Raw genomic sequence first — 102980 nt, forward strand, 5'->3', positions numbered from 1 at the left:
CAAGACACTCTCATTCTAACAGCTTAGGCAACGATACGGAAAAGACACGGCTGGCTGCCGTGCCTTAAACCGTAAATATATTGTAATAGGAGGATGTTAAGTATGAAGATCATTTTATACCCAAAAGAACTATTGGAAATGGCCTGGCGCAAGGATAAAAAGCTCTATGTGGACGATGACGCAGCGGAACCGCCCAAGTGCCTGCGTTGCGGCGCTGTCCTCGCTGCCCACCTTCCCATCAACGCGCTTAGTCGCTATGCAAATGTATATATCTGCGAGTCCTGCGGCATGGATGAAGCCCTTCGGGATGCTGCCCGCAAGCCCATCCCCCTTGAGGAATGGGAGGCCATCAAACAAGGCTGGCTCCCCAAACCGGAAAAAGGCCGCATCTGCTGCTTGACCACAAATTGCACCTTTGAAGAGGTGTTCCAGCACACCTACACGCCGCCTATGCAGATCATCAAACGTCCCGTCAGTGAAGTTGTTTATTCTCGCTCGGATTATGACGGATACAAATGGTGGACGACTTGGCACAATGAGCGTGGACAAAAGCCGGCGCCGGAACTGGTAGCGGAAATCGACAAATTCCAAAACACTCTGTTTAAGCTGCCGGCTTTTCGGACTTTGGACACCATGAAGCGGTTCTGCAGATATGCGCAGCCTACCAATGGAACGACAGAGTTCAACCTCTATTCTGAAACAGAGCATTTGTATATCTGGATCAGACTGATCACCCGTTTTCGGGATTACAATGTCTATGTCCATTATTACGACAAAAACGCTGTGGAGGGTACTCAGTAAACAAAGGAAAAGCACAGCAAACCAGTTCTTGTTGTAACGGGGCCGCAGGTTGGGACTTCCCAATCTGCGGTCTCCTTTTCTTCTTTTGGAATCACTTTGTTGGACAATGATGAATGATACAGAGGCTTTCTCCGCTCCTTTCATCGTACTGAGTCGCTTGTTGCTATTTCTAATATGAGGTAAAATATTTTTCGGGATCTTATTTGTTGTGAGGTTTCTGTGACATTTGGTTGATACTCTATAAAGGAAAGGATGTGAACGCACATGAAAATTTTAGTGGTTGAAGATGACCGCATTTTGAATACAACCCTTTGTTATAATTTGTCTGCCGCAGGCTATGAGGTCGCTACTGCCTTGACAAAAAGTGCTGCGGAACGTCTGTGCAAAAAACAGGAATATGATTTGATTGTCCTTGACATCAATCTGCCGGACGGAAACGGATTTGATTTTTGCCGGGATATAAAAGAACGGCACCCGGACACAGCCGTTATTTTCCTCACGGCAAACGATATGGAAAGCGATATGCTGAAAGGGTACGAGCTGGGGGCGGATGATTATGTGACAAAGCCCTTTCCCATGAGCGTATTTCAGAAAAAAGTATCTGCTCTATTGGCCCGAATTAGAAAACAGTCTGGCGGCGATTGCTACAATGACGGCAATCTGTTTATCAATTTTTCGGAAATGTCCGCCACCCAGGGCGGGGAAAGCATTTCCTTTACGCCGATGGAATACCGGCTTTTGAAAGTGTTGACAAAAAATCCGCAGATTGTTTTGACCCGGCAGGTGCTATTGGAAAAGCTGTGGGATATTGACGGGAACTTTGTGGATGAACACGCTTTGACTTCAACCATCAGCCGGATAAGGACAAAAATCGAAAAACCAGATCAAGCCTATATCAAAACGGTTTACGGCATGGGTTATATGTGGATTGGGGGCGGTAGCAAATGAGAACAGAAAAGCTCTCCGTTAATAAAGTATGTGTTGCCGTGTGCGCGGCACTCTTTCTGCTTTCTGTAACTATGTCGTTGTCCATATATTTTTTGACACAAAATGTACTGGCGTTATATTGCGGATTGCTCTATATCATCTGCGTTGCCGGGTGTATGGCGGCTTTTCTTATTTTTGTGCGTCGGAAATTGACGTTGTTTTCCGACGCCTTGTGCAAGCTGCTTGACGATATGATGTCAGCAGATCAGGCTCCGCCGCAGTACACCGAGGAAGAAAACCTGTTTTATAAAATCCAGCACCGCCTTTCCCGGCTCTATGAAGTGCTGCGGGAAAGCAAAAGCAGCATTGCAAAGGAACGGGCCGACTTGCAGGAATTGATTTCGGATATATCCCATCAAGTCAAAACGCCGATTGCAAACCTGAAAATGCTGGACGCAACGCTGCTGGAACAAACGGTGACGCCGGAAAAGCAGAGAGAATTTCTTGTTGCTATGGATAGCCAGCTTGACAAGCTGGATTTTCTCATGCAGGCAATGATTAAAACTTCCCGGCTGGAAACCGGCGTGATTTCTTTGCAGCCACAGCCGCAGGCCATTTATGATACCCTTGCCGCCGCGCTGGGCGGTATTCTGCTGAACGCTGAACAGAAAAAAATCGCGGTCACAGTGGATTGCCCGGAAACGGTAATTGCGGCCCATGACCGAAAATGGACAACCGAAGCCCTGTTCAACATTCTGGATAATGCGGTGAAGTACACACCAGAGGGCGGGAAAGTCCATGTGGCTGTTGTGTGTTGGGAAATGTATGTGAAGATTGATATTTCTGATACCGGCATTGGTATTCCTGAACAACATCAAGGAACGATTTTCAAGCGTTTCTATCGTGAAAGCAGCGTACATGACGCCCCCGGTATTGGGATTGGTCTGTATCTGGCCCGTGAAATTATCACCCGGCAAGGCGGCTTTATCCGCGTATCTTCGGAACTCGGCACCGGCTCCACTTTCTCTGTGTTCCTGCCTCACTCTTGAAATGTCACAGGATTGTGACATTTCAAGGCGTTTTAAGGGGAAATTCAAGAACCGCCGTGACATTTCTGTGAGGATTGCGTTTTACAATGGAACCATCAAAAAGAAAGGTGGTAGAACTTATGCCTATTTTACAGACAACAGATTTGAAAAAATACTATGGTGAAGAACCCAACATTACAAAGGCGCTGGACGGCGTTTCCCTTTCGGTGGAACACGGGGAATTTGTCGCCATTGTCGGCACATCCGGCAGCGGCAAATCCACGCTGCTGAACATGATCGGCGGATTGGATGTTCCTACTTCCGGCAAGGTCATTGTGGATGGAAAAGACCTGTCCACCCTGAAAGACGAGCAGCTTACCATTTTCCGCAGACGGAAAATCGGCTTTATCTTTCAGAACTACAATCTTGTTCCCGTCCTCAATGTCTATGAAAACATTGTTCTGCCGGTGGAATTGGACGGCGATCAGGTGGACAAAAACTATATGCAGGAAGTTGTTCGGATGTTGGGCCTGGAAGATAGGCTGAACAATATGCCGAATAATCTCTCCGGCGGCCAGCAGCAGCGCGTGGCGATTGCACGCGCTCTGGTATCGAAACCGGCGATTGTTTTGGCGGACGAGCCGACGGGCAACCTCGACAGCCGGACGAGCAGTGATGTTCTTGGCCTGCTGAAAGTAAGCAGCCAGAAATTCCACCAGACCCTTGTAATGATTACCCATAACGACGAGATCGCCCAGCTTGCAGATCGGATTATCCGTATTGAGGATGGGAAAATTTCTGAATGAGGGGGTGTTGAAAATGAACGATATTTTATTTGGCAACAATAACAGACCCATTATTAAGAAATTGTCCAGGCGGTACTTTAAGGCCAGCAAAAGCAGGAATATCATTGCTATTGTTGCCATTATTCTTACAACCGTCTTGTTCACAACTATCTTCACACTGGGTTCCGGTTTAATTGATACGGTACAAGACCAAAATATCCGAAAGATGGGCGGGGACGGTCAAGCTGTTCTCAACTACATTAGTGACGAAGTTTTTGATGATGTAAAGGGCAACGAATTGATTGACCGGATTGCCTATACAAAGGCGGTTTCTTACCATCTTAACAATCCGGGGCTTGCCAAATGGCGTTCTGATATGTGGTATATGGATGATACCGCATTGGAATTTGCCAGATACGAGCCGACAACAGGACACCGCCCCGAAGCTGAAAATGAGATCATAGCCGACACAAAGACATTAGAGGCATTGGGGGTTCCGGCTGAAATCGGCGCGACAGTCACCCTTGATTATGAAATCAAGGGCAAGGAGTACACAACTGATTTTACGCTGTGCGGCTTTTGGGAAACAGACAGCCTAAGTAATATCGGGCGTATTATCGTATCGAAAGCCTTTATAGATAGCCATGCCGACTTACTCACCTATACCTATCCTGTGGACAATGATTATTCTGGCATTGTGACGGCGTATATCATGTTCCGTGGCAGCGGCTCCGTAGAAGAAAAATTGCAGCAGCTCCTTACAGAAACCGGCTACACCTGTGACACGCTTGGAGGACAGCCCACAGACGAAAACTATATTGTCGCCCGTGTCAGTCCCGCTTATCAAAGCAGCCCTATCAGTGAAAATTCCGCCCTGTTTATTGCCGGTATTGTGGGAATACTCGCGATTATGGCAACAGGCTATTTGATTATCTACAATATTTTTCAAATTTCTGTTATTCAAGATATTCAGTCCTACGGGCAGCTTAAAACCTTGGGAACCACGAGGCGGCAGATCAAAAAGATTATCAACAAACAGGCCCTGCTTCTGTCTGCGGTAGGTATCCCCATTGGCCTGATTATCGGCTTTTTTATTGGCCGCGCTTTAGTTCCGGCTCTGATGAACGGCACAACTTATACTTCCGACGCTGGCGTTGTGGTGACAGTAAATCCGCTGATATTCATTGGCTCGGCTATCTTTGCTTTTGTTACTGTTTCTATCAGTGTGCGAAAACCGGCTAAGATCGCAGGTGCAATCTCACCGATTGAAGCTATCCGCTACACAGAAAATGACGCAGGCGCATTTCAAACAAAGAACCGTCTGGCTGTAAAAAAATCAACCAGCGGCGCAAAAATTCATCGGATGGCCTTGGCAAATTTGGGGAGAAATCGAAAACGAACGATCCTTGTAATCGTGTCTATGACATTGAGCCTGGTACTGTTTAACACCGTATTTACTCTATCCAGTGGCTTTGATATTGATAAGTATGTTGAGAAGTTCTTAAACAAGGATTTTATCATTTCTTCTGCGGACTATTTCAACTATAACTTCGCCCGCAGCGAAACATACTTGTCCGAAACCTTTATCAATGCTGTCCAACAACAGGACGCCTACGAGGATGGCGGCAGACTATATTCCAGCAAGGTGACAGAAGAAAGATTTTCTGCTGAAACAGACGCCGTAACAAATTACAACAAGGACGAATATGGAAATCCTCTTATTGCTCTGTATGGGGCAGACGATTTTCTTCTAAGCTCGATGGATGTAGTCGAGGGCGAAATTGATTGGGAAGCTCTTAAAACGGGAAAATACACGCTGTACGCGCTTACAATGGATGACAATGGGAATATAATTGACAATCCATCCGTCCATGTCGGAGATACGATCACCTTTCATCATTGGAAGATGAACGGGTTAGCCGGTACACTGGATAACAGCTTTGACCTTACCGTTATGGCAAAAGTTCTTATCAATGAAAATACCGATACAGAACGAAACACGGGCGCGGCACGTTTTTATTTGCCCACAGAACAGTTCAAGCCGCTCTGCCTCAATCTCCTTTTGGTAAGTTTTCCATTCAATGTTAAGGACGGAATGGACAGCGACATGAGCAGCTTTCTAAGCAACTATGTGGAAAACATTGAGCCGAGCATGGACTATGAATCGAAAGAAACTTACGTTCAGTCTTTTCATAGCATGACATCTCTTATTATTACAATCGGCGGTGCTTTAAGCGTTATTATCGGTCTGATCGGCATAGTCAATTTCATCAATTCGGTATTGACAAGCATTATCACGCGGCAAAAAGAATTTGCTATGCTACAAAGTATTGGCATGACAGGCAGACAGCTCAAGCAGATGTTGTCCTATGAGGGGTTGTATTATGCTTTGGGAACAATTATAGCCTCGTTGATCGTTGGGGTGCTGTTCTCCCTCGTTATTGTGCAGGCGGTAGCAAGCAGCTTTTGGTTCTTTACCTATCACTTTGTAATTTGGCCGATGTTGATTGTTTATCCGTTCCTTATTTGTTTAACGGTGATTATCCCCACAATTCTTTATCGACAGTTTGCCAAAAGCAGCATTATTGAAAGGCTTCATCAAAACTAAACCTGCACTCTACGCATTTAGGCGGGTAAAAGCCCCGCCATTTCAAGGCTTTTTCCGCATGGCTTGTGGGGAGGCTTTGATGCTGCCCCGCAGCCAGCGGTCAGGCCGGCATCTTTGCAACGACCAGCTCCGTGGGCTGGGCGTAGGGGGCATATCGACGAGCAGGCAGCCACAGCCCTGACACACCAGTTTTCGGTAGAAATGCTGAGCCGCCTCATTGGCCCAGGTGGAGATTGGTGCCACGCCGTAGCTTTGCCAGCTCGTGCCCGGCCTTCCAGCACCTGAGTTCACTCGGCTCCAGGACTGGTCCAATTTCCGGTGGAAGACCACCCTCTGGCGGGCTATGGCCTCCATAAGCAGTGAGAAAGGCATCGGCCATATCGACAGCCATCACTGCTCAGATACAAATCTCTGCTGATGCTGTTTTGTGTATTTTCCGGACGCCGTATTTTGGAGGAAAAAATTTTTTGGCCGGGCGAAGTTATTGGAGGGAGGGATAGTATAGGGAAGCTGTTCATATTATCAGTTGCAGATGATGATGAAACCGTGGAGAAGATTATGGCGCTCATAGAGTCAACAGAACTGGTCAAATATGCAGATGTTCCCTCCGCACTCCTGTGCTACAAGGGCTTGCGCATCGACATCATGTGCCGTCAAGTATTTTGGCAAGAAAAATCTATCGAACTAACTCCCATGGAGTTCGATGTATTTCAGTTGCTTGCTCGACATCCTAGACGGGTGTTTTCCCAAAGGGAGATCTATGAGTTTGTCGCCCCGGATTCCTTTGAAAGCAGTTGGACGGGAATCACCAGTATCGTTTACAAATTGCGCCATAAACTAAACGCTGACTTCATCCAAACCGTGTATGGAAAAGGATACAGATTTGTGCCGCCGTGACATCATCGTAAAATGTTTAAATGGGGATCTTTAAGCCAGAGGCTCCCTGTTTGAATCCACGGGAAAGGCCCCGAGATCGAAAAAAGGTCTCGGAGCCTTTCTCATAAACTCAAATCCGGAACAGTTTGATCGCCCGAATCAGCGTGATGCACTGCTCCTGATACAGATCCTCGTCCAGCCGGTCATCAATCACGGAGTATTTAAGCAGCAAAGGCTGATACATATTCAAAATATCAGCGATTGATTTAGGATCACCCTGCTTTGCCCGAAGCAGTAGTTGTTCAAAATTCATTTCGTCCACCTCCCTCGATGCTTTTTCTAAGTTTTCGGATGGCTCGGTAGTAGACTGCGGCGGCACCTTTATAGGTCAACCCCAATCTTGCACCAATCACCTCAAAAGGGCAGTTGTCTAAAACATGCGACAGGAATACATATCGCTCTCGCTCATTCAGCCGCTTGAGCGCATAAAAGAGCACACTACTTTCGATCATGTCCCATAGGGGAAGATGCTTTGCAACTTCCTCCTCTAAAGTCTGGCCCGTAGTATAGATCGTATCTGTCGGTATTTCACGGTCACTGTACTGGTTGCGCGCGTTCAGGTAGTCGCGCCGTGTATGTTTTACTGCCTGGATTAAGTAACCTGTAAATCTGATTTGTAGTTCTTCTTCTATTTGTCCATTATTTCGATACCACATGGTCTTGTCCTCCAAATTGTTCAAGAAATTTCAGAAGATCTTGAACTTTTGGAGGTGACCGGCACCGTGTTAATGGGCGTCTTTGCTTTCTATATAAAGCAACACAGCCGGCTACACACCTCGAAGGTGAGCAGTCGGCTGCGTGATGCACATAAAGAAGTCCGTCACGACTTCCGACGCCCGCAGGAGGAGGTTTATCGCTTGTCTTGCGATGTTCCCGCCCCATCCTCCGAGAAGGGCGGCGAAAGAACCATTTTCGATAGTAAACTGTGTGTCGAAATGTAAGCAGATGGGCGACGAACCTTTTTATGTGCATGGTTTTCAAACTCTCCATGCGCATCTGGCTCCTTGCCATCTGAACCGCACTTTGCACACGAACCTGCTGTGCCCATCAATGTGAGCGGCAGGTATGCCAATGATCCAGTTCAGTAATTCGATTTTTGTAGTTTTTTGTCGGAAGATAAATTAAAAGGCGGCCCCATCCATTCAGGAATAAGGCCGCCTAAAGTAACTTGAAGTTTCCTCTGCTATTTCGGTTTTTAGTTTTCATACACATTCCTCCCTTTCACTCGAATACAGTCTGTGCAGATCAGAGATTTATTTTTATTGTAGTAGGCAAATCTGACCAAATTCTGATTCAATTATCACTGTTTCCATCTTAATTCCAGTTTTTTGACTCATGAAGAAAGTGCGATCCCCATTGATAGACAACGGTATATGTTCCTGTTTGGCGATATGTACTGCAAACGAGACTGGTACTTTCCTTATTTTGTTGAATGGCGGCTCCCTCCTAAAGCCGCCAATCTCGCCAGCGTCAGGGCGTCGTCAGTTTGAGGGGAAAAAGAACGGCGGCCTTGTTTTTCTCAAAACCGCCACTGGAGGATGATGTAAAATTGACGCACGAAAGCAACCTGCCCGCAACGGTTTTTTTCTTTCCCCGTCAGGCGGGGCAGGCTGTTATCGTGTATGGAGATAAAAAGAAGCCGATAACCACAAGAAGAACAACCTTGTGAGTTATCGGCTCTGCGTCTGTGCGTCTGGCTCTTTGATAACGGTTATATTTAGTTGACGGACTGCGATCAGTGTTTCATGCTTACATTTCGGACAGTACAGCGGGAAGTTTTCAAGTATAGTATCCTCTCGAAGTTTTATTCGTGTTTTATTTCCACATACAGGGCATAACGCCCATTTTGTATTTTTACTCAAGGGAAGTGCCTCCATCAACATCTTGCGAAGCGGATGTTATAAATCTAATCCTATCTTTGCTTGTAGGAATACTATTTGTTACTGTCTGCCATTTGTTATCTTGGTATATCTCATATTTTTCAAAAGCACAGGGCAAGCCATTTGCAGTAGCTATGTCACAACTGTCCATGAGCTGAAAATGTAAGTGTGGCGCAAAAGAGTTTCCAGAATGTCCTACTCGCCCAATGAAATCTCCTTTTTTAATTTCTTGCCCGACACTTACCTGAATGGAACCTGTTTGTAGGTGGCAAAGTGCTGCGTAAATATTTTCCTTATACTCTATGATAATATAATTACCCGCAACTGATTGAACATCGTCTTTTTCCGGGTCAAAGTAATGGGCATTTTTATAGGCACTTGATAAGTCAGACAAAAGGTTTGTTCGGGGTCTTTCTTCGTAGCCATCTTCTGCAACAACAACGACACCATCACAAGGCGCAAAAACTTTTTGTCCCCAGCAATAATAGTCATTGAGCGAAACTCCTGAAAATAGATATTGCAAAAAACTAACACGGTATGCAGGATAGCCTATGCTATTCCAATCAACCTGAATAAAGTCATAAGCATACCTTGTGCCTAATTGATTTGTCCCATGACTTGGAATTTTGCTTCCGGGTGTATTTGGGGAGTTCCATTCTCCCCGTAATGGAAATTCTACAATAATTGGGTTATTCATTTCGCAGCTCCTATCCATCCATTGATTGCCAACGCGACTAAAGAAAAATAAGGTCATAATAATAACAGCAACAATCATTCGGCGTTTTTTTGAAATATGTCTTGTGGTAAACAATCTATCTGTAAGCTGGTTCATAAAAAACTTTCCTCAATTCAGCAAAGTAATCATCCAGGATTTCCACAATATGGCTATAATCAAGATTTTGATATTTTGACTTCCTGATGTCATCTAAGATTTCTTCAGTAAAACCAATATTCGCCCACAAAATAAATTGTTTACATTTTTCAATATTGAGATCAGCTCTAAATTTTGTAGTGTCTATCATATCGAATATTTCATAAGTTTTTCGCCTTTTTTCTCGTTCTTCAAGTGCTGCGTTAATCTCGTCTGATTTTGTCCTTGCAGAAAGTTTAGCAAAGTCCAATATTTTCGGATATTGCTTCATTAACTCTATTTGGATGAGATAAGATGTTCGTAGCCGCTCAAAAATATCCTTGATTGAATAATCCATTTTACTGTAATATTCTCGGTCAAGTAGTGCGCTAAAAAAATCATAAGTAAATAAAAAAAGTTCTTGTTTGCTACCTACATAATGAAACATCAAAGCCTTAGAAAAGCCAGCTTCCTTTGCGATTATGTTGGTTGAGGCATTATCATAGCCCTGTGATGTAAATTCTCTTAATGCAGCATTTAAAAGCGCATTGCGCCTCTGTTTATCTAAATCTAATAATGTAGCCAACGATTTTTCCTCCCATTTTCTTGTTGACCTATTAGGTCAAAACTATTATACACCTGTTTACCTAACAGGTCAATGCAGGAACAAGAAATAGGAAATATAAAGTTCAGAAAAGGTGCATATAGCAACATTTCACCGGCAGAATATGAAATATACAATGTAGGTGGGAGGTGCTATATGGCGAACATTGAAGATTGTCCCGGTTTTGAAAGTTTTGGCGCAGACGTGAAAGCGGCCCGGAAAGCAAGGCGTTTGTCCCGCCGCGCCCTGGCGGAGATCGTCAACATAGATAACCGCTATCTTGCCAATATTGAGAACGAGGGGACTATCCCCAGCCTGCCGGTTATCATCCAGCTTATTAAAGCCTGCGGGCTTCCCGTGGAGCGGTACTTTAACCCGGAGATCATGCGGGAGGAAAGCGAACAGCGCCAAAGGGTTAGCCACAAGCTGAAACCATGCCCCGAACAATATCTGTCAATCATCGAGGGCGCGATTGACGGGGCCATACAAACCGAACAGCCGGAGAAGAACGAAGAAACGGAGGATGTGTATTATGAAGCTGCTGGAAAAACTGCCGGACTTTCCGATGGAACAGGCATGAAAAACATCCGGGACAAGAACTTTACAATAGGTTCTTGTCCCGAATGAATTATTCTCTGCAACAGGCATACATAATAGAACATTATATATAGACAGGTATAGCACAAAATGATATGATTTCTTAAATAAGGAAAAGCGTGTAAATCACTTGTGGATGATGTTACAATCAGCAGCAAATCAAGCAAGGAGCAATTATGAATATTGGGTTAATTAGTGTAAATGATAAACCAACAACGAAAATGGCCTGCGGCGGAACTGAAGTCTTTGTATCAGATTTAGCAGAAGAACTTGTAAAGAGAGGCCATAAAGTAACTATTTTTGCAGGCGGCAATTCGTATGTTAAAGGATGTAGGATTGTTAATTCGACATCTCATAGCCTTGCCGACATTCAGAAATTAGCTTATGATGATTACCATGCAGAGTTGAGTACCAGCGAAAGGGCGAATATAGGACAGATATTGGCAGTAAGAAATATTCTTACCGCAAAACAATATGAAAATGAGATAGATGTGTTCCATGACAATTCAGGTTCCTCCATTATAGCAAGTATGCTCGATCTTTTTCATAAGCCGGTCGTGTCAACATTGCATATGCCAATTTCCCTGGACTATCAGCTTCCATGTATCAATCGTTACCTTTCCCATTCCAATGTGCATTATATCGCTATTTCAGACTATCAAATGAAAAATTTCCCGATAGCAGAACAGCGCATTTATAATGGGACAGAGATTGTGAGCGATAATGCTGTCAGCCAGCAGCATAGAGATTTGATTTGGGTTGGGCGAATTGATCCAGATACGCCAAAAGGACTTGAAGATGCAATACAAGTATCAAAAATAACAGGTTATGGCCTAAAGTATGTGGGCTTTATTGAAAATGAAGCGTATTTTAGGAATACAATAATGACAGTTTTGCATGACAATGTAATTAGAAAAAAGCAATTTCAAACTCGTAGAGAAAAGGATATGTTTTATCAAGAGGCAAAAGTTTCTATTATTCCGGTAAAATGTGAGGAATCTTTTGGCCTTACTTATATTGAGTCTATGGCGGCAGGAACGCCTGTAATTACTTATGCGAGAGGGGCCGCCCCAGAAATCATTAAGGATGGTAAAACAGGATTTTTGATAAATTCATCCGAAGATGATATAAGAGGAAATTATCTAATTAAACAGTGCGGTGTTGCAGGATTGATTGAGGCAGTAAATCTAATTTACTCACTCTCGGATAAAGAATACGAAGCAATGAGATGTGCTTGTAAAAAACATATCAGCGAAAATTTCTCTTTGAGGATAATGGTTGATAAATACGAAAAACTGTATCATATACTACATCAAAGTTTATAAAAAGAGCGCCGGACGCAGAGGGCAAACAGCCCCCGCGCCCGGCGCTTCGCTTTTGCTTGTGTTACTCGTCCGTAAACTGGAACTGCTGTGCCTCAAAGTCGGCGTCGCTCATGGCGTCCAGCTTATCAAGGGTCTGGCGGGCCAGCGCCCGCATTTCTTCGTCCATATCTGGCATTGACTCACATCTCATATCTGATTTTCCCCGTGTCTGGGTGGATCAGCACTATGGGCAAATTTCGATCTTCAACAATGCTCATCGCAGTTTTGACACCGCTGTACTGAGATGGGTCATTATCATAAACGGCCACAACATAGTCCGCGCGCTCCATCATATATTCTGTGCGCTTTTTATACCCTTCGGCTCCTGGGCGTTCCGCTCCCATCAGTACCTCGGCACAGCCTTCTCGAAGTTTCCGCTGCCGTGCCCGGCTCTTCGGGTCCCATCGGGCATCATGACCGGGAAAGGGGCAGATCATCACAACATCCAGATCCTGAAATTCCTCCTGACGCTGCATCTCCAGCAGGATCTCTCCTGCCCACATATCCACCCCCAGGGCGCCGCCAATGAAAAAACAGCGCACGCCGCGCTGGTAAAGCGTCACAAATACATCGTGCATCCGTTTTTTTATGCGCTTGCACGAGGTCATATATTCATTGTATTTGAATTTAAAACGGGTAGGATGTTGTCCAATAACTGCGCAAGAACATAGACTCATTTGCATCTCCTCCTAATTTTACTTTTATACCTATTATATATACCATGGTTGACTAAACTCAACCATGGTCGCTTAATTTTTTGTGCCATAGTGGATAAAATGTAACTATAGCATGGAGGATTGCGAATGAACGAGCTTTTGAAAGATATGGGTCAGCGGATTTTGGACCGGAGAAAACAATTAAATATGACGCAGGAGACTTTGGCAAATTTGACGCATCTCACATCGCAGACCATCTCGTATGCGGAAACAGGACAAAAGGCGATGCGTCCGGAAACCATGCTGAAGATCTGTGATGCCCTCGGTATCAGCGCAGACTATTTACTGCGTGGTGAGATTCTGGAGGCAGATGCTTCATTGCTCCAACAGAAAATTTCTACATTGACCCCCAGCCAATACCGCCATTTGGAGCAGATCATCGATCACTTCATTGCGGCCACGCAGGAAAAGGAAGAGGTATGAGAGTCGGCACAGCTTCGCTCCCATACCTCTTTTTTAGCCATTTCTGCGGAAAGCCGCCATTGTGCTGGCAATCAAATCGCGGGTCATATCATCAACTTCCGATACTCCATCTGTCGTTGCGCCTTCTAATAGCTCTATCGCCTGTTCTTGCGGCGGTGGGGCTATTTTCTTTTCCCTTGATGGGGAGGTTTCTTCGGCCTGAACACTCTTGCCTGGGGCCTGTCTCTCCTGGCGCATAATCTCCCGCACTATCGCTTCAATAGCCGTCCGATCAATAGCCGGCATTTTTAACGGCTGCGGGTCATCAGCAAAATGAGCGTTATAATATACAAGCGCATTTGCGATATACTGGGATTTGCTATGGGGCGGCTGCAATTCCAACAGTTCGATGGCGGCCCGCTGTGCGGGGTCTCCGATGTTGAACCGCAGGGAGAACCGTCCCCGTTCTTTTTTGGCCGCCATAGTCATCACCTGCCCATCGTCTCAAGCCGGTACAGGTACTCAAATCCGGCCGCATTGGCATTGATATTCGTGACGAACAGCGGCATCCCCACCTTACCGGACGCCTCGATCTGCCGGCGCAGCAGAATGGCGCCGCCGCCCACGAACACTGCTCTGCAATAGCGCAGATCCAGCATCCGCTCCCGCAAAGTGCTGAATAGGTCATTGACGAACTCCTGCGCCAGTCGCTCCACAAGCTGCACGGCATCCGCAGGGTACTGCGTCAGCTTTCCAGAGAGAATGGCGTCCACGTCGCCTTCATCCAGAAGCAAGTCCAGCTCCGCATTTCCTCTGGACCTGATTTTATTGTATAGCAGGATGACGCCGTTTTCCAGCGAATCACAGGAAGCAAGGTCGGCTTTTCCGTTCTTCAGCAGCAGATAATCCGCCGTAAAGCCTCCGATATCCAGCACGACTGCCTTTGGGTCATCTAACAGGGTATGCAGCATCGTGGCCGCAGCTGCGTATGCTTGCGGATAGCAGGCCACATCCTCAATGCTGATGGCATAGTGCCTATCCCGATACATAAATTCTACAAGACCACGGCCCTGAAAATAGGACGCGAATTTCTCGGACTGAGCACCAAAATGTGCCGGGGGCAGGCCAACGGCCAGCTGGATACGGTGCAGTTCTTTTTCGCTGATGCCACGGGCCGTAATTTCCTTCGCGATGGCGATCAAGGTAAGGGCGAAAAAGCGGTCATCCTCCGTCTTATCTTTGTGGAACGGAATGCGTTCATTGGAGAGCGTGTAGTAAGTGCCGCGGTATTGCAGGCTCTGACCGAATGGCCGGGTCAGGCTCTGCTGCAGTCCAGACACAAAGGGTTCGCCGTGGGCGGTTTTGATCTGCTTGTTGCCATGATCGACACCAATTAACATAGGTATGTACCTCCTTTTTTGCTTTATACATATCCTTTACGCCTGGATGACGCCTTTCTCAACAGAGAAATTTAAATTTTAGAATCAATTTTTGTAGGTACATAGAAAGAAGGAGCACCGTTCCGAAATTGTTTTGGAACGGTACTCCTTCTTTACAATTCAAAGCGATAGCCATATCCATAAATGGTACAAATGGCATCAGTTTTTATCTTTTTTCGTATCTGGTAGATTCTGCTTGTGACGCTTTCCGGACCAGCACTAAAATCATCCCGCCTTACACACTGGTATATCTGCTCACGTGTGAAAGACCATCCGGGGTGAGAGGCCAGATAGTATAAAACGTCAAACTCCATAGTTGTCAATCGTACATTTTCTTCTCCAATACAAACTTTGCGTTGGTTAGGATCAATGCACAAGTTGCCGTATATAAGTACGGGCTTCACCACCAATAGCCTCACCCCCTTTCATTTTACCAAGTTTAATGCTTATCGCCTCTACATTTCCCACGCCCTCTGTTGCACCATTATTATACTATGAAGAAATTGTGGTGAGCTTATTCACCACTGTTTTCTTTGCGATACTCCGCCGGCGCAATCTTTAGAACATCACGAAACGCTGTGGCAAATTTGCTCTGATTTTCATATCCAACTTGATTCGCAATTTCAGCTATGGTGGCCTGCGTCTGCCTCAATAAAATCGCAGCCTGCCTGATGCGGTATTCTTTCATATAAGTTCCGATAGGCTGTCCATAAATCCCTTTAAAGGTATCCTTTAAGGTTGTAGTGTTTATCAAATATTCCTTAGATAGATCTTCAATGGTTGGCCGCTCCTGAAGATTGGATGTCAGCCTTTTATGGATCGTCTTGATAATCTCCACTTGTGGGGAAGTGTATAGCTCTCTCCGTTTCTCTTTGGACACATCGACCATACACAAAAACAAAAGTAGTTCTTGTACCTTTAATCGAAAATATGGTTTCTGTAAGCAATCCGGCACAGAATAAAGTTCTGAAAATATATGTTCAATCTCATCCTTCGCTCGCATGATAAAGCAGTTTCCACCAGAACAAAACTTATCTTTGAATTGCAGAATATCTATGCCACTGTCGGAGAGGATTTCAGGAGGGTTTCTCATCACCACAGATAAATTGATAACAACGGAGATCCCCCGATAATGCTTTAATGGAAATGACATTTCCGCCGCACAATTATCCATGGTATGGATTGACAGGTCTCCTTCTCCGAGGTAAAGACAAGAGCCGCTTGCTAAGCGACATCCCTCACGGCCTTCCCGGCAATGATTGATCTCCAATATATTTTTATCAATGTTCCCATCCCAATAGCAGCTCGTTGCCTCAAAGTCATTATAAATAAGCTGTATTCCGGGATAGACCTGATAGACCGTCATAAGTCCAAGGCCATCCGCACAATCCATTTTATAGACGGTACAATAGCCGTCGTTATCTTCCGGAATGACTGCGGATAACCCCGTTGATGAAAGTGGGGTATGTTCCATAACTGTCCTTTCCGTTACATTTTTATTGTTTATCTGTTGTGCCAAGGTTTTCCTGGCATCTTTTATTATAAGGTTTCTTCTCATATTGCACCGCTCCAATCAGCAGGATTTTAAATCCAAATAGAATTCACTTTGCATTATAGTACGTCATGGCTAACTGTGCAAATGGAAAACCTATGTCCATTGTCGGTGCTGCTGCATGGTGGCCTTTTCTGCCCCGGCCACCACTGTCGGTCCGGAAATTTTGCTTGTTGGGGAAGGCCCCAACTTCCTGTTGCCATTCATCAAGTATTTACAAAGTTCTGCTATGCTTGTCTTGATGAATGAGGTATAATCAATCCAGTGATAAAAATAAATTTGGAGGTTGCAGTATGGCATATAAAATTATTGCAATATTGATACTGGCTGCGTTTTACGGTATTTATTACATAAAACTTATTAGTCAGCGAAAGCAGGGAATACAAACAAATTTATTGGGCAAGGGAAAGAAAGGCTTTGTAAAGGCCATAGAAGATTCATTGAAAATTGTAACATTTGTAGCGCCCATTGTTGAGTTGATTAGTATTTTTATGGACACATATATTGATTTGACATGGATAAGGGTATTGGGCTGTATATTGGGAATATTAGGAGTTGTGGTGTTTGCGGTATCCGTACTTACGATGCGTGATAGTTGGAGAACTGGTGTCCCTGATGATAAAAAAACAGAACTTGTCACGTCTGGAATATATGCATATAGCCGCAATCCTGCCTTTTTGGGTTTTGATTTAATCTATTTATCCATCCTTTTTATATTTTTTAATTGGGGCTTGTTAGTGATAACAGTGTTGACGGTTGTTATGTTTCACTTACAGATTGTTAAAGTGGAGGAAGCTTTCTTGATAAAAACATTCGGAGAGGAATACTTGGAATATAGAAAAAAAGTATGTAGATATATTGGAAGAAAGAGGTAGCAAAATCCATATTATTAAAAAGCGCCGGACGCAGAGGCCAAACAGCCCCACGTCCGGCGTTTCGATTTTGTTTGATTACCCGTCTGTAAACTGAAACCGCTGCGCCTCAAAGTCGGTGTCGCTCATGGCGTCCTGTTTGGCAGAGGTTTGGCAGGCCAGCGCCCGCATTTCCCCGTCCATATCCGGTATATCCGCCCGGACAGCTGCCGCCATCCTGCGCCGGTCGCCTTTGTGATACGGTCTGACACCCTTTGTCAAACAGAGGCATCGGCCAGATACAGTTTATTTATTACAATACTCCTTGCCTATACAGCCGGAGCAACCACCACCGCAGCAGGAGCCATTCTTCCGATCCCGATGGATCTTCCGAACAGCCCATACCGCATAGAGAACAATTCCGACTGCAATTACGCCTGTTACAATCATTCAGACTCCTTTCTGGCCGGCACTCCACAACTCATCCGCCGTGGGCTGCCAGTTCTTTGCATACAGTTCGCACTTGTCGCAGAGATGGTCTACCGATTCCGGTGACTGCAAATCTGTCGATTTTGCACCGGTGCGCTTTACCATCTCTCTCAAGATCTGCGGGTTCTCCAGCAGAGGGCAGGGCCGCAACATATTCTTGTTGAATGGCTGCCCATCATGGTAAGCCATAAAGATTGGACTTTTCAGTGCCTCCAGCAAAGTGCAGTCATGGATGTTCACATTAGAGTAGTGAATGAATACGCAAGGCTCAACATCCCCGGCAGCATTGATATGTAGGTAATTACGCCCTCCGGCGATGCAGCCGCCCACATACTCCGCATCATTCTGAAAATCCATACTGAAGATCGGCTTTGTACTCCGAAATGCCCGAATACGCTCATAGACTGTTCTTCTCTGCTCCGGTGTTGGCAAAAGCTCCGGAACCGCCTCATTGCCAACGGGCATATAGTGGAAAAACCACACGAACATAGCGCCCATGTTAATCATCATATCGAAAAATGATTCACTGCTGATGTCCTCATAGTTCGCGCTGGTATAGCAGGTGGAAACGCCAAAAGGCAGGTTATGTTCCCGCAGCAAATCCATGGCGTGCATGACCTTTTCAAAAACGCCGCTGCCTCTGCGCCCGTCATTTGCCGTTTCAAATCCTTCCAAGCTGATCGCCGGGACAAAGTTTTTTACCCGCAGCATCTCCTGGCAGAATGTTTCATCAATCAGCGTACCATTTGTAAATGACAGGAACGCACAATCAGGGTGCCGTTCACAGAGGGTAATCAGATCCTTTTTACGAACCATTGGCTCCCCGCCTGTGTAGATATACATATAAACGCCTAAATCCTTACCCTGCTGGATGATACGGTCAATCGTTTCCAGGCGCAAATTCAGCTTGTGGCCGTACTCGGCAGCCCAGCAGCCAGTACAATGCAGATTGCAGGCTGATGTAGGGTCCAGCAGAATTGCCCATGGAACATTGCATTTTTCTTTTTCCCGCATCTCTTCCTGGATGGCTCCACCTTTTAAGGCCGAATTGATGATGAAATTCTGGAACAAGGTTTTTCGCACGCCGGTATCCAACTGGTAGGCTTTCAAAATCAGCTCATACCAATTTCCCTTTTCATCAATCGCCTTTCGGAAGGCCGCCCGCTGGCTCTCATACCAGCCATCAGGCAAAGCCTTATCAATCAGATTCATGGCTTTTGGAATATTGGTTTCCGGATCTTTCTCCAGGTAATTCAATGCCATATTGACGGCCGCAGTGAAGGCCGTGTTTTTTACAGATTCAATAATACTCATTTTGTCTTTCTGCCGACAGAAATGGACTCTGCCAGCTTTCTCCCATTTTTATTCTTCGCGCAGAAGATTCCTTACTGCTAAAAATCCAACGCCAATCGCAGAAATAATGATGGCGAAACGTAAAAACTTTTTAAATGTCATAATTCCCACCTCACACAAGAAGTCCTATTCGATAAATAATAAAGGTAATGATCCATGCTACAACTAACTGGAACAGGGCGGACAACAGCATCCACCGGGTGCTGGCCGCTTCTTTGCGGATTGTTGCCAATGTAGCGGCACATGGAATGTACAGCAGGCAAAAAATCATCAGGCAGAAGGCATTAAGCTGCCCAAAGCCTGCTGCACCCAGGATACCAACCAGCGTGTCCATCCCCGCAGCAGAATTGATATTCGGGACCCCGAACAAGACGGCGCAGCTGGATACCACCACTTCTTTCGCGGAAATACCAGCAATCAAAGCGACGGCAATCTGCCAGAACCCCAATCCAATGGGAGCAAAGAACGGAACCAGCCAATGTCCCAAAATAGCTCCGAAACTCTCCGTCATTTCTGTTGTGTAGCCATGCGGCCCGAAATTCAGGATGATCCACATGAGAATAGAGGCCACAAAAATGGTGGTGCCCGCTTTGGTCAGATAGTCCTTTACCTTTTCCCAAACATAAATTGCAACGGTTCTGGAGCTGGGTGCTTTGTATTCCGGCAGCTCAATCAAAAGATAGTTTTCTGAAGTCCTGCGGTCAATCAAATGGATAACCGCCGCCACGAGGATCGCAACCACCAGACCGATCAGGTACATGGAATATGCCACCAGCATCGCACGCTCTGCGAAGAACATCTCTGCAAACAGGATGTAGATCGGCAAACGGGCGCTGCAGCTCATAAAGGGAGTAACCAGCATGACCTTAAAACGGTCTCGCCGGTTTTCCAGAGTTCGTGATGCCATAATTGCCGGGACGGTACATCCAACCCCCAGTATCATCGGAATAAAGGCCCTGCCGGATAACCCCAGCTTGCTCATAATCCCCTCCATGACATAAGCAACACGCGCCATATAACCGCTGTCCTCAAGGAAGGCCAGAGCAAGGAACAGGATGAAAATATTTGGAAGGAAGGTCAGGATACCGCCCACACCAGCAATAATGCCATCTACCAACAGAGAACGCAGCACATCGTTGACGCCAGCAGCAATCAATCCGCTGTTGACTGCGCCAGACAGGCTTTCTATTCCCAGTTCAAAATATCCCTTCAGCCAGTCTCCAATCGTAAAGGTAAGGAAAAAGACTAAGGCCATAATTGCCAGGAAAATAGGGATACTCCATACCCGGTGGGTCAGCACACGATCTACTTTCTGTGTCAAAGCATCCTGGCGGTCTTTATTGACCAGCACTTCACGGATGACTTCCTGAATGAAATCGTACTTCTCGTTGATAATGTCGGATTCATAATTCCGGTCCAGCACATCTGGCAGATCCACTGGGTAATTCTCCGTGATTTCCTTATCCTGCTCCAACAGCTTGATTGCATACCAACGGTAATTCGTCAGACCGGGATATTTCTTTTTCAGTTCCGCCATAATGAGGTCAATCTTATCCTCAATGGTATCGCTGTAAACCATTGCGTACTCGGAATGGTGGTCATGCCGGTGTTTTGACGTATAGTTGTGATGATGGATCAGGCAATCCGGGTCTTTGCAGTCTTTATGATGTGCCGCCGCATGAAGCAGCACATCAAGACCGGTCCGCTTTCTGGCGGAAACCGGAATGACCGGAATCCCCAGCATTTCCGGGAGCCTGTGCGTGTCGATCTCCATGCCCCGCTTTTCCACAATGTCCATCATGTTCAGTGCCAGTACAACCGGCTTGCCAAGTTCCAGAAGCTGCAGGGTCAGATACAGATTGCGCTCAAGTGCGGAGGCATCTGCAACATCAATAATTACATCGACTTCATCGCTAAGTATGAACTGTCTGGAAACCTGCTCCTCCATCGTATAAGAAGTCAGGCTGTAAGTACCGGGAAGGTCAACCAGGCGAATGGTCATATCATGGTCCTTGATGGCACCTTCCACCTTTTCAACGGTGACTCCCGGCCAGTTTGCCACTTTTAGGTTTGCGCCCGTATAGGCATTAAACAGTGTGGTTTTTCCGCAGTTTGGATTTCCGATGAAACCGATTGTCATGCTTTCACTCATCAGAATTTACCCCACTAAAATATTCTTCGTGATATTGCGCCCCAATGCAAACCGGGTTCCTCGTATTTTCACAATCAGGATTCCATGCCCCTTGCTGTTCAGTACATCAATGGGCGTTCCTTGTGTCATTCCCAATGCTTCAAGGCGCTTTTCAATGTTGATCGGTAACTTTATTTCTTTTACTTTATAGCTGTTTCCTACGGTTCCGTCACAGAGATACATAGCCGCCCCTCCTTACCGCAAAGCCTGCAAAGTGCGCGGCATTTTACGAAATTCAGACGCCATCATCGCAATCGTGATTACAACCAGAACCGCATCTGTCAGAGCAATCGCCAGCCATACGCCGCGAATGCCCAGGCCGCCGATCATCGGCAAGAGGACACACAGCGGAATAAAGAGGATAATCTGGCGAAACAGCACCAGCCATGTGGCCTTATTCGCCTTACCCAAGGACTGGAACAGTGTGACCGCAATCAGAAAACTTCCTTGTAAAATGTAGGTGCTGAACATAATGCGGAAATTCGTCACTCCTGACGCTGCCACCCCCGGCGTTGTAATGAACATAGAAAGCACCTGCTCCGGGAGCAGCTCGGCGGGAATCCAGAACAGCAGGGACAGGACGGTGGCCGCCGCAATGAATACTTTGGTCAGTAGCTTTACACGGTCATAATCCTTTGCTCCGTAGTTCGTACCGGCCGCAGGCTGGAATCCCTGACTGATTCCCCACAGAGGGACAAAGGAGAAATTCCAGAACCGCAGGGCAGCACCCAAAAGGATCTGTGAAGTCTCTCCGCCATAGTTGGCAGCTACACGGTAAATCACGGTCTGCTGAACAAGGGTCAAAACTTGCATCAACAGAGCAGAGATGCCAACCGCAAGCACCTGACGGAGAATAGGCCCATCAATACGGATACGGCCTATTTTTACATTTGGACTTTTCTTTTTGAAGTACCACACAGTAATCGCAGCCTGGACAAACTGGGACAGCACAGTAGCATAAGCAGCAGCCTCAATCCCCATCCCATAAGGATTCAGAATGGAAATAAAAATGGGGTCAAGAATAATGTTCAGGATAGCACCGCTGGCGATGATGAACATTGCTTTCTTGAGCTGGCCTTCTCCTCGGATCACCATGTTTGCGCTTTGGAAGAAGTTGACCAGCAGAGAACCAGCAAATATAATCCGCAGATACTTTTCGGCGTAGTTCAGGATATTGTCACTGGCTCCGGCCAGAGATAAAAGCTGACGGGTAAAGACCATGCCGATGACCGTGTAAATTACAGACAGAATCACAACAGCGGCAACCAGATTGCCCATGATCTTCTTTACCGTATCGTTGTCCTTTTTGCCAATGGCTCTCGATAAGACTGAGGCGGAACCCACGCCCAACATGGCTGCGGAACCGGCGTTGATCAGGGTAAACGGATAGGAAACCGATACGGCTCCCATCTGAATATCCCCAACCATCTGTCCGACAAAGATGGAATCCATCATGTTATAGAGGCCCACAACAACCATGCCGAGAACCGCAGGGATGCTCAGCTCCAGCATCAGCGAGAAGGGGCGCTGTGTAAGCAGCTTTGTTCTTGTATCCAGTGATTGTTTCATCACGTTACCTCCTATTTGATATTAGCCACGTCTAACCATAAAAAGTATATAAAATTGCGGGGCGTTTGTACGCTCCAAACCGCAGGAATAGCAATCCAAATTGACACAAAATCAGGAGCGGAAAAGGCTGAACGCCTTTCCGCTCCCGGTATCATTGTGCCATTTTCTCCAGCAGTTTCAAGGCTTCTTCCAACTTTGGATTTTCAGCATCCGTTTGCAGCGCCTCCCGGACACAACTCCGAATATGGGCTTGCAATATCTGTTGGTTGGCGCTTTTAAGCAATGCCATTGTTGCCTGAATTTGGGTAGATATATCCACACAATAGCGATCTTCCTCCACCATTTGCAGGATTCCGTCTATCTGCCCTCTCGCAATTTTCAGTTTGTGGGTGATGTCGCTCCTTTTTGCTTTCATAGGCAGGCCGATTACTGGATCTCGACAACCTGATAGCCAGCATCTTCGATAGCCGCCTTCAGCACATCGTCCGATAGAGTACAACCCATCTGTACCTTTGCCGACTTATCCTCCAGGCTGACTTCAACCTGTTCCACGCCCTGGATTTCCCGCAGCGCCTTATCGACGTGCTTTACGCAGTTCCCGCAAACCATACCTTCAATCTTCAGTGTCTTTTCCATGTGAATTTCTCCTTTTCTATCTTCTTTGCTATTTGATGAGCTGTCTGACTGGAATGTCCCCAGCTCCATAGAGGAAATGTGTTTCGCCTTAAACCATCTTAACCGCAGCGCATTGGATACAACAAATACGGAACTGAAACTCATGGCAAAGGCTCCGATCATCGGGTTCAACTTCAACCCAAAAGACAAATAGAACAATCCGGCAGCTACCGGAATCCCGATGACATTATAAATAAATGCCCAGAACAGATTTTGCTTGATATTACGGATAACCGCTTTGCTGAGCTGTACGGCGGTAGACACATCCAGCAGATCGCTTTTCATCAAAACAATATCCGCTGACTCAATCGCAACATCTGTACCTGCTCCGATGGCGATACCAACATCGGCTCTGGCAAGGGCAGGAGCGTCATTGATACCGTCTCCCACCATGGCAACCTTTTTCCCTTCGCTTTGCAGCCGCCGTATCTCTTTCTCTTTATCCTGCGGAAACACTTCCGCTACAACTCGATCCACGCCGACTTGACGCCGGATGGCCTCTGCGGTCTTAGCGTTATCCCCGGTCAGCATAACTACTTCAAGCCCTAATCGGCTCAACTCCTGCACCGCCTGCTTGCTGGTGGGTTTCACCACATCTGCCACGGCAATCACACCGATCAACTCTCCTCCACGGGCAAAGAACAATGGCGTTTTTCCGTCCATAGCCATGTCCTCGCCAAGCTGAAGAAGATGGCCGCCTTCAATCTGATGGTTGTTCAGCAACCGGCGATTTCCGGCCAAACAGAGGTCAGTCCCGATTTTTCCGACAATTCCCTGGCCTGGAATCTGTGTAAATTCACTGACCGGCAGCAGCGGAAGTTTCTCATTATCTGCCTCTGCCACAATCGCATCTGCCAGAGGGTGTTCCGACAGCTTTTCCAAGGAAGCTGCAATCTGCAAAAGTTCCTTTTTCTGAATGCCTGCTTTGCAGAGCAGATCCGTTACCACCGGGGTTCCCTGTGTAATGGTTCCTGTTTTATCCAGAACAACCGTATTGATGTCGTGAGCCGTTTCCAGGGCCTCCGCCGATTTGATTAAAATCCCGTTTGTTGCGCCTTTTCCGGTTCCCACCATGATGGCGGTGGGAGTAGCCAGCCCCAACGCGCAGGGACAGGAAATGACTAAAATAGAGATACCGATGGACAGGGCAAATTCAAATCCGTACCCCAACAGCAGCCATATAATGATTGCAATCAGGGAAATGCTGATGACTACCGGCACAAACACACCGCTGACCTTATCTGCCATTTTTGCAATGGGAGCTTTGGAGCTGGTCGCTTCATCCACCAGCCGGACGATTTGAGCCAATGTGGTATCATCCCCCACTTTGGTGGCCTGCATTTTGAAATAGCCGGACTTACTGGTCGTTGCACCAATCACTTTGTCCCCAATGTGTTTTTCTACAGGGATGCTTTCGCCGGTCAAGGCGGATTCATCAATGGACGCAAAGCCTTCGATAACGGTTCCATCCACCGGCACCGATTCACCGGCTTTTACGATTATGGTTTCACCCAACTGCACTTCTTCCACAGGTATCTGGAATTCCTGACCATCCCGTTCCACCGTAGCGGTTTTCGGGGCCAGATTCATCAGCTTTGTGATCGCATCTGAGGTCTTACCTTTGGCGCGGGCCTCCAGCGTTTTCCCCAAGGTAATGAGCGTGAGGATCATGCCTGCGGATTCAAAATACAGGTCCATCATAAAGCTATGGACCGTAGCCATATCCCCATGGCCAAACCCAATGCCGATCTTATATATGGCGTAGATGCCATAAATAATTGCGGCGCTGGAGCCTATGGCAATCAAGGAATCCATATTGGGGGAGCCATGGAATAAGGTCTTAAACCCCATCCGGTAATATTTGAAATTGATAAATACCACCGGAATCAGCAAAAGAAACTGGGTAAATGCAAAGCTGATTGCATTTTCCATTCCCAGCAGAAAACCGGGGAGCGGCCACCCCATCATGTGTCCCATGGAGATGTAAAACAGTGGAATCGTAAAAAGCGCGGAAAGCAACAGCCTCTGTTTCATCTGCTTGTATTCGGCTTGAGCCGTACTGACTTCCGCTTTCGATGCTGGTGCAGGTGAGCGGTTTTTGCTTTGAGCAGAGATCTTTGGTATGGCTCCATATCCGGCCTTTTCAACAGCCTGGACGATTCCCGCCGTATCCAGAACGGATTCGTCATAAGAGGCAACCATGCTGTTTTTCAACAAATTGACCGATACTTCTTTGATTCCGGGCAGCTTGCCGACGCTCTTTTCGATCCTGGCAGAGCAGGCCGAACAGGTCATGCCCGTAATATCAAATTGTTCTTTTTGCAAAATCATCCCTTCTTTCTGAAATATATTTTTGCGCCGCAGTACCCCTCCCCCGTAGGGAACTAAAAACTGTTATGAAAAGGGGCTTTCGGTATCTTGGGGGAAAGATGCCGCCGCCCCGATCACAAAGTCTGCGTGCAAGGTCTTTGACCGTTTTTCATTATAGACATTGGCTTGATTGGTTGTCCGCTCCGATAGGCAGGTTTTTTGCTCCATTTGGCCTTTTTACAAATTTGGCGGGGATACCGACAATGGCATCCCCGCCAAATTTATTATCAATCATCTTTTTGGGACACAAAATAGATGACTCCACTCCCAATAATGCTGATTGACACTACTGCACCAATACCAGGATTAAAAAAGGCACATGCAGTACCGGCTATTGCACTGATAATTCCAAATAGGACAGAAATTACAACCCTCATTGTTCGACCTCTTAATAGCTAAAAGTTTTTTGATTACCCCGTTCGTCTGAAGAACCACCACCGGAAACAGAGAACGATCCAAAGCTGAGAGTGGCAAAGTATTATTATTTTTTTCGGCTCGAAAGAATCCCCGAAATACCAAAGAACAATCCAGTTACCAGAGATATTACCGCTAAAACCAGAATGATAAAAGCCGAATCATTTCCGTTGAAGCCAAGTGCTGTTAAAGCATAGAGAAATACAAGAGTGAGCATCAAGCAAAAGATGCCGAAAAGGATTTTAATGTTATTGCTCATATCTATCAGCCTTTCTCTTAATTAGCTCTAAGTGTGCCCGGAACTGCTGTGTACTTTGAATATATAATGCTAATATGCCCTGTTGTTCCATCACAAAGATTATATAAAGTGTAAGTTGCCGTCGTCTGCTCCAATCAGCAGGATTTGCAATCCAAAGGGCAGAACCCTTTCCCAATCCATTGACTTTAAGCCGTTGTGTGAATATACTGTGCCCGTAACAGTTAAATGAATGTTTAATTGTTCGGCCATGTCAAACCAACCAAATACTAAAAGGAAAGGGGGTCTTTGTGATGAAAAAGACCATTAAGCTGATCGACCTTGACTGCGGCCACTGTGCCGCCAAGATTCAGAAAGCCGTACAGAAAATCGACGGCGTAAATGACGTGGAAGTGAACTTCCTGAGCCAGAAGATGGTTCTGGATGCTCCGGATGACCGCTTCGACGCAATTCTGGCTGAGGCCAAGGCGCTTATCAAAAAGATTGAGCCGGATGTGACGGTCAAGGCGTAAGAAAAGCTGAACACCGGCTGCCAGAAACGGCAGCCGGTGTTTGACTGAAAGGAGATGTTTATTATGACACGAAAACAAAAGCACCTGCTTTTCCGCATTATCATTGCGGCAGTGCTGTTCGCTGCCGGCAGTCTGCTCACACTTGATCCGACTGCGGAAATGGCAGTATTTCTGGTCTGCTATGTTGTAATCGGCTGGGATATTGTCTGGAAGGCTCTCACCAATATCCTGCATGGACAGGTATTCGATGAAAACTTTCTGATGACGATTGCCACTATTGGCGCACTGATCTTAGGAGAACACTCTGAGGGCGTAGCCGTTATGCTGTTCTATCAGGTAGGAGAATGGTTCCAGTCCTATGCGGTTTCCAAATCCAGAAAATCCATTGCAAGCCTGATGGACATTCGCCCTGACTATGCAAATGTAGAACGGAATGGAAAACTTGAACAGGTCGATCCTGAAGAAGTAAACATCGGGGATACGATTGTAGTAAAGCCTGGTGAACGGGTGCCGCTGGATGGTAAAATCATCAAAGGCACGTCCGCTTTGGATACATCTGCTCTCACCGGCGAATCCATGCCCCGTGACGTGGAACCTGGGATGGAAGTAATCAGCGGGTGCATCAACCAGACAGGTATCCTGACCATTCAGACCACTAAAAAGTATGGGGAATCCACTGTTGCAAAAATTTTGGACCTTGTGGAGAATGCCAGCGATAAAAAAGGAAAAACAGAAAACTTTATCAGCCGTTTTGCCCGCTACTACACCCCGATTGTGGTCTTTGCAGCGATTGCCCTTGCAGTTCTGCCGCCTCTTGTCACTGGACAGCCATTCACGGTCTGGATTTACCGGGCACTGACCTTCCTGGTGATTTCCTGCCCCTGCGCTCTGGTTATCTCTATTCCGCTTAGTTTCTTTGGCGGCATCGGCGGTGCATCCAAAATCGGCGTCCTTGTCAAAGGCAGTAACTATTTGGAATCGCTGGCCCATACAGAGGTGGTGGTATTCGATAAAACCGGCACCTTGACAAAGGGTTCTTTTGCGGTCAGCCAGATCAATGCAGTAAGCATGAAAGAGGCACAGCTTTTGGAGCTGGCGGCTTATGCCGAGGACTACTCCAACCATCCGATCTCACTCTCCATAAAAAAAGCGTATGGCAAGAAGATCGACCACAGCCGCATTAGTGATGTGCAGGAAATTGCCGGTCACGGCGTCCGCGCTGTCATAGATGGGAAAACAATTCTCGCTGGCAACGCAAAACTGATGGATAGAGAAGAAATTGCCTATATCCCCTCGAATGCCATTGGTACAGTCATCTATCTGGCCTGCAACGGAAAATATGCTGGTTATATTGTCATTGAAGATGAAATCAAAGCAGATGCTCCGTCTGCAATCAAAGCGTTAAAGGAAGTCGGCGTCAGGAAAACTGTCATGCTCACCGGCGATGCAGATGCCGTCGGAAAGAAAGTGGCGCAAAAGCTGGGGCTGGATCAGGCATATACCGAATTGCTCCCGGCGGACAAGGTTGACCGTGTAGAAATGATGCTCCGGCAGACCACCGAAAAGGGGAAACTGGTGTTTGTTGGCGATGGAATCAACGATGCGCCTGTGCTTGCTCGTGCGGATGTAGGTATTGCCATGGGCGGTCTTGGTTCCGATGCGGCGATTGAGGCTGCGGACGTGGTTTTGATGACAGATGAACCCTCGAAGATCTCCGCAGTTGTCCAGATTGCCAGAAAGACAATCCGTATTGCAAATGAGAATATCGTGTTTGCTCTCGGCGTCAAGATTTTAGTTTTGATTTTGGGAGCTACTGGATACGCAAATATGTGGGCAGCCGTTTTTGCAGATGTTGGCGTATCGGTCATCGCTATTCTAAATGCGATTCGAGCGATGCGGGTAAAGAAATTCCTCCCCGTGACACGTTGACAGATAAGCAGGGATATAAGAATGCGCCGCTGTCCATTGTGGAAACAGCGGCGCATTTCACTTATCAATCAGTCGGACAAGATATTTCAAACAAGGCATCAACGGTTTTATGGAGAAGTTTTGCAGGGCCTGTGTTGGATAAAGTATAGTAGACTTCCTTTCCCTCCCTGCGGCTGGTAATCAGGCCGCTGCTTTTCAGATTTTTCAAGTGGTGGGAAATGGCCGGTGCGCTCATTTGTACCGCTGCCGCTAAATTGCAGACACATTCCTCACTGTGGCACAACAGCCACAGAAGCCGCAGGCGTGACGGATCACTCAACTGCTGAAAAAGGAGCGCTATATCCCGGAAGTTTTCTTCCGCAGGCATTTTATCTAAAACTTTATCAATGTCTTGTCCATGATTATGGGGCAAATGGTAGTGCGACATATCGGCCGCCTCCTTTCCAAAAATAGAATACCCGCAAATAGTATAGCTGTCAAATACGAAAGATTGGAGGTCACTATGGAGCAACAGCAAAAATCATGCGTACTTATACCTGACGCAGCGGACATAGATCGGTTATCTGAGCTGCACAAAGCAATGGGCGATTTCACTCGCATGAAAATCCTATGGGCGCTTATGGGCCGGGAATATTGCGTGAATGAACTGGCCACGCAAATGAATATGTCCGAATCCGCAGTTTCCCATCAACTGAAAATTCTAAAATTTGCAAAGCTGGTTTCCCCACATAAAGTCGGGAAAAATGTATTCTACGCTTTATGCGACGAACATATCAAGTGGATTTTAGAAGAAACCTACGCCCATATCTCTGAAAGATAAAGAGGCGCAGCCCTGTGAAAAAGGGTTGCGCCTCGGTACGGCGATTGTTTACAGCATATCGTAGGAAATCAGTTTATCCATAGGAATGCGCTGAGCGGCAAAGCGGTTCGGATCGCCCTCGCCCTCGGCGGAGTAGCCGATAGCAAGGATATTGATCGGCTCCAGATTGGCAGGCAGATGAAATGCCTTGCTCAGAACGTCCGGCTTAAAGTAGCATACCCAAACACTTCCCAGGCCCAGTTCCGTTGCCTGGAGCATCATGTGGTCCGTCAGGATAGAGGCGTCAATGTCGCCAGTCTGCTTTTTGTCAAAGGGCCGCACCCATGCCTTGTTGTGGTCTGCACACACGATAATTGCCAGCGGCGCTCCATAAACCTCGGCGGCCTCGCCCACTTTCGCAAGGGCCTCATCACTCTGGGCAACAATCAGATGAACCGGCTGAAGATTAGCTGCCGTTGGAGCAACGTGCGCGGCCTCCAAAATCTTGGCCAGCTTTTCAGACTCCACCTTCTGATTGGTATAGTTCCGGACAGAGAAACGCTTTTTAGCGATTTCAAGTAGTTCCATAGTTATAACATCCTTTCTGTGTGTTCTATGTGTCAAATCAACCATCGACTATATTGTAGCACCGCAAATTTTTTTCACAAGAATGTACTTTCCGGGAAGATAGTACCCAAAAGGAAAGTGCTCTTTCGTCAAGGGAGGTACGAATATGCAAGCAGAAAACTTTAGTTGCCCTGTGGAGGCGACATTATCCTTAATCGGTGGTAAATATAAGCCACTCATCTTATGGCACCTTATCGAACAGCCACTTCACTACATGGAGCTTCAGCGGCTCATTCCAAAGGCCACAGCGAAGATGCTTTCGCAGCAGCTCCGGGATCTTCAGCAAAGCGGAATGGTTTCCAGAGAAGTAATACCGGAAAATCCTCCAAAGACAATCTATTCTTTAACATCCTTTGGGAAAAGCATTGTCCCCGTTTTGGAGGCTATGTGTAATTGGGGAACCAGTTATCTGGACGGACTGGATGTGCAGCTCCCTTGCTGCCCATCCATGAGAAAATAAAGAATCCGGCACAGCAGATGCAGACGCATTAAGCTGTGTCGGATTTCTTTTTATATCTGGGACTGTCGTACATAGTTGCACAGTAACGCAACCAAAACTGCCACAGAGTTAATCTATGATGGCATTACATTATTAGTCTTCAACTTCAACATGGAGCTGGTCGGCGATCTCATCAACAGACATCCCATTCTTCAGCGCCAGCTTGACAATTTCCTGGATTTTCTGCTTCTTCGTTTTACGTGGCTTGCGGGGAGGCTTAGGGGCCAGGAGCTCCTTCTTCTTTTCCTCCAGAGATTTGATGCGTTCCCTGGCTGCGGTGATCTTCGCATCATACTCTGCCACAACAGACTCCTTTTTTGATTCCAATTCTTTGATGGACTGATCTATCTTTGCGATTTTTTCGTCCACCTCTGCAGCTCTTTCCTGCGGGGTACGGCGCGGGCGTTTATTCTCGGACTCTGCCATTTTAAGATCACCTTTCCTTTGTGTATAAACTGGATGCGCGTATATTGAAAGAGTACCATATAGCATATCAAAACGCAAGAGTAGGAAGTCGAATCTCGTCCATGAGAAAACCGCCGGGCAGAAGGAAAATCCCTCCGCCCGGCGGTGCCGCATTTGTTACACGAAATCAGCGCGTAGCTTAGGTATGTACGCTGTACTGGGCCTTTGCCAAATCCTCGGCGCCATGCAGTATGATACCGCCGCAGACTCCCGGGCCCCAAGATGTGACCTCTTCAAAAAAGAAGCTGTACGGCGCGCCGTCATCATAAATACGGATTTTCTCCGCATCCCGCCACTGAAAATGGTGTTCCAGGGTTTTCCCCAGCTTGTGCCGCAGGCGCGGCATTTGAACAACCTGATGCAGATTTTTCCTGCTGTGGAACTCATAGCGTCGTGTGACCTTCTCCGGGATGGAGAGCTGGCTCCACTTTGCGTCATTCGCATTTTCTCCGGCCTGCGCAAAGGCGTGAAACGGCTTATAGGGCAGCCGAATACTTTCCTGCCAGCCCCGCACGCTGCCTCTGCCTTCTTCCTGCAGCCAGGTGAACTGGATCTCCAGCATCTGCACACCATCCGTCCCTTTTGCCAGCCGCAGGGAAGCAAAAGAGCCACAGTCGCTGCAAACCAGGCGGCTCTCAGGCCGTTGCTCCAACTGCTGAAATTCCCTGCGCAAGAGAGCAAACCGGGAGGGGGATTTTCGTCCCCAGGATACTGTGCGAATAAAAAGGAGTTCCCCTCTGCACTCTACTTTTACCATTGTACGATCATTCATCGGTTTTCGCCTCCTTCTGCTGTGACGGTTCTGCTGTGCGCATGGCCGCCTGTTCAATGAGGAAAACAGCTCCTTTATACTGCTCTTTATGGGAAGTCACCGCAGCGCCCCCCATAGAATCCAGATACTGCTGTCCATTTTTGGATTTAGAGATATACACATAGAACTGACTGCTGATATATTGGTCGCGGTCATAGCAGTCCAGATAATTCCTCGCCAACACGGCAACGGCGCCAATGGCCGCCGCTTTTTGTGTTACCAATGAAACGGCCATCTTCATCACGGTCCTTGTTTCTTCATCGTTCAAACTGCATGTGTAAATGCGCTCCAGAAACAGAACCAGCCTTTCGTCTGCAGGTGTCATTTTGCCTGTTGGTTGCTCCTGTGCCAGATCAGCAAAGGAGAAATCAAAGTCCGCCGGTCTTTGGAACGCCCCCTTTGTCAGCCGGACGCAGGCGCGGCCAACGACATCTTCTCCTTTCCGAATCAGGATCATCTTCTTGTTGGAGTCAAAAGCCGCCAGCAGGCATTCCCGCTGGCTTCCAGTCCAGCAGGAGAGGCAGGTGCTATGGGGCAGCTCTCCCAACCGCATCGTACGGTAAAAATCATCTGCTTCTTCTGCGAAGAACGGCCCCCGCTCCAGCGTAAGATTGTGTTTCCATGTCGTTTCCTGCGCCTCGCTGATGGGATATCGAATCTCCCGCTGAAGGTCATCGGTAAAGTATTTCAGCGTGTAGAATTGCCCTATCAGTTCAGCCTGCACAATCCTGCGCAGAGCCTCGATAGCCTTGTCGTTACCCTGCAGATAGCCGTATAGAGAGTGCGCCATCGCACTCCCGCCGTGCAGCAGGAAATTGGTAATCGGCTCCTTGTGCTGCTCCACAAATTCATCGGTGAAGGAAAGCCTCTGCTTTAGGTCCAGCCAGTCCTGATCCATGGTAAGGACAGCGGCACGAACCTGCGTCCAGTCCTTTTGCCCGGCAATCACCGTTTCGTTGTTAAGCGCAAAGATAACATCGGCCTCTGATTGGAGTTCCGGGATGAACGCTTGCAGCTGAGCATACCGTTGCAGCAGCCGCATGGCCGTCTTCCGTGTCAAGCCGTGAATGTGCCCAAAGGCGCCGCGGTACCACTCACTAAACGGCTTTTCCAGCAGGCATTGGGCAAGCTGCTCTATTTCCTGATCTTCTATATAGGGACTGATCAGATCATATTTCAACAGCTGGCGGAGGGTAAGCAGCCGCCTGTCCACCGAAAGGGGCGTCAGCAGGGTGTAGAGGCGGACATAGACCTTATCCTGCCGCCACAGCAGCCGCATTTCTTCAAAGGTGTACTGTTGTCCATCTTCCAGCAGGTCAAAGTAGCTGGTTCCGCGCTCTACCGTATCACACGCCTGCAGGTTCTCCACTGTGAGGCTGTTAAGATTGCTATGCTCGCGGAACTTGTCCTCGAACAGAAGCGCATATCGCCCAAGAGACAGGAACAGCTCGCTGTGCTCGCTTACCAGATCCAGAAAATGCTTTTTCCCATGCTGCACCGCATAAGTAAGAATGGGGAACTGATAACGGCGGATAGCTTCAAAATCCAGACGGAGCCTGCCGGAGTACAGGGCATTGAGATAGCTCAGCTCATTGCACAGGATCTCCTGCCGTTGTTCTTTGTCCAGCGGCTGGACGCCTGAGATAAACCAGTTGAGGTCATATTGACCCGCATGATTCTGCAGCCACCGCTCAAAGAAAGCATCAAGATCCTCTGTATCGAAATCGAAGACGCCCAGCAGGCGGCGAAACTTCATCACATCGGCCATCTGCACCCAGCCAAGGTCCTTGATCCGCTCAGCATCCAGCGCCAGTGTCACACCCTGCCGGTAGAGCAGCGCAAGGACCCGCTGGAGCGGCCGGTTCTGTTCCAGTAATTCCAGCGCCGTTCTCTCGTTGTCATGCCAGTTGAACAGGTATGGCCCCAGAAACGGAAGCCGCATCATACCTCTTTGCGCATCCGTCAATGTGGAAATCTCATCCCATTCCGCTGCCGGGAAGGTGTTGAGATTATCAATGATAGCCTGTTCTTCTTCCTCATACTTGATAAGTGGCAGGTAGTATTTCATGTAATAAAAACGCAGGGACGATGGAAGATCTGCGCCCGCCGCTGCCAGCACCCGCTCATGCGGGTACTGTATCAACTGCTCTCCGCAGTCTTCCGCCGACCGAAGCATACTTGTGACCGGCTGGTCATCAACTCCATAGTCACACAGCGCCCGATAGAGTACGGCAAATTCCGGCGTCTTAACAAGTTCTTTCTGAATGCACATGTTCTCTTTGCCGGAACGCAGCCTGTCCTGCAATTCAAATTTTTCAGCCCGCTCGCAGGTCTGATCCAGAGCATCCTCAGGGAATTTCGCCGTCAACTCCGGTTTCAGACCGCTTTTTTCCATACGGGTGAGCAGGGACAAATGTTTGAGCGTGTTGATCATGCGGCTTCACCTCCTACGATAGCCTGTACCATTGTCAATATCTCTTTTCTCGGCCGGGGTTCATACTTCACCAAATCCCCGCACAGTTCAAAGAATTGCTGCATTTCCTCTGCTGCAAGGGTCTGACCACAGCCTTTCGGCCATTCCAGCAGCTTTTCATAGACTATATCCAGCGCCATATCTCTTGACTCGCCATAGCGATATCCACGCAAAAATAGCGCCAAAGATTTTGCGCTGCCGTCATAATGCTGTTCCAGTTTTTCCTGGCGCTCCATGCTCTCCCGCTGCCGCCGGCATTCCTTTTCCTGCTCTTCTTTTTCAGCAGCAGCTTTCCGGTCAGTCTCTATTTCATCTTTGGAGTAGAGTTGCTCCTTCAACTGCCTTGCCTCACCGCTGTTGCAGGCGCCACGGGCCAAAAGCAGCCGTAAGACAGACGCCAACAACGGCTTTTCATAGATGTGCTGTACTTCTGGGTTCTTGAGCGCACAGAGGACAAACGAATCATATTCTTTCGGTTCCATCTGGAAGAATGAGGCATCGATCCAGTCAAACAGCTGACGATACTGCTCCGCCGTAAGGAACGGACGGGTCATCGACATCCTGAAGGCGCTTCTGCTGTAATAGCCTTCCTCCTGGACAAAACTTTTGTGGAAACAGAACCCGTCTCCAAAGATCTTCCGGAGCTGGGAAAGTGTGTACTGGCTGAACAGCTTTTGCGCAAAGCGGTAGCACCGCCAGCTGGAGATTTTCAGCGCATACTCCTTCAAAAGCTTCAAAGGATAGGAATCATTCCCGTCGCCCTTATGCTGCTCAAAGAACTGCCACAAATCAATCTCCTTGCGTTCCACCAGCAAAGCAAAGCTGCGAAGGCCATTCCATTGGTAGCTGTCAAAATACTCGGCGTACTCTGCGCCGGTCAGATCCCGATAACGTGCCAGCCAGCGCCGCAGCGGAATCGCCGCTTGGGAGTGGAGCATCTGTTCGGTGAACAGTTCCATATAGGGCTCCTTGTCCAACTCCTTTGCCAATATGTCATACTGCGGATCGAATACATCAAAGCGATAGGGGAACCGTTTTTGAATCTCCAGATTCATCCAGAGGATGGTACGGGGCGCCGTGGGGGCAAGTCCTGGCTGGACAGCTGCCCACAAGTCCGAATAGCCTTCATATTTGATCTCAAAGCTTCCGTAAAACCGAAACAACCAGCCGATGTACGCATAGATTTCTTTCGGCTGTTCCTCCGAATGGTTCAACAAGGTCTGGACACAGGCTGTTGCAATCTTTTCTGCCGTGATCCCTTTAGCCGAGAGCCGGTCTGGTATCCGGTCTGCCCACATTGCCAGAGAGTTTGCCAGCGCGATCTCCTCCGTGCTGTATCCAACAGTGCGCAGAACAGTAAACTCCCGGCTGTCAGCCTTCATGTTCATATAGGGCAGCTTCATCAGCGTCCGCAGTACAAGATCCGCCTTGCCTCGATAGCGTTTGACCTCTTTGGTATAGATACGGATGAACCACTCCAGCACGCCAAAATTCCATTCCAGGGAGAGTGTTCTGTCCGGCCCAAACAGCCGTATCAACTGCGGCCGCATGGCCCTGTAGCCGTCCTCCGGGTCATCAAACAGGGAGAGCACAAACAGCGCCTCTTCTGTTCTCACATATTCTCTGACGGCCAATTCATCCAGCCGCGCGCGGCGCTTAGTGGCGTCGTCTTCCAGCAGATAGAGCGCACCTTGCAGGTAAACATCAGTCCCATCAGCCCTGCGAAGTTTCTGCAGGAAATTGTTCCGCTGATTGCCCACAAACATTGTGCTATCCTGAATCTGGCGAGTGTAGCCCAAGGCCAGTGCCAGCGAGCGGAGGATGCGCAGATCCGATCCCAGCTTTTCCTCAAAACGCTCCAGCACTTCGCCAGGGTAGCGCAGATTATGAGGCTCAAAATAGCCGGACACATTCTGTTCTTCCTGCCAGATCTGTATTGCTTTCAGCTGGCGGTATGTTATTCTGGCCTCATCGTTCTGGGCCGTCCGCACGATCAGTTCAGCAAAGGCATGATACAGCGTAAGGTCAATGACATTCTGGTAGGCGCTGTATGCCGGTAGGATTTCCTGGATCACGAGATTTCCCTCCTTTTTCTTTTACTGCAGCCAATACCCGCCAGTGGAGTAGTTCCATTCAATCGTCCCATCTTCATAGATCTGAGGGCCATGGGCAGTCAGGCTCCAGCCGTCGGACAGCCTCGTGAAGTAAGCTATCGTTTCACAGGGGCGGATGCCCTTTACACGGTCGGTACAGCGATATTGACTGCCATTGCGGTTGGTGTAAATATGATTGACAACGGGAATAAAATATTTTTTCTCCATTTGAAGTTCCTCCATCAAAAGTATGGGGAGAGGGCCGCAAGCGGCTCTCTCCCCATTTTCAAACATTGATGACTCAGTGTGTCACGCCACGCCGGCCATACGGAAAAATTCTTCCGGCATCAGCACCGGGATACCCAACTCCCGCGCTTTGGACAGCTTGCTGCCGGCCTTCTCACCGCAAACCAGATAATTGGTCTTGCGGGTCACCGAACTGCCGGCCACCGCCCCCAGCGAGGCGATCAGGCTGTTCATCTCGTCGCGGGTGTAGGGCTCCACCTTGCCAGTCACTACAATCGTCTTTCCAGCAAAAGGATTGCTTTGATCGGTCGCCTGGTTTTCAGCGGCGGCCGGTTTCTGAATATTCATCATCATCTGTAATTCCTCCCAAACACAAAAATTATCTTCATCGCAGAACCATTCATGGATGTTGTTGTGCAGCGTATCTCCGAAATCCGGGAGCTGACGAAAATCGTAACCCGCATAGACGGCATCCCGGAATTCCTCAAGGCTGCCGTGAAATTCCCGGCACAGAACACCGCTGGCTGTGTTGCCTATCATGGGAATGTCCATGGCGATCACATACCGTTCAAAAGTGGTGTTACGGCTCGCCTGGATGGCGGCCCACAGGCGCTGCCAGGACTTTTCGCCGAACCCCTCCATACGAATGAGATCATCCTTGTGCTGGTCCAGACTGTAAATGTCCATGTAGCTGTGAATCCAGCCGCGGCCGATCAGCTTTTCCAGGGTCGCCTCGGACAGTCCCTCGATATTCATCGCCTTCTTGCTGACAAAATGGACAAACTGCTTGAGTTTCCGCGTCTCACAGGCGGCATTGTCGCAGAACAAAGTCTTAATGATCCGCTCCTTGCCATTTTCGTCCCGTCCCTTGGTTTCGTGGATACGGGTGGGCTGCCCGCAGCAGGGGCACTGGTGCGGAAATACTCCATCCAGACTGAAACTGCCTCGGTCGATATTTTCTTCCACATGCGGAATGATCATATTCCGCTTGCTGACCAGAATGCGGTTGCCCGGCATCAGCTCCAGGTCCTCAATGAAGGACAGATTGTGAAGGCTGGCCCGCGATACCTCACACCCCTCGATTTCTACCGGGGCAAAGACAGCCACCGGCGCAATCTCTCCAGTCCGTCCCGGCGTCCATTCAATGGAACGAAGCGTTGTTTCAAAAAGCTCGTCCTCAAACTTGAATGCCAGACCATCCTTGTAATGATGCCCTGTGCGCCCGCGGCTTTTGGAAAAGGCGATGTCATTGTAGGTTACAACAATACCGTCGATAGGGATATCGCTGTCTTTCGCATATTGCTGCAGCTGCTTGATGCCATCCTCAGTCTCTTCCTGCGTCAATGGCCGCTTGGTCACCAGATATTTGCAGGGATTGAAGCCTAATTTTTGAATCTCCTTGAGGCGTTCTGACTTTCGGGGCAGGTCATCAAAGCCCACCAAAACGCTGAACGGCATAAAGGTCACACACCGTCCCATACACTCTCCGGCATCCCGCAGGCGCACCGATCCGGCCGCTAAATTGCGGCCATTCTTGTAGGTCTCACCGTTTTCGTCCACTATCGAAGTGTTCAGCCGCTCGAAATCACTGGGGCGGATGAACGCCTCCCCAGTGACCACCAGGCGCCCCTGATACTGGATGCGGGCCGGGATGCCGCTGATAGCTCTGGTGTTGTGGGTGACGATTTCACCCACATCGCCGTCCCCCCGCGTAGCAGCCTCCATCAGTACGCCGCCCTCATAGGTCAGCTTGATGGTGAGGCCGTCCAGTTTGAGCATGAACATCACCTGATGCTCGCCCATAAACCGGCACAGCTCCAGACTGCTTTTCACCTTGTCCAGCGAAAGGAGCGGGATCTCATGGGTGGCTTTCTCCAGCTTGCCCACCACGGGATAGCCCACGGTGGTCGTGGGAGAATTCGCCATCTGAACGCCAGTTTCTTTTTCCAGGCTCTGAAGCTCGTCAAAGAGCCGGTCATAGACCTCATCGCTGACGCTGGGATTGTTGTGGTTATAGTATTCGTTGCGATAGCGGTTGAGCCGATCCGTCAGTTCCCGCTGCTTCCTCAAAATAGTTTGATCCATTATGCTGCCTCCTTGTCCAGAACACGAAACGCCATGATCAGCGTTTCCGCCGTCTTTGTTTGATTCATGTATGAGCTGCATACGCCATCCTCAAATGACCAAGTGCTGGCCGCTCCCCACCACATCACGGAGCCGCGCCCTTCGTTCGCCGCGTTGATGCGGGGAGCAGGCGGATTAAGAATTTTGGTGTAAAAACCCTGAGTATTTGCCAGTGTGACCTCCCGCAGTTCCCCAACACATCCAGGCCGGCAATGGTCGGTGACCACCAGCCGAGTGCCAGGCCGCAGCGTGCGCTTGAGCTGGTTTAGATTTTTAATCATGTCTGCCTCCGTTTGGTATAAGAGCCGCTTCCTGTATTTCCAGCATCCATGTGCTGGAAATTCCTAAGTAAAAAGGATGCCTATATGAAAATATCAGGCCCTCTCTGCCATCTGGGAGCAAACGGTCGTCCTCCCATATAATCGGTGGACCACAGATAATATCCGCGGCTTTCTGAGCTTTGATATTCAAGACACTTTTCTTCATCTGCCTGCGGAGCTCATCTTTATCACGGCTTACGGCCATGACCTTAGTTCCGCGAAATCCATCGTCATCCCAGGCAAGAACAAGAGCATACAGCGACGCGGTCTCAGACTTTGTTTTTGAGCCCTGAGTTTGTTCACGGCCAACTGCGTACCGCCCAAAATTCAATTCCTGAATGATCCGCAGGATAGCGTCATCATCCTCCCACGGCGCAAAGAGGGTGGTTCGTCCGGGGCCCTCTCCCACATGTACCCTTACGGTTTTATCGTAGATCTGCATCAGCACATCGGGGCGCTGGGCGCAGACTACGGCCAAATTTCCAAGCTGTTTCATTGATTCCTCCTTTTATTCCACTCGCAGCCAGATCACGATGGGCCGCTTGAGGTCAGCTGTCACATAATTCTTTCGCACATTGACGGGGCGGTAATATCCATCCAGTTCGCACTCCGTACTCTGCTCAATACGCCCTTCGTCCCTGGCAAGATGTTGCCGAAATGAACGCAGGGTGTGCAGGCGTACCGCCAGCGGATCGCTTTCCCGGCATAACAGGTCAGCACAATACACATAGCGGCGCGGTTCTTCTTTGAGCATAAAGCCATAAGTCATATACCGATGGCAACGATGCCCCTTTGCCCGTTCAATGTGTTTCAAAAAGGCCACGCCGGCTTTTCCGCCCTGAGTCAAACAGATGTTTCCTAATTGGCCGCGCTGGTCAGATGTCAGTGGAATCTCCATTTTCTTCTGACCTTGCAAACCTTTGTAGGCACGAAAGAGCTCCGGTGCGTAACGACAACCGCGGATTTCATACCAAAACATGCTATTGCTCATAAAACCTCCTTCCTAATACAGCTGGCCGGACGCCCCAAAGGACGCCCGGCCATTGCTCTTTTCTCACGCAGCCGCAGGAAGTTCCTGCTGCTGCATGACTTCTTTGTTTTCCATCAAGTCCGCCAAAAGTACATCTGCCAGCAGACATCCAGCAAGATGCCCGGTGTGGATGATTACACGGTCTTTCTGCATCTGGATAAATTCCTCTTTCCTCAGTTCGCGGCTCCGCGCTGCCAACTTCAGATCGCGGCGGGTAAGACGCGCTGTTATGGCTTTCTGCCATTTCAGCAGAAATTCACTCGCCTGTTCAATGTCCTCATATTGGCGGTCGAACAGGGTTCGTTTCTGTCGTACCGTACCATCCGGCTCAATTTCCAGCGTGTAATAGGGATCTCCCGGCTCATTCGTCCGGCGCAGGAACATGATGAAGCTTTCCTGGCGTTCTATACGCTCATAATATCGCTCACCGCTGCCGTCGTTTCCCACACAATGGTGGAGCATTCGGCCTTCTTTGATGATCTCAAAGATGTTTTGGGGCGCAAGTACCGTATAGTCTTCATCCGCGTAAGCATATTTTTTTTGCAATTCCATACAGATGGCATTGACATGGGGATATTTCGCCGCCATTTTCGCCGCCTGTTCTTCAAGACTCCCTGCCTCGCTCTGGATGACCAGTTCATCATGCCGCTGGCGCAGTTTGCGCACACGGTAGATGATCTCGTCACTGGTGTCGTAGTGCAGTCGCTCTGCCATAGCAAGATAGTCCTGCCAAGTGAACAGTGCCTGTCTACAGCTGCCGTCAAAGTACTGTTTTTGTTTCTGCAGGTAATTTTTTATCTGAACCAGGCTCATGCGATCTGAAATGAATATCAAATCTCTGGCTGTGATCCGTTCTTTTTTGAGCCAGGCCAGCATATCATCGGAGACATTTTGGCCGGTCCGCTTTTCGAGCTGCAACCATGCCAGGTCTTCCGTATCACCGTCTATCTGTCTCAAACGCTGGAATCTGGAGCCATCTAACCCCAAGGCCCGAATCAGTCGCGGCTCATCCGGATAAAGGATCTGTTTCCGAACACTATCCGTGCGTTCAAAGCACTCCTTTGTCAGTGCCGGCAAGCCCGCCTTCCAGATCTGCTCCATCTTCGGCACATGTTTCCAAACAGCCAAATACTTCTCTGGGTCGGTCACTGGATGCTTGCGCAGCCACTCTACGAGCCCCGTACCGCGCAGTTCTTCCCGCTCCATGCAGGGCAGGCTCTTTCCATATACGCGGCCTCTTTCATCTCCATGGTAACCATAGTAGCAGGGTTTACCGGCAATCCAGCGTGTCTCCCTCTGGCAATACATACCCCAATAGTAGGAACGGATCTCTCCGCTGCGGTCATAAATTGAACGGCGCAATTCATGCCAATAGGGTTCGCTGCGGGGCAGGCTTTCTTTTCGGTAAGTCCGGTCTGCCTTGAATTCACGGAGGACGAAACCATCCCTGCACCGCTGGATCAGATAGGCATAGTACCTGTCTGTTCGGATGTAGCCAGCACGCCCAAACGCCTTGAATACGATGGGATGCCGGCAGCAGGAACAGCGCCCTTTCTTATTGTGATACGGGTGCCCGGTTATCGGGACCTCTTTTCCGCAGAAGGTACAGTATCCGGATTTCGCTCCGCCGCGCTTATAGTGATAGAAGATGAAATTTTCCCGTACAGCCACTTTATCAATCCAGCGCAGCCAATCCTTGGGTAAGTCCGGCACCTGAGCCAAATCCTGATCCCATGGGTCAGTAATTCGCTTGTGATGCCGCTCCAACTGTTCGTCCCGCACATTTCTCTGAAAATCAAGAATGCCGAGGTATCCACCGCGCTCCCCAGAAAAGTAATCCTGCACTATGGCGGCATCTTCCTCGGTGAACCAGCAGGTACCATAATAGTTTCTTCCCGGCCAATCCAACCTGTCCAACTTGGCCTCTCGCCATTTTTTCTCTAAATGGTCGTAGGTCAAAAACCGGCGTGCTTTTTTGTCGAGGAACACCTCATAGGCGGGGTTACTGCCATCCAGCCGCAGATGATCCGGAAGATAAAAAGCCGCTTTGAGAATGCCATCCTGAACGAGACAATTCATGTACGGGTAGTACATACGCTCAACATAAGTGTAGCCATAGGGGCTCTTATGCTGCTTAGGATCATCCTTGATTGCCGCTTGTTTCATCTCTGGCGTTGCCGTCAATCTCGGCATTGCCAGAAGTGCAGATTTCTTCAACTCAATTCACCATCCTTTTCTCAAGATCAGCCCCATACCAAATTCCCGGAAGAAGCGTTTTCCCATCAATGGTCGCCACCACGATCTGCTGAATCAAACCGGTCGTGGCGTCCTCTTTGGCAAAAGCCAGCACATCGCCTTTCTGCCCTCCCTTTGCAATGGGGTCGGCGCCGCGCACCGCCGCATAACCGCTCCATGCCACGGCCTTGTCCTTTTGCACATGGCTGTTCCGCTTCCGTTTGGGGTGGTCTGCCATGAAAGCAAGGCCATGGAGGAATAATTCCTTTTTCGTCAGCCGTTTCAAAATAGTCAGTTCGGTACAAGAGATTTTGGAATCAACTGCATCCTCATCAATATCTCCGCCGGCATCGACAATATAGTATTCCGCATGGTCTACATCCGAATAGTAACTCAGGCAGTCCAGCGGGTCCTCCGCACAGTGAAAACCATTTTGAGCGCAGTTCGCCTTCTCCGTTACATTCAGTCCCATCTGGAACTGGTAGCCGCGGCAAATCAAGCCGGGAAGAAATCCTTTATATGCAATCATGCTGCACCCCTTCAGCCTGCTTTTGCCATGCCGAGATCCAGCAGGGACAACTGACCATCACCAGCAGGCTTTTTATCTGCGGCAGGCTTCGGCTTGGGGTCCGCCTTTTTCTTTTCCTGCTTCTTCTTGGCGGTCTTGGCTGCCTTGGAGGAAGACTTTCCGTAGTAGGGCTTCGGAACAAACTTTTCCTCCTGCTCCTGATCCTCCTTGGCGTCTGGGTCGCGGAAATAATCCTCTGCCCACTGATAACACAGATCGTCCGGAACATCACAGCCATACCCCTGACTGCCCGGGCCCGGCTGAATGCCGCTCGCTTTGAGTTCGTCCTGAATGTAGTCCCATGCCTTGCGGCTGATATATTGGAAGCAATGGATCATTGACTTGCGCGGGTGCATGGTGAGGCGGGCAAAAGCGATATCCTCCAGGCACTTGGTCTGGATAAATTCCGCCACGCACTCCTTCATGTTGCGCCGGGTCAGCTTTTCTGTATCTGCGCTGACTCGCTGCATGGAGGCGTTCACCACCTCGTCATCACTCATTGCCGCCAGACGGTCCAGCTGCTCCTGCTCGGCTTTTTTCTTTTCAGCCTGCCTGGCTTCCCATTCTGCCTTATGCTTGGCTTCAGCAGCCTCATGTTCCGCCCGGCGCTTATCTTCATCGGCAGCCGCATTGGGCTCGGCAGGCGTCTCCGGCTCTTGGCCGGCATCATCCCCATCCGTGTCCTGCGTGTCTATGGAATCAGTTTCATCCTGTTCTTCCGTTCCGCTCGCCACTTCCTGCAAACCGCCATCCACATCGGCAGTGGACGCAGATACCGGTTCTACGGGCGCGGGCGTCGATGCCCCGTCAGACGGCGGTACCGGCAGTTCGTCAAAGGTTTCCTCATCCTCAAAGGGATTTCCCACCGGAAACCCTTCCGTGGTGGACTTTTGCCCCTCCTGCATATTCAGCGACATTTCCGAAAAATATCCCATAGTGATCTCCTTTCTGTTGTTAAGCAAAAGGCATGGAGCAGGCCAACGCCCATTCCATGCCTCTGTTACACTGTGTCACAACACATAAAGTAATGTGCTGTAGCTGTCAAAGCAATAGCACACCACATCGGGGTACTGCTTTGACCATTCCTTGATCTTATCTTGTACTGCCTGGGCCGCTTTGCTAGCCGGACCGTCCCACGGGGGCGGTATCGTCACCGTGAAAAAGCCCCTTTCTACGCTGGATTGCACATCTGCGTCCAGATGGGCGCATTGTTCCAGAAACGCCAAAAGCTGGGCCGCCTTCGTCCCGTTCACGACAATCATCAAAACCTCTCCTACGCTTCTCTCATCATGCCTTTTTCGCAAGCATCGGTGAGAACTTTACCCGCTTAAACTGCTCTTGTCCATTTACATAGTAATAGTCCCGTCTGGCGCCGTGATCCAGCTCTACCACATCGGAAAGAGTCATCGGACGCCCACGGCAGCCTTCAGGCAGATGCTCCCGGCAGTCGGCAAACAGGCGCTTCAAAAGCGCGTCATCGGCTTGTCCAGCCGGGCAATAAATCTCGCCCGCTCCCGCCACATAATACAGTGCCGCAGGAGGCTGCTCATAGCCGGCATCTTCTAACGCTGTAATGTCCTTGAATGCAAACGGGATCGCTTTCTGTTCGTCCAGTTGGAGCTGATAGAGCACAAATCTCTGCTTTCTCCGCTGAGGTTCCAGCAGTCCAGCGAGGGTATCCCGGCCACAGCGCAGAAAAATCTCATGTTCTTCTTGCGTCAGCCCCAGGTACTCCGTCAGACTGACATTCTGTTCAGCCCGATGCTGCCACTGCTCAGTGCAGTCCTCAATGTGGGCCAGCTCGCACAGGCCGCACAGATACTGCTCCTTGAAGCTCAGCTTTTCAATTTCTCTTTGCCATTGGTTTTCGCGGCGCAGAGCCAGCTGCCAGTCATCGAATCCTTTGTAGTTGGGATTCCAGGTCAGCCGCCGGCAGTTCATGCCGTGCTTTCGAGCTGTCAAGTAAATCTTCGATGCTCCCGCCATGGTCATGTTATTGTTGTACTTGTCCATATCGTGGGCTTCAATGATTTCTTCCGTGCCGTTCTGCGCCAGGATAGCAAACAACGCGTCCAGCGGACCGGTATTGTTGGCTCCGGCAATCGCAGCGAAAGTACGCCCAGTCAGGCAGTGGGAGATGTCGGCCTTCAACAGCCCTTCGATCACATAGACCACACGGGCAGATGAGTCGCCTACCAGATGTACCGGACTGCCTGAACCTGCTCCATCTCTTTTTGAAGAGGATGAAAACCAGATATATTTGGCGCCTGTTTTTTCCGGTGGGTCATCTTTGTTCTTCAGCGGGACATCCAGCATGATCTGAAATCCCTGTATCCTGCCATCAAAACCGATGGCGGGGATCAGTATGCCGGCTGTCTTTTTGTAGAACGCCATGGTCCAGTGTCCATTATCGTCCCGATAGAATCCTGGCACTCCCTGCACCTTGCAGCCCTGCCTGATCAGCCGGTCTGTTATAGAGCGGCACAGGAAAGGCGGCGGGGTGCTCTTAAAGCCCAGCGCGTCGATCTGCTTATCCGATAATCCACGTTTTGGAGAACGCAGATGTTCCCGGTGCGCTGGCCGCAGAGAAAGCTGGGACAGCAGCAGGGACAGCGTTTGATGGATCTCCGCTGGGCTGGCCTTATCTGACTGTGGTACCATTTCTCGCTCGGAAAAAGAATGAGCGGCAGCGGCCGTCCGGGTCCCCAAGGGTGGGGACCCGGTGCTGGCCGGCTGCTGATGAGCGCCATTCCCGGAGCGTGCGTGTTCCTCCTGGATATTGTCACACAGAGCTTCTGCGATCTCCCAGTAGGCATCAGAGGTAGTCGTATGGTTGAATTCAGCATACAGAGCCAACATCCCGCCATATTTCCCGCAATAGTTGCACCGCCAGACATTTTTTTGAAAATTAACATTCATCTTGCCCCGGCGGTCACCGCAAAACGGACAGTCCACATAAACACTGTTCGCTTGTTGGCGCCTAATGCGCAGATTCAGCAGATTGACAACTTCCATGATGCCAAAAGGAAATTCATCCGGGTATGAGCCCATCTGTCATTCCTCCCTTCATGCCCGCGCTGGGGTTCCATATCAACTGGCCTTCTGAAGTGAATCGAGGACCAGCTGAGCCGCGGCCCGCACGATGTTATCCTTGCTCTTGTTGCCGGGAGTCAGATAGAACCGCAGATTGACAGGCCTCTTCTTCGCCACCTCCGCGATGGTCATCCCCCGGCAGACGCCGCTGTCAACAACGACCTGCTGCGCCTGCTCCAGCGACATTGCCTTCAGGATCTCCTCCACAGGCGTGTCCTTGGTGTACGCAGCCGCCACATGCACAGCTCCGTTTTCCGGGAGCTCCTGCGTTTTCTCGGCGGCAGACGGAGCCGCTTCCGCTTGCTGGACCGGCAATTCGGTTCCCGGCGTGCTGACAGGCAGTTGATCCGCTTCACCAGCGGCGCCCGCATCGTCCGGTCTGTTCGCCATATCAGCAGGAAGCACATCAGCCTCCCGGCCAGTTTCTACCGGCAGCTGCTCCTTCATCGCCGTTTCTCCGGCACCCAATACTGTGGCATTGGGAGATACACCTGCGTGGACAGGCTCAGACGCCTCGTGCGGCGTCACAACGCTGCCCGGCGGGTAATTCCCCTCCGGCGCGCCATCGGCCTTCTGAGCGCCTCTGACGGCCTTTTCCGGCGGTGTAGTCTTCACTGTGGGAGTAACAGGGGGCATACCAGCTTTGACTGCAGGCGCTGCTTCACTTTCCGGTCCCCCAGTCGCCTGTACATCAGCACTCACAAGCTGAATACCGAATCCGGCGTCCGAAAGGGCCTGGCTCAGCGCCTCGTTCTGGGCGGCCTTCACAAAGTCCTTATTGTCCTGCTTAGTCTGCTGGACAACACTCATGCTGAACGGCTCCGCATCGCTGCGGTCCATGAATACCTTGGCCTCGAAAATCGCCATCTGGTCGGTGATCCGCATTGCCGTCACACGCATACGCCCATTGGGATGCGCCATACGGAACCAGAGTTTCTGGTAGGGCAGATCCAACTTCATGGAGTTGCCGGCGCGCCGGAGGAATTTGAGCGGGTCAAACCCCGGCACTTTGTTCAGCTCTGCGGCTGCGGGGATAGTTTCATACATCGTTTTGGCATTGTTGCTGTCGTTCATCTTCACAATTCTCCTTCCTGTGTAATAAATTGGGGACGCCGGGCTTTTTTCTGCACCTTGCGCCACATTTTTAACCTGCGTGCTTCAATTCTTTTTCTATGGCCGCCGGAATAGGGATACCTGCCCGCCGGGCATACGCCTTATAGTACAGACGGATGCGCTCACCCAGAAGCGTGTTGCGCTTGCCGATCTCATTGCGGTGGATCGCCATAAACAGCACCTGCTTTTGACCTATGAGTATCACGCGCTTTTTGGCACGGGTGATACCGGTGTAGAGCAGATTCCGGTACAGCATGACAGTATGTGCTTTCAAAAGAGGCATGATGACCGTTTCATACTCGCTGCCCATCGCCTTGTGGATCGTGGTGGCATAAGCGAGGTCCAGATTGACCATATCCTCTATGCTGTACTCCATCTCCCGCCCTGCGCCAAAGTCAAGGCCGACATGAGCACCCTTCTCATCATTTCTGATATAGCGGATGAACCCCAGGTCGCCATTGGATACCTTGGCCGTGTTTTTTGTCTGCATGATCCGGTCGTTGACCCTGAACACTTTGACACCGACTTTGATTTCTTCCTCGGCGGAACGAAACGGGTTGACCACTTCGCGGATGGCTTCGTTGAGCTGTTCCGCCGATGCCGCGCCCTCCGAGCGGAAAGGCGACAGAATCTGCACCCGGTCAATGCCGCTTTCCTCGATTTCCCGACAATAGCGGGACACGATTCTTTCAGCGGCCTCCGTCTGGTTATCGCTTGCCATGAAAATGAAATCCTGGCCGTAATACAGCTTGGTGTTGCCTTCATTGATAAATTTGGCATTGTAGGCGATCAAGCTATCCTTTGACTGACGGAAGATCTGGTCTAACACCGTCACAGTGATAAGGCCGCAGTCGATCAGTTCACGGAACACATTTCCGGCGCCCACACTGGGGAGCTGGTCCGGGTCGCCAACAAGGACAATCCGTGCCCCCTCCTTGATGCGGGAGAAAAATTTATTTGCCAGCCACATATCCACCATGGAAAACTCGTCCACGATAATCAGGTCGGCTGAAAGCGGTTCCTGATTGTTGCTGCGTCTGACATCTTCCTCTTCGCTGGCAAGGCCCAATCCGCTGTGCAGCGTCCGTGCTTTATCAACCCCAGTGCTTTCCGCCATTCGACGGCTGGCACGCCCAGTCGGCGCCATCAGGACGATCTCACCATTGGGATGCAGGCGGCGGTAGACCTCCAAAATCGTTTTCAGCACCGTCGTTTTACCGGTACCCGGAGAGCCTGTGATGATGGAAAGATTATGGCGGTAGGCTGCATGGACTGCCGCCTCCTGTTTAGAAGACAGCGCCAGCCCCATTTCCTGCTTGACCCGCTCCAAAATCTGTTCGATCCTCTCCGGAGTGGACAGCTCCACCACACGCATAGCGATTCGCCGGGCGGTTTCGTCCTCCTGCGCGAACACACGAGGCAGATAGATCTTCTCATTGACGGAAACTATCTCACCGTGCAGGACCATATTTTGAAGCACATCAATAACTTCCTGCTCATGGAGCCGAAGCGACGGGATGGGGATCTTTGCGTTCAGCACCCGGAGTGCCTCTTTGCGCAGAACTTCGCTAGTCAAAAACAAATGCCCCTTACTGCCTTTGCTGTCCTCCAGCGCCCAAAACAGCGCGCCTTTGATACGCATAGGGTCGTGCAGGTCGCCTCCATTTTTCTGGACGATGGCGTCTACCCTCAAAAAGCCGAAGCCGGACACCTGACAAAGCTCGAATGGACTCTTTTTCAAGATATCCACACTGGCCGGGCCAAAATACTGATAGATTTTCTGGGCTGTCTTTGGCGTGATCTTAAACGGGGAGAGCAGGGTCATCAAATCCTGCAGCATACGGCTCTCCGCATACGAGGTCTTAATATCCTCCAGCTTTCCCTCCGTAATGCCCTTGATTTCCAGCAGACGCTCCGGATGGTTTTGCAGGATGTCCAGCGTTTCCACACCAAACCGCGAAACGATCTGTGCGGCAGTCGCCGGCCCGATGCCTTTGATAAGTCCAGAGGCCAGATAACCTTCTACGCCGCTCTTGGTCCGCGGAACGATCTCATGCCACTGCTCCACCTGAAGCTGCATCCCGTACTTTCCTTTTTTCCATTCGCCATCCAGCTCCAGCTCTACCGCGTCCGTGCGGGGCAGCTCATAGCCGGTCGCCACAAACCGGATCAGGTGATCCTTGTACCGGCGCGTAGACCGGGCTTCCTGTGGCACATCCTGATCTGCTGTCTTTACGCTGATGATACAGAACTTGTTTGCGGGATTGTGGTAGATCGTCCCATCATAAGTTCCTTTATGGATCAAATTTTTCCCTCCTTCTTATGCTGACTTGGTATCAATCTTCACATTGAAACGCCGAAACTCTGAAACAGTCACATACTGCTCATAGATATCCGGGTGATCCCGTTTCAGCCGCTGCAGATTGTTTTTATCAATTCCGGGTGTTTTTACCGGATTGTAAGTGACGATATAGTTCACTCCATCCTGCTGACACACCGCCATGCAGCTCTTTCCCATGTTTGCAACCAACGCGGCCTTCAGCCGCTTCATATCTTCCTCAATTTCTTTTCTGTCTGCCTCTGCACATTTTTTCAGCTCCTGGAGCTGCAAATAGCGCATCAGCTTGGCCGTCAGACTCAGATCAAATGTTACAGTGGGGGCGTCCCGGTCTGCGGGACCCGTATGCCGCCGCACGCTTTCAATCACCAAGTCGCCATCCTCGGTATAGGGCGGAGGTGTTCTGGTAAGGACATGGTTCTCCCAAAAATTCTGTTCCAGGAAAATCATCTCGTCCTCATAAGCAGCATCCCGCCGGATCTCCCGGATAATGGTCTCATCTTCGTTGTTGCCATACAGGCAGCAGAAAAAGCAGCGATCCACATCCATGACGGCCATGTAATGCCGCCCCTGAGATTCGTAGTAAACCGGAACAGTTTCTTCGCCATCCAGCCACCAGTTGTCTTTGGCGTTGTAGTTTGTGGTTTTGATCTCCAGGATAGCGGTACTGCCATCCGGCAATTTTACAAAATAATCCACATCGGCCAGCATCCACGGGTACTGCGGATGCTGAAACATTTTTTTGACCTGATATACCTCGTACCCTGTGCGGTGTTGGAATATCTTTGCTACCAACGGCTCCAACAGGTGTCCCATCTCTAAGGCAACCCAGTTGTCTTCATTGTTTTCGACTGCCACGATATTCAGCTTGTCAAAGTAGAGGTCTCTTGCAGTCCGCCAAGGTGAGATCCCCAACAGAGCCGCTACATCACTGCCGCCGATACCTTTTCTGCGGTATGCAAGCCATTCTTCTTCGGACAGGCTCGCCGTTTCCACCAATACCCTGGGCCTGCCATGGTCCTCAGCAGACACATTGCTCAACGACATCTTCAACACCCCCTCCGGGCTCGACGGGGAACAGCGTGTACTCGAATCATCGGATTGCAGACCCCGATGGACTTGGACGGTTTCTGATACTGCTGCCAGCTCTCCGCCGTCTGTTTCTTTTTGGCCACAGACTCCTGCCTTTTCTTTTTCGCCTTCATGTGCATCCTTCCTTTCTGTAAGTTTTGATATATCCTCAAAGCCGTTTCCGGCATTTGGGCGCAAAAAAGCGAGACTGACAAAGGGCGAAACGCCTGTCGTCCATAGCTGCCTATGAACCAATGTCATCCTCGCTGGTAGGGCAAAACCCCGAAAAATAAAAAAAGCCAGTAATACACCGGCCCCAAAGGGCACAGCAATACTACTGGCACAAATACAATCTTAACCGCGTGTGCAATGCGGGCCAACGGCCTGCGGTACAGAAACTTGGTCTGTATCCCACAAGGGAAACGCACAAAAATCAATTACAAAACCACTATAACACAATATATTGATTTAGTCAACAGGATATTTCTATATATTGTGCCTTGCCGGATGGAGAAACCATACTTCAAAAATTTTTTGCCTTAAAATCAAAAAAGTGCAGAAATTCAGCTCCGGTCCACTATTTATAAGGGTGTACAGACATGACACGGTTTTCCTGTTGGTCTGCACGCCTTTTGTACTTTGAAAAAAGAATAACTCTGTTTCAGGGGTTATACAGGGAGCGCGGATAGTGTGCGAAGGCTTGTCAGCTCACCCACGGTTGAAATACTGCATAGCAGGCCCTGGTAATACGCGGCGGAAAGCCCGGCGCAGGAAATGACCTGGAGCAGCTCAATTAAATATTTTGGACTCGAACGCCTTGTTTTTTTACTTTTTTGTTGATGTGGCGGCAGGGAAAGCGTATATGATATATGTAGGGAATCGTAGGCTTCTTTGTCGGCCACACAGAAAGGAGGCATATCGTGGCTGATAAACAATTTCTTGAAAACACAGATCGGAATAACGCAGAAAAACGAAGCTATTCTGTTTCAGAGGCTGCTGAGATCTTGGGCGTCAGCAAACGCTCCATCTATAACCTGTGTGCCAGCGGAGCTTTTAAATCCGTGCGCATAGGAACCAAATTAAGGATCTCCAAAAAGTCCTTTGACGAATGGCTTGACGGTTCCGATTGATTTGGAAAGGAGCCTACAACTATGGCATCAATACAGAAACGAGGAAAGAGATACGCTGTTGTCTACACCTATGATGACTCGAAAGGTGAAAAGAAACAAAAGTGGGAAACTTTCACAACCAAAAAAGAGGCACTGAAACGAAAAGCAGCAGTTGAAAACGAAATCAACAACGGCACATTTATTCCTCCCAGCGAACTGACTGTAAAAGAATTCCTGAAAGATTTTGTTGAACTATATGGAACAAAAAGATGGGGATTGTCTGTTTATGCTTCAAATAATGGCTTGATCGACAATTATATTAACCCATTGATTGGAAATGAAATTGTTCAGGACATCAATCGCAGGTCAGTGGATCAGTTCATCCAGAAACTGCAGAAAACAGCTCCCGTTGAAACTCCATACAGACACGCCAGAACAGAATTTGTCACACCCTGCACCATTGAAAAAATTGTTAAGCTGATGCGGTGTGCGTTCCATCAGGCTGTCCGCTGGGACATCGTTGGGAAAAATCCATTTGAGGATGCAATATTGCCCAAGCGGGAGAAAAAAGTAAGGGCTATCTGGACCGCTGATATAATCCGGGATGCGCTCAACCACTGTTCAGACGGAAAACTGTATGTTGCAATCAATCTGGCTTTTGCCTGCTCCATGCGAATGGGCGAAATAACTGGACTGACCTGGGACTGTGTTCACATATCAGATGAAGAGATTGCTCGCGATGACGCTTTCGTCTGGATTGAAAAGGAACTAGCCCGTGTTGACCAGAAAGCTATTAACGCGGTTGGTGAAAAAGACATCCTTTTTGTATTCCCACGCTTGATGGGTGGAAAGTCTTCTACACGGTTGGTTTTGAAAAAGCCCAAAACCGAAAGTAGCATTCGTAAAGTTTGGATTCCCCGAACCCTTGCCTATATTTTGCGGGAATGGAAAGAAAAACAGGACAAGCTCAAAGAATTTATGGGCGACGATTACATTGACTACAACTTGGTTTTGGCACAGGAAACGGGACGCCCCTGCGAAGATCGGATTATCGGAAACCAGTTTGAACGTTTGAAAAAATCTGCTGGTCTTCCAAATGTAGTTTTTCACTCCCTCCGACACTCCAGCACAACTTATAAGCTGAAAATCAATAAGGGGGATGTCAAGGCAACGCAAGGGGATACCGGCCATGCACAAAGCGACATGGTTACCCAGGTTTACGCGCACATCCTGGATGAAGATCGAAAAGTCAATGCCCAAAAGTTTGAAATGGCCTTTTATGCAAACGCGGATATGCGGGGCGTCGAACAAAGGCTTCGCGCAGAGAGCGCCGCTGCTGAACCTGATTCTGAAGCTCTGATGAAGCAGTTGGCAGCTAAACCTGAACTCATGGATGCCTTTACAAAAAAGTTTGTTGAGCAGTATGGCGAACAGATTATGAGCCAGTTAGCAAAAAAACTAATTGGTGCATAAATACACAGGACGGTATGAAACGACACAAAACGCTGCGGCAGTGCTCATTAGCAAAATGAGCGATTTTTTCAAGATTGATCAAAAAATCGTTCGAGTCCTGTAATGGAAATTGGAGCGGATAGGAATAAAGAATTTCCTTCCTAACCGGTGACAAATAGGTAATCCGTTCTAATCCCCATAGAAGAAAAAGAAAAGGAAAATGCCGCAACCTCTTGCAGTTACGGCATTTATGGCGTCCCCGGGCAGATTTGAACTGCCGGCCCCACGCTTAGGAGGCGTGTGCTCTATCCAGCTGAGCTACGGAGACATATTCAATTTATTATGGTCAAGGATGGAGCAACTCGCCTCCCAGGACTTTGATGACCTGATTATTAGGAGGCTCGCGCTCTATCCAACTGAGCTACGGAGACTTATATCGATTTTTCCTTGATTTTATGCGGTTTTTCACGCTTCGTCCAAGGTGACGATCCCTCATACCGAGACCCAATTTTAGCAGGCTTTTCTCGTAAAATTCGCCCACCCAGCCGCCATTTGCCACGGTTATGACAAAGCTGACATACAACTTTATTAGCAGCACTTGTCGTAAGGTAACCTATTTCTTAGGAGAGAGCGTTATCCCCATGGGAACCGCGAGTCCACCATTCTTTTCATTGGGGCCCGGTTGGTGACAGCCGCTTGCCCTGTTCAAGCTCCTGTCAGGCAGCCGGAACGGGCTTGGAACCAGATCTTTCATCAAGGCTGTGCATACTTTGTTATTATATCAGGCCGGATGGGCAAAATCAAGTTGAAATACCGTCTGCAAACGTGTATATTATAAGAACAAAGTAAAATTGCGTTCGTGCGCCCTGACAGCGGCGCCGTTTGCTTGTGAGGAGGAAAACCAAAGTGGAACAGGATTCCAGTTCCTTTCAAACATCGCAGCTGGGCCGGTTGATCAGCCGGACCGCTCCGCCCCCCAAAAAACGCCGCCGGCTGGAAAGTCTTTCCCCCACCCGGCTGATCGTTTCCAGCTTTCTGGTGGTGATTGTGACCGGTGCGCTGCTGCTCATGCTGCCCTTCGCCACCCGTAACGGCATTACGCCGGTGCAGGCCTTCTTCACCGCTACCAGTGCCACCTGTGTGACCGGCCTTGTGGTGCTGGACACCTACCAGGGCTTCACTCTGTTCGGCCAGACCGTGGTAATCTGTCTGATCCAGATCGGCGGTCTGAGCCTTGTTACGCTGGCCAGCTTCTTCACGCTGGCTTTGCGCCGGCGGGTGGGCTTCCGCTCCATGAAGCTCGCCAGCGAATCCATCGGCACCTCCAACGTGGCCGAGGCCCGGGGTCTTTTGCTGGTGGTCATGAAACTGGCCGCCTTCTTTGAAGGTCTTGGCTTTTTGCTGCTGCTGCCCGTCTTTGTTCCGGAGTACGGCGCCGAAGGCATCTTTATCTCAATCTTTCTGTCCATCTCCGCCTTCTGCAACGCCGGTTTCGACATTCTGGGCCGCACCCAGAGCTACGTGAGCCTGATGGGCTACGCCTCCGACTGGTATGTACAGGGCATTATTATGTTCCTGATCGTTGCCGGTGGTCTGGGCTTTCTGGTCTGGCACGACCTGGGCCAGTGGCGCAAAACCCACCATCTGTCCATCCACACCAAGGTGGTTCTGTTCTGCACCATCCTGCTGATCGTGGGCGGCACCGTGGGCTTCGCCTTCCTGGAATGGAACAACCCGGCCACCCTGGGCGGCATGACTGCAGGCGACAAGATCGTGAACAGCCTGTTCCAGTCCATCAGCGCCCGAACCGCGGGCTTTAACACGATTGATCTGGCCTCCATGAGTTCCATCACCAAGTGCATGCTCTGCGTGCTCATGTTCATCGGTGCGGCCCCCGGCGGCACCGGCGGCGGTATCAAGGTGACCACCTTCAGCGTAATTCTGGTCACGGTGGCCAGCGTGGTCACCGGCCGGGAGGACGCCCAGATCTTCCGCCGCCGCATTGACAAGAAAACCGTTTATCAGGCCCTGAGCATCGCCATGCTGAGCCTGGGTGTGGTAATCTTTGTCACTCTGGTGGTCTTTTTCAACTGCGGCGAGGTCATCAGCCCGCTGGACTGCCTGTATGAGGTGGTCAGCGCGTTCGGCACGGTGGGCTGCTCGGTGGGTGTGACCGGTCAGATGCATCCCCTTGCGCTGATCATCACCATGATCACCATGTTCATCGGCCGTGTGGGCCCGGTCTCTCTGGCCATCAGTCTGGCCAGCCAGCGCCGGGAGCAGGGCAAGTTCGATATTCTGCCCGAAGGCAAGATCAGCGTGGGCTGATCGGTGCGTTTGTTCCGTTGTTTTTGCGAATCGAAAAGGAGGGCTTTTTTGCGTCGATCCCGTTTTTCCTTTCCGCCCGCCAGCCGAACCCTCTTCTGGCTGCTGGTGGCCGCGGCTGCGGCGGTGATGCTGCTCTTCAACTGTCTGACCCCCTTTGTGGCCGATGACTTCACCTTCGCCTTCAGTTACCGCACCGGCGAACGGCTCACCGGCCTGTGGGACGTTCTGCAAAGCCAGACCTGGCACTACATGACCTGGAGCGGACGGTTCCTCATCAAGAGTCTGGATCAGTGGTTCACCATCCAGCCAAAGCTGCTGTTCAATGTGTGCAATACACTGGTTTATGTGGGGCTGGCGCTTGTGGTCTATCTGGCGGCAAAGGGGCGCCAAGCCCCCGCCGATCCCCAGCTGCCGCTGTTCATTTTCCTGAGCTTCTGGATGGTCTCGCCGGTATTCGGCCAGACCAATCTGTGGATGTGCGGCTCCTTCAACTACCTGTGGGCCAGCTTTTTCTGTCTGGCTGCCGGGCTGCCCTTTGCGCTGCAGCTGCACAGCCCGCTGCGCCGTCGGCCCTGGCTGGCTCCCGCCTGCTTTGTGGCGGGGCTGGTGGGCGGCTGGAGCAGCGAGAACACCAGTGCCGGTCTGCTGGTGCTGATGGTGCTGGCGCTTTTCTGGCAGCTGTTCCGGGAGCGGAAAGCTCCTCTGTGGATGTTCACCGGCCTTGCAGGCGGGCTGTTGGGCTTTGCGCTCCTGATTCTGGCGCCGGGCAACTACCAGCGGCAGGATGCCGCACCGGACCCCCGCGGCCCGGTGACCATTCTGGCCACCCGTTTTCTCACCGCACTGAACATGCTGTGGGATTATGGTCTGCCCCTTCTTGTGATCTTTGCAGTGCTGTTCTGGCTGCTCTGGCTGCAAAAGCCCGCCCCGCAGGTACTGTTTCTTCCTCTGGCGCTGCTGGCGGCAGGGCTTGGCGCCAATTTTGCCATGATCCTTTCACCGGTGTATTATGAGCGCTCCACCCACGGTGTGTTTGTATTTCTCACCGCAGCCTGTGCAGCTGCGCTGGCTGGGCTGGACCGCAGCCGGCTGCACGGCGTGTTGGGCGGCGCTGCCGCCGGGCTTGCTCTGGTGGCCTGCTTCCAGCTTCTGTGGGCGGGTTATGACATCGCCAGCTTCTGGATGATGCACCGTACCCGGGAATCCGAGCTGCTGAGCCTGAAGCAGCAGGGCCAGACGCAGGTGGTCAGCTATTCCATCGAATGCTATACCCGCTGGTGCTCCGGCTACGGCCTGCCGGATCTGCGCACCGATCCGGAGGACTGGGTCTGCGCGGACATGGCCCGCTATTATGGGCTGGAAAGTCTGTCGGCCAATGAGGCCCGCACCTATCCCTTCCCTGGCCGCACCAACAACGCGCTGGAAACCGGCCTGCCGGAGGAAAGCTGATGCTTCTTTTCTCCTGAATCCAAAAAGAACCCCTGAAGCCGATGGCTGAACAGGTTCAGTAAAAACGGACAGTGACAAAAGACCCCCTGATGTAGGAAAATAGACTACATCAGGGGGTCTTGTCATGAAGAAACGAAATTACACACACGTTCAAATGCTTTTACCAGAGATCAAGGCCATGTTGGCAGAGGGGAAAACACAGCGGGAAGTCGCAGAATACTATGGCTTCCGGGATAAGCAGGTGGTAAAAAGACTGCTTGAGCGTGAGCGCCGTAAAGAACGAAAACTGGAAGCCGGAATCCGCCCACGGCCGAAAGGACGGCCGAGAAAAGATGCTGCGCCAGGAGACGTTGTGGCAGAGCAGGCCTGTGAGATCCAACGGCTTCGCACGGAAAATAAACTACTACGGGATTTTCTGCGCTTCACAGAAAGGAAGTGAGCGCAAAGGTAAAGTATCATATCATCTATCGTTATAGGACAGAGTATCCAGTGGCAGTCATGTGCAAATTCTTTGGAGTGTCCAGAAGCAGCTACTATGCTTTTGTCCATCGCCTGGGCAGGCCGGAACAAGACGCGGCTCTTGCGGAAGTGATTGCAAAGCAACGGGAACGCAGTTTTCGCACCTGCGTTTATCGGCGGATGTGGCTATGGCTGAAAAACAGGATATTTTCTGCAATCTCAAAACTGTGCTGCGGATTATGAAGAAATATGATCTTCTCTCTGAGATACGCCGTCGCAGAAAATGGCAGCAGAGGGGGCAGCAGGCACACAAATACAAGAATCTATTGAACAGGGACTTTCACGCAAGCAAGCCAAACAGCAAATGGGTAACGGACATCTCTTACATTCACACCAGGCAGGGCGTGCTGTACCTGTCCATGATCCGGGATCTCTATGACAATAGCATTGTGGCCTGCAAACCCGGAACGGAACAAACGGTGAATCTGGTTCTGGACACCATTCGTCTGGCAATGAAGCAAGAGAAAGAGAAAGTCGCTGTGGAGCTGCAGCTCCACAGCGACCAAGGTGCTCAGTACGCCTCACAAGCATATTTTAAGCTAACTCAAACATACGGCATTACACCGTCTATGTCAAGACGTGGAAACCCCTATGACAATGCAATGGCGGAGAATTTCTTCTCTATCCTCAAAACAGAATGTATTTACCGTCACAAGCCGGCTACCTTTTCGCAGGCCAATGAGTTGATTGATTGCTATATTTACTTTTACAACCATGAGCGCATCCAGTTAAAAACTGGAGAGGCGCCGCTGGCGCGACGCCTCTCCGCTTAAAACTTAATCTTTCCTACTAAGGGCTCTTTTTGTACTGTCCGCACAATCTGGGGCAGTTCAATCGGCTCCGCCTGCTCTGCTCTATCAAAAATGAAAAGCCTGTTTGGATCAGAGCTGCACCGGGGTATCCACCAGCGGCAGCTGCTCCATGGTCTCGATGGCCTCGATGGCATCCCAGGCGAAGTTTTCCCCGCCTAGAGCCGCCGCGAAACCGGTGCGCTCCATCTCGTGCTTCACGTTGGGCTGCACGCCGCTGAACATCACCCGGATACCCCGGCCGCGCAGATCCGCCAGCAGGATCTCCAGCTCGCTGATGGCGCTCTCGTCGATGTAGGGCACGCCGCGCACCGAGAAGATCACGCCGTGTGTCTCCTCGCCCAGCTGGACCATGGCCTGAGTCAGCTGATCCTGGGTGCCGAAGAAGAGCGGCCCGGTCAGATAGACCACCTTCACGTCGGTGCGAATCTGATCGGTGCCGTCAGCGTTTTTGCGCTTCACATCGCTCACGGCAATCTTCAGATCGCAGCTTTTCAGCACGAACAGCAGCATGGCCGCCACGATGCCCACCAGAATGGCGATGACCAGATCGAACAGTACGGTGGCCACCATGGTCACCAGGAACTGAGCGGAAGCGGACTTCAGGCGCTTGCGGAACAGCTCCCGGATGGCCGGCCAGTCGTTCATGCGCCAGGCGGTAACCATGAGCACGCCCGCCAGGCTGGCCAGCGGGATGCGGCCCATCACGCCGCCCAGCAGGAACATGGACAGGATCAGGGTGATGGAGTGGATCACGCTGACCATGCGGGTGCGGCCGCCGCTCTTGATGGCAACGGAGGTACGGGCAATGGCCGCGGTGGCGGGCACGCCGCCCAGAATGGGAATGATGATGTTGCCGATGCCCTGGGCCACCAGCTCACGGGTGGAGTTCAGGGGCTCGCCCTTCATTCGGCCGGCGGCCGCGCCGCACAAAAGGCTCTCGATCATGCCCAGCGCCGCAATGGAGATGGCCGGGGCAATCAGGTTGGGCAGGGTGGAAATATCAATGCCGTTGAGCAGCAGGCTGTCCGCCGTCATGAGCTTCTGGGGAATGGCGCCCACCTCAGCCACGGCGGAACTTTCGGCCACAGGATTCAGCACGAAGTTCAGCACCACCGCCACGATGATGGCCACCAGAGAGCCGGGCAGGTATTTGGTGAGCTTTTTGGGCCACAGGATCATCACCGCCATGGCCAGCACCGCAAACATCACCGCCTGCATATTGGGGGCAAAGCCCAGCCGCCCGTAGGAGAGCAGCTTCTGGATGGCATTCTCGCCCTCGCTCACGGTGCCGAAGAAGTTATCCACCTGGCCCAGTGCAATCACGATGGCGATGCCGGAGGTAAAGCCGGTGATGACCGGCACCGGAATGATGGACACCAGCTTGCCCACCCGCAGCACAGCGGCCACAAGCAGGATCACACCAGTGAGCAGTCCGGCGGTAAGCACGCCCTGCACCCCGTATTTGGCCGAGATGCCGATGAGAATGGCTGCCATGGCGCCGGTGGGGCCGCTGATCTGGTAGGACGCACCGCCCAGAATGCCAATCACAATGCCGGCCACGATGGCGGTGATCATGCCGCTGGCCGCGTCCGCGCCGCTGCTCACGCCGAAGGCAAGGGCCAGGGGCAAAGCCACCGCCGCAACGGTCAGGCCGGCCATCAGGTCGGCCAGGAACGCCGCGCCGTTGTAGCCGGAGAATTCACGCCGAAGATCCCCAAGATAGGTTTTCATTTTGATTCTTTTCCTTCCTCTGTTTTTGCTGCCCGGTAATACAATAAATAAAGTCCGCAAGTTCAGCCGGGCAGCCGTTTTCAACCATACACCCGGCCGCCGGGTTTGTCAACCAGAATTGTCCGCTTCTTTCCCGGTGTGCCGCCAAATCCCCAAAGCGCACAAAAAAGCCCGCCTTTTTCGGAAAAAAGGCGGGCTTTTTGCGGGTTTAGTTTTCGGCGTAAATGGCGATGATGTTCAGAATGATCTCCACGCTCTTGTCCATCTTCTCGGCCGTGATGTACTCACAGGGGCCGTGGAAGTTGAAGCCGCCGGTGCCCAGGTTCGGGCAGGGCAGACCCATGAAGGACAGGCGGGCGCCGTCGGTGCCGCCGCGGATGGGCACGATGTGCGCCTCCAGGCCGGCCTTGCGGATGGCCTTCTCGGCGTTCTCGATCAGATGGAAGTGGGGCTTTACCTTCTCTTCCATGTTGTAGTAGCTGTCCTTCAGCTCCAGCACCACGGTGCCCGCGCCGTGCTCGGCGTTCAGGCGGGCGGTGATTTCCTCCATCAGTGCCTTGCGGGCGGCAAACTTCTCGCCGTCGTGGTCGCGGATGATGTAGTGCAGCCTGGCGGTGGTCACATCGCCGCTCATCTGATACAGGTGGAAGAAGCCCTCAAAGCCCTCGGTGTGCTCGGGCACCTCTTCGGCGGGCAGAGCCGCGGCAAACTCCATGGCGATGGTCTGGGCATTCTTCATCAGATCCTTGGCGCTGCCGGGATGCACCGAGAAGCCGTGCACGGTGACCACCGCGTCGGCGGCGTTGAAGTTCTGGTACTCCAGCTCGCCCACGTCGCCGCCGTCCACGGTGTAGGCAAACTGGGCGCCGAAGCGATCCACGTCAAAGAAGTCGGCGCCCTGGCCCACCTCTTCGTCGGGGGTAAAGCCGATGCAGATCTTGCCGTGAGGGATGTTCTCCTTCTGGATGCGCTCCACCGCGGTCATGATCTCGGCAATGCCTGCCTTGTCGTCCGCCCCCAGCAGGGTGGTGCCGTCGGCGGTGATCAGGGTCTGGCCCTTCCAGTTTGCCAGCTCGGGGAACTTCTCCACGGTCATATACTCGCCGGTGCCGGCAAACAGCACGTCGCCGCCGTCGTAGTTTTCAAACACCTGGGGCTTTACGTTCTCGCCGGGGGCGGCGGGGGCGGTGTCCATGTGGGACACAAAGCCCAGGGCGGGCTTTTCCTCATAGCCGGGGGTGGCGGGCAGGGTGCCGTACACATAGCACTTGTCGTCCACCGCGGCGTCGGCCACGCCCAGCTCCTTCAGCTGAGCCACCAGCAGATGGGCCAGATCAAACTGGCGGGCAGTGCTGGGATGAGTTGTGCTCTCCTCATCGGAGGTGGTGTAGATGGTCACATACTTCAAAAAGCGTTCATACGCACGCATGATAACACGTCCTTTCCTTTTCCGGCGCCGCACGGCGGGCCGGATGCTGCCTTTTATTCTAACACAAAGCGGACAAAATAAAAAGGGTTCGCTTTCCTTCCTCTGCCCGTCAAACCGGGTCGAAATACTTGGAAAACAGGTATATTTATGGTATTCTTATAACGTATATGAGCATTTTGCCCCGCGCGGCTTGCAATAGGAACAGAACGGAGGCCTTTTTATGGCAAACAGTTATTTCACCAACAAAACCCTTTTGATCACCGGCGGTACCGGCAGCTTCGGCAACACGGTGCTCAAGCACTTCCTGGCCAGCGACATCGGCGAGATCCGCATCTTCTCCCGCGATGAGAAAAAGCAGGACGACATGCGCCACGAAATCCAGCAGAAGCACCCGGAGCTGGCGGGCAAGCTGCGCTTTTACATCGGCGACGTGCGCGAGATCGACAGCGTGCGCAGCGCGGTGCGCGGCGTGGACTACATCTTCCACGCCGCGGCCCTGAAGCAGGTGCCCAGCTGCGAGTTCTTCCCCATGGAGGCCGTGCGCACCAACGTGGTCGGCACCGACAACGTGCTCACCGCCGCCATTGACGCGGGCGTAAAGAAGGTTGTCTGCCTGTCCACCGACAAGGCCGCCTACCCCATCAACGCCATGGGTATCTCCAAGGCCATGATGGAAAAGGTGATCGGCGCCAAGGCCCGCACCGTGAAGGCGGAGGACACCACTATCTGCTGCACCCGTTATGGCAACGTGATGTGCAGCCGCGGCAGCGTGATTCCCCTGTTCATCGACCAGATCAAGGCCGGCAAGCCCATCACCATCACCGACCCGGACATGACCCGTTTCCTGATGAATCTGGACGAGGCGGTGGATCTGGTGCAGTTCGCCTTCGAGCATGCCAACCCGGGCGATCTGTTCGTGCAGAAGAGCGATGCCTCCACCATCGGCGATCTGGCCAAGGCGGTGCAGAAGCTGTTCGGCGACACCGGCACCCAGATCATCGGCACCCGCCACGGCGAAAAGCTGTACGAGACCCTGATGACCAAGGAGGAGCGCATTCGCAGCGAGGACATGGGCGGCTACTACCGGGTTTCCGCCGACGGCCGCGATCTGAACTACGACAAGTTCGTGGTGAAGGGTCAGGTGCACACCGAGGCCGACGAGGCCTACACCAGCCACAACACCCGCCGCCTGAACGTGGACGAGACGGTGGAGAAGATTCTCACCACCGACTATGTGCGCGAGGCGCTGGAAGGCTGGAACAAATAACCGGAAAAGGGAGCCATTGCAATGGAACTGAACACTCCTATTCTCATCACCGGCGCGGGCGGCTTCATCGGCAAAAATCTGGTGGCCACCCTGAAAACCGCCGGCTATACCGACCTGATGCTTTTTGAGCGGGACGACACCCCCGAAACGCTGGCGGACTATGCCGCCAGAGCGGGCTTTGTGTTCCATCTGGCGGGCATCAACCGCCCCAAGGACCCCAGCGAGTTCTACGCGGGCAATGCGGGCCTGACCGATACCCTGCTCGCCCTGCTGGACAAAGCGGGCAACAAGGCCCCGGTGCTGGTGACCTCCAGCACCCAGGCCGCGCTGGACAACGACTACGGCAAAAGCAAGGCCCAGGCCGAACAGGCCATCTTCGCCCATGGCCAGACCACCGGCGCGCCGGTGTATGTGTTCCGGCTGCCGGGCGTATTCGGCAAGTGGTGCCGCCCCAACTACAACAGCGTGGTGGCCACCTTCTGCCACAATTCCGCCAATGGCCTGCCCCTCTCGGTGCGGGATCCGGAATACCGGCTGCCGCTGGTGTACATCGACGACGTGGTGGCCAGCTTTGTGGCCGCGCTGGACGGCAACTGCACCCGGGAGGGCGACTACTGTGTGGTTCCGGTGGTGCATGAGACCACGCTGGGCCATCTGGCCGAGACCATCGAGGGCTTTGCCAGAAACCGCGAAACGCTGGACGTGCCGGATCAGACCCCCGGCAGCCTGGAGCAGAAGCTCTACTCCACCTGGCTTTCCTACCTGCCCGCGGACCGGTTCTCCTACCCGCTGAACATGCACTGCGACAACCGGGGCAGCTTCACGGAATTTCTGCACACCCCGGCCCACGGTCAGGTGAGCATCAATATTTCCAGGCCCGGCATCGTGAAGGGCAACCACTGGCATCATTCCAAGAACGAGAAATTTCTGGTGGTAAAGGGCACCGGCGTCATCCGTTTCCGTGCGCTGGACAGCACCGAAGTGATTGAATACCACGTCTCCGGCGACAAGCTGGAGGTGGTGGATATTCCCACCGGCTACACCCACAACATCGAGAATGTGGGCGAGGACGATATGGTCACCGTGATGTGGGCAAATGAGGTATTTGACCCCGACCACCCGGACACCTTCTTCCTGCCTGTATAATTTTTTCCGGCAACCCGCGGCCTGCACAAGGCGCGGGGCTTGCCTTGTATAAGGAGATCGTTTTCATGAGCAAATTGAAACTGATGACCATCGTGGGCACCCGGCCGGAGATCATCCGCCTTGCCGCCGTGATCAAAAAATGCGACAAATACTTCGACCAGATTCTGGTGCACACCGGCCAGAACTACGACTATACCCTGAACGGCATCTTCTTTGAGGATCTGGGCCTGCGTGCGCCAGACCACTACCTGAACGCGGTGGGCGAGGATCTGGGCGAGACCATCGGCAACATCATCGCCAAGAGCTACAAGCTGATGGTGGAGCTGAAACCGGACGCCCTGCTGATTCTGGGCGACACCAACAGCTGCCTGTCCGCCATTTCCGCCAAGCGGCTGCACATTCCCATCTTCCACATGGAAGCGGGCAACCGGTGCTTCGACGAGTGCCTGCCCGAGGAGACCAACCGCCGCATCGTGGACCACATCGCGGACGTGAACCTGTGCTACTCCGAGCATGCCCGCCGCTACCTGAACGCCGAGGGCACCGCCAAAGAGCGCACCTATGTGACCGGCAGTCCCATGGCCGAGGTTCTGCGTGCCAATCTGGAGCAGATCGAGGCCTCCAATGTGCTGGAGCGGCTGGGTCTGGAGCCCAAAAAGTACATGCTGCTCAGCGCCCACCGGGAGGAGAACATCGACACCGAGAAAAACTTCGTGGCCCTGTTCACTTCCATCAACGCGCTGGCGGAGAAATACAACATGCCCATTCTCTACTCCTGCCATCCCCGCAGCCGCAAGCGGCTGGAGGCCATGGGCTTTGAGCTGGATGAGCGGGTGCGGCTGCACGAGCCTCTGGGTTTCCACGATTACAACCACCTGCAGATGAACGCCTACTGCGTGGTGAGCGATTCCGGCACCCTGCCCGAGGAATCCAGCTTCTTCACCAGCATCGGCAAGCCCTTCCCGGCGGTGTGCATCCGCACTTCCACCGAGCGCCCCGAAGCGCTGGACAAGGGCTGCTTCATTCTGGCGGGCATCACCGCCGGCGGTGTGGAGCAGGCGGTGGAAACCGCCGTGGCCATGAACGACAATGGCGACATCGGCATTCCCGTGCCCAACTATGTGGAGGATGTGTCCACCAAGGTGGTCAAGATCATCCAGAGCTATGTGGGCGTGGTCAACAAGATGGTGTGGCGCAAGTACTAAGCCGCCCCGAAACAGGAGCGTTGACACTGTGAAACGAATTTTAGTGGTGAGCCAGCACTTCTGGCCGGAGTCCTTCCGCATCAACGACATTGTGGAGGGCTTTGTGGAGGACGGGCTGGAAGTGGATGTGCTGTGCGGCCTGCCCAACTACCCCAGGGGCGAGTGGTTTTCCGGCTACAGATACACCGGTCCCCGCCGGGAGAATTACAAAGGCGCCCGGGTGTTCCGGGCCGGGGAAATTCCCCGCAAGGGCAATTCCGGGGCCATGATCTTTTTGAATTACGTGAGCTGGCCCTTTTTCGCTTTGTTCAGCCTGTGGCGGCTGAAGGGCCCCTACGACGCTGTGCTCTGCTACAACACCAGCCCGGTGCTGATGAACTTCCCGGCCATTGTGTATGCAAAACTGCACCGCATCCCCTTCACCAGCTATGTGCTGGACATCTGGCCGGAAAACCTGTACAGCGTGCTGCCGGTGCAGAATGGTTTTCTGCGCCGCATCGCCAGCGCGGTGAGCGACTGGCACTACAAGCGGGCGGACAGGCTGATTGCCATGAGCCTCTCGCTGAAAAAGCGGCTGATGGAGCGCACCGGAAAACCCGCGGACCGGGTGGCGGTAATCCCCCAGCACTGCGAGGATTTTTATGCCGTTCCCCAGCCGGACAAGGAACTGGCAGAGCGGTATGCGGGCCGGTTCAATCTGGTGTTCACCGGCAATTTCAGCCCGGCCCAGAGCCTGGACACGGTGATCAAAGCCGCGGTGAAGGCCCGCAGCATGGGCGCGGAAAACCTGCGGCTTCTGATGGTGGGCGACGGCATGAGCCGGAATGCGCTGGAAGCGCTGGTGGACGAGCTGAACGCCCGGGACACGGTGGTGTTCACCGGCAGCGTGCCGCCTGCGGATGTGCCCCGCTACACCACACTGGCCCACGGACTTGTGGCTTCTCTCAGCGCCAGCCCGGATCTGGGCATGACGGTGCCCGCCAAGATCGCCAGCTATATGGCGGCGGCAAAGCCGCTACTTGCCGGCATGGACGGCGAGGGCGCACGGGCGGTGGAGGCCGCCGGGTGCGGCTTTGCCAGCCCGGCCGAGGATTCGGACGCACTGGCAAAAAACATGCTGGCTCTGTATCAGACCGGTGAGGCTGAGCGGGCCGCTCTCGGTCAAAAGGCCTTTGCCTGGTACCAAACCAACTACCGCCGCCGGGCGGTGCTGGATCAGCTGGAAGATTTTTTGCTTCCAACCGAAAAAACAAACGTTTGAGGTGAATCCCTTGAAGGTACTCGTGATCATTCCCTGCTACAACGAGTCGGAGAACATCTGCCGGGTGGTGCAGCGGCTGAAGGCCACCTGCCCGGATGTGGACTATCTGGTGGTGAACGACTGCTCCACCGACGACAGTGCCCGCATCCTGCGGGAAAACGGCTACAACTATCTGGATCTGCCGTTGAATCTGGGCATCGGCGGCGGTGTGCAGAGCGGTTATCTGTACGCCACTGCCCACGATTATGACATCACCGTTCAGATGGACGGCGACGGCCAGCACGACCCCCAATATCTTTACGATGTGATCCGCCCGGTGGCCGAAGGCAGGCTGGATATGTGCATCGGCAGCCGCTTCATCAAAAAAGAGGGCTTCCAGACCAGCTTCATGCGGCGGGTGGGCATCCGCTTTTTAAGCTTCATGATCCGGATTCTCACCGGCCAGCGGGTGCTGGACGTGACCAGCGGCTACCGGGCCTGCGGCAAGCGGATGACGGCCCTGTTCGCGCAGCACTACGCCCAGGATTACCCGGAGCCGGAGGCCATTGTAACGGCCATCTGCAACGGCTACAAGGTGGGCGAGGTGCCGGTGGTCATGGAGGAACGCCAGGGCGGCGTATCGTCCATCCGGGCCTTCAAGAGCGTGTATTACATGATCAAGGTCAGCCTGGCGCTCATCATCCACCGGCTGAGTGCCATTCAAAAAGGAGGAAAAGGATGAGCCCGGTATTCCAAGGCCTGCTTTTGGTGGGCGATCTTGTATTCTTGATTCTCATCTTTGTGATGGTGAAAAACGGCCGGCTCAGTGTGCGGTTCAGCCTGCCCTGGCTGGGGCTGGGCGCCGGCATGCTGGTGCTGGCTGTATGGCCGGAGGTGGCCAAGATCCTGCGCAGCCTTGTGCAGGTGGAAGTGGTCTCCAACATGGTGTTCATCATGCTGTTCTGCTTCGTTCTGCTGGTGCTGCTCATCCTGTGCGCGGTGGTCAGCGAATACAACGAGCGGCTCAAGCGCCTGACCCAGGTAAACGCCATGCTGGAACACCGGGTGCGCCAGCTGGAGGAGCAGCTGCATCGCACCGACCGGTAACAAACGGCCGAGTTTTGCGTCTGTTCGTTCAAAACGGCCCCGGCCGCGGTGCGGGGTATATAAATGCTGTTTGCGGCAGCGAACCTGAATTTCCAACCACAGTGTGAGGTGTGTGCATGGATTTTAACACATTGGTCTTTCTGGGCTTTTTTGCGGGCGTGGCGGTGCTCACCTACTGCGTGCCCCGTGCCGCAAAGCCTTATCTGTGGCTGCTCGCCAGCTACGCCTTTTATCTTTACAAGCCGGAAAACGCCCGGCTGGTGTTCATTCTGATCAGCGTTACGGTGGTGACCTGGGTATGCGCCCTTGCCATGGACAGCGTCCCCCAGCAGGCCACGAGGCGGCTGTTTCTGGTGGTCTCGCTTGCAGTGTGCTGCGGGTTTCTGTTCTTCTTCAAGTACTTCAACTTCTTCGGCGAGCTGCTGGGCGGTATCATGGGCCTGTTCGGCGGAAAAGCGCCCCATCTGGATCTGATTGCTCCGCTGGGGCTTTCCTACTTCACCTTCCAGAGCCTTGGCTATGTGATCGATGTGTATCTGCACCAGACCAAAGCCGAGCGCAACCCGCTGAAGTACGCGCTGTTTGTGAGCTTTTTTCCCTGCATCTTCACCGGCCCCATCGAGCGTAAGGATCACCTGATGGCCCAGTTTGAGCATCCCCGCCGGTTCGATTACGACCGGATCGCGGGCGGTTTGTTCCGGGTGCTGTGGGGCTATGTGAAAAAGATGGTCATTGCCGACAACATCGGCGTGTTTGTACGGGCGGTATACTCCGCGCCGGACCAGCACACCGGCCCTTACCTGCTGGCGGCAAGCCTTCTGTTCAGCTATCAGATCTACATGGATTTCTCCGGCTGCTGCGACATTGCCATCGGCGCGGCCCGGATGCTGGGCTTTGATCTGCTGGAAAACTTCAACCGGCCCTTTGCCGCCAAGACCTACACCGAGCTGTGGAACCGGTGGCACATGAGCCTGACCAACTGGTTCAAGGATTACATCTTCACCCCCCTCTCCTTCTACAACCGGGGCGCGGAAGGCTTCCTGGGCAAGCTTCAGGGCTGGTTCAACATCTTCATCATCTTCCCCATCAGCGGCCTGTGGCACGGCGCCAGTCTCGGCTATGTGATCTGGGGCATTCTGAACGGCCTGTTTATGGTGGTGGGCAAGGCCACCGCCAAAAAGCGCCGCAAATGGGCCAAGAAAAACCCGCTGTACAAGGTTCCCCATCTGCAGGGAATCTGGCAGCGGTGCTGCGTGTATCTGCTGTTCACTGCCTGCATCGTGTTCTTTGCCGCCGATCTTTACGGTGGGCAGGCTGGCGCAGTGTTCACCGGCCTGTTTGCAGGCTGGGGCCAGGCCGGCCCCGCCCAGCTGGCAGCCGGCTTTGCCAAGCTGGGTCTGGGCGGCGGAACCCTGCTCATGCTGGTTGGCAGCAGCCTTGTGGTGGAGCTGATCGAGGCCCGCGGCCCGGTGGCTCAGTGGATTCGCACCCAGCGGGCCTTCGTGCGCTGGCCGCTGTACTACGGGCTGTGCCTGCTGCTTTTGTTCTTCGGCGCGTTCGGCCAGTCGGCCTATATCTATCAGCAATTTTAAGGAGGTGCGGCGATCTTGACCAGTCAACCAAAGCGCAAAAAGAAGCGCAATTTCGTCCGCACCCTTCTGTACCGTTTCTTCACCGGGCTGGAAATCCTGATCAAATTCTGCTTTTTCATCCCCATTCTTCTGTTCATGGTCTGGTTCAGCCATAAGGTGGACATCAGCGGCCTGTTTCAGGGCGAGCTGGCCCCCCGCGAGGTGGCCAACATGCTGCTGGCAGGCGAGACGGTATCCAACTACGACAAGATGGATGAACGGGCGGTGCTGGAAGTCTATGTACAGAATCTGCCCGAGGATCAGGTGCCGGATACCATCGCTCTGGGCTCCAGCCGGGTGCTGCAGCTGCGGCAGGAGCTGGTGGGCGGCAGCTTTTTCAACATGGGCCTGAGCGGCGCCTCTTCCATGGATATCATGAACTGCTTCTACCTGCTGGACAAGGCGGGCAAGCTGCCCAAAAACCTGATCATTGAGGTGGATCCCTGGCTCTTCAACGGAGACAGCGCCGCCGACCTGAACAAAAAGGCGGACACCGAGCTGTTCAGTGAATTTTTGCAGAAGGCACTGGGCCTTACCAGCGATTACGAGGAACCGGATCAGCTGGCCCTCTGGAAGGCGCTGATCGACCCGGCCTACTTCCAGGGCAATGTGAAATACGCCTTGAAGCAGCGCGCCACCGGTGAGGCCACCACCGAGGACGGCGAGAGCATTCCCTTCCAGCCGGTGAGCGGCGATCTGGATTCACTGGACAACAACGTGAAGGAGCCGGACGGCAGCGTGCTGTATCAGGCGGATTTCCGCAACTGGGATTACGATCAGGTGATGGCCGAGGTGCTGGATCAGGCGGGCACCCTGAACGGTCTGCACGGCTTCTCCCAGATGGACCCCTACTGGACGGATCTGTTCGAGCGCTTCGTCAGCTATGTGCAGAGCAAGGACGTGAACGTGGTGTTCCTGCTTACCCCTTACCACCCCTTCATCATCAAGCATGTGTACAACAACCCGCAGGGTTTTGAAGGCTTCTTTGAGGTGGAGCCCTGGCTGCGCAGCTTCGCCCAGGAGCATAATATCCCCCTCTACGGCAGCTACCATGCCAGCCGGATCGGTGTGCCGGAAAGCCTGTTCTACGACGGACTGCACTGCAAACCGGAGGCACTCAAGCTCTACTTCCCCTGCATCGAGGCCGCGCTGCAGGGCCTGCAAACCTCCTACGAGACCCAGTACCTGGAAACCTACGGTGCAGACAATGCGGATCTGGTAACCAATGCGCTGGTGGGCTCCACCGCAGATTGCCTTGTGGTGGACGAGGAATGGTTCGCCCAGGCCAGTGCCGCATGATTTTTCTTTCTTGCACACAAACAGCCCGCCCCGGGTGCGATTGATTTCGCACCCGGGGCGGGCTTTCTTTTTATGCTTTTGCTCAGGCATTCACACCAAGGCCGGTTTCCAGGTCGCTCAGCATCCGGTCCAGTGCGGTAACACCGCCCTCGGCGGTGTACCACACCGCCGGGCTTGCCAGATGGATCACATGGCCATTCTGCGCCGCCTGGGTCTTGTTCACCAGCTCATTGTCCATAATCTCCTGAGCCAGCTTCGCACCGTCGGTACCGATGGCAGCATCCCGATCCATCACAAAAATGTACTGGGGATCCTTCTCCACCAGGAACTCAAAGGAAGCCTCGTTGCCGTGGGTGGAGGTATCGATGGCCGCATCCACCCCCACATTCTCAAAGCCGATTTCCCGCCCGATGATGGAGCAGCGGCCGTCGTTGCCCAGCACGTTATAGCTGCCGCTGGTCACCATGCCCACAATGGCGGTTTTCCCTTCCGCGAAGACCCGCAGCGCCTCGATCCGGGCATCAAATCCGGTCATCAGCTGCCCGGCCTGCTCCTGTCGGCCGAAGATGGATGCAATGGTCTCGGTATTTTTGCGCACGCTTTCCACCACGCCCAGCTCGGTATCCGTGGAAAGATACACCACCGGCGCAATCTCGCTCAGTGCATCATAGGAGGAGGCCAGCCGGCCGCCGATAAAGATCACATCCGGCTCGCAGGCCATCACCGCTTCCAGATCCGCCTCCTTGATGGTGCCCAGATTGGCCACTGCCTCGTCGGTCACATAGCTCTGCAGATAGTCCAGGCTGGTGTCGGCGCTGCCCACCACCCGGTCACCCAGATCCAGTGCATCCAGAATATCCAGGCTGGCCATGTCCAGCACCGCCACCCGCTGAGGGTCGTAGGGTACGGTGAGTTCCACCGTCTGCTTGCTGCCGTTCAGGCTCTGGATGGTCACCTCCTGCTGCACAGCCTCGGATCCGGATGCAGCGGAAGCCGTGCTTTCGCTTTTGGGGGATGTCATGGCGGCAAGATCCGCCGCAATGCCGCCGCAGGCGGTCATGGAAATGGCCAACAGCCCGGCCAGGGCCAGAGAAAGATATTTTTTCATGGGGAACTTCTCCTTTGAATGAATCTTTTGTCTTAAAAAAACAACGCGGTCAGTAGTAGATGGACAGCGGCTTGCCTTTCACGGTCTGGATCTGGAATTCCACCCCGTAAATGGCGGAAAGGTTCTCGCTGGTGATCACCTCTTCCACCGAACCGAAGCGGGCGATGCGGCCATCCTTGAAGGCACAGATGTAATCGGAATAGAAGGCCGCGTAGTTGATCTCGTGCAGCACCAGAATCACGGTTTTGCCCAGCTCGTCACACAGGCGGCGCACGGTTTTCATCAGATTGGTGGCGTGGTAGATGTCCAGATTGTTGGTGGGCTCATCCAACAGGATGTACTCGGTATCCTGCGCGATCACCATGGCGATCAGCGCCCGCTGCCGCTGCCCGCCGGACAGCTCGTCCAGAAAGCGATCCTGAAATTCCTCCAGCTCCATATAGGCGATGGCCCGGTCCACGAACGCTTCGTCGGTTTCGGTCAGGCGGCTGCCGGAGTGGGGAAATCGCCCGAATGCCACCAGCTCCCGCACGGTGAGCTTCATCTGAATATGGTTGGACTGGGTGAGGATGGCCAGCCGCCGGGCCAGCTCCCGGCTTTTCCAGCGGCCCACATCGGTACCGTCCAGATCCACAAGGCCTTCATCCTGCGCAATCAGGCGGGAGATCATGCTCATCACGGTGGATTTGCCCGCCCCATTGGGGCCGATCAGCGAGGTCACCTTCCCCTTCGGAATGGAAAAACTCACTCCGTCCACCACGGTTTTGCCCTGATAGCGTTTTGTCAGCTGACGAATTTTCATGGGTTACACCTTCTTTCTTGCCACAAGCAGATAGAGAAAATACACACCGCCGCCCACGGTGATGAACACGCTCACCGGCACGGCATAGGAATACACCTGCTCCACAATCAGCTGGCCGCCCACCAGCACCGCCATACCAAACAGCGCCGAGCCAGCCACCAGCTGGCTGTGGCGATAGGTGCGCAGCAGCTGGCGGGAGAGGTTTGCGATGATCAGGCCCAGAAAGGAAATGGGCCCGACCATGGCCGTGGCCACCGCGATGCAGAGGGTAACGCCCAGCAGCAGGCGGCGGATGCAGCGGTCGTAGTCCACGCCCAGATTGATGGCCTGCTCCTTGCCCAGTGTGAGCACGTCCAGCAGGGCCAGCTCGCGGCGCAGCGCAAAGGCCACCCCCGCCAGCAAGAGGGCGGAAAAAAGCAGAATTTCGGAATTGATGTTGCTGAAGCTGGCCACCAGGCTGCTCAGCAGCGCGTCGTATTCATTTGGATCCATCACCCGGGTGAGGGTGGTCTGGACGCTGCCGAAAAAGGAGGCGAGCACCGTGCCCACCAGCAGCACATACAGTACATTGTGCTTTGTTTTGCGAAAGATCCAGCCATACAGCAGGGTGGCGGTGATGCCCATGAGAATCACATCCACACCGAAGGCCAGATTCGCGTTGGAGGCCACGATACTGGACGAGCCCAGAAAGAACACAACCGCGGTATGAATCAGGGTATACAGGGTATTCATGCCCAGCAGACAGGGTGTCACGATGGTGTTGTTGATAATGGTCTGGAACACGATGGATGCTCCGCCGATGGACACCGCAGTGAGCGCCATGGCCGCCAGCTTCGGGGCACGGATCTTCATGGAATAGGCAAACAGTCTGGCGTTGCCCGGGTCGGTATTCACCAGCAGATAGCCCGCAGCGCATAAAAGCGCCAGCACCGCCAGCAGCATCAGTCTGCGCCGGTTGGCGCGAACAGCAGTTGAATTCATGCCTGCCCTCCTTCCTTCAGTCGGGGCATGGGGCAGCAGCCGGCCGAAGGAGCCGTAAGGCGGATGGCCCTGCGGCCATTGCGCAGCCGGTAGAACAGCAATCCCACAAACAGCACACTGCCCAGAATGCCCACAATCAGCTCGATGGGCAGCTCATAGGGGGCAATGATCACCCGGCCCAGCATATCGCACACCAGCACGAAGATGGCCCCGAACAGAGCGGTATCCGCCAGCGTACCCCGGATCTGATCCCCCTTGAACAGGGCCACCAGATTGGGTACAATCAGCCCGATGTAGGAAATGGAGCCCACCACAACCACCACGCTGGCAGTGATCATGGCCGAGATGCTCAGCCCCATGAACAGCACCAGATTGTAGGGCACCCCAAGATTTTTGGAAAAGTCCCGGCCAAGGCCCACAATGTTGAAGTGATTGGCAAACACAAAGGCCAGCAGGATCAGCGGTGCGGTGAGCCAGACGATCTCGTACCGGCCCTTGATGACCAGCGAAAAATGCCCCACCAGCCAGGAGGACAGCGCCTGCGTCATCTCATACTGATAGGCCAGATAGCTGGTTACCCCGCCGATCACATTGCTGAACATGATGCCCACCAGCGGTACCATCACCGCATCCTTGAACTGGATGCGCTGGATGAACCACACAAACGCCCAGGTGCCTGCAATGGCTGCGGCAAAGGCCAGCAGCGCCCTGCCCCACAAGGTGGAGCCGGGCCAGAACAGCAGTGCCAGCAGAATGCCCAGCTGGGCCGACGAGATGGTAGCCCCCGTGGTGGGGGATACAAATTTATTGCTGCACAGCTGCTGCATGATCAGCCCTGCCACGCTCATGCCCGCTCCGGTACACAGAATGGCCAGCAGCCGGGGCAGACGGGAAAGGAGAAAAATCTCCCAGGCATGTCCGTCTCCCCGCAAAAGAGCCTGCAGGTCCAGCTCGATCACCCCCACAAAGAGCGACAGCCCGGCCAAAACCACCAGTGCCACCGCGAGGGCCACGGTGATCCGATTGGATCGCATGAAAATACCTCCTTATTGTCCTGAAGGTTAGTCAGAACTAACCCTGTAACATAAAATCAGCGCGGGCCCGGCAATTGGTCTTATGTGCCGGGCACCGCGCATTGCGAGAGTTAGTATAGCATACAAAAAAGCAGCTGCACAATCAAATTGTTGCGCAGCTGCTTTTGTAATCTTGTTGTTCAAACAGGTTCAGCCCTGATAGTCATACTGCAGCATGGGCTCGGTCCAGTGCTCCAGAACCTGGCACATATCCGCCGCCACAGCCTTTGCACCGGGCAGATCATGCTCCAGATAGTTGCCGCATTCCTTGCGCTCGCTGCCGGGAATCTTACCCTCAAAAGCGGCAATGAAGGCAAAGCATTCCCGCACCAGAGCGATGGCCTGCTCCCCACTCATGGCATCCCGGGTGAGGAAATAAAAGCCGGTGCGGCAGCCCATGGGGCCCACATAAATGATCTGGTCGCTGAAGGCGGAATTGCGCGCATAGGTGGCAAACAGATGCTCGAAGGTGTGCATGGCCGGGTTGGGCAGGTAGACGCCCCCGTTGGGCTTGACCATACGGATGTCATAGGTAATCACATCTCCGTCCACCCGGGACACATACATGCCCTTTTCCAGCTTGTCGTGGTCCACAGTAAAGCTTGCGATGGTTTTCATTGCATTCTCTCCTTAGTAGGCAATGCTGCCCAGCACCTGACCGTCGATGGTCTTGGTGGTGAACAGGCCGTTTTCATAAATCATGTAGCTGTGGGAGCCGTCCTTTGGAATGGACACGCTGCCCGGGTTCAGAATCAGGGTATCCCCCTGCCACTCGGCATGCTTCACATGCACATGTCCGAACACAAAGGCGCTGTGGGCAGGCATGGGAGGCAGATTTTCCGGGTTGAACTTATGGCCATGGGTGGCAAACAGACATTTGCCTTCCTCCAGCCAGAGGGTGGTATAATCCGCCATCACCGGGAATTCCAGCACCATCTGGTCCACCTCGGCCTCGCAGTTGCCCCGCACGGCAATGATTTTTTCCTTCAGGCCGTTCAGCATGGGGATCACCTTTTTGGGGGCATAGCCCTCGGGCAGGTCATTGCGGGGGCCGTGGTATAACAGGTCACCCAGCAGCAGAATGCGATCCGGCTGTTCCTCCCGGATGCGCTCCATCAGTTTTTCGCAGTAAAAGGCCGAACCATGCAGGTCGGACGCAATCAGAAGTTTCATAAGGTTACGGCTCCTTTGGAATGAATTTTTCCTTTTTTGGTTTCTTCCGCGCAGGAAAAGGAAGGCTGACGTTCCGGCCAGAAGATCACGCCGCACAGCAGCCAGATGGTCACATTGACGCAAGCCCAGATCACATGCCCCTCCATGGTACCGTGACAGATCATCACCAGGCAGCAGATTGCTTCCGTTGCATGGCCCTGCTTCAGCAGGCGCCACACCAGCAGAGCAAACCCGCCCCAGATCAGAGCGCTTGCCACCGGGCCGGCCACCAGCCAGTAATGCAGGTAGGCGTTATCCACCAGCATGCCATCCGCAGGCATCTGCCCTGCAATGGCGAAGGGCATCGTCTGCAAAGCTTCCCAGCCCAGCGAGATGCGGGTGCTGAGCAGCCGGTCCAGCATGGCCAGCACCGGGTTGTCCGGATTCCAGAGAAATGCCAGAATCATGCTGGCGGCAAACGCCAGCACCGGGGCAGCGGCAAGCAGAATACGCACCGGCAGCGGCCGAAGCACCACCGGCCAGATCCGTACCACCAGGGCAGCCACCATCAGAACGCAGAGGCACATGGTAGCCGCCCGACTGTCCGGCCCGAAATTGCACAGCAGCGTAACTGCCGCCAGCAACGCAAAATCGAACCATTTCAGCCGTTTGATGCCGCGCAGGCACACATACATCACGGCCAGCCCCAGCAGGCAGGCACCGAAGAAATTGTACCATCCATAACCAAAACTGTTTCGATATCGGCCGGTTCCCAGCTCCTGCACGGTGTTGATCACGCCCAGCAGAGAGCTGACTGCCACCACAGCCACACTTGCCGCTCCCACTGTGAACACTGCCTTCAGCGCACGGCGCAGCGGCACATCCTTTGCCGCCAGTGCGAACAGAAGCGCCAGAAGCATCCACTTTTCATGGTTGTTCATAAACACCCAGCGGATCACGAACAGTGTTCCGAAAGCCACCGCCAGCTGCCGCCCGTCGTAACGGGTGCACAGCAGAATCTTGCCCAGCAGGCAGAGCGCCAGAATATGATCCAGCACCATGGTACCGTAGTCAAACAGCCAGGGAATGCGATAGCGATACAGGCTGTTCGCAAAAAAGATTTCGAACTGGTACACAACGGCAGCCAGAGTAAACAGCCAGGAGCCGATGCTCAGCCGCCGGCCGCTCAGCCAGTCGCCAAACAGAATGCGCGGAGTTGTCAGCTGCTGGGCCAGGCTGAACCAGGGCGCCGTTTTTGGGCCGAACACCGTCTGCCAGGCATACCACACGCAACCGGCAAACAGCCCCAGCACCGCAACATTTGCATAGTCGTAAAGACAATCCACCAGGAAGGAATACAAGGGTCTTTTCTCCTTTTAAAGCAAAATTGCAGGGCCCGCCCCAGCGGGCCCTGCTCAATGATCAGCTGTATTTTTTCACAATGGCCTGCATGGCATCGAACTGCTGCTCCATCTCCTGCACCAGCTTGAACTGGGTGCGGGCACGGATCAGGTTGTGGGTGGGATACTGCGTCTTGAAATAGGTATCCCCCTGCAGGTAATCGGTCAAAAAGCGCATGCCGCATTCCAGGGTGAGGATCTTGGCGCCCCAGGCCAGATTTGCCTTTTCGTTCTCGGTGAGCACATCGCCGGCAGATTCCAGATAGCCTTTGGTGTAGGCCTCAAACAGATCGATCTCAAAGTGTACCTTGGAGAGATCCGGCTCATCTTCGGCCGCATGGGTGGCACCGAAACGGATGGAGTCGCCGAAATCGTTCAGGGCAAGGCCGGGCATAATGGTATCCAGGTCGATGATGCAGATACCCTCACCGGTATTTTCATCAAAGAGGATGTTGTTCAGCTTGGTGTCGTTGTGGGTAACACGCAGCGGAAGAGTGCCCGCCCGCAGCTGGCTCATGAGTACGCTGCAATCCGCCGCATGATCCAGCACAAACTGAATCTCGTCCTTGCAGGTGCGGGCACGGTTTTTCACATCTCGGCGCAGCGCCTGTTTAAAATTCTTCAGCCGATCCTCGGTATCATGGAATTTGGGGATGGTTTCATACAGCGTGTCGGCGGGGTAACCGTCCAGCTGCTTGAGGAAACGGCCAAAGCTGCGGGCAGACTGATAGAACTGCTCCGGGCATTCCACACTCTGGTAGCACACGGAATCCGGAATGAAGTTATAACAGCGCCAGGGCAGACCATCGGTATCCTCGTAATAGTTTTCCCCTTCTTTGGTCTTGATATAGCTCAGGGTCTCCCGATCCGGGTCGCCGCCGGCAGCGCGGATGCTCTGACGCAGGTACTCAGTCACACCAAAGATGTTCTCCATCACCTCGCGGGGCTTTTTGAACACATGGGTGTTGATGCGCTGCAGCACATAGCTCAGCTCTTCCTCGCCGTTTTCGCCGGGCATGTATACCGCGTAGGTCTCGTTGATGTGGCCGGCACCGAAGGGCTGCACGTAGCTGCACTGGTTGCCGAAGCCAAAGGCGTACAGAGCATCCTCCAGCACGCGGCTGTCCACCCCGTCGATCTTGCGGCGCCTGGCGAAAATCACCTCGCCTGCTTCCACCTTGCGGTGGGCCTCCACATGGCAGTTGGCCTTGACCACACTGCCCAGGCCGATGTGAGCGCCCTCGTCCACCACGGTGTCGTGGTCAATGATGGCGCCGCTGTTCACCAGGCAGGCAAGGCCCAGTTTTGTGTGGGTATTGATCACGGCGCGCTGCATCACAAAGCTGCCCGCGCCGATCTCGGCGCTGGGGCTGACCACCGCGCTGGGATGAATGATGGTGGGCACCACGAAATCCGCTTCCAGCAGCTTCTTCACCCAGTGCAGCCGCATCTTGTTGTTGCCGAAAGCGGCCACCGCACAGGGATACTCCTTGCGGAATTCTTTATAATCCACCAGCTTGCCGATGACACAGCTCTCCTTGCAGGCGTCGTCCAGCATGGCGATCTTATCAAACTGGCGGGTCGCCATGGCGGATTCATAGACCATGTGGCCAAAACCGCCCGCGCCCAGAATCAATAGGTTCGGCATTGGGTTTTTCCCCTTTCTGTTCTGCCCGGCTGCCGTGTTACGCACGGCATATCCGGTGAAAATTGGTCAGAAATCAACGTAATTCTATTATAGTAAAAGAAACACCCCAATACAAGGCATCGGGGTGTTTTTCCTATCGTATATAAAGATTTACCAGCTTCCGCCCCCCTGCATAAAGGTGGCTGCAAGCAATTGCAGCGCCATCAGCGCCACGGCTCCCAGAAGCAGAGCCGCGCCGCTTTTGTTCATACGCCACCGCTCTCCCCGGGCCGCCATACGCTTTGCCCGGCCGGTCTGTATCAGCAGAAAGGCAACTCCCAGGCAGACCCCCGGCAGCGTGGTGGCCAGCTGCGCCACCGCGCCCGGGCTGTTGTTTGGAATGTGGAACACCCCAACGCAGAAAAAGCCCAGAAAAAACTGTGCGAGAAACAGCCCGCTCCACCAGATCAGCGGCTTCATCTGCTGACTCTGGATGTCCCGCGTCTGCTGCTTTCCCGCCTGGCCTGCCGCCGTAAGCCCGGGATAGGCTGTCACCAGATTCCGGCCATATTTATACTGCACACATCCGATGGCTCCCAGCAGGCCGATCACCTGTGCGACGATCAGAACCGTAAACCCGGCCTCGCTGGTCGCAAAGCCAATGGGCACCGCCACCAGACTGATGCCCAGATTGGTCACCTGAACCCACAGATCCATGGCTCGCACCAGCGTTTCCAGCTTTTTTCGATCATAGGCCGCATCCGGGTCGTAACCCGCCAGCATGGTGTAATCGCCGCTGGACGTCATCACTGCCAGCAGCGGGTGCAGGCTGCCGCCGCACAGAAACAGCAGCACCGGCAGCAGCACCCATTCCATCTGTCCCCGCACCGCGCCCAGCACAAACAGCCCCAGCTGCACCGCCAGCGCCAGCCGGAAGGCAAGGCAGGTGGCCTTTTGCCAGCTGGCGCAGCGGCGGCGGAAGGCCGCATCTGCATCCAGCCCGCCCACCAGTTCATCCAGACTGCAACCCAGTGCCGCTGTCAGCTGCTGCAGGGTGGCAAGATCCGGCTGGGTGCGGTTTTGTTCCCAGCGGCTCACCGCCTGCCGGGTCACAAACAGCTGGTCTGCCAGCTGCTGGCTCAGCCCCGCCGCCCGGCGCAGAGCCGCCAGCCGGCCGCCGAAATCCTGCCGGTTTTCCATTTGTTCGGTATGCTGTTCCTTCATGATGCTTCCCCGCTTTCCCGCCGGTTTTCTGCCCTCAGTATAGCACCGGCCCGTCCTGGAGAGCAAGAAACAGCCTGTTGCCTGCCCCGTTCGACACAAAAAAGCGGGAGCCGATGGCCCCCGCTTTTTTGTGTTGATTCCAATTAATCCCGGTTCCGGCCAAAAATGCGCAGCAGGTACAAAAACAGGTTGATAAAGTCCAGATACAGCTGCAGCGCCGCATAGATGGATGCCTTTTTCGCCATGGCTTCGTTGCCCGCATAGGCAAAGTACAGCGCCTTGATCTTCTGGGTGTCGTAAGCGGTGTAGCAGGAGAAGATCACAATGCCCAGAATGCTGAACAGAATGCTGGACCCGCTCATAAAGAACATACCGATCACACTCACCGCCAGCAGCACGATCAGGCCCACCATCAACGAAGTGCGCCAGCTGGTCAGGTCCCGTTTGGTCAGATAACCGTAGGCTGCCATTACGCCGAAGTACAGCGCCGCCGCGCCAAAGGCCATGAGCACATCGCCCATGTTATACAACCACAGGTAGGAGCTGAACACAAGGCCGTTCACCGCCGCGTAGAGGAAGAACAGGCCCCGGGCCGAACCCACGCTCATGCTGTGCAGGCGGGATGCCAGCGCCACCACCAGCACAATCTCCAGAATGGCCAGACCAAAGAAGGTAAAGCTGGAACGCAGCAGATAAAAGCCGATGTTGCTCATGTATGCAGCCAGCGAAACCCCGAAGGTGACCAGCAGGCCTGCAAACATCCACAAAAAGGTTTTTGCGGTATAGTTGCTCAGGGTCTCGTACTGGAATTTTTCGTTCATATAAACGGTATTAGGGCCGGAATTGTTCCATTGATTGTAATCGTTCATAACATCAAATCCTTTCTTAAGGTTGATTATACCGTATATTATATCTGGATTTGTAAATAAAATCAAAATCTTTTATAATGACTTTGTGACAAGATCCCCCAAAAGCCGATGTGGCGCACAAAACCACCACCGGCGAAAGGAGCATTTTCATGGCCTTTGGTCTTTATCTTCATATCCCCTACTGCCTGGCAAAATGCCGTTACTGCGATTTTTATTCCAAGGGTGGCAGCCGGGGCGTTCCGCAGGAATATGTGGATGCACTGGTGCGCCGGATGGACGAGTTCCGCCGGAAGGGCCTGCTGGCCCGGCATCCGGACACGGTGTATTTCGGCGGCGGCACTCCCAGCCTGCTGACTCCGGAACAGGCCGCCCGGCTCATTGCCGCGGCCAGCCCCGCCTCTGGTGCGGAGGTAACGCTGGAGGCAAACCCGGAGACCGTGAACGAAGAAATTCTCACCGGCTTTTTGCAGGCGGGCGTGAACCGGCTGAGCCTGGGGGTGCAGACTGCCTTTGACGAGAGCCTGGCCCGACTGGGCCGCCCCCACACCGCGGCCCAGAGCCGGGAAGCCTTCCGGGCGGCACGGCAGGCGGGCTTTGCCAACATCAGCGGCGACATCATGATGGCTCTGCCCCGGTATACGCGGGAGGAGTTAGACGCCACGCTGGAGCTGATTGCATCCGGCGGCGCCACCCACATTTCGGCCTATCTGCTGAAAATCGAACCGGGCACCGCCTTCGGCAAAAATCCGCCCGCCGACCTGCCGGACGAGGACGCCGCCGCGGATTTCTATCTCTATGGTGTGCAGCAGCTGGAACAGGCGGGCTTTGCCCAGTACGAGATCAGCAACTTTGCCCGCCCGGGCTTTAAGGGGCGGCACAACCTTTTATACTGGAACTGTCAGGACTATCTGGGCCTCGGCCCCGCCGCCCACAGCTGTGTGAACAATCGGCGGTTCTACTGGCCCGGCGATACCCACGCCTTTCTGGACCCGGCCTGCCAGCCGGTGCAGGACGGCGGCTGCGGCGCGGAGGACTATATCCTCTTACAGCTGCGGCTGACCAGCGGACTGGACCTGAACGCCCTGAAAAGCAAATACAATGTGGAATTTTCGCAAAAACAATTGCGTTTTGTAGAAAAATGTGTGGGCGCCGGGTACGCCCGATTCCAAAACGGCGTACTCTCGCTCACCCCTGCCGGGCTGATTATTCAGAACAGCATCCTGTGCGAGCTGCTGGACTGAGATCCGGGCCCGTCCCCTTCCGCAAGCGGCGCAGAGAACACTCCATAACTCCAAAGTGCCCGTCTTTGTTTTCCTCCGAAGGCGGGCACTTTTTCAGCTCATTTTATTTACATTTTGTATATTCTCGTTCGCTTTCTACAGAATTACGCCTTAATCTTCCCATTTCTCGCACAGAGCTTCCACCTGGCTTGCCATCCGGGCCAGCTCCTTGTTGGCATGGCCTTCCTTGGCCTTGATGATATTCAGCAGGCGGTGGCCGGCGTCCAGCAGACGGCGGAACACCGGGTTCTGGCTGCGCAGGCCGGCTTTCTTTTCCTCAATGCGCTTGCGGTTGCCCAAAGCCAGGCAGTGGCCGCTCACCAGATCGTAGACCGCGCCGTTGTAGGGCGCGCTGGCGGAGTAGCCCAGCTCGGCCATCAGACGGTTGGCAAAGATATCGCAGACGGTATCCTCGCCGTGGGTCACGAACACATGCTGGGGCTTGTGCTCTTTAAAGGCGGCGGCCCAGCGCATCAGGCCCTCGTTGTCCGCGTGACCGGAAACGCCAGCCAGCACCTTAATCTGGGCCCGCACCTCGATGGTCTCGCCAAACAGCCGCACCTCTTTTGCGCCTTCCACCAGTGCCCGGCCCAGGGTGCCGGGGCTCTGGTAGCCCACAAACAGCACGGTGGACTGGGGCTGCCACAGGTTGTGCTTCAGATGGTGCCGGATGCGTCCGGCTTCACACATGCCGCTGGCGGAAAGAATCACCTTGCGGCTCTGGTCAAAGTTGATGGCCTTGGAATCGTCGCTGCTCACAGCCAGCTTCAAGCCCTTGAAGCTGATGGGGTTGACCCCCTGCAGCACCAGTGCCCGGGCCTCCTCATCGTAGCACTCCGCCCACTGCTCCCGGAAGATGTGGGTGGCCTCCACAGCCAGCGGACTGTCCACATAGACGGTGAAATCGCCGTACCCCTTCACCAGGTTCTGCTCCTTGATCTGGCGCAGAAAATACAGCATTTCCTGCGTGCGGCCCACCGCAAAGCTGGGAATCACCAGATTGCCGCCCCGGTCAAAGGTCTCCTGAATCACACCTGCCAGCTCGGTCACATAATCCGGCCGGGGGCCGTGGCTCCGGTCGCCATAGGTGGATTCCATCACCACATAGTCCGCTTCGGAAATGTACTGCGGATCCTCGAGCAGGGGCTGGTGGTCGTTGCCGATATCGCCGGAAAAGACCAGCTTTTTGGTGACCTCACCCTCGGTGACCCACAGCTCGATGCTGGCCGAGCCCAACAGATGGCCCACATCCACGAAACGCCCCTTCACACCGGGAGCCACGTCAAAGGTCTCGCCGTAATCGATGGGTAGAAACAGCTTCAGTGCGTCCTCCGCGTCCTGCATGGTGTAGATGGGCTCGTATTCCGCTGCACCCGAGCGTTTTGCCTTCCGGTTGCGCCACTCTGCCTCAAATTCCTGAATGTGGGCGGAGTCGCGCAGCATAATGTTGCACAGCTCAGTGGTGGCGGTGGTTGCAAACACCGGCCCCCGATACCCGTTTTTCACCAGCAGCGGGATACGGCCGGAGTGGTCGATGTGGGCGTGGGTCAGCAGCAGGCTGTCCACCTGGCCGGGTGCCAGCGGCAGGGGCTGATTTTCATAAATGTCCCTGCCCTGTTCCATGCCGCAGTCGATCATGATGTTCTGGTCGTTCACCTGAAGCAGATAACAGCTTCCGGTAACCTCATGGGCTGCGCCCAAAAATGTAAGCTTCATAATCTGCGGGGCCTCCTTTGTTGCCGCCCGCGCTCTGCCCCAAACGGGGCCGCGAGGGCCGGTCCTGTCGTTACCTTTATTATAGCCCCTGCCCCGGGCGCTTACAAGCAAAATGTCAAAAACAAAAGCAAACAGATTGTAAATTTTAGGCAATACCGCACAATTCCGAATGGTGAATCACGCGAGATTCCCTCAAACAATCTGTTTGCTTTTTATCAGTTTTTCTGCAATTCCGGGATCACCACGCTGGCGCCGCCAAAGGCCCCGGCCTCCTGCTCGTCGTGAGTGATGAGCAGCAGCCATCGGCCGTTCAGCGCCCGGTGTACCCAGTCCATGGCCCGCTGTCGGGTTTCTTCATCCAGCCCTTTGAAGGGTTCGTCCAGAATCACACCTTCGGCAGGGGCCAGCAGCGCCCGGGCCAGTGCCACCCGCCGGGCCTGCCCACCGGACAGCTGCCGCGCAGGCTTTGCCCAGTCCTCTTCGCAAAGGCCCAGCTCTTCCAGCGCCGCTTCGATCTGCTCCCGGCCCAGCTGGGGGCAGCACAAGGCCACATTGCCCACCGCCGAAAGCTGGCCGCAGAGCCGATCCTCCTGAAACTGGGCCACGATCCGGCCATCCGCCACAAGGCTGCCGGAGTCCGGCTGCTCCAGCCCCAGCAGCAGCCGGGCCAGGGTGGTCTTGCCCCGGCCGGAGGGAGCCATGAGCACGTTGACTCCTTCCAGGGTCAGATCCAGATCCCGCAGCACCCACTGATCCCCGTAGCGTTTGCCAACGCCCTTCAGTATCGCCTTCATGCGCCGCCCCCTTCCAGCTGCCTGCCCGCTGCGGCCAGCAGCCGAACAAATACCGCTTCAAACACACCGCTCACCAGCACGATCACCGCCGTCCAGGCGAACAGCTCGCCGGTTTCCAGATAGAGCTTTGCCTGATACAACGCCTCGCCGATGCTGCCGTCCGGCAGGCCGATCACCTCGGCAGCGATGCCGCTTTTCCATGCAAGGCCCATACCCACGGTGCAGCTCTGCACAAAATAGGGCCACACCTGGGGCAGCCAGATGGCCCCCAGTGCCCGGGAAAAGGAAATGCGGAACACCTTTGCCATCTCCAGCAGCTGCCGGTCGGTCTGCTGAATGCCCTCCAGCACCGCGGTATACACCACCGGCAGTACCATCAGAAAGCTGATGAGCACCGCCAGATTGGCACTGCGCACCCACAAAAGGGCCAGAATGATAAAGCTGGCCACCGGCACCGCCTTGATCAGCTGCATCAGCGGCCGGATCAGCACCCGCACCGGCTCCAGCCAGGCACTGGCCGCCGCCAGCAACGTGCCCACTGCCAACGCACCGAAAAAGCCCGCCAGAATGCGCAGGGCACTGAAGCCAACCCTCTGCCAGAAGGCGGCGGTGGGCACAAGGCCGACCAGCTTTTCCAGTGTTTCCAGCGGCGAAGCAAGCAGAAAGCTCTGCTCCATCGCCATGGCCGAAAACTGCCAGACCGCCACCCAAAACAGGATGGCGGCCGCTTGTTTGATTCGTTTATTCCACACCATAGTAGAAATCGTCGCCCGGCAGCGCACCGCCCACCGAGGCGGCATCCTGCTGGTACAGCACGTCCAGATAGCCGCTCAGGGCCTGCTTCATGTCCGCGCCGTCCATGTAGGTGATGTTGCAGGCGGGCAGAGCCTTCTCAGCCAGAGGAGCCTTGGCCACGATGCCGTACTCCGCCACCAGCTGGGCCGCGTCGGCAGTGTTGGCGGTCACCCACTCAATGCTGCTGCGGTAGTCGGCCAGAAAGACCTCCAGCTCCTCGGGATGCTGCTCGGCATAGTCGCTGCGCACGGCCAGCACGCCGGTGATCAGCTGGGAATCCGGGTCAATCTTGTTCCATTCCTCGGTCAGATCCAGCGCCACGTTCAGGCCCTCCACCTGAGCCTGGGCAGCGGTCACATAGGGCTGGGGCAGCACGGCCACCGCGCCCTCGCCGGCGCTCTGCAGCGTGGACAGCACCTCGGTAGCCTCGCTCTTGTATTCGATGGTCACATCCTTGGCCGGGTCGATGCCGTTTTCGGTGAGGATGTAGTTGAGCACATACTCAGGGGTGGTGCCCTTGCCGGTGGAATAGATGGTCTTGCCGGCCAGATCGGCCACGCTGGCCACATCATCGCCGGTGGTCACCACATACAGAACACCCAGGGTGTTCACCGCAGCCACCTGAATCTTGCCCTCGGTTTTCTGGTACAGGGTGGCAGCCAGGTTGGCGGGGATGGCCGCCGCATCCAGCTCGCCCTTGGTCAGCAGAGGCACGATCTCATCCGCCGCGCCGTACATGGTCACATCATACAGAGGGCTTTCCATGCTCTCCTGATCCTTCATCAGCTTGACCATGCCCATGGTGGTGGGGCCCTGCAGGCCCGCGATCCGCATGGCATCGCCCAAAGCGGCAGTGTCCTCGGAAGCGCTCACAGCGGAGGACGCAGGCACGCTTTCCGCCTGACTGGAAGCAGGCGCACTGGATGCAGCCTGCGAGGAAGCGGTGCTGCCGGAAGCAGCGGTACCGCCACAGGCAACCAGGCTCAGAGCCATTGCGGCAGCCATTACCATGCTTAACAAACGTTTCATGAAAGTTCTCTCCTTCTGGGCAGTTGTTCCGGGCCGTAACCCGGTTTGCCTTTTTGGGGATATTCTACTATAATAAAAGAAATTATGCCGTTGCGGCGGCAACCAACCGCCCGCACAAAGGAGCCAATGCCATGCGCAATTCCATCTTACTGGACGATCATCTTCCCATTCTGCTGCAAACCACCCTGTTTCACGGCCTGAGTCTGGCAGAGCTGCGCATGACCATGGAGTGTTTCCAGCCCGCCGCCCGTGCCTTTTCCAAGGGCGAGATCGTGCTGCTTTCCGGCTACGAGATACGGGATGTGGGCATTGTGCTGGCCGGTCAGGTGGAGGCGGTAAAAAACACGCCGGACGGCGGCAGCGTGGCCATCACCCTGATGGAGCCGGGCAGCCTGTTTGGCGATGTGCTCAGCGGCAGCAGCACCAAAAGCCCGGTCACGGTGATCGCCAAAACCGACTGTCAGGTGCTGTTCGTGCCCTACCAGAAGATTCTGCACCCCTGCGCCCGGATGCACGGCAGCCACTTCCAGCTGATGCAGAATCTGGTGTGTACCATTTCCGACAAATACTTTGCTCTCAACCGCCGGGTGGACCTGCTGATTCTGAAAAGCCTGCGCAGCAAGCTGTGCGCCTACCTGCTGGAGGAATCCGCCCGCGCCGGGGCCGACACCTTCACCATCCCCTTCTCCCGGGCCGGGCTGGCGGATTACCTGAACTGCGAGCGCAGCGCTTTGAGCCGGGAGATCTCCCGCATGCGTGACGAGGGCCTGATCGAGACCTACAAAAACAGCTTCAAGCTGCTGAATAAGGCGGAGCTGACCCGCCAATATCACTGTTAAAAGGAGAGATTTTCTGTTTATGAAAGCCCCTGTTTTATACATCGTGATCCCCTGCTACAACGAGCAGGAGGTTCTGCCCGTGACCAGCGGCATGTTCCTGGAAAAAATAAACAGCCTGATTGAAAAGGGCCGGGTTGCCCCTGAAAGCCGGGTAGTTTTTGTGAACGACGGCTCCAAAGACAATACCTGGAACATCATTCAGGAGCTGGCAAAAAGCGACGAGCACTTCGAGGGCATCTGCCTTTCCCGCAACCGGGGTCACCAGAACGCTCTGCTGGGCGGTCTGATGACCGTGAAGGACCGGTGCGACATTACCATCAGCATCGACTGTGACGGCCAGGACGACATCAACGCCATGGATGCTATGGTGGATGCCTACTGGGATGGCTGCGAGGTGGTGTACGGTGTGCGCTCCAAGCGGGATACCGACACCTTCTTCAAGCGCTTCACCGCCGAGGGCTTCTACAAGCTGATGAACTGGATGGGCGCGCAGGTGGTGTTCAACCACGCGGACTACCGGCTGATGAGCAGCCGGGTGCTGAATGAGTTCGCCAACTTTAAGGAAGTGAACATTTTCCTGCGGGGCATGGTGCCGCTGGTGGGCTTCAAGAGCACCAGCGTGTACTACGAGCGGGCCGAGCGCATTGCCGGCGAAAGCCACTACCCCCTGAAAAAGATGCTGGCCCTTGCCTTTGACGGCATCACCAGCCTTTCCGTAAAACCCATCCGGCTGATCACCGGTTTCGGTGCTCTCGTTTCGGTGATCAGCTTTGTGGGCGTGATCTGGGCGGTGGTTGAGGCCATTCTGGGCAGCACCGTGGCAGGCTGGGCCTCCACCACCAGCATCGTCTGCTTTATGGGCGGCATCCAGCTGCTGTGCCTGGGCGTGATCGGTGAATACATCGGCAAGATCTATCTGGAAACCAAACAGCGGCCCCGGTTCATCATCAGCGAGACCACCTTCCCGGATAAGGAGGACAAATGAGCAAAATCACCTGGAAGGGCAGCGTGCTGCTTGGCCCCATCCCCCCGGTGCTGGTCAGCTGCGGTACACCGGAGGCCCCCAATGTGTTCACCGTGGCCTGGGCGGGCATCGTGAACACCCATCCGCCCCGGGTCTCCATTGCGGTGCGGCCCAGCCGCCACAGCTACGGCTTGATTCAGCAAAGCGGCGAGTTCGTGATCAATCTGCCCACCACCGCTCTGGCCCGCGCCGTGGACTGGTGCGGGGTGAAAAGCGGCCGGGACGTGAACAAATTTGAGGCCATGGGCCTGACCGCCCTGCCCGCCAGCCAGGTGGGCTGCCCTCTGGTGGGGGAAAGCCCGGTGAATCTGGAATGTAAAGTGTTCCAGCAGATTCCCCTCGGCACCCATGACCTGTTTCTGGCTGATGTGGTGGCCGTGAACGTGAGCGAGGAGCTGCTGGACGCCGCGGGCAAGCTGCATCTGGAACGGGCGGGCCTGCTGGCCTACGCCCACGGTCAGTATTACAGCCTGGGCGAAGAGATGGGCACCTTCGGCTGGAGCGTGCGCAAAAAGCAGCCCCCGGCCCGAAAGGGCCCGGCGCCGAAAAAGCCCGCCTTTGCAAAGACAGCGCCCCACAAATCTGACCGGGCAAAGCGCGGCCCCGCCCCCAAAAAGGCAGGCCAGGCGCCCCGCCGCCCCAAAAAGAAATAAATCACTGCAAAGCAAAAGCCGCCGGTTTCCCCTTTCACTGGGAAAACCGGCGGCTTTTCGTCTTACTTATCCAGCAGGTCCGCTTCTTCGGGGTGCTTTTCGAACCACTTGGCGGCATAGCTGCAGCTGGTGCGAGCCTTGCGGCCGCTGGCCCGCAGCTGGGCCACGCACTGTTCCATCAGCTGGCCGGCCATGCCCTGGCCCCGCAGCTCCTCACCCACGAAGGTATGGTCGATGTCCACCACACCGGGTGCCACCTGGGGGAAGGTGATCCGGGCCAGCTCCCGGGTCTCGTCGCCATAAACGATGCTGTTTTCGTTGATCTTGAATTCCATAGAAGTACACCTCTTTTTTGGGGTATTTTCTGCCGGTCAAAAACCGGTCAGTCGTCAAATTCCACAGTGCGGCCGCAGCGGATGCAGCCGCCCTTGCCCTTCCAGCGGGGCAGAACGCCGGGATAGCCGCAGTGGGGGCAGCGCAGCCCGAACCGCTTGACCATCCAGGCGGCCACCACCGCCGCCAGCCCCAGTTCAAACACCGTGAACTGGCTCATGCAGCCGCCGGCGATCACAAGCGCCATGCCGCCCCAGAAGGCCAGAATGGCGAACCGCGCCCTGCGGCGCGAAAGCTTTTTCATTGCGTTTTCCTCTCTTTTACAGAGCGCTCTGCGGATCCTTCAGGTTCCGCAGGTCGGCACTTTCGGAAAAATCCTCCCGGTCCAGCGTCAGGCTCGGGTTGTAATAGGGATCGTGGGTCAGGCCGTAGCGGGTGAACCGGTCGGTCAGGCGCTTCTGCTCCTGGGCGAACCGTTCCTTTTTCGCCTTGTCCTTTTCGTCGCTGCCCCGGCTCTTGCTCTCGTAGTGGTACAGCCGGGCATAGGGGGTCCAGATGATCCGATAGCCCGCATCCCGCACACGCAGGCAGAAATCCACATCGTTGAAGGCCACGGTGAAGCCCTCGTCCAGGCCGCCCATCTCGTCGTACACCTCGCTGCGCACCAACAGGCAGGCAGCGGTGACAGCGGAGAAGTCCTGCACGGTGGCCAGACGGAACATATAGCCGCTGCCGCCGGCCTTTTTGTACTTGTGACTGTGGCCCGCATAGCCGCCCAGACCGGTGATGATGCCCGCGTGCTGGATGGTATCGTCCGGATAATAGAGCATGGCCCCGCAGATGGCCGCGCCGGGGCGGCTGGCCTGCATGAGCATCTCGGTGAGCCACTGACCGTCGATGATCTCCACGTCGTTGTTCAAAAGCAGCAGATACTCGCCCTTTGCAAATTTGCGGCCGAAGTTGTTGATGGCAGAGAAGTTAAACCCGCCCTCAAACTTCACCACCTGCAGGTTGGCAAAGCGCTCCTTCGCCTTTTCGTAGTAATCGAAGGTAGCGGGATCGGTGGAGTTGTTCTCGATCACGATCACCTCGAACCGCTGCCAGCTGGTTTTTGCATAGATGGAGGCAAGGCACTTTTCCAGATCATCGGTATGGTCCTTATTGGGGATCAGAATGCTCACCAGCGGCTCGCCGGGGATGACCCAGTCCACCTTGTAGGTGCTGGGGAAGATGCCGTCCTTCACCTCGCCCTGCTGGCCGGTGCGCTGCAGATGGTCCGCAATGGCCTTTTTTGCCGCCTTGGCCACATAGGGCTTGGCCGCCACGCCGCCGCTGGTGCTGGCCGCGTGCACACGCCAGTAGTAAAGCACCTGGGGAATGTGGCAGATCTGGCCCGGCTCCAGCCGCTCCAGCAGCCGCAGGAACAGGTCATGATCCTGACTGCCATCACATTCCGGCCGCTCGCCGCCCACCGCCAGAAATTCCGACCGGCGGAACACCGCCAGATGGCAGATGTAGTTGCAGCAGAGCAGGTAATCCGGGGCGTAGTCCGGCTTGAAGTGCCCCACCGTAGGTTTCTCGATCTTTTTGGTGAACAGGGCCTCATCGCTGTACAGAAAGGCCGCGCCGGTCTCGGCAATGGCCTTCTGCACCGTATAAATGGCGTGAGGGGCCAGCACGTCGTCGTGGTCCGCCAGCGCCAGATATTCCCCGGTGGCCAGCGCCGCCGCGTGGTTGGTGTTGTGGCTGATGCCCTTGTTCTCAATTGCCTTGTAGCGGATGCGGCTGCCCGCCTTTTCGGCGGCGGCATCCACCAGTTTTTTCACCGCCGGGCGGTGCGCCTCGTCCGAGGCGTCCGCCAGACACAGCTCCCAGCCGGGGCTGGTCTGGTTCAGCACGCTGTCCAGCAATTGGCGCAGAAAAGGCTCCGGCGTATTGTACAGGGGCACGCAGATGGAAATCACCGGCCCGGGTGCGCCCTGCGCGCACTCCTTGCGCTGGGCTTCCAGCACCTGCTTTTTTGGCAGGTAGCGGGCCTTTTTGCCGAAAAAGCGCCGCTTGATAAATCCAGCAGCCCGGCGCAGCACCGGACCCGGGCCCTCTTCCTTCAGCACCTGAAGGGTGTAGCCCATCAGCTCTTTGATGCGTTTCAGTTTCAGATTCAATGGGGGTTCCTCTTCTCCGATTGATTTGGGTGCTGTCTGCGCGACCTTATTTCAGACCGTAATTTTCAAACAGCAGGTTGAAATGCCGGTTGTAGTAGGGATCTCCCTTCTGGATGAGGGGGGTGTATTTTTCAATGAAGTTTGCCTTTTCCCGCTCGTAGCGTTTGGCGTTCTCGCTCAAAGTATCCAGCCCGCGGCTCTTGCTTTCGTGGTGATAGGCCTCGGCAAAGGGGGTGAATACGTTCAGGAGGCCCTGCTGCCAGAGCTTCAGGCACAGGTCGATGTCGTTGTAAGCCACGGCGAATTTTTCCTCGTCCAGCCCGCCGCAGGCATCGTACAGGTCGGCCTTCACCATCAGGCAGGCGCCGGTCACCGCCATCAGATCCTGCGGGGTGGCCAGCCGGTACAAATCGCCCGCCGAAGCTCTGGGGTGGCTCTTGTGGCTGTGGCCGGCGGTGCCGTTGATGCCAAGGAACACACCGGCATGCTGGATGGTATCGTCCGGGAAGTAGAGCTTCGCGCCCACGCAGCCCACGTCCGGCCGCTGGCTGTACATGAGCATCTCGGCCAGAAAGCCCTCGCTGAGCAGCTCCACGTCGTTGTTCAAAAGCAGCAGCTGCTCGCCCTTGGCAAATTTGCGGCCGAAGTTGTTGATGGCGGAGAAATTGAATCCTCCCTCGTACTGCACCACCTGCAGATTCGCAAACTGCTGCTTTGCCTTCTTGTAATATGCGAAGGTGGCCGAGTCGGTGGAATTGTTCTCGATCACAATCACCTCGAACCGGTCGTAGCCCGCATATTTGTACAGGCTTTCCAGACAGCGGGACAGATCCTCCACATGGTCCTTGTTGGGGATCATGATGCTGATGAGAGGGGTTCCGGTGAGCTCATAACGCACCCGGTAAGCGCCGGGGCAGCCCGGAATGCGGGTCGCTTCGCCCGCAAGGCCTACCCGCTTCAGGTGGTCGTTGAGCGCCCGCTCGCCCGCCGCCAGTGCGTAGGGCTTCGCGTCCATGGAGGAGGCGGTGGAGGCAGCGTGGCTGCGCCAGATGTAAAGCGCATAGGGAATGTGCACGATCTTTTTTGCCTTTTCGGTGAGCCGCAGAATCAGCTCGAAGTCCTGACTGCCGTCGTATTCCGCCCGCTCGCCGCCGCCGGTGGCCTCAAACAGGCCCCGGGAGAATGCCGCCAGATGGGTAATGTAGTTGCAGCCCCGCAGATAGTCCGGCTCAAAATCCGGCTTGAAGTGGTAATCCACCAGATGCTTTAAATCCGCGCTGAGCACGATCTCGTCGGAGTAGACGAAATCCGCGCCCTCCACGGCGGCCTTCGCCACCTCGTACAGGGCGTTGCGGTAAAGCACGTCGTCGTGATCCAAAAGGGTGAGCCAGTCGCCGGTTGCCAGCGCAAAGCCCTGATTGGTGTTGCCGGCAATGCCCTGATTTTCCGCCAGCTTTTTGTAGGTGATGCGGCTGTCCTTCGCGGCATAGCGCCGGGCCACGGCCCCCACCTGAGCATGAGCCTCGTCCGAGGCGTCGGCCAGCACCAGCTGCCAGTTCGGGTAGCTCTGGCCGGTCACGCTCTCGATCATCTGCTTCAAGAAGGGCAGCGGGGTGTTGTACAGCGGTACCACCACGCTGATCTTCGGCCCGCCGGGCACACCCTCGGCCCGCTGGCGCTTGAGCATCCGGCGGGTGGGCAGATCCGCCCGGTACTGCCAGGTGTCCCGATGCAGCGCCAGATTCACCCGGAAGCTGATCTCCCGCCACAGGGCCTGGCCGCCCTCTTCCCTTGCCACCCGGGCGCACCAGCCGGCAAGCTGCTTCACATGGGCCGGGTCCAGCAGGCGCTTTGCCATGCCGCCCACACTGTCCTTTTGGGCAACGTCCGCGGGCAGGGGCTGGTTGTTTTTCTCGTTTGCCATCTTGCACATTCCTTTTGAAAACAGCCAAGGCCAGGCGCGTGGCTGATCACCCCGCGCTGCCTTGGCTGTGTGTTTTAAATCTTATCGTTTTCCCGGGTGGTCTGCTTGTAGGCTTCGCAGACCTCTTCGGTGGGGCCGTTCATCTTGATGCGGCCGTGCTCCAGCCAGGCAACCTTGTTGCACATGCGCTCGATCTGCTCGATGGAGTGGCTCACCAGAATCACGGTGGTGCCGCCGCTCATCAGCTTCTGCATGCGCTGCTCGCACTTTTCCTGGAACAGGAAGTCGCCCACCGCCAGAATTTCGTCGGCAATGAGTACGTCCGGCTTGGTGATGGTTGCCACCGCAAAGGCCAGGCGGGCCACCATACCGCTGGAATAGTTCTTCAGCGGCACGTCCAGAAAGTCCCGCAGCTCGCTGAATTCCACAATCTCCTCAAAATGAGCGTCGATGTATTTGGGGCTGAAGCCCAGAACGGTACCGTTCAGGTAGATGTTCTCCCGGGCGGTCAGGTCCATGTCAAAGCCCGCGCCCAGCTCGATCAGGGGCGCCACGGTGCCACGCACCTTGCAGCTGCCGCTGCTGGGCTTGTACACGCCGGAGATGACCTTCAGCAGGGTGGATTTGCCGCTGCCGTTCAGGCCGATCAGGCCGTAAAAATCGCCGGGCTGCACCGTAAGGCTCACGTCCTTCAGGGCAAAGAACTCGTCGAAGCGCAGCTTGCCCTTGACCAGCTGCAGAAAATACTCCTTCAGGCTCTCGCTCTTTTCCTTGGCCAGGTTGAAGCGCATGGAAACGTTATTGACTTCAATGATAGGCTGCTGCAATTTCCCGCGCCTCCTTACATATACAGAACAAATTTGTCCTGGGTCTTTTTGAACACCAGCAGACCCAGTGCCAGCATAACCAGCGCCCACGCGCCGCAGATCAGGATCTGCTCGCCGCTCAGCAGCTGACCGTACATTACGGTATCACGGAAAGCGGTGATGTACTGGTACAGGGGATTCAGGGCGATCACGCCCTCCAGCAGGGCATTGCCGAACTGTTCGGGGGTGTAGAAGATGGCGGAAAACCACATGAGGATGGTGGTGAACACCTCCCACAGATGGATCACATCCCGGAAGAACACCGCCATGGCGGCCAGAATCATACCAATGCCCAGGCTGAATACCGCCAGCATAAGCAGCGGGTACAGCCCCAACAGAATGGTGGGATACAGCCGCGCCCGTGTAATAATCATTACGATGATCAGAGCGATGAAGCTGAACAGACAGTTCACCAGACCAAAGCAGATCTTCTGCAGCGGAAAGATGTATTTGGGAATATACACCTTGCGCAGCAGCATGGCGTTGTTCATCACGCTGGACATGGCCATGGTGGTGGACTCGCGGAAGAAGTTGAACAGCAGCTGGCCGATCACCAGATAGACTGCGAAGTTTTCGATGCCTTCGCCCCGCATGCCCGCCATCAGTGTGTTGAAGATTACAAACATCACCGCACACATCATCAGCGGGTTGAGCACGCTCCAGGCAACGCCCAGCACACTGCGGCGGTATTTCAGCTTGAAATCACGGCTGATCAGATTGTAAAGCAGGTAGCGGTAGCGCAAAAAGTCCTGCACATAAAGTTTCAGCATACCGGCGCTCCCTTACCACTTATTGAAATAATCGAAGGTCTGGGCTGCAAAGGGCTCATGTTTTTTGTCCTTTTCGCTCAGCAGATACTCACAGCCGCAGTCCGGCCATTCCACGTTCACGGTGGGATCGTTGTAGGGAATACCACCCTCAGCGGTGGGGTCGTAATAATCGGTGCACTTGTAGCAGAACTCGGCCTCGTCGCTCAGCACCAGAAAGCCGTGGGCAAAGCCCTTGGGCACATAGAACTGCTTTTTGTTCTCCTCGCTCAGGGTCACGCCCACCCATTTGCCGAAGGTGGCGCTGTTTGGGCGGCAGTCCACCGCCACGTCAAACACCTCGCCTTTGGTCACGCGAACCAGCTTGCCCTGGGTGTGCTCCTTCTGGAAGTGCAGCCCACGCAGCACGCCCCGGCTGGATTTGGACTGGTTGTCCTGCACAAACTCGTCGGTGATGCCGGCGGCGGCGAACTCTTCCTTCTGGAAGGTCTCCATAAAATAGCCGCGGGCGTCACCGAACACGGTGGGCTCGATCACCAGCACACCGGGCAGCCCGGTTTCAACAAACGTAAACTTCCCCATTTTCGTATGTCTCCTTCGTTTGACTTTTGATCAGTCGCGCTCCGATTCGCCTTCGCGGGCCATCTCGGCCCGGAACGCCTCGTAGTCGCGGATGTATTCCTCTCCATCGTAGTGTTCGCTGCACAGAACCAGCAGCACACTGTCCGGCGAAAAATCATACATATCCTTCCACACCATGCGGGGGATGTAGATACCGGTGTTGGGCTGATCCAGATGATACACCTGCTCGCGGCCCAGACCGTCGTCCACCCGGACCTTGCTTTTGCCTGCCACGTTCACCAGAACAAATTCGGTGTTCCGGTTGGCATGCTGGCCGCGCATCACGGTGGCATCACTGCCATAGATGTAGAACACACGCTGGATGGCGAAGGGAACATCCTGTTCGCCTTCCACCACGATCAGGCTGCCCCGCTCGTCGCCCAGGTCACCGAAGCGAAGCAGCTTCACCTTATCGTAATTTTTATTTTGTTTCATCGGCTGATATTCCTCACGGCTCCCACTGGTTGATGACGTCGATCACATACTGCTGCTCCTCGGCGGTCATGCCGTTGTACATGGGCAGGCTGAGCACCTCGCCGGCATAGCGCTCGGCAATGGGGAAATCCCCCACACCGAAGCCCAGATAGGCATACGCCTCGGACAGATGCGGCGGGATGGGATAATGGATGATGGTGCCGATGCCCTTCTCCTTCAGGTAAGCGGCCAGCGCGTCGCGCCCATTGGGCACATGCACCACATACTGATGCCAGGTGCAGTCCGCACCGGGGCGGATTTTGGGCAGCTGTACATGGGGGTTTTTCAATTTGTCGTTGTAGGTTCCGGCAATGGCGCAGCGCTCGGCGTTGAAGTCGTCCAGATGGGTCAGCTTCACCCGCAGCAGGCCCGCCTGCAGCTCGTCCAGCCGGGAGTTGGTGCCCACCACCTGGTTGTGGTAGCGCTTTTCGCTGCCGTAGTTGCGGTAGACCCGGAACTTTTGGGCCAGCTCGTCGCTGTTTGTCACGATGCAGCCCGCGTCGCCAAAGGCGCCGCAGCCCTTGGTGGGATAGAAGGAGAAGCAGCCCACATCACCGAAGGTGCCCACGGTCTGGCCCTGCCAGTGGTTGCCGTGGCTCTGGGCGCAGTCCTCCACCACCTTCAGATCATGGGCCTTCGCAATGGCCATGATACGGGTCATATCGCAGGACTGGCCGTACAGATGCACCGCCAGAATGGCTTTGGTTTTGGGGGTGATGGCAGCTTCAATCTTTTCCGCGTCGATGTTGTCGTATTCGTCCGGCTCCACAAATACCGGGGTGGCCCCGTTCATGGAGATGCCCATCACACAGGCAATGTAGGCATTGGAGCAGACGATCACCTCGTCGCCCGCGCCCACGCCCAGCAGACGGAAGCTGATCCACAGTGCATCCAGCCCGCTGGCCAGACCCACACAGTGCTTCGCGCCGATGTAGGCAGCCCACTCCTTTTCAAAAGCCTCCACCTCTTTGCCAAGCACATACCAGCCGCTGCGCAGCACCTGCAGTGCCTTCTGCTCATACTCCGCCGCGTGCAGGCTGTACTGGCGGCCCAGATCGTTGGGCATGATATTCATCAACGCAATTCCCTCCTGCTGTAACGGCCCGCCGCTGCGGCAGGCCAAACATATTCATGGTATATTTTACCCCATCCCACCCCAAAGCGCAACAAGAATTCCCGCAAAAGCCCTTCGTCCCTTTGCGGAAATGCTTTTCCTTTTTGGCAAAAGCGCAAAAAGCGGCCCGCCGCCACGGAAAACCTGTTCCCGTGGGCGGCGGGCCGCCCGGTTTTCATCGGATCTCCTTGCGCTCAGCGCCGGGGCAGATCGGTTTGTTCATCGTGCCCTTCCTTTGTGGAGGGGCGGCGTACATCCAGCGTCTGCACCGGGGTGGAATTCACTGCTCCAGTGCGGGTAATGATCTGGAAATCCGCCGGCAGGCCGGTTTCCCTGGCCCGCTTTGCCGCCAGGCTCTGCAGCCCTCCGCCACCGCGGATCAGACGCACCGCCAGCAGAATGGCGATTGCCGCCGCGGCCACTGCCACGCCGATGCCCAGATACATGCGCCCGTCGCCGGCGGTCTTTTGCGGCACATAGGTGTTGGCCTGCAGAATCTGCTCCAGCCCGCTTACCGTCAGCCCCACGGTGCGCAGGGTGGTGGGCTGAAGGGTGTTTTCCTTCAGCAAATAGGTAACCGTGGCGGAAAAGCCCTGCCCCAGCACATACTGTTCCGGAATATCAAATTCCGCGGTCACATCCGCTTCGGTGAAAGCATCATTCAGCAGCACATCGGCCCCCTGAGCCGCCACCTGTACATTGCCCAGACTTTCGAAGCCGCCGCCCACCAGCGACACCTCATAGGTATCCTGCGGGCTGGCAATGCTCACCCGCCGGAAATGGGCAAAGGCATAGTCCAGAAGGGCAGCGGCATCCTTGTAGTTGCCGTTGAGCCCCACCGATTTGAGCACCACCACAATCAGATTCAGGCCGTCCTGCTCGGCATAGCCCACATAGGTGTAGCCCGCCTGATCGTGGAAGCCGCTCTTGCCGCCCTTTTCATAAGCCCGGTACAGCAGCGGTCCGCCCACCCGAAGCCAGTCGGTGCAGTGGAAGGCACGCTCCGGCTGCAGGTTGGTGGCGGCCATGCGCCACTCGTCGTTGCGGCAGAATACATCCATGAACCCGGGCTGCTGCATGGCCCAGCGGGTCAGGTTCGCCATATCCCGGGCGCTGGTGTAATGGTTTTCATCATACAGGCCGTGGGGGTTTGCATAGTGGGTGTTGGTAAGCCCCAGCTCCTGTGCCTTGGCGTTCATCTTCTCCACACCGCTGGCAATGGTGCCGTCGTCGCCAAAATACTCCGCCAGCGCGTTGGCGCCGTCGTTGGCGCTCTCCAGCTGGGTGCCATAGATCACATCCTCCAGCGTTACCACCTCGCCGGGCAGCAGCGCAATGTGGGTGGAGTTGGATTCCAGACTGTGGGCCACATCGTAATCGATGGTCAGCTGGGCGGACCAGTCGCCCTGCGCTTTTTCCATGGTGAGCCCCAGGGTCATGATCTTGGTGATCGAGGCCGGATAGAGCACCTCGTCGGGATTCTTTTCCATGATGACCTGGCCGGTGTCCGCGTCCATGACCACATAGGCCTCGCAGGTCACCTGGGGCAGGTCCTCCGCCGCAGCGGTGGGGGCCAGCACAGCTGCGCCCAGCACAGCGGCGGCCAATATTGAAACCAGTTTTTTCAAACCGAATACATCCTTTACCTGTTGGTTTTCCGTTCGCTTTCGCAATTTCGCAATACACTGCTTTAACTGATTTATTATAGCCTACCGGCCGCCCCCGGTTCAAGTTCTCCACAAAATTTCCACAGAATGTTTGCAAGCCTCTGCACCGCGGCATGGGTTTTTATGCTATGATACAATCAAATGGTCAAAATGGCGGCATTTGCCCAAAAGGAGGTTTTTCACCATGACAATACACCCCTCCGCTGTGCCGGAGCACAAGGCCGCGCTGCGGGCACAGGCCCGTGCGTTTCTGGCCGCGGCCGGCCCGGAGCAGACTGCCGCCTGGGGCCGGGCCATGGCCGAACATCTGACCAAAAGCGATCTCTGGCGGCGCGCCGGGTCAGTGTTCTGCTTTGTGAGCACCCCCCGCGAACCGGGCACCCGGCCCATTCTGGAACGAGCACTGGCCGAAGGCAAAACCCTCTGCGTGCCCCGCACCGGGCCGGAAGGCTTTATGGAGGCTGTACCGGTGGATTCCCTCGAACAGCTGGCCTCCGCCCGCTTCGGGCTGCTGGAGCCTGCGCCCGACCTGCCGGCCCTTGCCCCTGAACAGCTGGAGCTGGTGGTCGCCCCCTGCCTGATGGCAGCGCCCGGCGGGCTGCGGCTGGGCCAGGGCGGCGGTTACTACGACCGCTTCCTGCCCCGCTGCCGCTGCCCGGTGGTGCTGCTTTGCCCCACCGGTCTGGTTCAGTCCGACCTGCCCGCCGAAGCCCATGACCGCCGGGCTGATCTTGTGCTTACCGAAGAGGGTTTTCTTTCCGGAACCTAAACGTTGAGCACCGGGCCCAGCTGGCGGCCCCGCAGGGCGCATTCCAGCGTATCCCGGATCAGAGAAAAATCGCTTTGCAGGCTGCTGGGCTTTTTCAGGTAATCGTCCTGCGCAAAAGGTACCATATAATAGTGCTTGCGGTTGGTCAATGCCGCCAGATTGGAAAAGCTGGCAGCCAGCCCATCATTGGTGGAAAGAGCAATGACCACCGGCCTGCCGCTGCGCAGCATGCTTTTCGCCCCCAGGGTGACCGGCGTGTCGCTGATGCCGTGGGCCAGCTTTGCAAGGGTGTTGCCGGTGCAGGGGGCAATCACCATGGCCTGCGCCATGTTTTTGGGCCCCAGCGGTTCGGCCCCCTGCAGGGTTTCGATGGGCGGCGTGCCGCACAGCTGCTCCAGCCGCCGCTTCCAGTCCGCCGCCGCGCCGAACCGGGTGTCCAGCCCGGCAGCGTTGAAGCTCATCAGCGGCAGCACCCTTACCCCGCTGTTCACCAGCTCTTCCATACGCGGAAGAATGCTCTCGAAGGTGCAGAAGCTGCCGCACAGCGCCCACACCACAGTTTTCTCGTTCATACGCACAATCCCTCCTCACACAGCATGGCCAGCACCGTGTCGGCCACAAATTCCCCGGCAGTCACCGGCGCACAGCGGGCAGGCAGGCTCAGCGCCCGGATGGCCCGGATGCCCAGCTCCTCCGCCGCTTCCAGATCCACCCCGCCGGGCAGGCTGGCCAGATCGATCACCAGACTGCCCGGTGCCAGCGCCTCCAGCTCCCGGTGGCCCAGCATCGGAGCCGGAATGGTGTTCACCACCGTTTCAAAGCCCGGCAGCCGATGCGTCAGTTCTTCCAGCCCGCAGGCATTCAGGCCCCTGCTTTCCGCCTGCGCCCGCTGGCCTGGGCTTCGGGCTGCCACCGTGACCCGGGCGCCCAGCGCCGCCAGCCGCACCGCCAATGCCGCACCGCACCGGCCGTAGCCCAGCACCAGCACCGGACTGTGCCACAGCGTGCGGGTACGGTTTTGCAGCAAAAGGGCGATACAGCCCTCGGCGGTGGGGATGGCGTTCAGCACCGCCAGCTCCTCCCTGGCCAGATAATCCCGCAGCGGCACCCCAGCCTGTGCGGCCGCCTGGGCCGCCGCCGGGCCTACTCTTCCCCCAAAGGCCACCGCCCCGGGCTTTGCCCCGGCCAGCAGCCGGGTCAGGCTTTCGCTTTCGCCGCCCAGAGGCATGGGCAGCAGAATCACGTCCGCTGCGGCCAGCCGTTCTCCCCCCACCACCTGCCAGCCCCGCTGGCGCAGACGGTCCGCTGCCGCCCGCTGGCGGGCATCCGCCCCCAGCACGGCAAACACCGTCTTTCTTTCGTTTGCCATCACTTGCGCTCCCCCTTTTTTGTGATTTTGCGGCCAGGGGCCGCACTGCTTTTGCCCATGCTATGCCCGCTGCGGCGCAAGTGTGCGGCAACATTTTGCCTTGGCATTTTGGTAAAAAATTCACCTGCTTTTTCGCCAAAACGGAAAATTTCATCGAACGCATCCCAAAAAATCCCCTGAAAGTGTTTATTTTGTGGAGCAAAAATTATATAATGATAGCTACAGAAATCCATATTCGGCGCGCAAATCTGTGTCGGATACATTTGCGACGGCTTTCGTCTGGGCCGCCGACCATCCTTTTGGGAATACCATCATGCTAAGGAGAGGTGGATCATAATGAACTTCCTGAGCGGCTTTAACGCCAATCTGCTGGACGGCGTCAAGCGCCTCCATTTTATCGGCATCGGCGGCAGCGGTATGTATCCGCTGGTGCAGATCCTGCATGCCCGGGGCTACACCATCACCGGCAGCGACGTGAACGAGGGCAGCATCATTGATTCGGAGCGGGCCATGGGCATTCAGGTGTTCATGGGGCACGACGCCAAAAACGTGCTGGGGGCAGACATGATCGTCTACTCCGCCGCCATTCATAAAGACAACCCGGAAATCAGGGAAGCAGACGCCCGGGGCATTCCCATGCTGGAGCGCAGCGTTCTGCTGGGCTATGTGAGCCGCCTGTACCCCCGCAGCATCTGCGTGGCGGGCACCCACGGCAAAACCACTGCCACCTCCATGATCACCAGTCTGCTGGAGCTGGCCGGCCAGGATCCCGCCGCGGTGATTGGCGGCAAGCTGCCCCTGATCGGAGGCTACGGCAAGAACGGCAGCGGTAACACCATCGTGATCGAGGCCTGCGAATTTGCCGAGACCTTTTTGCATCTGACCCCGGACATTGCGGTGCTGCTGAACATCGACAACGATCATCTGGACTACTACGGCACCATGGGCCAGCTGAAGTTTGCCTTCAAGAAATTCGCCCTGATGGCCCGCCATACCATTGTGGCCAACGCGGACGATACCAACGTGGTGCAGGTAATCAACAGTCTGGATCGTGCAGTGCGCACCTTCGGCATCAACTCCGAGGCGGATTATCAGGCGGTGAACATCCGTGAGCACAAGCCCGGCTTCTATGAATTCGATGTGCTGGAGTGGGGTTACCCGGTGGCCCACCTGAAGCTGAGCGCCCCCGGCTACCACAACATCTACAATGCGCTGGCCATGGCCGCCTGCTGCTTCACCGTTGGCCTGACCGGCGAGGACGCCGCCGCAGCCGCCGAGAGCTTTAAGGGCGCGGGCCGTCGGTTCGAAATTCTGGGCGAGTTCAACGGCGTGACCGTGGCGGACGACTACGCCCACCATCCCACCGAGATCGCCGCCACCCTGAAAACCGCCCACGCGCTGGGCTACAACAAGGTATGGGCGGTGCATCAGCCCTTCACCTACAGCCGCACCCGCGAGCTGCTGGACGACTTTGCCAGGGTTCTGGCGGACACCGATCAGGTGGTGCTGACCCCCATCATGGGCAGCCGCGAGGTTGACGACGGCAGCGTGAAGAGCGAGGATCTGGCCGCGAAGATTCCCGGCTGCGTGGTGGTGGCCGGCCTGAAGGAGGCCGCCGACTATGTGAAGGAGCACGCACAGCCCGGCGATTTTGTGATCACCATGGGCTGCGGCGACATTTACAAGGCCGCCCACATGATGCTGGAATAATCCGATTGCAGGCAAAAGGGGCTGTTGCAAAATAGCCTAAAATGAAAAAAATGAGATAGACTTCCCCGAAAGGGTTGCCTATCTCATTTTTTGTTGTAGTCTGAAACT

The 102980-nt window shown here is 54.1% G+C and carries 100 protein-coding genes, 1 tRNA gene and 1 pseudogene; 34 read left to right on the forward strand and 68 right to left on the reverse strand.

Annotated elements, in window-relative coordinates:
* Positions 1 to 102: 102 nt before the first annotated feature.
* From EDD77_RS09660 to EDD77_RS09685, 6 genes are all read left to right on the forward strand, one after another.
* Positions 103 to 801 carry a hypothetical protein gene (locus tag EDD77_RS09660; protein WP_187120505.1) on the forward strand — a complete coding sequence of 233 codons (699 nt, stop codon included), beginning with the start codon at positions 103 to 105 and terminating at the stop codon, positions 799 to 801.
* A 264-nt stretch (positions 802 to 1065) separates the two neighbouring features.
* Positions 1066 to 1749 (forward strand): response regulator transcription factor, encoded by a 684-nt coding sequence (locus EDD77_RS09665; RefSeq protein WP_050005287.1) that lies wholly within the window; start codon positions 1066 to 1068, stop codon positions 1747 to 1749.
* Complete coding sequence (locus EDD77_RS09670) at positions 1746 to 2777, forward strand: sensor histidine kinase (RefSeq protein ID WP_058965412.1); 1032 nt, start codon at positions 1746 to 1748, stop codon at positions 2775 to 2777. The genes EDD77_RS09665 and EDD77_RS09670 overlap by 4 nt, the downstream gene beginning before the upstream one ends.
* A 119-nt stretch (positions 2778 to 2896) precedes the next feature.
* A complete protein-coding gene (locus tag EDD77_RS09675; RefSeq protein WP_058965411.1) occupies positions 2897 to 3562 on the forward strand; it encodes an ABC transporter ATP-binding protein in 666 nt (221 codons plus the stop codon).
* Positions 3563 to 3575: 13 nt separating this feature from the next.
* Positions 3576 to 6149, forward strand: a complete 2574-nt coding sequence (locus EDD77_RS09680) for an FtsX-like permease family protein (protein WP_058965410.1) — start codon at positions 3576 to 3578, stop codon at positions 6147 to 6149.
* A gap of 450 nt (positions 6150 to 6599) precedes the next feature.
* Positions 6600 to 7046, forward strand: a complete 447-nt coding sequence (locus EDD77_RS09685; RefSeq protein ID WP_242868421.1) for a winged helix-turn-helix domain-containing protein — start codon at positions 6600 to 6602, stop codon at positions 7044 to 7046.
* A gap of 109 nt (positions 7047 to 7155) precedes the next feature.
* Here EDD77_RS09685 and EDD77_RS09690 read toward each other — a convergent pair whose 3' ends face one another.
* The 5 genes from EDD77_RS09690 to EDD77_RS09710 form a co-directional block, all read right to left on the reverse strand.
* Entirely contained in the window at positions 7156 to 7338 is a 183-nt protein-coding gene (locus EDD77_RS09690) for a helix-turn-helix domain-containing protein (protein ID WP_058965408.1), read from the reverse strand.
* Entirely contained in the window at positions 7328 to 7741 is a 414-nt protein-coding gene (locus EDD77_RS09695; RefSeq protein WP_058965407.1) for a sigma-70 family RNA polymerase sigma factor, read from the reverse strand. Before EDD77_RS09695 ends, EDD77_RS09690 begins: the two co-directional genes overlap by 11 nt.
* Positions 7742 to 8755: 1014 nt before the next feature.
* A complete protein-coding gene (locus EDD77_RS09700) occupies positions 8756 to 8962 on the reverse strand; it encodes a cysteine-rich KTR domain-containing protein (RefSeq protein ID WP_077138589.1) in 207 nt (68 codons plus the stop codon).
* Positions 8940 to 9797 (reverse strand): M23 family metallopeptidase, encoded by an 858-nt coding sequence (locus EDD77_RS09705; RefSeq protein ID WP_242853475.1) that lies wholly within the window; start codon positions 9795 to 9797, stop codon positions 8940 to 8942. Before EDD77_RS09705 ends, EDD77_RS09700 begins: the two co-directional genes overlap by 23 nt.
* Positions 9778 to 10401 (reverse strand): TetR/AcrR family transcriptional regulator, encoded by a 624-nt coding sequence (locus EDD77_RS09710; RefSeq protein WP_058965406.1) that lies wholly within the window; start codon positions 10399 to 10401, stop codon positions 9778 to 9780. Before EDD77_RS09710 ends, EDD77_RS09705 begins: the two co-directional genes overlap by 20 nt.
* Positions 10402 to 10575: 174 nt before the next feature.
* On the opposite strand from EDD77_RS09710, the pseudogene EDD77_RS09715 reads away from it, so the two are divergent.
* A pseudogene (locus tag EDD77_RS09715) lies at positions 10576 to 10935 on the forward strand (helix-turn-helix domain-containing protein); the annotation flags it as partial.
* 257 nt (positions 10936 to 11192) lie between these two features.
* Entirely contained in the window at positions 11193 to 12341 is a 1149-nt protein-coding gene (locus EDD77_RS09720; RefSeq protein ID WP_058965405.1) for a glycosyltransferase, read from the forward strand.
* 61 nt (positions 12342 to 12402) lie between these two features.
* Here EDD77_RS09720 and EDD77_RS09725 read toward each other — a convergent pair whose 3' ends face one another.
* Positions 12403 to 12516: a transposon-transfer assisting family protein gene (locus tag EDD77_RS09725; RefSeq protein WP_242868419.1), complete on the reverse strand. Its 114-nt coding sequence runs from the start codon at positions 12514 to 12516 to the stop codon at positions 12403 to 12405.
* A gap of 4 nt (positions 12517 to 12520) precedes the next feature.
* A complete protein-coding gene (locus EDD77_RS09730; RefSeq protein WP_050005275.1) occupies positions 12521 to 13057 on the reverse strand; it encodes an SLOG family protein in 537 nt (178 codons plus the stop codon).
* Positions 13058 to 13183: 126 nt separating this feature from the next.
* On the opposite strand from EDD77_RS09730, the gene EDD77_RS09735 reads away from it, so the two are divergent.
* Positions 13184 to 13519, forward strand: coding sequence for a helix-turn-helix domain-containing protein (locus EDD77_RS09735; RefSeq protein ID WP_050005274.1), 336 nt, complete (start codon positions 13184 to 13186; stop codon positions 13517 to 13519).
* Positions 13520 to 13552: 33 nt separating this feature from the next.
* Here the strand turns inward: EDD77_RS09735 and EDD77_RS09740 are convergent, their stop codons facing one another.
* The 4 genes from EDD77_RS09740 to EDD77_RS09755 all read right to left on the reverse strand — a co-directional run bounded on the left by EDD77_RS09740 (position 13553) and on the right by EDD77_RS09755 (position 16495).
* Positions 13553 to 13981, reverse strand: coding sequence for a hypothetical protein (locus tag EDD77_RS09740; RefSeq protein ID WP_050005273.1), 429 nt, complete (start codon positions 13979 to 13981; stop codon positions 13553 to 13555).
* A 5-nt stretch (positions 13982 to 13986) separates the two neighbouring features.
* The gene (locus EDD77_RS09745; RefSeq protein WP_058965404.1) at positions 13987 to 14898 is read right to left on the reverse strand and encodes a ParM/StbA family protein; all 912 of its coding nucleotides are present in this window, start codon (positions 14896 to 14898) and stop codon (positions 13987 to 13989) included.
* A 152-nt stretch (positions 14899 to 15050) separates the two neighbouring features.
* Positions 15051 to 15356: a winged helix-turn-helix domain-containing protein gene (locus EDD77_RS18830; RefSeq protein WP_077138571.1), complete on the reverse strand. Its 306-nt coding sequence runs from the start codon at positions 15354 to 15356 to the stop codon at positions 15051 to 15053.
* A gap of 95 nt (positions 15357 to 15451) precedes the next feature.
* Positions 15452 to 16495 carry a helix-turn-helix domain-containing protein gene (locus EDD77_RS09755; protein WP_058965403.1) on the reverse strand — a complete coding sequence of 348 codons (1044 nt, stop codon included), beginning with the start codon at positions 16493 to 16495 and terminating at the stop codon, positions 15452 to 15454.
* Positions 16496 to 16782: 287 nt separating this feature from the next.
* Here EDD77_RS09755 and EDD77_RS09760 point away from each other — a divergent pair, with 287 nt between their 5' ends.
* On the forward strand, positions 16783 to 17364 hold the full coding sequence (locus EDD77_RS09760) for a methyltransferase family protein (RefSeq protein ID WP_058965402.1): 582 nt from the start codon (positions 16783 to 16785) through the stop codon (positions 17362 to 17364).
* 75 nt (positions 17365 to 17439) lie between these two features.
* Here the strand turns inward: EDD77_RS09760 and EDD77_RS09765 are convergent, their stop codons facing one another.
* The 8 genes from EDD77_RS09765 to EDD77_RS09800 all read right to left on the reverse strand — a co-directional run bounded on the left by EDD77_RS09765 (position 17440) and on the right by EDD77_RS09800 (position 25948).
* A complete protein-coding gene (locus EDD77_RS09765; RefSeq protein ID WP_058965401.1) occupies positions 17440 to 17622 on the reverse strand; it encodes a transposon-transfer assisting family protein in 183 nt (60 codons plus the stop codon).
* A gap of 24 nt (positions 17623 to 17646) precedes the next feature.
* Complete coding sequence (locus tag EDD77_RS09770; protein WP_077138570.1) at positions 17647 to 17790, reverse strand: FeoB-associated Cys-rich membrane protein; 144 nt, start codon at positions 17788 to 17790, stop codon at positions 17647 to 17649.
* Positions 17791 to 19143 (reverse strand): radical SAM protein, encoded by a 1353-nt coding sequence (locus EDD77_RS09775; RefSeq protein ID WP_050005268.1) that lies wholly within the window; start codon positions 19141 to 19143, stop codon positions 17791 to 17793. It lies immediately after the preceding gene.
* A gap of 151 nt (positions 19144 to 19294) precedes the next feature.
* Positions 19295 to 21334: a ferrous iron transport protein B gene (gene feoB, locus EDD77_RS09780; RefSeq protein ID WP_058965400.1), complete on the reverse strand. Its 2040-nt coding sequence runs from the start codon at positions 21332 to 21334 to the stop codon at positions 19295 to 19297.
* Between the two features lie 6 nt (positions 21335 to 21340).
* Positions 21341 to 21556 carry a FeoA family protein gene (locus tag EDD77_RS09785; RefSeq protein WP_058965399.1) on the reverse strand — a complete coding sequence of 72 codons (216 nt, stop codon included), beginning with the start codon at positions 21554 to 21556 and terminating at the stop codon, positions 21341 to 21343.
* 12 nt (positions 21557 to 21568) lie between these two features.
* Positions 21569 to 22942: an MATE family efflux transporter gene (locus EDD77_RS09790; RefSeq protein WP_058965398.1), complete on the reverse strand. Its 1374-nt coding sequence runs from the start codon at positions 22940 to 22942 to the stop codon at positions 21569 to 21571.
* Between the two features lie 151 nt (positions 22943 to 23093).
* The gene (locus EDD77_RS09795; RefSeq protein WP_050005264.1) at positions 23094 to 23357 is read right to left on the reverse strand and encodes a metal-sensing transcriptional repressor; all 264 of its coding nucleotides are present in this window, start codon (positions 23355 to 23357) and stop codon (positions 23094 to 23096) included.
* A gap of 11 nt (positions 23358 to 23368) precedes the next feature.
* Positions 23369 to 25948, reverse strand: coding sequence for a heavy metal translocating P-type ATPase (locus EDD77_RS09800; RefSeq protein WP_242868418.1), 2580 nt, complete (start codon positions 25946 to 25948; stop codon positions 23369 to 23371).
* Between the two features lie 1002 nt (positions 25949 to 26950).
* Between EDD77_RS09800 and EDD77_RS09805 the strand changes: the two genes are divergently transcribed.
* Together EDD77_RS09805 and EDD77_RS09810 are read left to right on the forward strand one after the other, a co-directional pair.
* On the forward strand, positions 26951 to 27169 hold the full coding sequence (locus tag EDD77_RS09805; RefSeq protein WP_050005262.1) for a heavy-metal-associated domain-containing protein: 219 nt from the start codon (positions 26951 to 26953) through the stop codon (positions 27167 to 27169).
* Positions 27170 to 27232: 63 nt separating this feature from the next.
* Complete coding sequence (locus tag EDD77_RS09810) at positions 27233 to 29098, forward strand: heavy metal translocating P-type ATPase (protein ID WP_058965396.1); 1866 nt, start codon at positions 27233 to 27235, stop codon at positions 29096 to 29098.
* A 64-nt stretch (positions 29099 to 29162) separates the two neighbouring features.
* Here the strand turns inward: EDD77_RS09810 and EDD77_RS09815 are convergent, their stop codons facing one another.
* A complete protein-coding gene (locus EDD77_RS09815; RefSeq protein WP_058965395.1) occupies positions 29163 to 29525 on the reverse strand; it encodes an ArsR/SmtB family transcription factor in 363 nt (120 codons plus the stop codon).
* Positions 29526 to 29600: 75 nt separating this feature from the next.
* On the opposite strand from EDD77_RS09815, the gene EDD77_RS09820 reads away from it, so the two are divergent.
* Positions 29601 to 29918: an ArsR/SmtB family transcription factor gene (locus EDD77_RS09820; RefSeq protein WP_050005259.1), complete on the forward strand. Its 318-nt coding sequence runs from the start codon at positions 29601 to 29603 to the stop codon at positions 29916 to 29918.
* A 48-nt stretch (positions 29919 to 29966) separates the two neighbouring features.
* On the opposite strand, the gene EDD77_RS09825 is transcribed toward EDD77_RS09820, so the two are convergent.
* Positions 29967 to 30485: a nitroreductase family protein gene (locus tag EDD77_RS09825; protein ID WP_058965394.1), complete on the reverse strand. Its 519-nt coding sequence runs from the start codon at positions 30483 to 30485 to the stop codon at positions 29967 to 29969.
* A 145-nt stretch (positions 30486 to 30630) separates the two neighbouring features.
* Between EDD77_RS09825 and EDD77_RS09830 the strand changes: the two genes are divergently transcribed.
* Entirely contained in the window at positions 30631 to 30984 is a 354-nt protein-coding gene (locus EDD77_RS09830; RefSeq protein WP_058965393.1) for a winged helix-turn-helix transcriptional regulator, read from the forward strand.
* 132 nt (positions 30985 to 31116) lie between these two features.
* Here the strand turns inward: EDD77_RS09830 and EDD77_RS09835 are convergent, their stop codons facing one another.
* From EDD77_RS09835 to EDD77_RS09915, 17 genes are all read right to left on the reverse strand, one after another.
* Positions 31117 to 31449 carry a hypothetical protein gene (locus EDD77_RS09835; RefSeq protein WP_058965392.1) on the reverse strand — a complete coding sequence of 111 codons (333 nt, stop codon included), beginning with the start codon at positions 31447 to 31449 and terminating at the stop codon, positions 31117 to 31119.
* 178 nt (positions 31450 to 31627) lie between these two features.
* Positions 31628 to 32140, reverse strand: coding sequence for a DUF4120 domain-containing protein (locus tag EDD77_RS09840; RefSeq protein ID WP_242868417.1), 513 nt, complete (start codon positions 32138 to 32140; stop codon positions 31628 to 31630).
* A gap of 112 nt (positions 32141 to 32252) precedes the next feature.
* The gene (locus EDD77_RS09845; protein WP_058965390.1) at positions 32253 to 34733 is read right to left on the reverse strand and encodes a hypothetical protein; all 2481 of its coding nucleotides are present in this window, start codon (positions 34731 to 34733) and stop codon (positions 32253 to 32255) included.
* Positions 34730 to 36847 carry a hypothetical protein gene (locus tag EDD77_RS09850; protein WP_058965389.1) on the reverse strand — a complete coding sequence of 706 codons (2118 nt, stop codon included), beginning with the start codon at positions 36845 to 36847 and terminating at the stop codon, positions 34730 to 34732. The genes EDD77_RS09845 and EDD77_RS09850 overlap by 4 nt, the downstream gene beginning before the upstream one ends.
* Before the next feature lie 21 nt (positions 36848 to 36868).
* Positions 36869 to 37093: a hypothetical protein gene (locus EDD77_RS09855; protein WP_058965388.1), complete on the reverse strand. Its 225-nt coding sequence runs from the start codon at positions 37091 to 37093 to the stop codon at positions 36869 to 36871.
* An 81-nt stretch (positions 37094 to 37174) separates the two neighbouring features.
* A complete protein-coding gene (ligA, locus tag EDD77_RS09860; protein ID WP_058965387.1) occupies positions 37175 to 39196 on the reverse strand; it encodes an NAD-dependent DNA ligase LigA in 2022 nt (673 codons plus the stop codon).
* Positions 39196 to 39516 carry a hypothetical protein gene (locus tag EDD77_RS09865; RefSeq protein WP_050005248.1) on the reverse strand — a complete coding sequence of 107 codons (321 nt, stop codon included), beginning with the start codon at positions 39514 to 39516 and terminating at the stop codon, positions 39196 to 39198. Before EDD77_RS09865 ends, ligA begins: the two co-directional genes overlap by 1 nt.
* Positions 39509 to 40051, reverse strand: a complete 543-nt coding sequence (locus tag EDD77_RS18505; protein ID WP_242868415.1) for a hypothetical protein — start codon at positions 40049 to 40051, stop codon at positions 39509 to 39511. The genes EDD77_RS09865 and EDD77_RS18505 overlap by 8 nt, the downstream gene beginning before the upstream one ends.
* A 12-nt stretch (positions 40052 to 40063) precedes the next feature.
* The gene (locus EDD77_RS09875; protein WP_058965386.1) at positions 40064 to 40546 is read right to left on the reverse strand and encodes a hypothetical protein; all 483 of its coding nucleotides are present in this window, start codon (positions 40544 to 40546) and stop codon (positions 40064 to 40066) included.
* A gap of 63 nt (positions 40547 to 40609) precedes the next feature.
* On the reverse strand, positions 40610 to 42802 hold the full coding sequence (locus tag EDD77_RS09880) for a PcfJ domain-containing protein (protein ID WP_058965385.1): 2193 nt from the start codon (positions 42800 to 42802) through the stop codon (positions 40610 to 40612).
* A gap of 1 nt (position 42803) precedes the next feature.
* The gene (locus tag EDD77_RS09885) at positions 42804 to 43349 is read right to left on the reverse strand and encodes a DUF7666 domain-containing protein (protein WP_058965384.1); all 546 of its coding nucleotides are present in this window, start codon (positions 43347 to 43349) and stop codon (positions 42804 to 42806) included.
* 11 nt (positions 43350 to 43360) lie between these two features.
* Positions 43361 to 44323 (reverse strand): Cas9 inhibitor AcrIIA9 family protein, encoded by a 963-nt coding sequence (locus EDD77_RS09890; RefSeq protein ID WP_058965383.1) that lies wholly within the window; start codon positions 44321 to 44323, stop codon positions 43361 to 43363.
* A 75-nt stretch (positions 44324 to 44398) separates the two neighbouring features.
* Complete coding sequence (locus EDD77_RS09895) at positions 44399 to 44650, reverse strand: hypothetical protein (protein ID WP_058965382.1); 252 nt, start codon at positions 44648 to 44650, stop codon at positions 44399 to 44401.
* 25 nt (positions 44651 to 44675) lie between these two features.
* Entirely contained in the window at positions 44676 to 46439 is a 1764-nt protein-coding gene (locus EDD77_RS09900; RefSeq protein WP_058965381.1) for a YodL domain-containing protein, read from the reverse strand.
* A 39-nt stretch (positions 46440 to 46478) separates the two neighbouring features.
* The gene (locus EDD77_RS09905) at positions 46479 to 47555 is read right to left on the reverse strand and encodes a hypothetical protein (RefSeq protein WP_058965380.1); all 1077 of its coding nucleotides are present in this window, start codon (positions 47553 to 47555) and stop codon (positions 46479 to 46481) included.
* A 70-nt stretch (positions 47556 to 47625) separates the two neighbouring features.
* Positions 47626 to 49899 (reverse strand): SF1B family DNA helicase RecD2, encoded by a 2274-nt coding sequence (recD2, locus tag EDD77_RS09910; RefSeq protein WP_058965379.1) that lies wholly within the window; start codon positions 49897 to 49899, stop codon positions 47626 to 47628.
* Between the two features lie 15 nt (positions 49900 to 49914).
* Positions 49915 to 51264, reverse strand: coding sequence for a YqaJ viral recombinase family nuclease (locus tag EDD77_RS09915; RefSeq protein WP_394326284.1), 1350 nt, complete (start codon positions 51262 to 51264; stop codon positions 49915 to 49917).
* A gap of 659 nt (positions 51265 to 51923) precedes the next feature.
* Between EDD77_RS09915 and EDD77_RS09920 the strand changes: the two genes are divergently transcribed.
* A complete protein-coding gene (locus EDD77_RS09920) occupies positions 51924 to 52133 on the forward strand; it encodes a helix-turn-helix domain-containing protein (protein ID WP_082052181.1) in 210 nt (69 codons plus the stop codon).
* A 21-nt stretch (positions 52134 to 52154) separates the two neighbouring features.
* A complete protein-coding gene (locus EDD77_RS09925; protein ID WP_050005237.1) occupies positions 52155 to 53585 on the forward strand; it encodes a site-specific integrase in 1431 nt (476 codons plus the stop codon).
* 230 nt (positions 53586 to 53815) lie between these two features.
* Here EDD77_RS09925 and EDD77_RS09930 read toward each other — a convergent pair.
* Positions 53816 to 53892 (reverse strand) — tRNA-Arg (locus tag EDD77_RS09930).
* 578 nt (positions 53893 to 54470) lie between these two features.
* On the opposite strand from EDD77_RS09930, the gene EDD77_RS09935 reads away from it, so the two are divergent.
* The 4 genes from EDD77_RS09935 to EDD77_RS09950 all read left to right on the forward strand — a co-directional run bounded on the left by EDD77_RS09935 (position 54471) and on the right by EDD77_RS09950 (position 58633).
* The gene (locus EDD77_RS09935) at positions 54471 to 55892 is read left to right on the forward strand and encodes a TrkH family potassium uptake protein (RefSeq protein ID WP_242868414.1); all 1422 of its coding nucleotides are present in this window, start codon (positions 54471 to 54473) and stop codon (positions 55890 to 55892) included.
* Positions 55893 to 55940: 48 nt separating this feature from the next.
* A complete protein-coding gene (locus EDD77_RS09940; protein WP_058965377.1) occupies positions 55941 to 57341 on the forward strand; it encodes a DUF3329 domain-containing protein in 1401 nt (466 codons plus the stop codon).
* Positions 57342 to 57465: 124 nt separating this feature from the next.
* Entirely contained in the window at positions 57466 to 57780 is a 315-nt protein-coding gene (locus EDD77_RS09945; protein WP_058965376.1) for a hypothetical protein, read from the forward strand.
* Between the two features lie 208 nt (positions 57781 to 57988).
* The gene (locus EDD77_RS09950) at positions 57989 to 58633 is read left to right on the forward strand and encodes an IS3 family transposase (RefSeq protein ID WP_132587383.1); all 645 of its coding nucleotides are present in this window, start codon (positions 57989 to 57991) and stop codon (positions 58631 to 58633) included.
* Between the two features lie 108 nt (positions 58634 to 58741).
* On the opposite strand, the gene EDD77_RS09955 is transcribed toward EDD77_RS09950, so the two are convergent.
* Complete coding sequence (locus EDD77_RS09955; protein WP_058965375.1) at positions 58742 to 60403, reverse strand: SulP family inorganic anion transporter; 1662 nt, start codon at positions 60401 to 60403, stop codon at positions 58742 to 58744.
* A gap of 208 nt (positions 60404 to 60611) precedes the next feature.
* The gene (gene pepT, locus EDD77_RS09960; RefSeq protein ID WP_058965374.1) at positions 60612 to 61832 is read right to left on the reverse strand and encodes a peptidase T; all 1221 of its coding nucleotides are present in this window, start codon (positions 61830 to 61832) and stop codon (positions 60612 to 60614) included.
* Positions 61833 to 62052: 220 nt separating this feature from the next.
* Between pepT and EDD77_RS09965 the strand changes: the two genes are divergently transcribed.
* From EDD77_RS09965 to EDD77_RS10000, 8 genes are all read left to right on the forward strand, one after another.
* The gene (locus tag EDD77_RS09965) at positions 62053 to 63099 is read left to right on the forward strand and encodes a polysaccharide biosynthesis protein (protein ID WP_058965373.1); all 1047 of its coding nucleotides are present in this window, start codon (positions 62053 to 62055) and stop codon (positions 63097 to 63099) included.
* Positions 63100 to 63120: 21 nt separating this feature from the next.
* Entirely contained in the window at positions 63121 to 64245 is a 1125-nt protein-coding gene (locus EDD77_RS09970) for a polysaccharide biosynthesis C-terminal domain-containing protein (protein WP_058965372.1), read from the forward strand.
* A gap of 65 nt (positions 64246 to 64310) precedes the next feature.
* Complete coding sequence (gene wecB, locus EDD77_RS09975; RefSeq protein WP_058965371.1) at positions 64311 to 65450, forward strand: non-hydrolyzing UDP-N-acetylglucosamine 2-epimerase; 1140 nt, start codon at positions 64311 to 64313, stop codon at positions 65448 to 65450.
* Between the two features lie 28 nt (positions 65451 to 65478).
* Positions 65479 to 66711, forward strand: a complete 1233-nt coding sequence (locus EDD77_RS09980; RefSeq protein ID WP_243117493.1) for a glycosyltransferase family 4 protein — start codon at positions 65479 to 65481, stop codon at positions 66709 to 66711.
* Positions 66712 to 66721: 10 nt separating this feature from the next.
* Positions 66722 to 67432: a glycosyltransferase family 2 protein gene (locus EDD77_RS09985; RefSeq protein ID WP_058965954.1), complete on the forward strand. Its 711-nt coding sequence runs from the start codon at positions 66722 to 66724 to the stop codon at positions 67430 to 67432.
* Positions 67429 to 67797, forward strand: a complete 369-nt coding sequence (locus tag EDD77_RS09990; protein WP_058965369.1) for a DUF2304 domain-containing protein — start codon at positions 67429 to 67431, stop codon at positions 67795 to 67797. The genes EDD77_RS09985 and EDD77_RS09990 overlap by 4 nt, the downstream gene beginning before the upstream one ends.
* Positions 67798 to 67913: 116 nt before the next feature.
* Positions 67914 to 69389, forward strand: coding sequence for an MBOAT family O-acyltransferase (locus tag EDD77_RS09995; RefSeq protein WP_058965368.1), 1476 nt, complete (start codon positions 67914 to 67916; stop codon positions 69387 to 69389).
* Between the two features lie 15 nt (positions 69390 to 69404).
* Positions 69405 to 70727 carry a hypothetical protein gene (locus tag EDD77_RS10000; protein WP_058965367.1) on the forward strand — a complete coding sequence of 441 codons (1323 nt, stop codon included), beginning with the start codon at positions 69405 to 69407 and terminating at the stop codon, positions 70725 to 70727.
* A gap of 82 nt (positions 70728 to 70809) precedes the next feature.
* Here EDD77_RS10000 and EDD77_RS10005 read toward each other — a convergent pair whose 3' ends face one another.
* The 10 genes from EDD77_RS10005 to EDD77_RS10050 all read right to left on the reverse strand — a co-directional run bounded on the left by EDD77_RS10005 (position 70810) and on the right by EDD77_RS10050 (position 80963).
* Positions 70810 to 71835 carry a siderophore ABC transporter substrate-binding protein gene (locus EDD77_RS10005; RefSeq protein WP_058965366.1) on the reverse strand — a complete coding sequence of 342 codons (1026 nt, stop codon included), beginning with the start codon at positions 71833 to 71835 and terminating at the stop codon, positions 70810 to 70812.
* A gap of 49 nt (positions 71836 to 71884) precedes the next feature.
* Entirely contained in the window at positions 71885 to 72637 is a 753-nt protein-coding gene (locus EDD77_RS10010; RefSeq protein WP_058965365.1) for an iron ABC transporter ATP-binding protein, read from the reverse strand.
* 3 nt (positions 72638 to 72640) lie between these two features.
* Positions 72641 to 73618, reverse strand: coding sequence for an iron chelate uptake ABC transporter family permease subunit (locus EDD77_RS10015; RefSeq protein WP_058965364.1), 978 nt, complete (start codon positions 73616 to 73618; stop codon positions 72641 to 72643).
* Entirely contained in the window at positions 73615 to 74652 is a 1038-nt protein-coding gene (locus EDD77_RS10020) for an ABC transporter permease (RefSeq protein ID WP_058965363.1), read from the reverse strand. The genes EDD77_RS10015 and EDD77_RS10020 overlap by 4 nt, the downstream gene beginning before the upstream one ends.
* A gap of 189 nt (positions 74653 to 74841) precedes the next feature.
* Positions 74842 to 75309, reverse strand: coding sequence for an S-ribosylhomocysteine lyase (locus EDD77_RS10025; protein WP_058965362.1), 468 nt, complete (start codon positions 75307 to 75309; stop codon positions 74842 to 74844).
* Positions 75310 to 75321: 12 nt separating this feature from the next.
* Positions 75322 to 75864: a phosphodiesterase gene (gene yfcE / locus EDD77_RS10030; RefSeq protein WP_058965361.1), complete on the reverse strand. Its 543-nt coding sequence runs from the start codon at positions 75862 to 75864 to the stop codon at positions 75322 to 75324.
* Entirely contained in the window at positions 75861 to 77204 is a 1344-nt protein-coding gene (locus EDD77_RS10035) for a hypothetical protein (protein WP_058965360.1), read from the reverse strand. The genes yfcE and EDD77_RS10035 overlap by 4 nt, the downstream gene beginning before the upstream one ends.
* A gap of 61 nt (positions 77205 to 77265) precedes the next feature.
* Complete coding sequence (locus tag EDD77_RS10040; protein ID WP_058965359.1) at positions 77266 to 78891, reverse strand: phosphotransferase; 1626 nt, start codon at positions 78889 to 78891, stop codon at positions 77266 to 77268.
* Between the two features lie 150 nt (positions 78892 to 79041).
* Complete coding sequence (locus tag EDD77_RS18295) at positions 79042 to 80094, reverse strand: helix-turn-helix domain-containing protein (protein WP_058965358.1); 1053 nt, start codon at positions 80092 to 80094, stop codon at positions 79042 to 79044.
* A gap of 143 nt (positions 80095 to 80237) precedes the next feature.
* Positions 80238 to 80963, reverse strand: coding sequence for a Bax inhibitor-1/YccA family protein (locus EDD77_RS10050; protein WP_058965357.1), 726 nt, complete (start codon positions 80961 to 80963; stop codon positions 80238 to 80240).
* A gap of 149 nt (positions 80964 to 81112) precedes the next feature.
* Here EDD77_RS10050 and hemW point away from each other — a divergent pair, with 149 nt between their 5' ends.
* Positions 81113 to 82204 (forward strand): radical SAM family heme chaperone HemW, encoded by a 1092-nt coding sequence (gene hemW / locus EDD77_RS10055; protein WP_058965356.1) that lies wholly within the window; start codon positions 81113 to 81115, stop codon positions 82202 to 82204.
* A gap of 150 nt (positions 82205 to 82354) precedes the next feature.
* Here the strand turns inward: hemW and EDD77_RS10060 are convergent, their stop codons facing one another.
* From EDD77_RS10060 to EDD77_RS10075, 4 genes are all read right to left on the reverse strand, one after another.
* On the reverse strand, positions 82355 to 83959 hold the full coding sequence (locus tag EDD77_RS10060) for an MBL fold metallo-hydrolase RNA specificity domain-containing protein (RefSeq protein WP_058965355.1): 1605 nt from the start codon (positions 83957 to 83959) through the stop codon (positions 82355 to 82357).
* Positions 83960 to 84174: 215 nt separating this feature from the next.
* Complete coding sequence (locus tag EDD77_RS10065; protein WP_058965354.1) at positions 84175 to 84753, reverse strand: ATP-binding cassette domain-containing protein; 579 nt, start codon at positions 84751 to 84753, stop codon at positions 84175 to 84177.
* Positions 84750 to 85508 (reverse strand): ABC transporter permease, encoded by a 759-nt coding sequence (locus tag EDD77_RS10070; RefSeq protein WP_058965353.1) that lies wholly within the window; start codon positions 85506 to 85508, stop codon positions 84750 to 84752. The genes EDD77_RS10065 and EDD77_RS10070 overlap by 4 nt, the downstream gene beginning before the upstream one ends.
* Positions 85495 to 86577, reverse strand: a complete 1083-nt coding sequence (locus EDD77_RS10075) for an ABC transporter substrate-binding protein (RefSeq protein ID WP_058965352.1) — start codon at positions 86575 to 86577, stop codon at positions 85495 to 85497. The genes EDD77_RS10070 and EDD77_RS10075 overlap by 14 nt, the downstream gene beginning before the upstream one ends.
* 131 nt (positions 86578 to 86708) lie before the next feature.
* Here EDD77_RS10075 and EDD77_RS10080 point away from each other — a divergent pair, with 131 nt between their 5' ends.
* From EDD77_RS10080 to EDD77_RS10090, 3 genes are read left to right on the forward strand one after another with little or no spacing between them, the layout of a single operon-like run.
* Positions 86709 to 87416 carry a Crp/Fnr family transcriptional regulator gene (locus EDD77_RS10080; RefSeq protein ID WP_242868412.1) on the forward strand — a complete coding sequence of 236 codons (708 nt, stop codon included), beginning with the start codon at positions 86709 to 86711 and terminating at the stop codon, positions 87414 to 87416.
* Between the two features lie 19 nt (positions 87417 to 87435).
* Positions 87436 to 88401, forward strand: a complete 966-nt coding sequence (locus EDD77_RS10085) for a glycosyltransferase family 2 protein (RefSeq protein ID WP_058965351.1) — start codon at positions 87436 to 87438, stop codon at positions 88399 to 88401.
* Positions 88398 to 89093, forward strand: coding sequence for a flavin reductase family protein (locus tag EDD77_RS10090; RefSeq protein WP_077138569.1), 696 nt, complete (start codon positions 88398 to 88400; stop codon positions 89091 to 89093). Before EDD77_RS10085 ends, EDD77_RS10090 begins: the two co-directional genes overlap by 4 nt.
* Positions 89094 to 89155: 62 nt before the next feature.
* Here EDD77_RS10090 and EDD77_RS10095 read toward each other — a convergent pair whose 3' ends face one another.
* The 10 genes from EDD77_RS10095 to EDD77_RS10140 all read right to left on the reverse strand — a co-directional run bounded on the left by EDD77_RS10095 (position 89156) and on the right by EDD77_RS10140 (position 98985).
* Positions 89156 to 89428, reverse strand: a complete 273-nt coding sequence (locus EDD77_RS10095; RefSeq protein WP_058965350.1) for a GNAT family N-acetyltransferase — start codon at positions 89426 to 89428, stop codon at positions 89156 to 89158.
* Positions 89429 to 89475: 47 nt separating this feature from the next.
* Positions 89476 to 89730 (reverse strand): hypothetical protein, encoded by a 255-nt coding sequence (locus EDD77_RS10100; RefSeq protein WP_058965349.1) that lies wholly within the window; start codon positions 89728 to 89730, stop codon positions 89476 to 89478.
* 16 nt (positions 89731 to 89746) lie between these two features.
* Positions 89747 to 91591, reverse strand: coding sequence for a glycosyltransferase family 2 protein (locus EDD77_RS10105; RefSeq protein WP_132587385.1), 1845 nt, complete (start codon positions 91589 to 91591; stop codon positions 89747 to 89749).
* A 46-nt stretch (positions 91592 to 91637) separates the two neighbouring features.
* Positions 91638 to 93515, reverse strand: a complete 1878-nt coding sequence (locus EDD77_RS10110; protein ID WP_058965346.1) for a glycosyltransferase family 2 protein — start codon at positions 93513 to 93515, stop codon at positions 91638 to 91640.
* A gap of 74 nt (positions 93516 to 93589) precedes the next feature.
* Positions 93590 to 94306 carry an ABC transporter ATP-binding protein gene (locus tag EDD77_RS10115; protein ID WP_058965949.1) on the reverse strand — a complete coding sequence of 239 codons (717 nt, stop codon included), beginning with the start codon at positions 94304 to 94306 and terminating at the stop codon, positions 93590 to 93592.
* 50 nt (positions 94307 to 94356) lie between these two features.
* Entirely contained in the window at positions 94357 to 95151 is a 795-nt protein-coding gene (locus tag EDD77_RS10120; protein ID WP_058965345.1) for an ABC transporter permease, read from the reverse strand.
* Between the two features lie 12 nt (positions 95152 to 95163).
* Entirely contained in the window at positions 95164 to 95730 is a 567-nt protein-coding gene (rfbC, locus tag EDD77_RS10125) for a dTDP-4-dehydrorhamnose 3,5-epimerase (protein WP_058965344.1), read from the reverse strand.
* 30 nt (positions 95731 to 95760) lie between these two features.
* Positions 95761 to 96204, reverse strand: a complete 444-nt coding sequence (locus EDD77_RS10130) for a sugar 3,4-ketoisomerase (protein ID WP_058965343.1) — start codon at positions 96202 to 96204, stop codon at positions 95761 to 95763.
* Positions 96205 to 96217: 13 nt separating this feature from the next.
* Complete coding sequence (locus tag EDD77_RS10135) at positions 96218 to 97318, reverse strand: DegT/DnrJ/EryC1/StrS family aminotransferase (RefSeq protein WP_058965342.1); 1101 nt, start codon at positions 97316 to 97318, stop codon at positions 96218 to 96220.
* Positions 97319 to 97551: 233 nt separating this feature from the next.
* On the reverse strand, positions 97552 to 98985 hold the full coding sequence (locus tag EDD77_RS10140) for a D-alanyl-D-alanine carboxypeptidase family protein (RefSeq protein WP_058965340.1): 1434 nt from the start codon (positions 98983 to 98985) through the stop codon (positions 97552 to 97554).
* 223 nt (positions 98986 to 99208) lie between these two features.
* Here EDD77_RS10140 and EDD77_RS10145 point away from each other — a divergent pair, with 223 nt between their 5' ends.
* Positions 99209 to 99793, forward strand: coding sequence for a 5-formyltetrahydrofolate cyclo-ligase (locus EDD77_RS10145; RefSeq protein WP_058965339.1), 585 nt, complete (start codon positions 99209 to 99211; stop codon positions 99791 to 99793).
* Here the strand turns inward: EDD77_RS10145 and EDD77_RS10150 are convergent.
* The 3 genes from EDD77_RS10150 to EDD77_RS10160 are packed head-to-tail and all read right to left on the reverse strand — an operon-like array spanning position 99790 to position 101425.
* Positions 99790 to 100365 carry a dipicolinate synthase subunit B gene (locus EDD77_RS10150; RefSeq protein ID WP_058965338.1) on the reverse strand — a complete coding sequence of 192 codons (576 nt, stop codon included), beginning with the start codon at positions 100363 to 100365 and terminating at the stop codon, positions 99790 to 99792. The genes EDD77_RS10145 and EDD77_RS10150 overlap by 4 nt on opposite strands.
* On the reverse strand, positions 100362 to 101162 hold the full coding sequence (locus tag EDD77_RS10155) for an NAD(P)-dependent oxidoreductase (RefSeq protein WP_058965337.1): 801 nt from the start codon (positions 101160 to 101162) through the stop codon (positions 100362 to 100364). Before EDD77_RS10155 ends, EDD77_RS10150 begins: the two co-directional genes overlap by 4 nt.
* Positions 101162 to 101425: a hypothetical protein gene (locus EDD77_RS10160; RefSeq protein ID WP_058965336.1), complete on the reverse strand. Its 264-nt coding sequence runs from the start codon at positions 101423 to 101425 to the stop codon at positions 101162 to 101164. Before EDD77_RS10160 ends, EDD77_RS10155 begins: the two co-directional genes overlap by 1 nt.
* A gap of 73 nt (positions 101426 to 101498) precedes the next feature.
* On the opposite strand from EDD77_RS10160, the gene murC reads away from it, so the two are divergent.
* Positions 101499 to 102872 (forward strand): UDP-N-acetylmuramate--L-alanine ligase, encoded by a 1374-nt coding sequence (murC, locus tag EDD77_RS10165; RefSeq protein ID WP_058965335.1) that lies wholly within the window; start codon positions 101499 to 101501, stop codon positions 102870 to 102872.
* Positions 102873 to 102980: the final 108 nt, after the last annotated feature.

The sequence above is a fragment of the Allofournierella massiliensis genome, assembly GCF_004345265.1.
In the GTDB taxonomy this organism is placed as follows: domain Bacteria; phylum Bacillota; class Clostridia; order Oscillospirales; family Ruminococcaceae; genus Allofournierella; species Allofournierella massiliensis.

What these genes read in the sequence shown, in the direction of transcription:
- EDD77_RS09690 (WP_058965408.1), bottom strand. Translation starts at nt 7,338, where the DNA reads ATGAATTTTGAACAACTACTGCTTCGGGCAAAGCAGGGTGATCCTAAA.
- EDD77_RS09875 (WP_058965386.1), bottom strand. Translation starts at nt 40,546, where the DNA reads ATGAGCAATAGCATGTTTTGGTATGAAATCCGCGGTTGTCGTTACGCA.
- hemW (WP_058965356.1), top strand. Translation starts at nt 81,113, where the DNA reads ATGGCCTTTGGTCTTTATCTTCATATCCCCTACTGCCTGGCAAAATGC.
- EDD77_RS10145 (WP_058965339.1), top strand. Translation starts at nt 99,209, where the DNA reads ATGACAATACACCCCTCCGCTGTGCCGGAGCACAAGGCCGCGCTGCGG.
- EDD77_RS09680 (WP_058965410.1), top strand. Translation starts at nt 3,576, where the DNA reads ATGAACGATATTTTATTTGGCAACAATAACAGACCCATTATTAAGAAA.
- EDD77_RS10130 (WP_058965343.1), bottom strand. Translation starts at nt 96,204, where the DNA reads ATGAAACAAAATAAAAATTACGATAAGGTGAAGCTGCTTCGCTTCGGT.
- rfbC (WP_058965344.1), bottom strand. Translation starts at nt 95,730, where the DNA reads ATGGGGAAGTTTACGTTTGTTGAAACCGGGCTGCCCGGTGTGCTGGTG.
- EDD77_RS10070 (WP_058965353.1), bottom strand. Translation starts at nt 85,508, where the DNA reads ATGGTGTGGAATAAACGAATCAAACAAGCGGCCGCCATCCTGTTTTGG.
- EDD77_RS10160 (WP_058965336.1), bottom strand. Translation starts at nt 101,425, where the DNA reads ATGTATCCGACACAGATTTGCGCGCCGAATATGGATTTCTGTAGCTAT.
- EDD77_RS09740 (WP_050005273.1), bottom strand. Translation starts at nt 13,981, where the DNA reads ATGGCGGCCAAAAAAGAACGGGGACGGTTCTCCCTGCGGTTCAACATC.
- EDD77_RS09800 (WP_242868418.1), bottom strand. Translation starts at nt 25,948, where the DNA reads ATGATTTTGCAAAAAGAACAATTTGATATTACGGGCATGACCTGTTCG.
- murC (WP_058965335.1), top strand. Translation starts at nt 101,499, where the DNA reads ATGAACTTCCTGAGCGGCTTTAACGCCAATCTGCTGGACGGCGTCAAG.
- yfcE (WP_058965361.1), bottom strand. Translation starts at nt 75,864, where the DNA reads ATGAAACTTCTGATTGCGTCCGACCTGCATGGTTCGGCCTTTTACTGC.
- EDD77_RS09835 (WP_058965392.1), bottom strand. Translation starts at nt 31,449, where the DNA reads ATGGCAGAGTCCGAGAATAAACGCCCGCGCCGTACCCCGCAGGAAAGA.
- EDD77_RS09895 (WP_058965382.1), bottom strand. Translation starts at nt 44,650, where the DNA reads ATGATTGTCGTGAACGGGACGAAGGCGGCCCAGCTTTTGGCGTTTCTG.
- EDD77_RS09855 (WP_058965388.1), bottom strand. Translation starts at nt 37,093, where the DNA reads ATGGAGAAAAAATATTTTATTCCCGTTGTCAATCATATTTACACCAAC.
- EDD77_RS09805 (WP_050005262.1), top strand. Translation starts at nt 26,951, where the DNA reads ATGAAAAAGACCATTAAGCTGATCGACCTTGACTGCGGCCACTGTGCC.
- EDD77_RS10135 (WP_058965342.1), bottom strand. Translation starts at nt 97,318, where the DNA reads ATGAATATCATGCCCAACGATCTGGGCCGCCAGTACAGCCTGCACGCG.
- EDD77_RS18505 (WP_242868415.1), bottom strand. Translation starts at nt 40,051, where the DNA reads ATGAAACAGCTTGGAAATTTGGCCGTAGTCTGCGCCCAGCGCCCCGAT.
- EDD77_RS09830 (WP_058965393.1), top strand. Translation starts at nt 30,631, where the DNA reads ATGCAAGCAGAAAACTTTAGTTGCCCTGTGGAGGCGACATTATCCTTA.
- EDD77_RS10020 (WP_058965363.1), bottom strand. Translation starts at nt 74,652, where the DNA reads ATGCGATCCAATCGGATCACCGTGGCCCTCGCGGTGGCACTGGTGGTT.
- EDD77_RS09815 (WP_058965395.1), bottom strand. Translation starts at nt 29,525, where the DNA reads ATGTCGCACTACCATTTGCCCCATAATCATGGACAAGACATTGATAAA.
- EDD77_RS09660 (WP_187120505.1), top strand. Translation starts at nt 103, where the DNA reads ATGAAGATCATTTTATACCCAAAAGAACTATTGGAAATGGCCTGGCGC.
- ligA (WP_058965387.1), bottom strand. Translation starts at nt 39,196, where the DNA reads ATGGATCAAACTATTTTGAGGAAGCAGCGGGAACTGACGGATCGGCTC.
- pepT (WP_058965374.1), bottom strand. Translation starts at nt 61,832, where the DNA reads ATGCGTGCGTATGAACGCTTTTTGAAGTATGTGACCATCTACACCACC.
- EDD77_RS09705 (WP_242853475.1), bottom strand. Translation starts at nt 9,797, where the DNA reads ATGAACCAGCTTACAGATAGATTGTTTACCACAAGACATATTTCAAAA.
- EDD77_RS09925 (WP_050005237.1), top strand. Translation starts at nt 52,155, where the DNA reads ATGGCATCAATACAGAAACGAGGAAAGAGATACGCTGTTGTCTACACC.
- EDD77_RS09785 (WP_058965399.1), bottom strand. Translation starts at nt 21,556, where the DNA reads ATGTATCTCTGTGACGGAACCGTAGGAAACAGCTATAAAGTAAAAGAA.
- EDD77_RS09995 (WP_058965368.1), top strand. Translation starts at nt 67,914, where the DNA reads ATGGATTTTAACACATTGGTCTTTCTGGGCTTTTTTGCGGGCGTGGCG.
- EDD77_RS10155 (WP_058965337.1), bottom strand. Translation starts at nt 101,162, where the DNA reads ATGGCAAACGAAAGAAAGACGGTGTTTGCCGTGCTGGGGGCGGATGCC.
- EDD77_RS10040 (WP_058965359.1), bottom strand. Translation starts at nt 78,891, where the DNA reads ATGCCGAACCTATTGATTCTGGGCGCGGGCGGTTTTGGCCACATGGTC.
- EDD77_RS10075 (WP_058965352.1), bottom strand. Translation starts at nt 86,577, where the DNA reads ATGAAACGTTTGTTAAGCATGGTAATGGCTGCCGCAATGGCTCTGAGC.
- EDD77_RS09790 (WP_058965398.1), bottom strand. Translation starts at nt 22,942, where the DNA reads ATGAAACAATCACTGGATACAAGAACAAAGCTGCTTACACAGCGCCCC.
- EDD77_RS10015 (WP_058965364.1), bottom strand. Translation starts at nt 73,618, where the DNA reads ATGAATTCAACTGCTGTTCGCGCCAACCGGCGCAGACTGATGCTGCTG.
- EDD77_RS09720 (WP_058965405.1), top strand. Translation starts at nt 11,193, where the DNA reads ATGAATATTGGGTTAATTAGTGTAAATGATAAACCAACAACGAAAATG.
- EDD77_RS09945 (WP_058965376.1), top strand. Translation starts at nt 57,466, where the DNA reads ATGAAGAAACGAAATTACACACACGTTCAAATGCTTTTACCAGAGATC.
- EDD77_RS09675 (WP_058965411.1), top strand. Translation starts at nt 2,897, where the DNA reads ATGCCTATTTTACAGACAACAGATTTGAAAAAATACTATGGTGAAGAA.
- EDD77_RS10100 (WP_058965349.1), bottom strand. Translation starts at nt 89,730, where the DNA reads ATGAAAAAGCTTTCGCGCCGCAGGGCGCGGTTCGCCATTCTGGCCTTC.
- EDD77_RS09955 (WP_058965375.1), bottom strand. Translation starts at nt 60,403, where the DNA reads ATGAAAACCTATCTTGGGGATCTTCGGCGTGAATTCTCCGGCTACAAC.
- EDD77_RS09990 (WP_058965369.1), top strand. Translation starts at nt 67,429, where the DNA reads ATGAGCCCGGTATTCCAAGGCCTGCTTTTGGTGGGCGATCTTGTATTC.
- EDD77_RS09760 (WP_058965402.1), top strand. Translation starts at nt 16,783, where the DNA reads ATGGCATATAAAATTATTGCAATATTGATACTGGCTGCGTTTTACGGT.
- EDD77_RS09915 (WP_394326284.1), bottom strand. Translation starts at nt 51,264, where the DNA reads ATGACATTGGTTCATAGGCAGCTATGGACGACAGGCGTTTCGCCCTTT.
- EDD77_RS10120 (WP_058965345.1), bottom strand. Translation starts at nt 95,151, where the DNA reads ATGCTGAAACTTTATGTGCAGGACTTTTTGCGCTACCGCTACCTGCTT.
- EDD77_RS09695 (WP_058965407.1), bottom strand. Translation starts at nt 7,741, where the DNA reads ATGTGGTATCGAAATAATGGACAAATAGAAGAAGAACTACAAATCAGA.
- EDD77_RS10110 (WP_058965346.1), bottom strand. Translation starts at nt 93,515, where the DNA reads ATGGCAAACGAGAAAAACAACCAGCCCCTGCCCGCGGACGTTGCCCAA.
- EDD77_RS10150 (WP_058965338.1), bottom strand. Translation starts at nt 100,365, where the DNA reads ATGAACGAGAAAACTGTGGTGTGGGCGCTGTGCGGCAGCTTCTGCACC.
- EDD77_RS09795 (WP_050005264.1), bottom strand. Translation starts at nt 23,357, where the DNA reads ATGAAAGCAAAAAGGAGCGACATCACCCACAAACTGAAAATTGCGAGA.
- EDD77_RS09890 (WP_058965383.1), bottom strand. Translation starts at nt 44,323, where the DNA reads ATGGGATATTTTTCGGAAATGTCGCTGAATATGCAGGAGGGGCAAAAG.
- EDD77_RS10025 (WP_058965362.1), bottom strand. Translation starts at nt 75,309, where the DNA reads ATGAAAACCATCGCAAGCTTTACTGTGGACCACGACAAGCTGGAAAAG.
- EDD77_RS10065 (WP_058965354.1), bottom strand. Translation starts at nt 84,753, where the DNA reads ATGAAGGCGATACTGAAGGGCGTTGGCAAACGCTACGGGGATCAGTGG.
- EDD77_RS09950 (WP_132587383.1), top strand. Translation starts at nt 57,989, where the DNA reads ATGGCTGAAAAACAGGATATTTTCTGCAATCTCAAAACTGTGCTGCGG.
- EDD77_RS09770 (WP_077138570.1), bottom strand. Translation starts at nt 17,790, where the DNA reads ATGATTGTAACAGGCGTAATTGCAGTCGGAATTGTTCTCTATGCGGTA.
- EDD77_RS10010 (WP_058965365.1), bottom strand. Translation starts at nt 72,637, where the DNA reads ATGAAAATTCGTCAGCTGACAAAACGCTATCAGGGCAAAACCGTGGTG.
- EDD77_RS09900 (WP_058965381.1), bottom strand. Translation starts at nt 46,439, where the DNA reads ATGGGCTCATACCCGGATGAATTTCCTTTTGGCATCATGGAAGTTGTC.
- EDD77_RS09745 (WP_058965404.1), bottom strand. Translation starts at nt 14,898, where the DNA reads ATGTTAATTGGTGTCGATCATGGCAACAAGCAGATCAAAACCGCCCAC.
- EDD77_RS09865 (WP_050005248.1), bottom strand. Translation starts at nt 39,516, where the DNA reads ATGATTAAAAATCTAAACCAGCTCAAGCGCACGCTGCGGCCTGGCACT.
- EDD77_RS10005 (WP_058965366.1), bottom strand. Translation starts at nt 71,835, where the DNA reads ATGAAAAAATATCTTTCTCTGGCCCTGGCCGGGCTGTTGGCCATTTCC.
- EDD77_RS09905 (WP_058965380.1), bottom strand. Translation starts at nt 47,555, where the DNA reads ATGAACGACAGCAACAATGCCAAAACGATGTATGAAACTATCCCCGCA.
- EDD77_RS10050 (WP_058965357.1), bottom strand. Translation starts at nt 80,963, where the DNA reads ATGAACGATTACAATCAATGGAACAATTCCGGCCCTAATACCGTTTAT.
- EDD77_RS10080 (WP_242868412.1), top strand. Translation starts at nt 86,709, where the DNA reads ATGCGCAATTCCATCTTACTGGACGATCATCTTCCCATTCTGCTGCAA.
- EDD77_RS10060 (WP_058965355.1), bottom strand. Translation starts at nt 83,959, where the DNA reads ATGAAGCTTACATTTTTGGGCGCAGCCCATGAGGTTACCGGAAGCTGT.
- EDD77_RS09845 (WP_058965390.1), bottom strand. Translation starts at nt 34,733, where the DNA reads ATGATCAACACGCTCAAACATTTGTCCCTGCTCACCCGTATGGAAAAA.
- EDD77_RS10095 (WP_058965350.1), bottom strand. Translation starts at nt 89,428, where the DNA reads ATGGAATTCAAGATCAACGAAAACAGCATCGTTTATGGCGACGAGACC.
- EDD77_RS09885 (WP_058965384.1), bottom strand. Translation starts at nt 43,349, where the DNA reads ATGATTGCATATAAAGGATTTCTTCCCGGCTTGATTTGCCGCGGCTAC.
- EDD77_RS10090 (WP_077138569.1), top strand. Translation starts at nt 88,398, where the DNA reads ATGAGCAAAATCACCTGGAAGGGCAGCGTGCTGCTTGGCCCCATCCCC.
- EDD77_RS18295 (WP_058965358.1), bottom strand. Translation starts at nt 80,094, where the DNA reads ATGAAGGAACAGCATACCGAACAAATGGAAAACCGGCAGGATTTCGGC.
- wecB (WP_058965371.1), top strand. Translation starts at nt 64,311, where the DNA reads ATGAGCAAATTGAAACTGATGACCATCGTGGGCACCCGGCCGGAGATC.
- EDD77_RS09735 (WP_050005274.1), top strand. Translation starts at nt 13,184, where the DNA reads ATGAACGAGCTTTTGAAAGATATGGGTCAGCGGATTTTGGACCGGAGA.
- EDD77_RS10115 (WP_058965949.1), bottom strand. Translation starts at nt 94,306, where the DNA reads ATGCGCTTCAACCTGGCCAAGGAAAAGAGCGAGAGCCTGAAGGAGTAT.
- EDD77_RS09730 (WP_050005275.1), bottom strand. Translation starts at nt 13,057, where the DNA reads ATGAGTCTATGTTCTTGCGCAGTTATTGGACAACATCCTACCCGTTTT.
- EDD77_RS09820 (WP_050005259.1), top strand. Translation starts at nt 29,601, where the DNA reads ATGGAGCAACAGCAAAAATCATGCGTACTTATACCTGACGCAGCGGAC.
- EDD77_RS09970 (WP_058965372.1), top strand. Translation starts at nt 63,121, where the DNA reads ATGGAACTGAACACTCCTATTCTCATCACCGGCGCGGGCGGCTTCATC.
- EDD77_RS09670 (WP_058965412.1), top strand. Translation starts at nt 1,746, where the DNA reads ATGAGAACAGAAAAGCTCTCCGTTAATAAAGTATGTGTTGCCGTGTGC.
- EDD77_RS09810 (WP_058965396.1), top strand. Translation starts at nt 27,233, where the DNA reads ATGACACGAAAACAAAAGCACCTGCTTTTCCGCATTATCATTGCGGCA.
- EDD77_RS10085 (WP_058965351.1), top strand. Translation starts at nt 87,436, where the DNA reads ATGAAAGCCCCTGTTTTATACATCGTGATCCCCTGCTACAACGAGCAG.
- EDD77_RS09725 (WP_242868419.1), bottom strand. Translation starts at nt 12,516, where the DNA reads ATGCCAGATATGGACGAAGAAATGCGGGCGCTGGCCCGCCAGACCCTT.
- feoB (WP_058965400.1), bottom strand. Translation starts at nt 21,334, where the DNA reads ATGAGTGAAAGCATGACAATCGGTTTCATCGGAAATCCAAACTGCGGA.
- EDD77_RS09665 (WP_050005287.1), top strand. Translation starts at nt 1,066, where the DNA reads ATGAAAATTTTAGTGGTTGAAGATGACCGCATTTTGAATACAACCCTT.
- EDD77_RS09825 (WP_058965394.1), bottom strand. Translation starts at nt 30,485, where the DNA reads ATGGAACTACTTGAAATCGCTAAAAAGCGTTTCTCTGTCCGGAACTAT.
- EDD77_RS09965 (WP_058965373.1), top strand. Translation starts at nt 62,053, where the DNA reads ATGGCAAACAGTTATTTCACCAACAAAACCCTTTTGATCACCGGCGGT.
- EDD77_RS09700 (WP_077138589.1), bottom strand. Translation starts at nt 8,962, where the DNA reads ATGGAGGCACTTCCCTTGAGTAAAAATACAAAATGGGCGTTATGCCCT.
- EDD77_RS09755 (WP_058965403.1), bottom strand. Translation starts at nt 16,495, where the DNA reads ATGAGAAGAAACCTTATAATAAAAGATGCCAGGAAAACCTTGGCACAA.
- EDD77_RS09775 (WP_050005268.1), bottom strand. Translation starts at nt 19,143, where the DNA reads ATGAGTATTATTGAATCTGTAAAAAACACGGCCTTCACTGCGGCCGTC.